The 115,343-nt window shown below is 43.9% G+C and carries 108 protein-coding genes, 5 tRNA genes, 2 rRNA genes, 3 pseudogenes and 1 other annotated feature; of the genes and pseudogenes, 39 read left to right on the top strand and 79 right to left on the bottom strand.

The genetic code is table 11. The features are described from left to right. Positions 1 to 102: 102 nt before the first annotated feature. Positions 103 to 1,524, bottom strand: coding sequence for a YcdB/YcdC domain-containing protein (locus tag WA279_RS07915; protein WP_336154951.1), 1,422 nt, complete (start codon positions 1,522 to 1,524; stop codon positions 103 to 105). Between the two features lie 173 nt (positions 1,525 to 1,697). Between WA279_RS07915 and WA279_RS07910 the strand changes: the two genes are divergently transcribed. Next, positions 1,698 to 1,829: a hypothetical protein gene (locus WA279_RS07910; protein WP_003246334.1), complete on the top strand. Its 132-nt coding sequence runs from the start codon at positions 1,698 to 1,700 to the stop codon at positions 1,827 to 1,829. A 22-nt stretch (positions 1,830 to 1,851) separates the two neighbouring features. Then, positions 1,852 to 2,916: a DUF4352 domain-containing protein gene (locus WA279_RS07905; RefSeq protein ID WP_003234750.1), complete on the top strand. Its 1,065-nt coding sequence runs from the start codon at positions 1,852 to 1,854 to the stop codon at positions 2,914 to 2,916. 38 nt (positions 2,917 to 2,954) lie between these two features. On the opposite strand, the gene WA279_RS07900 is transcribed toward WA279_RS07905, so the two are convergent. The 3 genes from WA279_RS07900 to natA form a co-directional block, all read right to left on the bottom strand. Continuing rightward, positions 2,955 to 3,887 (bottom strand): aldo/keto reductase, encoded by a 933-nt coding sequence (locus WA279_RS07900; protein ID WP_116316153.1) that lies wholly within the window; start codon positions 3,885 to 3,887, stop codon positions 2,955 to 2,957. 135 nt (positions 3,888 to 4,022) lie between these two features. After that, positions 4,023 to 5,183, bottom strand: coding sequence for a sodium ABC transporter permease NatB (gene natB / locus WA279_RS07895; protein WP_336154947.1), 1,161 nt, complete (start codon positions 5,181 to 5,183; stop codon positions 4,023 to 4,025). Beyond that, positions 5,184 to 5,924, bottom strand: coding sequence for a sodium ABC transporter ATP-binding protein NatA (gene natA, locus WA279_RS07890; protein WP_277736891.1), 741 nt, complete (start codon positions 5,922 to 5,924; stop codon positions 5,184 to 5,186). It lies immediately after the preceding gene. A 143-nt stretch (positions 5,925 to 6,067) separates the two neighbouring features. On the opposite strand from natA, the gene natR reads away from it, so the two are divergent. Together natR and natK are read left to right on the top strand one after the other, a co-directional pair. Continuing rightward, positions 6,068 to 6,769 carry a two-component system response regulator NatR gene (gene natR, locus WA279_RS07885; RefSeq protein WP_003234759.1) on the top strand — a complete coding sequence of 234 codons (702 nt, stop codon included), beginning with the start codon at positions 6,068 to 6,070 and terminating at the stop codon, positions 6,767 to 6,769. Positions 6,770 to 6,781: 12 nt separating this feature from the next. Further along, positions 6,782 to 7,738 carry a two-component system sensor histidine kinase NatK gene (gene natK / locus WA279_RS07880; protein ID WP_336154942.1) on the top strand — a complete coding sequence of 319 codons (957 nt, stop codon included), beginning with the start codon at positions 6,782 to 6,784 and terminating at the stop codon, positions 7,736 to 7,738. A 39-nt stretch (positions 7,739 to 7,777) separates the two neighbouring features. Here the strand turns inward: natK and WA279_RS07875 are convergent, their stop codons facing one another. After that, on the bottom strand, positions 7,778 to 8,854 hold the full coding sequence (locus WA279_RS07875; RefSeq protein ID WP_336154941.1) for a helix-turn-helix domain-containing protein: 1,077 nt from the start codon (positions 8,852 to 8,854) through the stop codon (positions 7,778 to 7,780). 234 nt (positions 8,855 to 9,088) lie between these two features. On the opposite strand from WA279_RS07875, the gene WA279_RS07870 reads away from it, so the two are divergent. Further along, complete coding sequence (locus WA279_RS07870; protein ID WP_071578728.1) at positions 9,089 to 9,472, top strand: RDD family protein; 384 nt, start codon at positions 9,089 to 9,091, stop codon at positions 9,470 to 9,472. A 37-nt stretch (positions 9,473 to 9,509) separates the two neighbouring features. Here the strand turns inward: WA279_RS07870 and lipA are convergent, their stop codons facing one another. After that, positions 9,510 to 10,148 (bottom strand): lipase LipA, encoded by a 639-nt coding sequence (gene lipA, locus WA279_RS07865; RefSeq protein ID WP_015715191.1) that lies wholly within the window; start codon positions 10,146 to 10,148, stop codon positions 9,510 to 9,512. A 160-nt stretch (positions 10,149 to 10,308) separates the two neighbouring features. Beyond that, positions 10,309 to 11,436, bottom strand: a complete 1,128-nt coding sequence (gene ansZ, locus WA279_RS07860; RefSeq protein ID WP_336154937.1) for an asparaginase AnsZ — start codon at positions 11,434 to 11,436, stop codon at positions 10,309 to 10,311. A gap of 216 nt (positions 11,437 to 11,652) precedes the next feature. On the opposite strand from ansZ, the gene lmrA reads away from it, so the two are divergent. After that, positions 11,653 to 12,219 carry a transcriptional regulator LmrA gene (lmrA, locus tag WA279_RS07855; RefSeq protein WP_003234771.1) on the top strand — a complete coding sequence of 189 codons (567 nt, stop codon included), beginning with the start codon at positions 11,653 to 11,655 and terminating at the stop codon, positions 12,217 to 12,219. Positions 12,220 to 12,257: 38 nt separating this feature from the next. Continuing rightward, positions 12,258 to 13,697, top strand: a complete 1,440-nt coding sequence (lmr(B), locus tag WA279_RS07850) for a lincomycin efflux MFS transporter Lmr(B) (RefSeq protein WP_032728901.1) — start codon at positions 12,258 to 12,260, stop codon at positions 13,695 to 13,697. A 42-nt stretch (positions 13,698 to 13,739) separates the two neighbouring features. On the opposite strand, the gene WA279_RS07845 is transcribed toward lmr(B), so the two are convergent. After that, positions 13,740 to 14,852 carry an aminotransferase class V-fold PLP-dependent enzyme gene (locus WA279_RS07845; RefSeq protein WP_336154934.1) on the bottom strand — a complete coding sequence of 371 codons (1,113 nt, stop codon included), beginning with the start codon at positions 14,850 to 14,852 and terminating at the stop codon, positions 13,740 to 13,742. 78 nt (positions 14,853 to 14,930) lie between these two features. Between WA279_RS07845 and pcp the strand changes: the two genes are divergently transcribed. Next, entirely contained in the window at positions 14,931 to 15,578 is a 648-nt protein-coding gene (gene pcp / locus WA279_RS07840) for a pyroglutamyl-peptidase I (RefSeq protein ID WP_336154933.1), read from the top strand. Here pcp and tatC read toward each other — a convergent pair. The 6 genes from tatC to cwlJ form a co-directional block, all read right to left on the bottom strand. Further along, positions 15,575 to 16,303 (bottom strand): twin-arginine translocase subunit TatC, encoded by a 729-nt coding sequence (tatC, locus tag WA279_RS07835; protein ID WP_336154932.1) that lies wholly within the window; start codon positions 16,301 to 16,303, stop codon positions 15,575 to 15,577. The genes pcp and tatC overlap by 4 nt on opposite strands. A 60-nt stretch (positions 16,304 to 16,363) precedes the next feature. Beyond that, a complete protein-coding gene (gene tatAD / locus WA279_RS07830) occupies positions 16,364 to 16,576 on the bottom strand; it encodes a sec-independent protein translocase protein TatAD (RefSeq protein ID WP_003223835.1) in 213 nt (70 codons plus the stop codon). 12 nt (positions 16,577 to 16,588) lie between these two features. Then, on the bottom strand, positions 16,589 to 18,340 hold the full coding sequence (gene phoD, locus WA279_RS07825; RefSeq protein ID WP_332276393.1) for an alkaline phosphatase PhoD: 1,752 nt from the start codon (positions 18,338 to 18,340) through the stop codon (positions 16,589 to 16,591). Between the two features lie 18 nt (positions 18,341 to 18,358). Next, complete coding sequence (locus WA279_RS07820) at positions 18,359 to 18,535, bottom strand: hypothetical protein (RefSeq protein WP_003234785.1); 177 nt, start codon at positions 18,533 to 18,535, stop codon at positions 18,359 to 18,361. Positions 18,536 to 18,614: 79 nt separating this feature from the next. Next, the gene (locus WA279_RS07815; RefSeq protein WP_336154930.1) at positions 18,615 to 19,346 is read right to left on the bottom strand and encodes a vWA domain-containing protein; all 732 of its coding nucleotides are present in this window, start codon (positions 19,344 to 19,346) and stop codon (positions 18,615 to 18,617) included. A gap of 105 nt (positions 19,347 to 19,451) precedes the next feature. Next, positions 19,452 to 19,880: a cell wall hydrolase CwlJ gene (cwlJ, locus tag WA279_RS07810; RefSeq protein WP_015715185.1), complete on the bottom strand. Its 429-nt coding sequence runs from the start codon at positions 19,878 to 19,880 to the stop codon at positions 19,452 to 19,454. 313 nt (positions 19,881 to 20,193) lie between these two features. Here cwlJ and WA279_RS07805 point away from each other — a divergent pair, with 313 nt between their 5' ends. Further along, positions 20,194 to 20,580, top strand: a complete 387-nt coding sequence (locus WA279_RS07805) for a YndM family protein (RefSeq protein WP_003246313.1) — start codon at positions 20,194 to 20,196, stop codon at positions 20,578 to 20,580. Then, positions 20,540 to 20,675, top strand: a pseudogene (locus WA279_RS07800) (hypothetical protein). Before WA279_RS07805 ends, WA279_RS07800 begins: the two are co-directional and overlap by 41 nt. On the opposite strand, the gene WA279_RS07795 reads toward WA279_RS07800, so the two are convergent. The 15 genes from WA279_RS07795 to glnK form a co-directional block, all read right to left on the bottom strand. Next, positions 20,636 to 21,322, bottom strand: coding sequence for an ABC transporter permease (locus WA279_RS07795; protein ID WP_080121049.1), 687 nt, complete (start codon positions 21,320 to 21,322; stop codon positions 20,636 to 20,638). The pseudogene WA279_RS07800 and the gene WA279_RS07795 sit on opposite strands and share 40 nt — an antisense overlap. Positions 21,323 to 21,340: 18 nt before the next feature. Next, on the bottom strand, positions 21,341 to 22,264 hold the full coding sequence (locus tag WA279_RS07790) for an ABC transporter ATP-binding protein (RefSeq protein WP_038827618.1): 924 nt from the start codon (positions 22,262 to 22,264) through the stop codon (positions 21,341 to 21,343). 91 nt (positions 22,265 to 22,355) lie between these two features. Then, complete coding sequence (gene ycbM, locus WA279_RS07785) at positions 22,356 to 23,291, bottom strand: two-component system sensor histidine kinase YcbM (RefSeq protein ID WP_336154925.1); 936 nt, start codon at positions 23,289 to 23,291, stop codon at positions 22,356 to 22,358. Between the two features lies 1 nt (position 23,292). Continuing rightward, positions 23,293 to 23,973 (bottom strand): two-component system response regulator YcbL, encoded by a 681-nt coding sequence (gene ycbL, locus WA279_RS07780; RefSeq protein WP_336155215.1) that lies wholly within the window; start codon positions 23,971 to 23,973, stop codon positions 23,293 to 23,295. 96 nt (positions 23,974 to 24,069) lie between these two features. Continuing rightward, on the bottom strand, positions 24,070 to 25,008 hold the full coding sequence (locus tag WA279_RS07775) for a DMT family transporter (protein WP_251187311.1): 939 nt from the start codon (positions 25,006 to 25,008) through the stop codon (positions 24,070 to 24,072). Between the two features lie 20 nt (positions 25,009 to 25,028). Then, positions 25,029 to 25,190: an anti-TRAP regulator gene (gene rtpA / locus WA279_RS07770; RefSeq protein ID WP_003234807.1), complete on the bottom strand. Its 162-nt coding sequence runs from the start codon at positions 25,188 to 25,190 to the stop codon at positions 25,029 to 25,031. Between the two features lie 97 nt (positions 25,191 to 25,287). Beyond that, positions 25,288 to 25,535, bottom strand: a binding site (T-box leader). A gap of 56 nt (positions 25,536 to 25,591) precedes the next feature. After that, positions 25,592 to 26,512 carry a macrolide 2'-phosphotransferase MphK gene (gene mphK / locus WA279_RS07765; protein ID WP_336154923.1) on the bottom strand — a complete coding sequence of 307 codons (921 nt, stop codon included), beginning with the start codon at positions 26,510 to 26,512 and terminating at the stop codon, positions 25,592 to 25,594. 268 nt (positions 26,513 to 26,780) lie between these two features. Further along, positions 26,781 to 28,313 (bottom strand): galactarate dehydratase, encoded by a 1,533-nt coding sequence (garD, locus tag WA279_RS07760; protein WP_336154920.1) that lies wholly within the window; start codon positions 28,311 to 28,313, stop codon positions 26,781 to 26,783. A 91-nt stretch (positions 28,314 to 28,404) separates the two neighbouring features. Then, positions 28,405 to 29,106 carry a FadR/GntR family transcriptional regulator gene (locus WA279_RS07755; RefSeq protein ID WP_003234813.1) on the bottom strand — a complete coding sequence of 234 codons (702 nt, stop codon included), beginning with the start codon at positions 29,104 to 29,106 and terminating at the stop codon, positions 28,405 to 28,407. 69 nt (positions 29,107 to 29,175) lie between these two features. Then, positions 29,176 to 30,543 (bottom strand): glucarate dehydratase, encoded by a 1,368-nt coding sequence (gudD, locus tag WA279_RS07750; RefSeq protein WP_003234816.1) that lies wholly within the window; start codon positions 30,541 to 30,543, stop codon positions 29,176 to 29,178. Positions 30,544 to 30,579: 36 nt separating this feature from the next. After that, the gene (gudP, locus tag WA279_RS07745) at positions 30,580 to 31,947 is read right to left on the bottom strand and encodes a glucarate transporter GudP (RefSeq protein WP_336154919.1); all 1,368 of its coding nucleotides are present in this window, start codon (positions 31,945 to 31,947) and stop codon (positions 30,580 to 30,582) included. Between the two features lie 84 nt (positions 31,948 to 32,031). Further along, entirely contained in the window at positions 32,032 to 33,498 is a 1,467-nt protein-coding gene (gucD, locus tag WA279_RS07740) for an alpha-ketoglutaric semialdehyde dehydrogenase GucD (RefSeq protein ID WP_336154917.1), read from the bottom strand. A 29-nt stretch (positions 33,499 to 33,527) separates the two neighbouring features. After that, the gene (gene kdgD, locus WA279_RS07735) at positions 33,528 to 34,454 is read right to left on the bottom strand and encodes a 5-dehydro-4-deoxyglucarate dehydratase (protein WP_336154915.1); all 927 of its coding nucleotides are present in this window, start codon (positions 34,452 to 34,454) and stop codon (positions 33,528 to 33,530) included. Positions 34,455 to 34,680: 226 nt separating this feature from the next. Continuing rightward, the gene (gene glnL, locus WA279_RS07730) at positions 34,681 to 35,625 is read right to left on the bottom strand and encodes a glutamine utilization two-component system response regulator GlnL (RefSeq protein WP_326210756.1); all 945 of its coding nucleotides are present in this window, start codon (positions 35,623 to 35,625) and stop codon (positions 34,681 to 34,683) included. A 10-nt stretch (positions 35,626 to 35,635) separates the two neighbouring features. Next, positions 35,636 to 36,868, bottom strand: a complete 1,233-nt coding sequence (gene glnK / locus WA279_RS07725) for a two-component system sensor histidine kinase GlnK (protein WP_336155213.1) — start codon at positions 36,866 to 36,868, stop codon at positions 35,636 to 35,638. Positions 36,869 to 37,169: 301 nt separating this feature from the next. On the opposite strand from glnK, the gene WA279_RS07720 reads away from it, so the two are divergent. From WA279_RS07720 to mmuP, 4 genes are all read left to right on the top strand, one after another. Then, a complete protein-coding gene (locus WA279_RS07720; RefSeq protein WP_128992359.1) occupies positions 37,170 to 38,153 on the top strand; it encodes a glutaminase in 984 nt (327 codons plus the stop codon). Positions 38,154 to 38,175: 22 nt separating this feature from the next. Further along, positions 38,176 to 39,612 carry an alanine/glycine:cation symporter family protein gene (locus tag WA279_RS07715; protein ID WP_251187316.1) on the top strand — a complete coding sequence of 479 codons (1,437 nt, stop codon included), beginning with the start codon at positions 38,176 to 38,178 and terminating at the stop codon, positions 39,610 to 39,612. Positions 39,613 to 39,740: 128 nt separating this feature from the next. Then, positions 39,741 to 40,688, top strand: a complete 948-nt coding sequence (gene mmuM, locus WA279_RS07710; RefSeq protein WP_336154911.1) for a homocysteine S-methyltransferase — start codon at positions 39,741 to 39,743, stop codon at positions 40,686 to 40,688. A 120-nt stretch (positions 40,689 to 40,808) separates the two neighbouring features. Continuing rightward, a complete protein-coding gene (gene mmuP / locus WA279_RS07705; RefSeq protein ID WP_251187318.1) occupies positions 40,809 to 42,221 on the top strand; it encodes an S-methylmethionine permease in 1,413 nt (470 codons plus the stop codon). A 36-nt stretch (positions 42,222 to 42,257) separates the two neighbouring features. Here mmuP and WA279_RS07700 read toward each other — a convergent pair whose 3' ends face one another. The 3 genes from WA279_RS07700 to gamR all read right to left on the bottom strand — a co-directional run bounded on the left by WA279_RS07700 (position 42,258) and on the right by gamR (position 44,552). Continuing rightward, on the bottom strand, positions 42,258 to 43,328 hold the full coding sequence (locus WA279_RS07700) for a branched-chain amino acid aminotransferase (RefSeq protein WP_336154910.1): 1,071 nt from the start codon (positions 43,326 to 43,328) through the stop codon (positions 42,258 to 42,260). A gap of 207 nt (positions 43,329 to 43,535) precedes the next feature. Then, entirely contained in the window at positions 43,536 to 43,811 is a 276-nt protein-coding gene (locus WA279_RS07695; RefSeq protein ID WP_336154908.1) for a DUF1648 domain-containing protein, read from the bottom strand. Positions 43,812 to 43,844: 33 nt separating this feature from the next. Next, the gene (gene gamR / locus WA279_RS07690) at positions 43,845 to 44,552 is read right to left on the bottom strand and encodes a transcriptional regulator GamR (protein ID WP_003234841.1); all 708 of its coding nucleotides are present in this window, start codon (positions 44,550 to 44,552) and stop codon (positions 43,845 to 43,847) included. Positions 44,553 to 44,770: 218 nt separating this feature from the next. On the opposite strand from gamR, the gene nagB reads away from it, so the two are divergent. From nagB to gltP, 3 genes are all read left to right on the top strand, one after another. Then, positions 44,771 to 45,520 (top strand): glucosamine-6-phosphate deaminase, encoded by a 750-nt coding sequence (gene nagB, locus WA279_RS07685; RefSeq protein WP_336154906.1) that lies wholly within the window; start codon positions 44,771 to 44,773, stop codon positions 45,518 to 45,520. A 20-nt stretch (positions 45,521 to 45,540) separates the two neighbouring features. Further along, positions 45,541 to 47,436: a glucose-specific PTS transporter subunit IIBC gene (gene ptsG / locus WA279_RS07680; RefSeq protein ID WP_144483739.1), complete on the top strand. Its 1,896-nt coding sequence runs from the start codon at positions 45,541 to 45,543 to the stop codon at positions 47,434 to 47,436. A 144-nt stretch (positions 47,437 to 47,580) separates the two neighbouring features. Further along, complete coding sequence (gltP, locus tag WA279_RS07675; protein ID WP_014478694.1) at positions 47,581 to 48,825, top strand: glutamate-aspartate/proton symporter GltP; 1,245 nt, start codon at positions 47,581 to 47,583, stop codon at positions 48,823 to 48,825. A gap of 35 nt (positions 48,826 to 48,860) precedes the next feature. Here the strand turns inward: gltP and trhO are convergent, their stop codons facing one another. The 10 genes from trhO to purT all read right to left on the bottom strand — a co-directional run bounded on the left by trhO (position 48,861) and on the right by purT (position 57,520). Further along, the gene (gene trhO, locus WA279_RS07670) at positions 48,861 to 49,829 is read right to left on the bottom strand and encodes an oxygen-dependent tRNA uridine(34) hydroxylase TrhO (RefSeq protein ID WP_003246287.1); all 969 of its coding nucleotides are present in this window, start codon (positions 49,827 to 49,829) and stop codon (positions 48,861 to 48,863) included. A 248-nt stretch (positions 49,830 to 50,077) separates the two neighbouring features. Beyond that, complete coding sequence (locus tag WA279_RS07665; RefSeq protein WP_336154903.1) at positions 50,078 to 51,415, bottom strand: erythromycin esterase family protein; 1,338 nt, start codon at positions 51,413 to 51,415, stop codon at positions 50,078 to 50,080. 104 nt (positions 51,416 to 51,519) lie between these two features. Beyond that, positions 51,520 to 51,798: a hypothetical protein gene (locus WA279_RS07660; protein ID WP_336154901.1), complete on the bottom strand. Its 279-nt coding sequence runs from the start codon at positions 51,796 to 51,798 to the stop codon at positions 51,520 to 51,522. Between the two features lie 54 nt (positions 51,799 to 51,852). Continuing rightward, positions 51,853 to 52,644: a phosphatidylserine decarboxylase gene (locus tag WA279_RS07655; protein WP_160244326.1), complete on the bottom strand. Its 792-nt coding sequence runs from the start codon at positions 52,642 to 52,644 to the stop codon at positions 51,853 to 51,855. Then, on the bottom strand, positions 52,637 to 53,125 hold the full coding sequence (locus WA279_RS07650; RefSeq protein WP_003234861.1) for a DedA family protein: 489 nt from the start codon (positions 53,123 to 53,125) through the stop codon (positions 52,637 to 52,639). The genes WA279_RS07655 and WA279_RS07650 overlap by 8 nt, the downstream gene beginning before the upstream one ends. Further along, positions 53,116 to 53,649: a CDP-diacylglycerol--serine O-phosphatidyltransferase gene (gene pssA / locus WA279_RS07645; RefSeq protein ID WP_038827915.1), complete on the bottom strand. Its 534-nt coding sequence runs from the start codon at positions 53,647 to 53,649 to the stop codon at positions 53,116 to 53,118. The genes WA279_RS07650 and pssA overlap by 10 nt, the downstream gene beginning before the upstream one ends. Before the next feature lie 195 nt (positions 53,650 to 53,844). Continuing rightward, positions 53,845 to 54,735 carry an enantioselective carboxylesterase CesB gene (gene cesB, locus WA279_RS07640; protein WP_336154898.1) on the bottom strand — a complete coding sequence of 297 codons (891 nt, stop codon included), beginning with the start codon at positions 54,733 to 54,735 and terminating at the stop codon, positions 53,845 to 53,847. A gap of 170 nt (positions 54,736 to 54,905) precedes the next feature. Then, on the bottom strand, positions 54,906 to 55,304 hold the full coding sequence (locus WA279_RS07635; protein WP_336154897.1) for a YbfJ family protein: 399 nt from the start codon (positions 55,302 to 55,304) through the stop codon (positions 54,906 to 54,908). Beyond that, on the bottom strand, positions 55,267 to 56,208 hold the full coding sequence (mpr, locus tag WA279_RS07630) for an extracellular metalloprotease Mpr (RefSeq protein ID WP_015252930.1): 942 nt from the start codon (positions 56,206 to 56,208) through the stop codon (positions 55,267 to 55,269). The genes WA279_RS07635 and mpr overlap by 38 nt, the downstream gene beginning before the upstream one ends. A gap of 142 nt (positions 56,209 to 56,350) precedes the next feature. Further along, a complete protein-coding gene (gene purT / locus WA279_RS07625) occupies positions 56,351 to 57,520 on the bottom strand; it encodes a phosphoribosylglycinamide formyltransferase 2 (RefSeq protein WP_336155212.1) in 1,170 nt (389 codons plus the stop codon). 215 nt (positions 57,521 to 57,735) lie between these two features. Between purT and WA279_RS07620 the strand changes: the two genes are divergently transcribed. Both WA279_RS07620 and WA279_RS07615 read left to right on the top strand, forming a co-directional pair. Continuing rightward, positions 57,736 to 58,563 carry an AraC family ligand binding domain-containing protein gene (locus WA279_RS07620; protein WP_015382640.1) on the top strand — a complete coding sequence of 276 codons (828 nt, stop codon included), beginning with the start codon at positions 57,736 to 57,738 and terminating at the stop codon, positions 58,561 to 58,563. Continuing rightward, positions 58,560 to 59,480: a DMT family transporter gene (locus WA279_RS07615; protein WP_336154894.1), complete on the top strand. Its 921-nt coding sequence runs from the start codon at positions 58,560 to 58,562 to the stop codon at positions 59,478 to 59,480. Before WA279_RS07620 ends, WA279_RS07615 begins: the two co-directional genes overlap by 4 nt. Positions 59,481 to 60,267: 787 nt before the next feature. On the opposite strand, the gene WA279_RS07610 is transcribed toward WA279_RS07615, so the two are convergent. From WA279_RS07610 to WA279_RS07600, 3 genes are all read right to left on the bottom strand, one after another. Further along, on the bottom strand, positions 60,268 to 61,518 hold the full coding sequence (locus WA279_RS07610; RefSeq protein WP_032724927.1) for an MFS transporter: 1,251 nt from the start codon (positions 61,516 to 61,518) through the stop codon (positions 60,268 to 60,270). Next, positions 61,515 to 62,432 carry a bifunctional helix-turn-helix transcriptional regulator/GNAT family N-acetyltransferase gene (locus WA279_RS07605; protein ID WP_336154892.1) on the bottom strand — a complete coding sequence of 306 codons (918 nt, stop codon included), beginning with the start codon at positions 62,430 to 62,432 and terminating at the stop codon, positions 61,515 to 61,517. The genes WA279_RS07610 and WA279_RS07605 overlap by 4 nt, the downstream gene beginning before the upstream one ends. Positions 62,433 to 62,523: 91 nt before the next feature. Next, a complete protein-coding gene (locus tag WA279_RS07600; protein ID WP_015715167.1) occupies positions 62,524 to 62,772 on the bottom strand; it encodes a YbeF family protein in 249 nt (82 codons plus the stop codon). A gap of 296 nt (positions 62,773 to 63,068) precedes the next feature. Between WA279_RS07600 and glpT the strand changes: the two genes are divergently transcribed. Together glpT and WA279_RS07590 are read left to right on the top strand one after the other, a co-directional pair. Further along, positions 63,069 to 64,403, top strand: coding sequence for a glycerol-3-phosphate transporter (gene glpT, locus WA279_RS07595; RefSeq protein ID WP_003246460.1), 1,335 nt, complete (start codon positions 63,069 to 63,071; stop codon positions 64,401 to 64,403). A 98-nt stretch (positions 64,404 to 64,501) separates the two neighbouring features. Next, positions 64,502 to 65,383 (top strand): glycerophosphodiester phosphodiesterase, encoded by an 882-nt coding sequence (locus WA279_RS07590; protein ID WP_336154888.1) that lies wholly within the window; start codon positions 64,502 to 64,504, stop codon positions 65,381 to 65,383. Positions 65,384 to 65,428: 45 nt separating this feature from the next. Here the strand turns inward: WA279_RS07590 and WA279_RS07585 are convergent, their stop codons facing one another. Beyond that, positions 65,429 to 67,048: an APC family permease gene (locus WA279_RS07585; RefSeq protein ID WP_003246447.1), complete on the bottom strand. Its 1,620-nt coding sequence runs from the start codon at positions 67,046 to 67,048 to the stop codon at positions 65,429 to 65,431. Positions 67,049 to 67,316: 268 nt separating this feature from the next. Between WA279_RS07585 and WA279_RS07580 the strand changes: the two genes are divergently transcribed. Further along, positions 67,317 to 67,577 (top strand): hypothetical protein, encoded by a 261-nt coding sequence (locus tag WA279_RS07580; RefSeq protein WP_003234883.1) that lies wholly within the window; start codon positions 67,317 to 67,319, stop codon positions 67,575 to 67,577. 40 nt (positions 67,578 to 67,617) lie between these two features. On the opposite strand, the gene cypC is transcribed toward WA279_RS07580, so the two are convergent. Further along, the gene (cypC, locus tag WA279_RS07575) at positions 67,618 to 68,871 is read right to left on the bottom strand and encodes a fatty-acid peroxygenase (protein WP_021481914.1); all 1,254 of its coding nucleotides are present in this window, start codon (positions 68,869 to 68,871) and stop codon (positions 67,618 to 67,620) included. A gap of 172 nt (positions 68,872 to 69,043) precedes the next feature. On the opposite strand from cypC, the gene blaOXA reads away from it, so the two are divergent. Further along, the gene (blaOXA, locus tag WA279_RS07570; RefSeq protein WP_336154886.1) at positions 69,044 to 69,847 is read left to right on the top strand and encodes a class D beta-lactamase; all 804 of its coding nucleotides are present in this window, start codon (positions 69,044 to 69,046) and stop codon (positions 69,845 to 69,847) included. Between the two features lie 26 nt (positions 69,848 to 69,873). Here blaOXA and WA279_RS07565 read toward each other — a convergent pair whose 3' ends face one another. From WA279_RS07565 to WA279_RS07550, 4 genes are all read right to left on the bottom strand, one after another. Continuing rightward, on the bottom strand, positions 69,874 to 70,065 hold the full coding sequence (locus WA279_RS07565; RefSeq protein WP_003234886.1) for a DUF5370 family protein: 192 nt from the start codon (positions 70,063 to 70,065) through the stop codon (positions 69,874 to 69,876). 16 nt (positions 70,066 to 70,081) lie between these two features. After that, positions 70,082 to 70,330, bottom strand: a complete 249-nt coding sequence (csgA, locus tag WA279_RS07560; protein WP_336154884.1) for a sigma-G-dependent sporulation-specific acid-soluble spore protein CsgA — start codon at positions 70,328 to 70,330, stop codon at positions 70,082 to 70,084. Between the two features lie 111 nt (positions 70,331 to 70,441). Then, positions 70,442 to 71,830, bottom strand: coding sequence for an amino acid permease (locus WA279_RS07555; RefSeq protein ID WP_029726943.1), 1,389 nt, complete (start codon positions 71,828 to 71,830; stop codon positions 70,442 to 70,444). 317 nt (positions 71,831 to 72,147) lie between these two features. Beyond that, the gene (locus tag WA279_RS07550) at positions 72,148 to 73,332 is read right to left on the bottom strand and encodes a DUF4885 domain-containing protein (RefSeq protein ID WP_336154881.1); all 1,185 of its coding nucleotides are present in this window, start codon (positions 73,330 to 73,332) and stop codon (positions 72,148 to 72,150) included. A 131-nt stretch (positions 73,333 to 73,463) separates the two neighbouring features. Between WA279_RS07550 and WA279_RS07545 the strand changes: the two genes are divergently transcribed. Further along, positions 73,464 to 74,321 (top strand): hypothetical protein, encoded by an 858-nt coding sequence (locus WA279_RS07545; protein WP_123374006.1) that lies wholly within the window; start codon positions 73,464 to 73,466, stop codon positions 74,319 to 74,321. Positions 74,322 to 74,528: 207 nt separating this feature from the next. On the opposite strand, the gene WA279_RS07540 is transcribed toward WA279_RS07545, so the two are convergent. The 4 genes from WA279_RS07540 to WA279_RS07525 form a co-directional block, all read right to left on the bottom strand. Beyond that, positions 74,529 to 75,017: a hypothetical protein gene (locus WA279_RS07540; protein WP_335388813.1), complete on the bottom strand. Its 489-nt coding sequence runs from the start codon at positions 75,015 to 75,017 to the stop codon at positions 74,529 to 74,531. 26 nt (positions 75,018 to 75,043) lie between these two features. Further along, positions 75,044 to 77,200, bottom strand: a complete 2,157-nt coding sequence (locus WA279_RS07535) for a DUF1430 domain-containing protein (protein WP_251187337.1) — start codon at positions 77,198 to 77,200, stop codon at positions 75,044 to 75,046. 14 nt (positions 77,201 to 77,214) lie between these two features. Beyond that, positions 77,215 to 77,838, bottom strand: coding sequence for an ABC transporter ATP-binding protein (locus WA279_RS07530; RefSeq protein ID WP_251187338.1), 624 nt, complete (start codon positions 77,836 to 77,838; stop codon positions 77,215 to 77,217). Between the two features lie 71 nt (positions 77,839 to 77,909). Then, positions 77,910 to 78,200 carry a lactococcin 972 family bacteriocin gene (locus WA279_RS07525; protein ID WP_072176036.1) on the bottom strand — a complete coding sequence of 97 codons (291 nt, stop codon included), beginning with the start codon at positions 78,198 to 78,200 and terminating at the stop codon, positions 77,910 to 77,912. A 414-nt stretch (positions 78,201 to 78,614) separates the two neighbouring features. Between WA279_RS07525 and WA279_RS07520 the strand changes: the two are divergent. Continuing rightward, positions 78,615 to 79,181 (top strand): annotated as a pseudogene (locus WA279_RS07520) (serine hydrolase domain-containing protein); the annotation flags it as partial. A gap of 122 nt (positions 79,182 to 79,303) precedes the next feature. On the opposite strand, the gene WA279_RS07515 reads toward WA279_RS07520, so the two are convergent. The 20 genes from WA279_RS07515 to WA279_RS07420 form a co-directional block, all read right to left on the bottom strand. Beyond that, complete coding sequence (locus WA279_RS07515) at positions 79,304 to 79,666, bottom strand: hypothetical protein (RefSeq protein ID WP_336154877.1); 363 nt, start codon at positions 79,664 to 79,666, stop codon at positions 79,304 to 79,306. A gap of 208 nt (positions 79,667 to 79,874) precedes the next feature. After that, a complete protein-coding gene (locus WA279_RS07510) occupies positions 79,875 to 81,047 on the bottom strand; it encodes an MFS transporter (protein ID WP_336154876.1) in 1,173 nt (390 codons plus the stop codon). A 126-nt stretch (positions 81,048 to 81,173) separates the two neighbouring features. Further along, the gene (locus WA279_RS07505) at positions 81,174 to 81,476 is read right to left on the bottom strand and encodes an ArsR/SmtB family transcription factor (protein ID WP_003234907.1); all 303 of its coding nucleotides are present in this window, start codon (positions 81,474 to 81,476) and stop codon (positions 81,174 to 81,176) included. 470 nt (positions 81,477 to 81,946) lie between these two features. After that, complete coding sequence (locus WA279_RS07500; RefSeq protein ID WP_070548413.1) at positions 81,947 to 82,321, bottom strand: DUF2294 domain-containing protein; 375 nt, start codon at positions 82,319 to 82,321, stop codon at positions 81,947 to 81,949. Positions 82,322 to 82,378: 57 nt separating this feature from the next. Beyond that, positions 82,379 to 82,669, bottom strand: coding sequence for a DUF6407 family protein (locus WA279_RS07495; RefSeq protein ID WP_014475635.1), 291 nt, complete (start codon positions 82,667 to 82,669; stop codon positions 82,379 to 82,381). 62 nt (positions 82,670 to 82,731) lie between these two features. Continuing rightward, positions 82,732 to 83,259, bottom strand: coding sequence for a carbonic anhydrase (locus tag WA279_RS07490; RefSeq protein ID WP_336154874.1), 528 nt, complete (start codon positions 83,257 to 83,259; stop codon positions 82,732 to 82,734). Positions 83,260 to 83,335: 76 nt separating this feature from the next. Continuing rightward, the gene (locus WA279_RS07485; protein ID WP_336154872.1) at positions 83,336 to 85,951 is read right to left on the bottom strand and encodes a DUF2309 domain-containing protein; all 2,616 of its coding nucleotides are present in this window, start codon (positions 85,949 to 85,951) and stop codon (positions 83,336 to 83,338) included. Positions 85,952 to 85,965: 14 nt separating this feature from the next. Beyond that, on the bottom strand, positions 85,966 to 87,483 hold the full coding sequence (locus WA279_RS07480) for an NADH dehydrogenase subunit 5 (RefSeq protein WP_336154870.1): 1,518 nt from the start codon (positions 87,481 to 87,483) through the stop codon (positions 85,966 to 85,968). 1,065 nt (positions 87,484 to 88,548) lie between these two features. Beyond that, positions 88,549 to 89,172 (bottom strand): undecaprenyl-diphosphatase, encoded by a 624-nt coding sequence (locus WA279_RS07475; protein ID WP_133953794.1) that lies wholly within the window; start codon positions 89,170 to 89,172, stop codon positions 88,549 to 88,551. Between the two features lie 289 nt (positions 89,173 to 89,461). Beyond that, complete coding sequence (gene glmS, locus WA279_RS07470; RefSeq protein ID WP_015252962.1) at positions 89,462 to 91,264, bottom strand: glutamine--fructose-6-phosphate transaminase (isomerizing); 1,803 nt, start codon at positions 91,262 to 91,264, stop codon at positions 89,462 to 89,464. A 433-nt stretch (positions 91,265 to 91,697) separates the two neighbouring features. Then, positions 91,698 to 93,044 (bottom strand): phosphoglucosamine mutase, encoded by a 1,347-nt coding sequence (gene glmM, locus WA279_RS07465; RefSeq protein WP_014478651.1) that lies wholly within the window; start codon positions 93,042 to 93,044, stop codon positions 91,698 to 91,700. Between the two features lie 18 nt (positions 93,045 to 93,062). Beyond that, the gene (gene cdaR / locus WA279_RS07460) at positions 93,063 to 94,517 is read right to left on the bottom strand and encodes a CdaA regulatory protein CdaR (RefSeq protein ID WP_124060158.1); all 1,455 of its coding nucleotides are present in this window, start codon (positions 94,515 to 94,517) and stop codon (positions 93,063 to 93,065) included. Continuing rightward, positions 94,510 to 95,331 carry a diadenylate cyclase CdaA gene (cdaA, locus tag WA279_RS07455; RefSeq protein WP_003223651.1) on the bottom strand — a complete coding sequence of 274 codons (822 nt, stop codon included), beginning with the start codon at positions 95,329 to 95,331 and terminating at the stop codon, positions 94,510 to 94,512. The genes cdaR and cdaA overlap by 8 nt, the downstream gene beginning before the upstream one ends. A gap of 160 nt (positions 95,332 to 95,491) precedes the next feature. Beyond that, positions 95,492 to 96,118 carry an anti-sigma-W factor RsiW gene (rsiW, locus tag WA279_RS07450; RefSeq protein WP_336154868.1) on the bottom strand — a complete coding sequence of 209 codons (627 nt, stop codon included), beginning with the start codon at positions 96,116 to 96,118 and terminating at the stop codon, positions 95,492 to 95,494. 13 nt (positions 96,119 to 96,131) lie between these two features. Further along, positions 96,132 to 96,695, bottom strand: coding sequence for an RNA polymerase sigma factor SigW (sigW, locus tag WA279_RS07445; RefSeq protein ID WP_014478649.1), 564 nt, complete (start codon positions 96,693 to 96,695; stop codon positions 96,132 to 96,134). Between the two features lie 230 nt (positions 96,696 to 96,925). Beyond that, a tRNA-Gln gene (locus WA279_RS07440) sits at positions 96,926 to 96,997 on the bottom strand. Positions 96,998 to 97,001: 4 nt separating this feature from the next. Beyond that, positions 97,002 to 97,086, bottom strand: a tRNA-Tyr gene (locus WA279_RS07435). 22 nt (positions 97,087 to 97,108) lie between these two features. After that, positions 97,109 to 97,181, bottom strand: a tRNA-Thr gene (locus tag WA279_RS07430). 4 nt (positions 97,182 to 97,185) lie between these two features. Next, positions 97,186 to 97,261: transfer RNA gene (locus tag WA279_RS07425), tRNA-Val, on the bottom strand. A gap of 3 nt (positions 97,262 to 97,264) precedes the next feature. Next, positions 97,265 to 97,339, bottom strand: a tRNA-Glu gene (locus tag WA279_RS07420). Between the two features lie 179 nt (positions 97,340 to 97,518). Between WA279_RS07420 and WA279_RS07415 the strand changes: the two genes are divergently transcribed. The 13 genes from WA279_RS07415 to WA279_RS07355 all read left to right on the top strand — a co-directional run bounded on the left by WA279_RS07415 (position 97,519) and on the right by WA279_RS07355 (position 111,949). After that, the gene (locus WA279_RS07415) at positions 97,519 to 97,974 is read left to right on the top strand and encodes a DUF523 domain-containing protein (protein WP_021481932.1); all 456 of its coding nucleotides are present in this window, start codon (positions 97,519 to 97,521) and stop codon (positions 97,972 to 97,974) included. A gap of 12 nt (positions 97,975 to 97,986) precedes the next feature. Then, complete coding sequence (locus WA279_RS07410) at positions 97,987 to 98,469, top strand: GNAT family N-acetyltransferase (RefSeq protein ID WP_015382615.1); 483 nt, start codon at positions 97,987 to 97,989, stop codon at positions 98,467 to 98,469. 109 nt (positions 98,470 to 98,578) lie between these two features. Continuing rightward, on the top strand, positions 98,579 to 99,493 hold the full coding sequence (gene murQ / locus WA279_RS07405) for an N-acetylmuramic acid 6-phosphate etherase (RefSeq protein WP_336154865.1): 915 nt from the start codon (positions 98,579 to 98,581) through the stop codon (positions 99,491 to 99,493). Between the two features lie 16 nt (positions 99,494 to 99,509). Next, entirely contained in the window at positions 99,510 to 100,361 is an 852-nt protein-coding gene (locus WA279_RS07400) for a MurR/RpiR family transcriptional regulator (RefSeq protein ID WP_336154863.1), read from the top strand. 25 nt (positions 100,362 to 100,386) lie between these two features. Next, positions 100,387 to 101,754 carry a PTS transporter subunit EIIC gene (locus tag WA279_RS07395; protein WP_014475625.1) on the top strand — a complete coding sequence of 456 codons (1,368 nt, stop codon included), beginning with the start codon at positions 100,387 to 100,389 and terminating at the stop codon, positions 101,752 to 101,754. A gap of 56 nt (positions 101,755 to 101,810) precedes the next feature. Continuing rightward, positions 101,811 to 103,136: an N-acetylmuramoyl-L-alanine amidase gene (gene amiE, locus WA279_RS07390; RefSeq protein ID WP_336154862.1), complete on the top strand. Its 1,326-nt coding sequence runs from the start codon at positions 101,811 to 101,813 to the stop codon at positions 103,134 to 103,136. A gap of 27 nt (positions 103,137 to 103,163) precedes the next feature. Then, on the top strand, positions 103,164 to 105,092 hold the full coding sequence (gene nagZ, locus WA279_RS07385; RefSeq protein ID WP_336154861.1) for a beta-N-acetylhexosaminidase: 1,929 nt from the start codon (positions 103,164 to 103,166) through the stop codon (positions 105,090 to 105,092). Between the two features lie 13 nt (positions 105,093 to 105,105). Then, a complete protein-coding gene (locus WA279_RS07380; RefSeq protein WP_327846168.1) occupies positions 105,106 to 106,350 on the top strand; it encodes an exo-beta-N-acetylmuramidase NamZ family protein in 1,245 nt (414 codons plus the stop codon). 190 nt (positions 106,351 to 106,540) lie between these two features. Then, positions 106,541 to 108,130: a bacillibactin transport transcriptional regulator Btr gene (gene btr, locus WA279_RS07375; RefSeq protein ID WP_336154857.1), complete on the top strand. Its 1,590-nt coding sequence runs from the start codon at positions 106,541 to 106,543 to the stop codon at positions 108,128 to 108,130. A 90-nt stretch (positions 108,131 to 108,220) separates the two neighbouring features. Next, entirely contained in the window at positions 108,221 to 109,174 is a 954-nt protein-coding gene (gene feuA, locus WA279_RS07370) for an iron ABC transporter substrate-binding protein FeuA (RefSeq protein WP_336154856.1), read from the top strand. A gap of 18 nt (positions 109,175 to 109,192) precedes the next feature. Then, entirely contained in the window at positions 109,193 to 110,197 is a 1,005-nt protein-coding gene (locus WA279_RS07365) for a FecCD family ABC transporter permease (protein WP_327829099.1), read from the top strand. Further along, positions 110,190 to 111,200, top strand: coding sequence for an iron ABC transporter permease FeuC (gene feuC / locus WA279_RS07360; protein WP_251187356.1), 1,011 nt, complete (start codon positions 110,190 to 110,192; stop codon positions 111,198 to 111,200). Before WA279_RS07365 ends, feuC begins: the two co-directional genes overlap by 8 nt. Then, positions 111,197 to 111,949, top strand: coding sequence for an alpha/beta hydrolase (locus WA279_RS07355; RefSeq protein WP_336154854.1), 753 nt, complete (start codon positions 111,197 to 111,199; stop codon positions 111,947 to 111,949). Before feuC ends, WA279_RS07355 begins: the two co-directional genes overlap by 4 nt. Positions 111,950 to 111,958: 9 nt before the next feature. Here the strand turns inward: WA279_RS07355 and WA279_RS07350 are convergent, their stop codons facing one another. Both WA279_RS07350 and WA279_RS07345 read right to left on the bottom strand, forming a co-directional pair. Further along, positions 111,959 to 112,879 (bottom strand): bile acid:sodium symporter family protein, encoded by a 921-nt coding sequence (locus WA279_RS07350; RefSeq protein ID WP_072557088.1) that lies wholly within the window; start codon positions 112,877 to 112,879, stop codon positions 111,959 to 111,961. Positions 112,880 to 113,024: 145 nt separating this feature from the next. After that, entirely contained in the window at positions 113,025 to 114,461 is a 1,437-nt protein-coding gene (locus WA279_RS07345; protein ID WP_336154852.1) for a SulP family inorganic anion transporter, read from the bottom strand. A 313-nt stretch (positions 114,462 to 114,774) separates the two neighbouring features. On the opposite strand from WA279_RS07345, the pseudogene WA279_RS07340 reads away from it, so the two are divergent. Further along, positions 114,775 to 115,007, top strand: a pseudogene (locus tag WA279_RS07340) (MFS transporter); the annotation flags it as partial. 37 nt (positions 115,008 to 115,044) lie between these two features. Here the strand turns inward: WA279_RS07340 and rrf are convergent. Continuing rightward, positions 115,045 to 115,160 (bottom strand): 5S ribosomal RNA (gene rrf, locus WA279_RS07335). Between the two features lie 55 nt (positions 115,161 to 115,215). After that, positions 115,216 to 115,343 (bottom strand): 23S ribosomal RNA (locus WA279_RS07330); the annotation flags it as partial.

The raw sequence follows: 115,343 nt of genomic DNA, 5'->3' as shown, positions 1-115,343 counted from the left end.
AGGTCCTTTTCTATTATTGTCATTGTTTTTCGAGATTCTTTCTGTTACTTTCATCACATACTCTCTTCTATATCCGAGGCAATTGCGTGACTTTTGGCTGTTTTACCATGAGCTGAAGACAGGCTCTCCTGTATGTGCATCGATAAAATGCGGATACACCGGCCTATAGACGAGCCGGTAGCTGTGTTCTTCATTATCGTGATATTCTCTTTCCCAGCCCAGCTCAACTTTAAAATGCTGCCAAAAGATAGACTTGGCTTGTTCAACTGAAATGGCCGGCACAGGATCAATGGTTGCCAGCTCATTTGGGTCAATATCCGGTCCCATATAAACGGTGATATACCCTGTCTGGCGGCTGACACAAATTCTGATCTGCCCAAATCGGATCGGAACTCCGTGACAATGCGCTTCAAATGTAAAAACAGCGACTGCGTTTTCTTCTTCATCTTTTTCGTCGTATCTGATCCTAAAATATTGATCGGCATTCGGAAATAAAGCAAACAGAAAGCGAACCGCGATTTTTTCGCACTCTGCCTCAGTTACTGTCAACGGCCCTTCTTTCTCCATAAATGACATGACGCCTTCGAGTTTTCCGGTTTCTTTGTTATAGATGGTTTTCAGCACTTGATGAGTCCGTCCCTTAAACCAGCTGTCCATGCTTTTATCCGCCGGCTGATACACAGGGTCATCCGGATTCCGCCAAACGATTCCGATTCTCCCATCTCCCAAATCCGCTTCCCGCTCTTTGACAAACCCATTTTCAATACCAATCATGCTGTCAGGATCGGCCTTTTCGCGGATGCCCTCGAATAAAGGGAGAGGAAAGCTCTCCGGCTCCCTGTAATCATCGTCATCATCAACTCCTCCTTGTTCTTCTTGAACCAAATCCGCAGGTACGGTAATCGCCCTACATTCAGGCTCATACACCAAATGCGGCTGATCATCTCCGTTTTTGTAAACAGAACGATGGAGAACCTCAAACAAAAGGTCGAACTCCACGTCCTTCTTGATAAAGGCAAGTGCCTCTTCAACATCCGCGACCCTCTTTGGCTTGATGATGCTGCCTGCTTCGCCGTAATAGCGGAAGTAAACGATCTCTCCTGATAAGGAAACATCAGCCATAAATCCGCTCATGGGGAGAGGAAGCCCAGCCTCCATTTGAACATATGAAAATCTCACTTTATCGCCGTATGCACGGTCATTTTCTTCACGAACAAAGGCAGAGAGTGCCCCCGGATGATGAGTCTCGACAAATTGGCGCATGATATCCTCTAGTTTCTCCTCAGACAGCCTTTCTCCGATTTCAGGCTCAATATCACAGGAAAGGGATTCCAGCTCCCCGTCCGGTCCAAGTTCCACGATAATGCCGATATTCTCATCCTGAGGATCTCTCCAACAAAAATAGGCTCTTTTGTCATCACCGCCATAATCTTCAATTTCCAGTTTTAAGTGTGTCGGCACCCGGCCGATTTCCAGTGCTTTTTGTTTCAGTCCCTCTTTCTTCACAAAGGCAGCCCCTTTCATCCTTCTTAAGTTCCCTCCAACTAATCAAAAAGTAATAGTCTAAAATACACAGTTTTCTGAGTTTACCAGTTTTACCAGAACATTTTTCACCAAAAATAGGATGATGAACCTATTCAATATAAAAGCTAATAATCTTAAAATTAATTCCGTTGTAACTTTTTATAGGTCCATTCATGACAAAGGAGGGCGGAGTTTCCAGAAAATCCGGTGAAAACCGTGAGAAAAGAACCGATTTTTTTGGTTATATGATGCTAATCCATTCAAAAAGATCCATTTCTCAAAGACAAAAGACTCCCCTTTCCTAAACCATTTGAGGAGGAAAAATGAATGTTTCAGAAAAAAACGTACGCTGTTTTCCTAATTCTTCTGCTGATGATGTTTACAGCTGCTTGTTCCGGCAGCAAAACAAGCGCGGAGAAGAAAGAATCAGAAACAGAAAAAAGCTCAGATATAGCTCAAGTCAAAATCAAGGATGTCTCTTACACACTTCCGTCTAAATATGATAAGTCCACTTCAGATGACCAGCTTGTGTTAAAAGTCAATGTCGCGGTGAAAAACACAGGAAAAGACCCGCTGAATGTAGACAGTATGGATTTCACATTGTATCAAGGTGATACCAAAATGTCTGACACAGACCCTGAAGACTATAGCGAAAAGCTTCAAGGCAGCACGATTAACGCTGACAAATCCGTTGAAGGAAATCTTTTCTTCGTTGTAGATAAAGGCAAGCAATACGAGCTTAACTATACGCCGGAATCTTACGGTGATAAAAAGCCAAAATCAGTTACTTTTAAAATTGACGGAAAAGACAAAAAAATCCTGGCGACGGCAGATAAGCTCCAAGATTCTGCAAAAGCGTTATCAGCTTATGTTGATGTCCTTCTTTTCGGCAAAGATAACGCCGATTTCGAAAAAATCACCGGCGCTAACAAAAATGAAATTGTAAATGATTTCAATGAATCAGCCAAAGACGGTTATCTCTCAGCTTCCGGCCTTTCCAGCACATATGCGGACAGCAAAGCGCTTGATAATATCGTGAACGGCATTAAAGAGGGATTAAGCAAAAACTCTTCCATTCAAGCAAAAACGACTTCAATCTCTAAAGACGAAGCAATTGTTGAAGCCACAGTTAAACCTGTAGATGCATCTTCTCTTTCAGACCGTATCGAAGACAAAGTGAAAGACTACTACAGTAAAAACTCTAGTGCCAGCTATGAAGAGGCAGTGAAATACGCGCTTCAAGTCTACCCTGAGGAATTTAAAAAGCTTGGACCTGCTTCATCTGAAAAAACAGTTGAAGTGAAAATGAAGAAAAATGACATCGACCAATGGCAGCTTGATATGGATGATTACAGAGCAGCAGAATTAGTCGAAGCATTCATCAAAGAATAAAACACCAAAAGGAAATAGCCATGACGGCTATTTCCTTTTTATTTAAAAATGTCGCTGATGAAATTCACTTCGTCTTCGGTGAGTTCAATGTTCAAGGTTTTCAGGTTATCCTGTAATTGCTCAGGTCGTTTAGCTCCTGGAATAATGGCATCAATCGCCGGTCTCGTTAACAGCCACGCCAAGGCGACATGTGCCGTATCCGCTTGTTTTTCCTCCGCTACTGCTTTCAGCTTATCTACTTTTTTAAGATTGTGGATAAACGTTTCACCCTGAAATTGAGGTTTATCCTTTCTGAAATCATCAAAGACTGTGTCTCGCGTGAATTTTCCTGTCAGCAGTCCGGACGCAAGCGGAAAGTAAGGAATAAAGGAGATGCCTTGTTTTTCACAGTATGGAAGAAGCTCTTTCTCGGCATCACGCTGTATGAGAGAATATTCGGCCTGGAAGACCTCCAAATAGCCATCAGCATTAAAATCCTGCAATTGCTGATAATCGAGGTTCGAAGCGCCGATTGCTTTGATTTTCCCCTCATCCTTCAGCTCTTTCAAAGTGCCCGCCACTTCAGCGAGAGGTGTTTTTCCATCCGGAAAGTGAACATAATACAAATCAATGTAATCTGTTTTCAGCCGCTTCAGGCTCTTCTCGACCTCGCTGCGAAGAAACTCCCGGCTATTGTCTAATTCAATGCTGCCGTCCACTTCTTTATGAGCTCCCTTGGTGGCGATGATGAGCTCATTCCGCACGCCGCGTTCCTGTACGACTTCGCCGATTAATTCTTCAGACCGCCCCAATCCATATATAAAGGCGGTATCGATAAAATTGACGCCGCCATCCAATGCCGTGCGCACTAAATCCTTCCCTGTTTCATCATTTAGATTTGGAAATAGATTATGCCCGCCGACCGCATTCGCGCCGAATCCGATCCGCTTCACCTTCAGCTTCGTTTTGCCGAGTGTACGTGTTTGATCCATTGTTCCTTCTCCTTTGAAACCAATTTTGATGAAAAATAGTGCAGGGTCACTTTTTGTATTAGCTATCCTTTTTCTATTTTCCTTCTTTTTTCAGGATATACAAAAAGGAGAAAGTGTATTTCTCCTTTTGCAAGTTTATTTTGGAAGAACCCATTTGTCTTTCAGGAAGCAGGCTCTGGCTAGTAAAAAGAAGATGGCGATGAGCACGGCGATGGTTCCTGACGTAGACAAAATGGCAGCCGGTTCAACCATCCCGAATAAAAGCTGTTTAAATAACGCATGCAGGTTCAGAAACGGGATGAGAAAGTATGATAAGTCAAATTGGTTCGGTGCCTTGCTGAAGATGAAAAACATCGGGAACACAGGCAGAAAGACGACGAGAGACATATAACTTTGCGCTTCTTTTACCGAGCTGGACATGATGCTGATGAAAAGCTCCATCGCAGAGATCAGCAATGCAGAGAGCACAATGATTAACGCTGAAGCGCCGATTACACTCCACATATGATCTCCCAGCTGGAAGGCCGTTTTTAAATTTTCGGTAAATAACACGGTGGACAAAATCAAAAACACCAAAGCCAATACACCTGAAGCCACGCCAAAAGTGGAAACCGCAAGCCACTTGCCGACCAGCATTTTGTTTCTGCTGACTGGCGTTAATAGCAGCGCCTCGATTGACTTCCGATCCTTTTCACCGGCCATGATATCAAGAGCGATCGGCATTGCGCCGGAAACAATGGAAGTCAGAATCAGCATGGGCAGAATGGCGGAAAGCATAATAGCGGAAGTCCCTTTCTCCTCATCCGCTTCCTTTTGCTGAATCGTAAATGGCTGGATGACCGATTGATCAATGCGCTTATTTGTTAAACGTTCCTGCACAATTTCATTTTTGTACTGATCTAAGGCAGACTGCACAAGCTGCATGGCATTTGACGACCCTTGATCGATTGAATTGCCGTAAACTTCAACCTTAAAAGGTGTCATGCTGTTGACATATGAGTCGAACTCTTTCGGGACGTTCAGATAGGCATCTGCTTTTCCTTCATCAACTGCCTCTTCAGGCTTTGCAAATGTTTTTACGCTGATTTCGTCAATCTCATTAAGCTTGCTTTCCAGTGCGGGCGGAAGCGAATGGCCGACAGCCAGCGTGTACTGCTCCCCTTTGTCGGACAGCATGCTTTCATAAAAGAAGACAAGTCCAAGCATCATAATCATCGGCACTAAGATTGTGAGTAAAATCGTTTTTCTGTCGCGCAAAGCGTCGATCATTTCTTTTTTATAAATATGGCTCAGCATTTAAGAAATCCCCCTGACAAGCTTAGACATAAAGATGTAATTCAAATCCTCACTGCGCTCGCTCTCATATAGTGATTCAAGCGTCCCTCGGTAAATCACCTCTCCGCTGTGAATCATGATGACACTGTCACAGAGCGCCTGCACTTCCTCCATAATGTGGCTGGAAAAAAGAATCGTTTTTTGTTCTCTTTTCAGCTGCTGTATAAATTCTCGGAAGATGTTGCTTGACGTAATATCAAGCCCAGTTGTCGGCTCATCAAATAAAATGATGTCCGGATCGTGAATCAGCGCTCTGGCAATGGCGACTTTCTGCCTCATGCCTTTCGAAAACCCGCCCACTCTCCGGTTCATATAATCGCGCATGCCGAACCGTTTCGATAAATCTTCTATTCTTGCTTTGATCTCGTGGCGGTTCAGCCCATACAGCCTGCCGAAGTATTGGAGATTTTCTTTAGCGGTCATCCTGTCGTAAAGCCCAGTTTCTCCTCCGAATAAGACACCGATTCTTTGTTTGACCTCAGCCGGCTGCTTGACCGTGTCAAAGCCGTCTACTGTGATTACACCCTGTGATGGTTCAAGCAAGGAAGCAATCATTCTCAGCATCGTGGTTTTGCCGGCACCGTTTTCTCCGAGAATGCCGACGACTTCTCCTTTTTCAATTGTTAAACTTACATCTCGCACCGCTTTGACTACTTTTTTCTTATCCTGAAACCTGCGGCTGCAATCGGTCAGTGTAATCATGTCACAATCTCCCTTATCTTTATTTCTAGTAATGACTATATACGAAAAGCTGGATTAGTTGGATAAAGTTGTCGCGAAGAGTTCTTTTTATGTCGCGAAATGGGATAGAATAAAGATGATTCTATGTAACTAGGGGAATGATAATGGTAAAAGTCGGACTTGTAGATGATTATCGAGTAGATTTAGAGAAGCTGGAAGCGATCGTGTCCAGAATGCAGGACGTCGAAATTGTCTTTTCCACCGATTCAGCGAAGGAAGCCTACAGGCGGGTAAAGAACGGAGACATTGATCTGCTGCTTGCCGATATCGAGATGCCCCATATGTCTGGCTACGAGCTTGCTGATTTGATCAAATCCCATTCACTTGATGTGGATGTGATTTTTGTTACCGGCCACGGCGGTTATGCGGTTCACGCCTTTGACCTGAATGTCCATGATTATATTATGAAGCCGTACTATGCCGACCGTCTGGCCGCTTCCTTCGACCGTTACTTGAAAAAGAAAACGGAAACGAGTTTGAATGGGCGTATATTGATAAAGCAAAAGTCTGAAATGCACGTCCTGCAAAAGAAGGATATTATTTTCGCAGAACGGACGGGACGTTCGACGACGATTGTGACAACCGCCGAAGAGGTGCAAACGTATCAAACATTAAATGATATTAAAGGCGACCTGCCCGAAAAAGATTTTCTTCGTTCGCATCGTTCCTTTATTATCAACATTCATTACATAAAGCATTTTTCCGCTTATACCAAGCATTCATTCACAGTTTCCTTTGAGGGAACGTCTAAAAAAGCGATGATCACTAAGCAGCAGCTTGATTATTTTCAAAACTACTATTTTTGAGGAGTTTAGTACGTGATTACCCTTTTTCAATGTCTTTATCTGATTTTATTTAGTTTCATATGTTATCAGGGAGCTGCTGCTTTTTCACACAGCACAGCCGCCTCTTGGCTCACCGCTGTTTTAGGCGCAGCTGCTGCAGGATTGTACATTTGGAATACGAAGCGGGTGTGGAAACACTGTTCCTCAGGGCTTTGTGCATGGATTGCCGTGATTCAAGTGATGTCGGCGGGAGTGGTGCTGATCGGCACAGACATCATGCAGGCATTATGTGTAATCGCGATATTTGCAGGGTGTGAAGGGCTCCGTATCGGACAGTCTGCTTTGCAGGCAAGGCTTTCTGATCAAATTGATAAGCTGACTCAAGCTGAACAGCACGCCAATCAAATGCTGATTGATGTCAGAAGCCGGAATCATGACACAATGAAACATATCACTGCAATCAAATCAGCTCAGCCCAAGGCAGATACACAAGCATATATTCAAAACTGGGCGGATCAATACAGTCAATATGACCGATTTTTGAAGGGAGAGAACGCGTACGTTGCAGGGGTGCTTTATGATTTTTTAGAAAAAGCCCGCGCCTCGAATGTGAGTGTTTCGCTGCATATTCATACACCGCTTTCTTCCCTTCCGTTTTCGCCTGCTGATCAGGTCAGCTTGGTCGGCAACATATTAGAAAATGCGCTCGACAGCGCGGCGGAGGCCCGAGAAAAAGCAGAGATTAAACTGGAGACTTCACTGCGCAGCGGACTTTATGTACTGACTTGTGAAAACAGCACTCCCGGGATGGACCCAAAAGTGCTCGATACAATCTATCAATCGTTTGGCCGCTCAACGAAAAACGGCGCTCATGAAGGCATGGGCACATATATCATTCAAAAACTGGTGAAGAGCGCTTTTGGCAGGCTGGATTTTACCTACCGCCACCCCATCTTCCGGTTAGAAATCAAAATTCCGTTTCAGAAATAAAAAAACCTTGAAAAGCCCGGCTTTTCAAGGTTTTTTTCATTATGAGGATAACGCTTGTGCAAAACGATCTGCTTCATCTTGCAGCGTGCTTTCAATTTCTTTGTAACGGCTGGAAATCGTTGATGCACTAACTCCGTATTTTTTCGCCAGTTTAGCTTGAGAAACGGACGCGCCGTTGAGAGAGATCGCGTTTACATAATATTCAACTGCCGCCGCAAAAGCTTCCGGCTTTCTGATGACAGGTGATTTTTTCTCGCAGAATGTTTTCCAGATGTCAATAACAGCTGGGATCAATTCAGTCGGATACTCTTCCCCGCTCATGCCTTCTTCAATAGCCGCAGCGGTTTCTTTCTCCAAGTCGTTTGCCCACTCAACAGTGCTTACTTCCGCTTTCTCTGCTTGTGGCTCTTCATCTTTCTCAGCTAACAACGCGAACAGAACGTTGTTGAATTCCTGCTTCATGAAGTCCTCCGGCGTTTTGCCTTCCTTCACAGCGGCATCCGCATATTTCTTCACCTTGCTGATCAGCGCTTCTGTTCTCTTCACCGGGAAGATCGTGAACTGCATGAAGAATTCTGCTTTTTCCGCTTCGTGGATTGGGTATCCAAGAATCAGGCTTCCCACTGGAGGAAGGTCTTGATTGCCGGCGTCCATTTCCACTTCGAATTGTTTTGCCGTAATGACATCTTCAAAGTGAATGATGCCTTCCTTCAGGTCCTTCAGCAGCAATAAAGCAGGCGTCATGCTCTGCCATGATTCTACGATCTCACGCGTTTTCGGACGAGTGATCGAATCGCCTTTTTTCTGAAGGTACTCTTCGAAGATTGTCTTCTCACCAGCAAGCGGGTGGAAGAAGATTCCCCAGATTCCTAAGTTAAATACGCTGATGTCTTTCGTCTGTCTGTCCATAGCAGAAAGAAAACCATGCTGGTTGATAAAGCCTGAAATGCTTTCTCTATGTACTGTGAAGGCATACTCCACTAAGTCTTCCTGAATTTGTTTCGCTTCTTTTGCCGCTAGTTCCGCCGGGAAGTCGACAACTTTACTTCCGCAGCATTTTTTATATTTCTTGCCGCTGCCGCATGGGCAAGGGGCATTTCGTTTCACTTTTCCCACAATAAACCCTCCGAATTCTGTTGTAACTTTTCTATTTTAACAAAAATAACTTCTGAGGGCTTGGTTTCGGGCTAAAAAAGAATTTGGTAATGTGATAAGCTGGCTTATTATGCCAATTTACCTATGACATTTTCACCAACTTTTGTGATTTAAGGCTTATCACCTATTCCCACTTTAGGCCCTTCTTTTTTACAATCATTAGGTGTTTATCTAAAATTTTAAGGAGTGTTTAAGTTGGAACTAGCTGGTTTTATGCTGCGCGCCTGCGCTCTTGTACTTGATGTAATCATTGCCGCAGCAGTGATTTTGGCAGCCGGATTTACGTTTGGCGATGGGTCCGCCGGTGTCATTATTGTCGCCATATTGATGCTGATTGTGTACCCTTTGCTGATGCCGCTGACAAATTGGAAGGGCACACTGGGCAAAAAAATCATCGGGCTGCAAATCGTGAGGGACGAAACACACGAGAAAATTTCTCTCCTACAGGCGATTGTCCGCTACATCATAGCGTGGGTGCATGTGTTCTCCCGCCTGATCTATTTGACTGCCGCATTTACGAAGAAAAAACAAACCGTTCATGATATGGCTGCGAAAACCATTGTGCTGAAAGCAGAATAACCTTGAAGAATAGAATTCTTCAAGGTTATTGATCTCATTAGTTTGTATTCTGGCCCCCGCCGTTCAGCCCTTCTTTAATCAGGCTGTTGACTTGGCTGCTGTACAGAAGGCCGATGTGTCCAACGCCATGGATTTGAACGTTTCTAGCACCGTCTAATCTTGATAAATAATTCATGACAATCATATCGGCACTGCTGTAAATGGATGTGTATAAAATCTTTTGATTTGGATCTGTTCCCGGAAGCGCCTTGCCTGTCGTCAAACGGTTGGCGCCGCCAAGCGTCACGACGTTTTCAACTTTATTTCCGCCGTCCAGATTTTTTATGTAGTAAAGTGTGTTCGCGCCCCCCATGCTGTGAGCGACAATATCCACTTTTTTCGCACCCGTTTCATCTAAAACCTTTTGCACAAATCGTGATAATACCGGGCCATTGTTATAATTTGTGCCTGTTTTGTCCCAAAAATCAACTGCATACAGCTTGTCCCGCGACCAGCCCTGAGATACGAGATAGCTCTTAATTCCCGCAAAATTGAATGATGCCCCTCCAATACCGTGAACCATAACGACTGGATTGTGTTCAGCGGCTTTTGCTGACGGCTGCAACGCAAACAGCGATGTAACAGACAGCATCAAAATTGTTACAAGTGCAATGATCCTTCTTTTTACAAATTTCATAATATCCTCCTTTTTTTGTAACAAATTCTCCAATTATATTACGTTACCAAATTAATTAAGTAAAGGGTAATTTTGGCTTATTTTTAAAGAAATTTTAAGATTCAGAGGTCATTATTGGTCCTAAAAAACCAAAAAAGAAGGCTTATTCGCCTTCTTTTCTTCAATACTCATTGAAATAAGCTTGGATTTTTTGAGGATCATTTGTTTTGGTAAGCGCAAGCATCAGCAACATCCGTGCTTTTTGGGGGTTTAAAGAGTTCGATGCCAGCAGGTCCTTTTCCTCATAGTCTTTGTTTTGCGTCACGACACCATTTCCCGTGCGGGTAGAGCGCACCACTGTGACGCCTTTTTTGACTGCGCTGTCCGCTCCTTTTTCGGCTGCATCAGATAAAGACCCGTTCCCAGAACCGGCAAATACAATCCCCTTTGCTCCGGCTTTTACTGCAGCGTCAAACAGGTAGCTTCCGTCATTTTGGTATCCATAGATAATGTCAACCTGCGGCAGCTCATCAAGATTAGAAACCGAGAAATCCGTGTCCTTCGTATGCTTACGGGTAATCTCATTATTAAAATAGATATCATCTGCAATTGTTCCGACGAAGCCCATTTCTTCTGATTTAAATGTATCTGTTGTGGTTGTGTTTGTTTTGGTGACATATCGTGCTGAGGCAATTCGGTCGTTAAGAACAACAAGCGTCCCTTTCTCTTTTGCCTCAGGGGCACCTGCCACTTTCACTGCATTGTACAGGTTAGAAGGCCCATCAGCGCTGATGGCTGTGGAAGGTCTCATCGAACCGACAATAACAACCGGTTTATCACTTTTCACGGTAAGATTCAAAAAATAAGCGGTCTCCTCCAATGTATCTGTTCCATGAGTCACGACGATTCCGTCTACATCTTCTGAAGCGAGCAAGTGGTTGATGCGTTTCGCCAGCTTCAGCAATATTTTATTATCAATATTTGTGCTGCCGACGTTAACAATCTGCTCGCCGCTGACGTTTGCAATGTCCTTCATTTCTGGAACTGCCTCGATCAGTGATTCAATGCCGACAACACCTGCTTTATATTCAGTTGTTGAGGTTTTCGATTGATCGGCACCAGCTATCGTGCCTCCTGTCGCTAAAATTCTAATATTCGGCAGATCCTTTTTTTCAGAGGCAGAAGCCGAAGAGACTTTTTGTGTCTGCGTTTTTTCTTTCGGGGATTCTTTTGTTTCAGGAGAATGTGAACATCCGGTAAAAACAAACAATAGTGCGGTAAAAAGTACAAGCATTCGTTGTTTTTTCATCTATTTCTCTCCTTACATCCATATGATGATTAATCATTGAATATTTTATCTATTCAGTCAAAAGATCAGTCAGCTTTTCTCTCATTATTTTTTGTTGTCATATCCTTCTTTTTTTGTCTTTTCATACAATGAATTTTTCTTGACAATTGATGATTGAATCAAGATAATAGACCAGTCACTATATTTTTGATTGCAATTCAGTAAGGTGGGAATGTTATGAGTTATGGAGATTCCCGTGAGAAAATCCTTTCGGCAGCTACCCGGCTTTTTCAGCTGCAGGGGTATTACGGCACGGGGCTGAACCAGATTATAAAGGAAAGCGGCGCGCCTAAAGGCTCTCTTTACTACCACTTTCCCGGGGGTAAAGAACAGCTTGCGATCGAAGCCGTAAATGAGATGAAGGAGTATATCCGTCAGAAAATCGCGGACTGTATGGAAGCCTACACCGATCCAGCGGAAGGCATTCAAGCCTTTTTGAAGGAGCTCTCCTGCCAGTTTTCATGTACGGAAGACATTGAAGGCTTGCCTGTGGGCTTGCTAGCGGCTGAGACGTCATTGAAAAGCGAACCGTTGCGCGAAGCCTGTCATGAAGCCTACAAAGAATGGGCCTCTGTGTATGAGGAAAAACTGCGGCAGACTGGCTGCAGCGAGAGCCGTGCAAAAGAAGCCAGCACTGTGGTTAACGCGATGATTGAAGGCGGTATTCTTTTATCTTTGACGGCAAAAAACAGTACGCCGCTCCTTCATATCTCCAGCTGCATTCCTGACCTGCTGAAGAGATAAAAAAACGACATACTACATGCAGTTGATAGAGAGGGGAAATGATTTTGGAAACAACAGCTAAAGCATCTCAGCAATACAAAGTGATGCCGATTATGATTTCCTTGCTGTTGGCCGGTTTTATCGGCATGTTCAGTGAAACAGCGCTGAATATTGCGTTAACCGACCTTATGAAGGAATTGAACATTACAGCGGCAACCGTCCAATGGTTAACGACGGGCTACCTGCTTGTACTCGGTATCCTTGTTCCTGTTTCAGGACTGCTGTTGCAGTGGTTCACAACAAGACAGCTTTTTACCGTGTCACTTATCTTTTCAATTATAGGAACCTTGATCGCGGCACTCGCGCCAAGCTTCCCGTTTTTATTGGCGGCAAGGATCGTTCAGGCACTTGGAACCGGTCTTTTACTGCCCCTAATGTTTAACACAATCTTGGTGATTTTCCCGCCTCATAAACGGGGCGCCGCAATGGGAACGATCGGTCTTGTCATTATGTTCGCGCCCGCCATCGGCCCAACTTTCTCAGGATTGGTTCTGGAGCACCTCAACTGGCACTGGATTTTCTGGATCTCTCTTCCATTCCTTGTGCTGGCGCTTGTGTTCGGTATCGCATATATGCAGAATGTATCTGAAACGACAAAGCCGAAAATCGATGTATTGTCTATCATCCTGTCGACGATTGGCTTCGGCGGCATTGTGTTCGGATTCAGCAACGCGGGTGAAGGCTCCGGGGGATGGTCCAGCCCGACTGTTATCGTGTCGCTGATTGTCGGCGTTGTCGGCCTTATCCTATTTTCAATCCGCCAGCTGACAATGAAGCAGCCGATGATGAACCTCCGTGCGTTCAAATACCCGATGTTTATTTTGGGTGTGATCATGGTGTTCATTTGTATGATGGTCATTCTGTCATCTATGCTGCTTCTGCCGATGTATCTGCAAGGCGGCTTAGTCCTGACTGCATTTGCATCTGGTCTTGTTCTCTTGCCGGGCGGTATTTTAAATGGATTTATGTCCCCTGTTACAGGCCGCTTGTTCGATAAATACGGGCCGAAATGGCTTGTCATTCCGGGATTTGTGATTGTCACAGTTGTACTATGGTTCTTCTCAAATGTAACGACCACTTCAACAGCTGTGCTGATTATCATCCTGCACACCTGCTTGATGATCGGGATTTCTATGATCATGATGCCTGCACAGACAAACGGTTTAAACCAACTGCCGCGCGAATTTTATCCAGACGGCACCGCCATTATGAACACGCTGCAGCAAATGGCCGGCGCTATCGGAACAGCGGTTGCGGTCAGCATTATGGCTGCAGGACAGCATGATTATATGAGTACAGTTAAAAACCCTGCCGATCCGGCAGTCATCCCGCAAGCTTTGACAGCGGGTGTACAGCACGCATTTGTGTTTGCAATGATTGTTGCCATTATCGGTTTGATTGGCGCTTTCTTTATGAAGCGCGTGAAAGTAGATCATTAATATGAAAAGCCCCTGACTGTTGTTCGGGGGCTTTTTTTATGTTTACTTGTGGATCGTTTTCGCCGCGATTTCATCAATCGCGTACCGCATTTCCTCCTTCGTATTATAAAAATGGGGAGCGAGACGGATAACATTTTCCCGCGGCGCACAAATCACTTTTTTCTTCTTCAGCAACGCCGCCGTTTCCGATACCCGCTCATCCCGGATCGCAACCATGCCTGGCTGATCCCCACCTTGTGCCGCCGCCAGCTGCAGGCCTTTTTCAGCGGCATATTGAACTGCATCGGCACAGATCGTTTTCACATGATCCCTGATATGAGAAACCCCAATATGATTCAGCAGCGATAAAGCCGCTGCAGCTGCGTATACGCTGATAAAAGCTGGGGTGCCCGTTTGAAAACGGCGCGCGTCTTTTGCATAAGCCCCATCAAATCCGCTCTCTCTTCCGAACCAAGCTGATGCTTTCGGCTTCAGTGCGTCAGCCAGCTCCTTTCTCACATAAAGAAACGCCACACCCGGTATGCCGAGCAAATACTTTCGGGTGCCTGACGCCAGCATATCTACGCCCCATTCCTTCACATCAATGGGAATATGCCCGGCTGATTGATAAGCATCTACAAACAATAAAGAGCCCTTACTCTGAGAAATCTCGGCAATCGCTTTTATATCCTGAACATAGCCGTCACGATAATGAACGTGAGGAACACACGTCAGTACTGTTTCATCCGAAATATGCGTTTCATATTGTTCAAGCGGCAGCACGCCGTCTATTGATGGAATGACGGATACGGTATAATCGGAGTGTGCCTGCCAAACATGAGGCACCGCCGGAAAATCCATATCTGTATATACAACGTGCTTCTTTCCAAATGCAGTTAAGGACGATGCTACAGAAACCAGCGCATCAGAAACTGACGGCACAATCGCCACTTCATCCGGTTCAGCCCCGATCAGCTTTGCAAACTCGTTTCTCGCAAACTCTGTTTTTTCGATCGCTTCTTTCCAGTTCGTCCCCATATACAGCAGGCTATCATGATAATCCTGGATCGCCCTTGATACAGGCTCTGCCAATGCGCTCTGAGAACAGCTGGCAAGCATCGTATGCGTCTGCAAGGTTGGGAATAAATGACGATACTGCTGCGGCAAATGCTCCATTATGATTCACTCCTTTACATTATTTTGATGAAAAACCCATAAATAAACAATAGAATAAAAGAAAAAGGAGATGGGAGAATGAGAAAAAAAGTGCTGATCACAGGCTTTGACCCTTTTGACAAAGAAACCGTCAATCCATCATGGGAAGCGGCGAAACGGCTTAATGGCTTCGAGACGGAAGAAGCCATTATTACAGCGGAACAAATTCCAACCGTCTTTAGATCCGCTCTGGACACTCTGCGCCAAGCCATTCAAAAACATCAGCCGGATATCGTGATTTGTGTCGGCCAAGCAGGAGGACGGATGCAGATTACACCGGAACGAGTGGCGATCAACCTTGCAGATGCGCGAATCCCCGATAACGAAGGACATCAGCCGATTGATGAAGAGATTTCTCCAGATGGGCCCGCCGCTTACTGGACAGGGCTTCCCGTGAAACGAATGACTGCTAAGATGAAGGAACACGGCATTCCAGCTGCGGTTTCCTACACAGCGGGGACCTTTGTATGCAACTATTTGTTCTACGGGTTAATGGATCACATTAGCCGGACATCCCCGCACATTCGCGGCGGTTTTATTCATATTCCTTACATTCCGGAGCAAACAATCGACAAAACAGCGCCGAGCCTCAGCCTGGACATGATTGTCCGGGCATTGAGAATCGCCGCTGTTACGGCCGCACAATATGATGAGGATGTGAAGTCACCGGGCGGTACGCTGCACTAAGCGGCCGCCGCTGTTTCTTCCCTCAGCCTCTTTTTATAGACAAACGCCGATAGGGTGACACTCACTTCAAACAGGACAAGAAGCGGGATCATCACGAGAAAATCAGAAATAAAATCAGGCGGTGTAATCAATATGGACACGACAATCAGCAGAAAATAGGACAGCTTTCTCGCTTTGGCCAGTCTGTAAGGATTTAAGATGCCCAGCCTTGTTAAAAACATCACCACCAAGGGCATCTCAAACAAGAAGCCGAACGGCAGGCTCAAATTCACCATAAACCTAAAGTAGCGGTCAGCCGTAAACATCGTTTCAAAGTGGCCAGAGGATAAATGAGTCAAAAAGCTGAGCACGATCGGAAACAAGACAAAGTATCCGAAGGAGATGCCCGCCAAAAACAACACAAATAAACCTGGTATGTACATGAGCGTCACCTTGCGCTCCGTTTTCGTCAGCGCGGGTGCAACGAAACGCCACAGCTGGTACGCGGCAACAGGGATAGAAGCCGCAATGGCACAAATGCCGGAAAGCATCATATACACCCAGAGGATTTCACTCGGCCCAAGCACAGCCAGCTTTCTATCCAAATCCCTGATCAGCCAGTCATAAATGTCCTGTACGAACAAAAAAGCCGTGATGAGAAATAGAAAAAATGCCGCAAGGGTGACGATAATCCGGCGGCGAAGCTCTTCTAAATGCCCGATCAGATGGGTTTCTTTTTTATCCATTCAAAAAAGCCCTCCCTTTCATAAAAAAAGAGGCAGACCCGGTGTCTGCCTCATCAGCATTCAGCCCGCGTTTTTGTCCTGCTTTACCGCTGTCAGCTCAGCTGATTTCTCTTCTTTTTCATCACCAGACACAAGTGATTTTGTGGCGCTTTTAAATTCCAGCAGTGTCCGTCCGGCGGCACGCCCGATTTCCGGCAGCTTGGAAGGGCCAAAAATAATGAGGGCGATGACGAAGATCAAAATCAAGCCCGGTATTCCAATGTTTGAAAACATAATTTCCACTCCTTAATTCGTGATTTTTGCCCGCTTCTTAATCATTTGTTTTTCGTGGGCTTTGTTGTGCGCAAAGAAACGATCCTCTTCGACCTCATCGGATTGCTTCACCCCGCCTTGGATTGTTGTGGATGATACCTTTCTCAACCCAGTTTGGTCTTTCTGGTAAACGAATGAAGCCCTCGTGGAAATGGCTGCGCCCGGCTCGGTCACAAACGGCATCACCCGATAATCGGCTTTCCACTGGTGAGGCGTCACTGTACAGCGGACATATCCGCGATAGTCGTTAAAGAACTTGATGTGCGGATTTTCTTTTAAAATTTGGTCCGTATCCGCCCGCTTATCCGCTCCGTTCCCTCCGGAAGTGATCGAGGTTCCGACAAATTCGGCTCCGAATATTTTTGAACTTGTCTTCTCGAAATCGACATGCAAATTCGATGCCCAGCTTGCGTGTACATCACCTGTCAGTACGACAACATTATTCAGATTTTTGCTTTTAATGAAATTGATCACCCGTTCGCGCTGAGCCGGGTAGCCGTCCCACGAATCCATGCTGTAGATCGGACTTGCGCTTGTCCCGAAATTCCACTTGGCAAAGAAAATCTGCTGTGCCAGCACATTCCAGTGGGCAGTCGAGCTGCTCAAATTGTTGAAGAGCCACTGCTCCTGTTCTTTTCCAAGCAGGGTCCGATTCGGATTGCGCGATTCATCAGAAGGCGGCTTATTGCCATCGTTATTGGCTTGGTCGTCCCTGTACTGGCGGGTATCAAGCACATTGAAGGACGCCAGGTTTCCGTACGTAAAGTGCCGGTACAGCTGCATATCTGGGCCATTCGGCAAAGAGGAAATGCGAAGCGGCATATGTTCATAGTATGCCTGGTATGCTGCCGCGCGGCGGAGCACGAATGCTTCAACCGACTGTCCTTTTTCAGGTATTTTATTGGCATAGTTGTTTTCAACTTCATGGTCATCCCAGGTTACAACCCAAGGGAATGCCGCATGTGCAGCTTTAAGATTGGCGTCAGAACGGTATTGAGCGTGACGGTTCCGATAGTCTTGCAGCGTAATGATTTCCGCGCTGTTGTGCGTGCGGACATTGCCTGTTTTTGATACATATTCATTTGGGCCGTATTCATATATGTAATCACCGAGATGGAAGACAAGATCAAGCTTTTCCTTTGCCATATGCTTGTAGGCCGTATAATATCCGTGCTCATATTGCTGGCAGGAAGCAAATGCAAAGGTCATTTGCGGCACATTGGCGCCAGGGGCAGGCAGTGTTTTTGTTTTTCCGACAGGGCTTAGTTCATGGCCGGTTTTGAAACGGTAATAGTACACTTTGTTTGGCTCAAGCCCGTCCGCTTCCACATGAACGGAATGGGCAAGACTCGGTTTAGCCATTTCAGTGCCTTTTCTTACGATTTTGCGGAAATGCTCATCCTTTGCGACCTCCCATTTGACAGGCACCGCTTGCTTCGGCATTCCCCCGCCGTTCAGCGGATCTGGTGCCAGGCGCGTCCAGAGCACGACACTGTCAGAAAGCGGATCACCTGACGCTACCCCTAATGTAAACGGATAGCTTGAGAATTTAGGCGCAGCATTTACTTCAAAAGCCCCAACCGACTGGGCAATCGTTAATCCAAGAGAAAGTCCTGCAATCTTCCCCGCTCCTTGAATAAATTTACGGCGGTCAAACGTATTGTTTTGAAAGCTTTCCTCTTTCAGTTTCTGTACCCATTCATCAAAACGACTGTCGTATGCCATTCAAGATCCCCTCTCTCCTCATTGATCGTCTCCATTATAGGAAATCATTGTTAAACGACTGTGAAGAAGTGTGAACCGATTGTAAGCGCTGAACATCAAAAACAGGTCTTCCCTCACAAGCCTGCCGCTGAAACATGCCGAAAGCTGGCTGAATGACGCGTTTTCTGCATATCCTGTCGTTTGCAAGCCGCCCATTCGGCCTATTTTTCTTCACATGATCTTAAAAAAACAAAAACACCGAGCCATTTCGCAGAATGACTCAGTGCCTTATCAGTTATTTCGAAAACAATCTGCTGAAAAAGCCCTTCTTTTTCGGCTTTTCAGCAGGAGGCTCTTGTTCTCTTACAATCCCTTTTTCCTTCGCTTCTTTCAGCCAAAATGGAAATTCAGCAAGCAGAGCATCATAAAGCTCATCATCAGAAATGCGGTCAATCTCTTCGATATGCAGGAAGTTCGTGTTTTCAATGACACGCCCTTCTAACGTATCCAGTTTATTGAGAAAATCAAAATTTCCGTTTCCGATGCCGACAAACTGCCAGAACACCGGTTTATCAGAAGAAGCTTCAATTATCGGTTTGATTGACTTTTTACAGCCCCCGTCATTGATAAAAACAATGAAAGCAGGATACGAGCTCGGTTCCTCCGCAACATATTTGCGCAGCACGTCCTTCATGACTGGCGGCTCATCATTTCTGCCGAATTTATGCAAGCGGTCATTATTTAAAATTTCACGATCGACATAGCCCGAAAAATCCTTTTCTGAAACTGGCTTTAATCGGGAAAATTCATTATCATACACCCATACATCCAGCAAACCGTTATCATCAAACTGATCAGCCACTGCCAAAATCCGCTCCACCACATTTTGAACCGTCCCGTTTTTGTAGAGCGGTCTCATCGATCCCGTCATATCAAGAACCAGTCCAACACGAGCCGTCACCTTCGTTAACTGCTTTTTCTCCAGTACGATCTTTACACTTTTCTTTTGCAGGTCAATTGTTGCCATTCTGTCATCTCCGTCAGCTCTTTTTTCTTCGATTATCTCACAGGAATATTTTCCATTGCATCTTTTCAAAGAAAAACACCGTTCAACTTGAACGGTGTCCTGTCTCTAAAATGTGTTATATACATTTTCACACGTCTCCGCCGTCGGCTGATAAAAGCAGTGTGACTTAAATCTGGCCACAAACGGCTGGTTATACCACTGGGCTGGACAGTCCCCCTCCGGCCTGAAATACCATAAACTAAATTTTGCAGGCCAGCGCCTTTCACCATTAATCGACCGGCGTGCAAGGGCACGCTCGCTATCCCGCGCTCTTTGATAAAAATATCCATGAGTCACAGCCTCAAACGCGTGTGGCTGATAAATCATCTGCCTGATGGTACGGAGGCCTTTAAAATCTGAGCAATTCGCCCGCAGCCGATTAATTCCAACGTTGCCGACAAGCAGCATCCCCTGCTTGCCTTCACCTTCCGCTTCCGCTCTGAGCAGCCTTGCCATCAAATCGACATCCGCACTCGTTGCTCTCACGACCGCCATCACGTCACCTCCCCTTGATCTCTTTTCATCATATTTCATTACTTCAGAAGTGATGACGGAGGGACAGGAGAAGTTTTTAAATTTATTCATCTAAAAACAGCAAACATAATGGGCTGTTGGGCATCAAAGCAGCGTCCGGTGCAGTACAAGCTTCACATTTCCGCTGTCGAAGCGCCGCAGACTCAATTCCTGGATTCACATCATTGACCCCTCCCCAGCAGATTTACACCCGCCTCCGAAAAGAAATAAGGTTTAACTTTTTACATTTGAGGAATTATACATAACAAATCAAATGACAAAAGGAGGAATTGTAATGACACATGTGAAAGCGCTCGCTATTAAAGGTATTATGACGATTATTGTGTTGTATCTGGTGCTTGGTCTGGGCTTTGGGTTCACGTTTGGTGATACGCTGCTAATGACGATTGTGTTAGGGGTTATTTCTTATTTGCTGGGCGATCTTTATGTATTGCCGAAATGGAATAATATGATTGCAACTTTGGCTGATTTTGGTTTGGCCTTTCTCGTGATCTGGCTGATGGGCATGCCGCTTTCTATGGGGATGACTGGCGGTGAAGTTGCATTGGCGGCTTTATTCGGCGCGATTGTCATGGCAATCGGTGAATATTGCTTCCATTTCTATATGATGAGCAAAGAGATTGGCAAGAAGCATTATCTTGAAACAAGAACAGACTCATAATGGAAAGGCCGGTGCTGACAGCATCGGCCTTTTATACCATATTGGGCGCCTTTGTTTACGCATCCTGCTTGTCCGCATTCCTGATCGCCATGTAGGAAAAGAACAATCCGAATGCCGCTAACGATAACGGGATATACACAACAGATGAAATCGAGAAGCCCGGACTTGTTGAGCTGATGAGCATCACAATTACTACAGATGAAATGATGGTCGCCGGAACCGAGTGTCTACGCATCCCAAAAAAGATGGGAACTAAACTGGTTCCAGCGGCGCCAAAAGCGAAAACCGCCATTTTGACCGCCTGTTGAGAAATGATCTCGGAAGTAAGCTCTCCCGGTATGAAATGGTAGATCGAGTTCAGCCAAAAGAAACCGGCGGCTATGAGTATATTTGAAAGTAAAATCGTGATAAACGTCAGTCCGCCCGCGATCATGAGCTTAGCGGTGAGCAGCTTTTTACGGCTGATCGGGTACGTGAACATCACAAGAATGGTTTTGTTTTTATATTCCGAAATCACCAATTTTACGATCAGCACAGCGCCAAATACGATAAATACCGCTCTGACAAAGGTACCGATGATGAGGAATGCTTCATCCGTACTTTGGAACGAAACCCCGCCATCGGCTTTTTCGGAATAACTGATCAGCCACATAAAACCCATAATGATCACGTTGGCAATAAGGGCACCTCTGATATACCAGCCCATTTTCATTTTTCTTAATTCGATTCTGATCAAATTCATCAACGTGTCTCTCCTCCTTTACGCACTGATGCTATTGCCGTTGATCAATTTGATAAAATAATCCTCCAGCGACGTATACTTTTTGTTCATTGATTCAATGTCTACATCATTTAAAATCAATGCTTTGGATATGGCAGCCTGAGAGGCTTCAGCCTCGTAAATTCGAATCGTTTTCTCATTTAATATTTTAAAGTTAGTTAATTGCAGCTCTTTCTCCAGCACAAAGCAGGCCCTTGTCTGATTCGATGTAACAAGCTCGATGTATTCAGTGTTCTGGCCTCTGACATCTTCCATTGACACCTCTTCAAGCAGCCTGCCGTCCCGAATGACGCCGATCGTATCCGCAATTTGTTCGATTTCACTCAGCAAGTGGCTTGAGATCAGCAGCGTCATACCGTACTCTTTGCTCAGCACTTGAAACAATTGCCTGATCTTTTTAATGCCGAGAGGGTCAAGCCCATTCACCGGCTCATCCAGAATAAGCAGATCCGGCTTTGTAAGGATGGCACGCGCAATTCCAAGGCGCTGCTTCATCCCGAGGGAAAAGGTTTTGACGGGTTTTTTGTCGATTTGTTTTAAATTCACCATATCCAGCACTTCTTGTATGGCTTTTTTATTGTGGTATCCCATATATTCACAATGCAGATCTAAATTTTCTTCAGCTGTCAGGTTTTCATAAAAAATCGGATATTCAATCATGCTGCCGATGTTCCCCAGCACCTCATATGACGTGTGGGTGAACTTGTTCCCAAGGATGATGATTTCACCGCTTGTCGGTTTGACAAGGCTCGTCAGCATTTTCATGATGGTTGTTTTCCCCGCGCCGTTCGGGCCGAGAAAGCCATAGATTTCACCTTTTTTAATATGCATGCTGACATTGGATACGACCTCTATGCCCTGATACGTTTTGGTCAGCCCGTTTGTTTGTACGATATAAGTCAACTTTGTTTCTCCTTCCCTCTCTTTTCCTGTTTTCTATTGTAGCGGCGAGCCCTGTCATTTTTATTTCTCAAACCTTAAGAAATTCTTACGATTAATATGTCATGCGTTTCAATGTGATCGTAAATGCAGTCCGTTCGTACGGCTTGCTTTGGACGGATATGGTGCCTCCCATTTTTTCTGTAAGCCGTTTTGTGATGGTTAAACCCAGTCCGCTTCCTTGAAATGCTTTATTTCTGGATTCTTCAAGTGTGTACAGCCTCTCAAACACGCGCTGCTGATCAGTTTCACTAATCCCTTTTCCGCGATCCCATACGGTGATGGCGATGTTCCTCTCATCATAAGACAGCGTCAGCCCGATTAACTTGCCGGCCGCGCCATATTGAATCGCATTGGACAATAGGTTTTGCAGAATTCTGTCCAGAGCCTCTTCATTCGCCTGCGCATACACCGGCGTATCCGGGATATCGATGGCTGCTTGAAAGCCTTTTGACTGAACAGCGTCATAATAGTGCAGGATATTTCGTTTGCATATGTCGTTCATATGTACTTTGGTGATCGGGATCTCTTTATCTTCAGATTCTAATTTCGCTAAATCAAAAAAGGAGTTGATCATCTGAATGAGTTCATTCGTTTTCTGGCGGAGCTTCTCCAGCAATCTTTCCCGCTCTTCGTCCGGCATGTTCGGGTCACTTTGAATGGCTTCGACATAACCGAGAATGACCGTTAACGGCGTTTTCAGGTCGTGCGACATATTGGTCAGCATCCGCTTCATGGATTGCTCTGTTTTGGCAAATTGGGCGCTGATCTGCTGACGATTCTCAACGATAAGATTGATGTTAACAAGCAATTCTTTGAGCGCATGATCGTCTGTAGGAAGCAAAATTTGTCCTGCCGAATCCCGGCTGAGCATGTAGCTAAGCTGTTCTGCCGTGTAAGCCAGATTCCCGTCCCGCTTCTTTTTCATTATGAATTGAACCACATTCAGACACGCCAGAGCGATGACAGCGGCCACCCATAGCACTGTCATTCTAAAACTCTCCTAATTTATAACCGATGCCCCATAGCGTTTTAATATATTGAGGGGAGGAGGGGTCATCCTCAATCTTTTCTCTGAGCCGCCGCATATGTACGTTAATGATGTTCTGATCATCAAAGTACTCTTCATTCCAGACGGAACGGTAGATTTGTTCTTTCGTAAACACTTTTTTAGGATTTGATGCAAATAAGCACAGCAGCTGCCATTCTGTTGACGTCAGCTGGAGCGGTTGTCCGTTTTTCAAAACGGAAACATTGTCTACGTCTATCGCAAGCTGGTGAATCCGGATCACCTTATTCACAGCCGGCTCCTCTGCCGAATATTGCGTCGCCCGCCGTATCGCGGCTTTTACTCTGGCTGTCAGCTCAATCATCGAAAACGGTTTGGCGATATAATCATCCGCCCCAAAGCCCAGTCCCAATGCCTTGTCCACATCTCCGTCTTTTGCCGAAATCATTAAGACCGGTATATTGCTTTTTTCCCGGATGATTTTCAGAAAATCCATGCCGTTCAGCTTCGGGAGCATGATATCAAGGAGGACCAAATCGTATGAACCCTGCTGAAACAGCCGGATGCCCTCTTCTCCGTCGAAAGCATGCACAATTCCAAAGCCTTCTTTTGTTAAATAATGATCCACCAGTTCACTGATTGAGTGGTCGTCTTCTACAAGCAATATGCGCTGCATCTTCTCACCTAACCTTTACAAAATCAAAAAACACACACGTAATTACACTTATTGTAATTGAAAAACGTGTGTGTTTTATAAAAATTATTCTTTTTTTCCTGTTTTCAGCTTCCTGTATTCTATGCCCGTAATGACAAAGAATACGGCAGCGCATCCAATGACTTGAATAAGCCCGAGCCGTTCACCGAGAAATAAAGCTCCATAGAAAATCGTCAGGATAGGCCCTGCCATTGAAATGGCGGCGGCTCGCTGTGCCCCGATTCGTTTTATGCCCTCAAGCATTAGCACAAATGGAATCACTGTGGTAACGACTGCAATTACCGCGAACAAACCATACATAGAAAGCGGATATGCTGCCATTGGCGTATTCATGCCAGCCGCCGATTTTATCCCTGTGTAAAGCATCATGGCAGCTCCAGCAGCTGTCATCCCGTATGCATTGAGACGGATACCCCCGATTTGATGGACGAGATGCCCGGAAAGGACAAGATAACCAGCATAGACGGCCGAAGATAACAAAATGAATACAGCTCCAATCATATTCGCCTGGAAAAGCTCAGCATTCCAGCCGCCCAGCGCCAAGAAAAGCCCAAACATGACCGCCAGAACTGCGAAAAAGTCCTGAATTGAGGACATTTTCCGGTCACGACACGCGGTGAATCCAAACACAAACAACGGATAGCTCATCAGCAATATACGTTCAACCATTGCGGATACATGGTTCAGCCCGATAAAATCAAGCAAGGGAGACAGAAAAAAACAAAACACTCCCGCGCCACAAGCCTTCCATAGGTCTCCTTTTTTCTTACCGTCTGGCATTGGAGGTCGGTATATTAAAAAAATCAGCCAAAACAGCGGAACAGCCAGCAGCTGCCTGTATAGCAGCACGGCATCTGGCTCAGCACCCATTTGGTATGCCCATTTTATCCAAATCGATTTAGACGCAAAACAAACTGTTCCGATCAGCAAAAAAATCGTACCTGCTGCGGCCTCACGAATCTTACTCTGCTCTTCTGCTCTCATCTCAGCTCAGCTTTTCTCCTTTACTTATTCAAATGCTTTTGGATAAAATCCAGAAGCGTATATCCTTGAGCAGTCAGAATAACACCTTTTCCGCTGCAGGCCGGGCAAGGTGTTCCTTCGATTTCTCCCGCTCTTTCACATTTAGGACATGCGACCTCAAGATCATCAGTTGCAATGACCATTTGATATCCTCCTTTCTAACTCATCTGCTATGCCACCACCAGCCATCGTCCATTGGCCGTCACCTCCTTTAAGAAACACAAAAAACCCCCGTCCTATGCAAAGGACGAGGGTCTCGCGGTACCACCTTTATTAACAGCTATACAGCCATTCACTCTAAGTACAGAAAACCTATGTTTCGATACTCCTCTCTTGGTAACGGGGAGAGAAACCCGGCATCGCCTACTATCCGTTCAGCAAAGCAATTCAGAAGCCCATTCGGCATCAGGGGAGGATCGGTTCACACCTGCCACCGACTCTCTGAACCTCCATTCTGACACGTACTTGCTCTTCCTCACGATTGTTGATCCGTTCTATTATTTGTAGAGTTTATAATACTCGGTTCATGAAACGAAGTCAATTCTTAATCCGATGTTACACCGAGTGCTTCTAGCGCCATATTGACGTGCTCCTCCTGCTGTGTTTGCAGAGCGAATTTAGCTATTTCCAACGGGTATGCCGCTTGCATCTCTGAGATGTGTTCCTGCATTTTTGCCCATTTCCGGCCGCCTGCTTGATCATAGTATTCAAGCAAACGGGCAGTTTCTTTTTCTCCGAAAATGGTTTGATAAAGAACAAAATCCTTAGCTGGGTCAGCAACCTTCGCTTCTGTCCAATCCAGAATTCCTGTGACACGTCCATTTTGATCGATAAGGATATGCGGCGGGTGGAGATCGCCGTGTATCAAAGAAGAGAAACCCGGCCAGTATGCATCATCATCTATCCACTTTTGCCATCTTTCCCAAAGCGTCGTAGATACGCCAAGCTTATTCTTCACATCAACCATAGAGTCTGCTGTCATTTGCCTGAAATCTTCTGGCCTTATCACTTCTATTCCGGATTGCCCAGCAGATATTTGATCCGTGCCATGTAATTCAGCCAGTATGTCGGCAAGTGTGCGGACAAAGTCGTCTGACGGCGGCTGATGATCCATATTCCATACATATTGCTTTTGTTCCAAGTCAATTCCAGCAGCCGGCGTTCCTTTTAACATGGGGTAAGCGATCAATTCCGGTGTATGAATTCTCCAATCCGGCACATCAGCAGTCAGATTCGCGCGGAGAAAGGCAAGCGTTATGCCTTCTGCAGATGCTCTTTCCACAACATCACTTCGCCGCGGTTTTCGCAGCACCCATGGCATACCTGTGTCGTCCTTGGCAAATACAACTTGAAAGTCCATTCCGGTTTCATTCAATTGCGCGTTCTCAGAATGAACCGTCAAACCTTGGCTGCGTGCAAGCCCGACAATCTCAGTGATAAGCTGTTTTTCGTTAAGGTTTGTCATCCCATTTCCCCCTTATCATGCTCCGGCCTGCAGTAGAGAGAAGGGATGCTAGAAGGCACAAAAAAAGGGCAGGCACGCCACCCTCTTTTTTGATAACCATATAAGGGCTCATACATAGGCGGATTCATCCCGATTCTCTCGCATTCAGGCGAGAGTTGTTCACTATTGAATTCTTGTCACTCGGAATCTAATGAATGCCATGCTGTAACCCCTCCGTTCTTTGTACGTAAATTATCATATTCCAATTTCGATCTTCTAGAACAATGAATCAAGTCACTGGAGCAGGATTAAACAAGCACAAATCATTATGAAGACCCCAACGGTCTGCCCACGTTTGTTTGCGGCCGCTTGCCACATCCAAAATCGTCCTGAAGATCTCCCAGCCTACGTCTTCGATACTGGCCTCTCCTGTCGCGATTCGGCCGGCATTGATATCGATTAAATCCGCCCAATGCTCTGATAAGGAATGCCGTGTAGATACTTTCAGCACCGGTGCAGCAGCAAGGCCGTATGGTGTTCCCCTTCCTGTCGTAAACACCTGCAGATTCATGCCCGCAGCCAGCTGCAGGGTACCGCACACAAAATCGCTTGCCGGTGTCGCCGCGAACAGCAGGCCTTTTTGCTCTGCTCTTTCACCAGGGCCGAGCACGCCGGAGATGGGGCTTGTGCCTGATTTCGCTACCGAGCCTAACGCTTTTTCCACCACATTGGATAATCCGCCTTTTTTATTGCCTGGTGACGGGTTTGCGCTTCGGTCTGCGTCTCCCCGCCGGAGATAGCTGTCATACCACTTCATCTCTTCGATCAGCGATTGTCCGACCTCTTCACTGACAGCCCGCGGCGTTAATAAATGAATGGCATCCCGCACCTCTGTCACTTCAGAAAACAAAACCGTTGCACCTGCGCGAACCAATAAATCAGCCGCATACCCCACGGCAGGGTTCGCCGTCACGCCGGAAAACGCATCACTGCCGCCGCATTGCAGGCCGATAACCAGATCCGAAACAGGGCATGACACCCGGGTTCTTCTGTTCAGCCTGATTAACCGTTCCTCCGCCATTTCCAAAATGGATTGGATCATCGCCGCAAAACCTCGGTGATCCTGGAGCGATAGAATGTCATCATCATTTTCGGAGGCAATTCTTTCCGGGAGGAGCTTTTCACATCCCAAACCGATTACCATTACTTCTCCGCCGAAGTTCGGATGCTTCGCGAGATTTTGAATGGTGCGGATCGGAATAACAGCGTCGGGCGCATTGATCGCCACGCCGCATCCGTATTGATGATGCAGCGGCACAACGTCATCGACATTTGGGTATTTCGGCAGCAGCTCTTCTTTTATTCGTTTGACTGCATAATCCAAAACGCCAACAACACATTGAACACTTGTCGTGATGCCGAGAATATTTTTTGTCCCCGCACTGCCGTCCGCATTTCGGTATCCTTCAAACGTATAGCCTTCAAGAGGGGGCAGCGGCTTCGGCACTCTGTTTGCGAGAGGAAGATCGCCTAACGCCGGGGGATCGGGCATTCTCACAAGGGATTCCCGTATCCAGCTTCCGCGCTTGATCGTCTCATCAGCAAATCCAATTACCTCTCCGTAACGCACGATCTCGTCCCCTTGATTGAGATCGGTGAGGGCCACCTTATGGCCTTGAGGAACATCCTCTTCAAGTACGAGCCCGCATGAGAAAACAGTGCCCTTTGGCAGTCCTCCATCATTTACAATAATCGCGGTGTTATCTATTTCATGCACTTTGATGTAAAGGGGCGCTTGGTTCTTCCTGAGGTTCATCGCCATATGAAAATCACTCCTCATATCTTAGTAAGCGTTTTCTAAATTGGTTTTAAAAAAACCGCAGCTCTTACGTTTCAACTGCGGTTGCTCACCATTATTTTTCATCCATTCCTTTTAAAATTTTGTCACGGACAAATTTCAGATGTTCATACATGTGGTAATGTGCTTTGTACGGATCTCTTTTGGCAAGGGCGTCGTAGATTTTTTTGTGATATTCGACAGTTACATCTCTCTCCCTGTACGGAATTTGGCTGTCAATTTTCGCATGGGTAATCAGCAGGGACTGAATCATCCCTTCAACGACGGGGTTATTAGCGCTTAACGCAATAATTCGATGGAACTCTTTATCCGCTTCACCATAAAGATTGTCAGTGCTGTTGGCAATATCGTCGATCGTCTTCTGCAAACGCTGAAGCTCTTCCTCATTGATTTTTTCCGCGGCAATTGTCACGAGTCCGAGTTCTAGCGCCATCCGCGCTTCAATGATAGCCGGAAGATTATCAGTGGCCAAGGCAAGCATGACGGAAAACGGCTGCATGCCGATTTTATCGTTGAAATATGTGCCCCCTCGTGTTTTTCTCGTAATGACGCCCAGCGTTTCAAGTGAACTGAGTGCCTCCCGAAGCACCGGCCTGCTGACATGCAAAATGTCCATCAGTTCCATTTCTGTCGGCAATTTGTCTCCGGCCCTCAACTGTCCGCTCGATAATAAATGGACAATCCGTTCGATGACCTGCTTGGCTAATGTTTTCCGATTGACTGTATCGACTTTCAAATCCTCTAAACCTTCGTACACGAACAACTCTCCCTTCAGTTGTTCAATTGTAAGACAAAATAGTGGATATGACAATATTTACAATCAAACTTATCGCACAAGACATGGACGCTTCCGGTCAAATTCCCAGTTGCTGATCAGGAACTGCATTGGGATCGCGTCATTCCGTGCGCCTAAATTCATTTTCCGATAGATCTCATGCGCTTTTTCCACTTGTTCCATATCAATATCGACGCCTAGTCCAGGCTTATCCGGCACCTTGACACAGCCAGAAGAAATCTCAAAAGGCTGTTTCGTTAATCGCTGCCCGTCCTGCCAGATCCAATGGGTATCAATCGCCGTGATCCGCCCCGGAGCCGCGGCTGCCACATGGGTAAACATCGCAAGGGAAATATCAAAGTGGTTGTTGGAATGCGAGCCCCATGTCAAACCCCAATCATGGCACATTTGCGCAACCCGCACCGACCCTTGCATCGTCCAAAAATGCGGATCAGCCAGCGGTATATCGACCGCATGGAGCTGAATCGCGTGACCCATTTCCCGCCAGTCAGTCGCAATCATATTTGTCGCAGTCGGAAGCCCTGTCGCGCGGCGGAATTCAGCCATTACTTCACGAGCGGAGTAGCCATTCTCATCCCCGCACGGATCTTCCGCATATGCGAGCACATCTTGCTTTCCTTTGCATAATGCAATAGCTTCCTCTAATGACCATGCCCCGTTCGGATCAAGAGTGATCCTTGCCTCTGGAAAACGTTTCGATAATGCGGTAACAGCTTCGATTTCCTCTTCTCCCCGCAGCACCCCGCCTTTCAGCTTGAAATCCTGAAAGCCATAGCGCTCCTGTGCGGATTCGGCAAGACGCACAATGGCCTCCGGCGTCAGCGCTTCCTCATGGCGCAGACGGAACCAGGCACAATCTGACTGCTCATCGCTTTGATACGGCAAGGTCGTCCGATTTCGGTCGCCGATGTAAAAGAGGTAACCGAGCATTTTTACTTCATCACGCTGCTTCCCTTCGCCCAGCAAAGCCGCGACCGGTTCCTGAAGAAACTTTCCAAGCAAATCTAACAAAGCCGCTTCCAGTGCGGTGACGGCGTGCACAGTGGTGCGCAAATCAAACGTCTGGTTTCCTCGCCCTCCCCTGTCCTGATCGCCAAACTGCTTTCTGACCGTTTGCAATATCGCCTGGTACGCACCGATAGATTTTCCGACAACAAGCGGCTCTGACAGCTCCAGTGTGCGGCGAATATGCTCTCCGCCAGGCACCTCGCCGACTCCCTGATTTCCGCTGCTGTCTGTTAAGATTACGATATTCCGGGTAAAAAACGGGCTGTGTGCTCCACTTAGATTCAGCAGCATGCTGTCATGTCCCGCAACAGGAATCACCTTCATTTCAGAAATTGAGGGAATATTCGATCTTTTTTCTTTTTGAACCTGCTCTTGTATCGGTGAACTCATGCATTTTCCTCCCTTTATAAAGCGCTTTCATAAATATTAGACAGGCAACGATTGATCGGGGTCTTGTTCTTGTTTCTTTAACACGACCCGTTTGATCGGCCCGACCAGCAGCAAATAGCTGAGGATCGCCGCAATCGCGTTAGCGCCGACAAACACAAGCGCGCCATTGAAAGATCCAGTGGCATTGACAATGTATCCGATAATAATCGGTGTTGTAATTGAGGCAATATTCCCGAAAGTGTTGAACAAACCGCCGCTTAATCCTGCACATTCTTTCGGAGACGTGTCCGACACGACAGCCCAACCCAATGCGCCGAAGCCTTTTCCGAAAAACGCGAGCGACATAATGACAACGACGAGCCATGCTGAATCTGTGTAGTTGCAGACAATCATACTGCAAGACAGCAGCATGCCGGCAATGATTGGCACTTTTCTTGCAAAGGTCAGTGAACGGCCTTTTTTGAGTAAGATGTCTGACACAATGCCCCCAAGGACGCCGCCGGCAAATCCGCACAGCGCCGGCAGGGAAGCGACAAACCCAGCTTCAAGAATAGACATGCCGCGGGCCTGAACCAAATATACCGGAAACCATGTGAGAAAGAAATAGGTGAGAGTCGTAATACAGTATTGCGCGATGTACACACCAATCAGCATGCGGTTCGTTAACAGCTGTTTGATATAAGGCCATTTCGATTCTGTTTCTTGTTTGCTTTTACTGTCATCCATGGAAATCAGCCCGCCGCCCTGTTCGATGTACGCAAGCTCAGCTTCATTAACCTTTGGGTGTTTTTTCGGTTCATACACCGTTTTTAGCCAGATGACAGCCAGAACAATGCCCGCAATACCCATGACAACGAAGACGGAATGCCAGCCGAAAGAGTGGGTAAGCCAGCCCATTAAAGGAGAAAAAATGACGATTGCGAAGTATTGTGCTGAATTAAAAAAGGCTGAAGCTGTCCCGCGCTCGGAGCTTGGAAACCATGAGGCAACAACTCTGCCGTTTCCGGGAAATGAAGGCGCTTCTGATAAACCAACCAGAAAACGCAGTGCAAACAGCAGGATAATCGCTGTGCCGGCGGAGAAAAAGCCAATCGCCCCTTGCAGCAGCGTAAAAAACGACCAGAAAAAGATGCTTAACGCAATGATAGTCTTTGAACCAAAACGGTCCAGCAGCCAGCCGCCCGGAAGCTGTCCGATGACATAGGCCCAGCCAAAGGCAGAAAAGACATATCCCATGGCGACCGAGTCCAATCCCAAATCGTGCTGGACGGAATCTCCGGTGATGGAAAGCGTCGCTCGATCCGCGTAGTTAATAGAGGTCACAAGAAACAGCATAAACACGATGAACCAGCGCACGGACGTTTTTTTGCCCGCCGGTCTAACATTCGCAAAGTCTTTTTTCATAGTATCTTCTCCTTTTCAAAGTAGAGAATCATATGCTGGCTGTGATAAAGCCGGGAAAGAGACGCACGTCTCTTTCCAGCACCATTACGGCTTCACAAAAACGGTTTTGATCGCTGTGAAAAAGTCCTTCGCTGCCTCACCCTGTTCTCGGGAGTGGGAGCTCGACTGCTTCATGCCGCCAAAAGGCGCCTGCAGCTCAACACCTGCGCTTTCTGCATTGATCCGAACCAGTCCGGCATCGATTTCATCAATGAAAGAAAGCATTCGGCCGATGTTTTCCGTGAAGATGGATGCACTTAAACCGAACTTCACATCATTGGCGATGTTCAGCGCCTCCTCCATCGAGTCCACCTTGATCAAGGCGATCACCGGACCGAAAATTTCCTCCTGGGCAATTGTCATCTCAGATGTCACATTGTCAAAGATGGCAGGCTGAACATAATAGCCGTTTTGATACTTTCCGTTCTCCAGCTTTTCTCCTCCTACTAAAAGGGAAGCCCCCTCCTGTTTGCCTTTCTCAATGTATGACAGGCAGTTATCAAGCTGATTCTTGCTAGCAATCGGTCCCATCCAGACATCCTCTTTTAAGCTGTCTCCGATTGTAATATCTTTTGTGCGGTGGAGCAGTTTTTCTTTAAAGCGCTCGTAAATTCCGCTTTGTACGATGACACGGCTTGTCGCGGTGCATTTCTGGCCGGTTGAACGGAAGGCCCCCGTTATGACTGCTTCTGCCGCAGCTTCAAGGTCAGCATCATCAGCTACGATGACAGGGTTTTTGCCGCCCATCTCAAGCTGGTACTTGGCTCCCCTCGCTAAAGCGGCTTGCCCGATGATTTTTCCGACTTGATTCGAACCGGTAAACGTAACAGCGTTTACACCGTCATGCTCAGCAAGCCCCTGCCCGACAACAGAACCCGGGCCTGTCACCAAATTGATGACCCCTGCCGGGAGCCCCGCTTCCTCAAAGCAGGCAATGATCTTTGCGCATGTCACAGCTGTTTCTGTCGCCGGTTTGATGACAACGGTATTGCCGTATACCAATGCCGGCGCCATTTTCCAAATCGGAATCGCCACTGGGAAGTTCCACGGAGAAATCACGCCGACCACACCGAGCGGAACACGGGTGGTAAACATGAGCGCGTCTTTGTCAGTAGACGGAATGACGTCACCCGTTTTTCGCATGCCCTCTCCGGCATAATAGCGCAGAATGGCAATCCCCCGGGCTGTTTCTCCCTTCGCTTCCGGCAATGTTTTACCCATTTCACGCGTTGCACAGGCGGCGATTTCCTCCAAGCGCTGCTCCATGATATCCGCTGTTTTGTATAAGTATTGGCCGCGCTCGGCACCCGTCAGCTTTCTCCAAGCCGTTTTGGCTTCATTGGCGGCGGCGACGGCACGTTCCACATCTTCAGCCGTTGAATTCTGTACATATCCGACAATATCATTCACATCGGCAGGGTTTTCGACCTTGACCATATCGCCTGATTGAGACTTAACCCACTCTCCGTTAATAAAGTTGAGGTACGTGTTTTGTTCCGTGATCACAGACATGCCCATTGCCCCTTTCGTGTTTTTTCTGGTCAAACCGTCGCGGCTTTTTTCGGAAAACGGTCAGCCGCCTGCTTCAAAATTGCTTCCAATTGCTGATAATGATCTTTTTCAACCGGGCCGACAGGCGGTCTGGCTGTATTCCTTACATTCAAACCCATGATTTCCATACCGGCTTTAATCAAGGATACGGCGTAGCCTTTCCGTTGTTTGCGAATGTCGTTGATCGGCAGAATCACATGCCGATAGAGTTCCTTCACAAGCTCGTCATTTCCGTTTTTCAATGCATCATAGAACATTCGCGAAATATGCGGGATATAATTTGAAATCGCTGAAGAGTAAGAGTGGAACCCGATCGGCAGATAAACCGGCATCGTCACTTCAGCCATCGGCATTCCGTTGAGCCATCCCAAGCGGTCGCCGATCGTATAGACGAGGTTGATATTCAAATCCATATTTCCTACCCCGTCTTTGACACCGACAAGCTGTTCACATTCGGTCAGACGTTTGATCTGTTCAACAGAGAGAACTGCGTTATCGCGCTGATAAAGAATCGCGTTCAAGTCAGTGCTTTCAATAATCGTTTTCGCGTACTGGTACAGCCCCTCCTGTTCGCCATGCACCAAATACGGAGGCAGGATCAAGTAGCCGTCGGCGCCTTTTTTCTCCGACAGCTGCGCCCATTCAAGCGCTGTGCTGAGGTTGCCGCCCACCCCCGTGTAGACCGGCACCTTTCCTCCGGCTGCCGAGACTGCGACTTCCACCATTTGCTCATATTCCTTCTGGCTGAGAGATTGGAATTCACCAGACCCGCAAGCAATAAATATCGCTTCCAAGCCCTCATTCAGCAAAAACTCAATGTTTTGAAAAAGAGCTTCTTCCTCCAGTTTTCCTTGTGTGTTAAAAGGAGCAACCGGAAAACCTAAAATTCCAGCGGGTGCTTTTCTGATACGGCTCATCAACATAACCTCCTGTTATTTGGGTATACAGCCTCTATCTGTAAGCGCTTTTATTGATTTTTCTTCCACATCCGCTCCTTCCCATATATCCTTTTGTTTAATTGTAAGACAAATAAACAATAAGTCAATATCTATATTTTCTGATATTTTATAAAAAAGCGGAAAATCACTGTCCGGCCGGAATTCTGCGCAGCAAAAAAACAGCCTGGTCAGCCGGCTGTTTGGTTTATATCCTTCTTTGTTTCATCGTCTCATGCAAAAGCTTTGCTTCTAAAAAAAACACGTGGATGAATTTTTTCATATTTATTCTAGCAGGTGCAAGGGGTTTTGCATCCTTGGATTGGAGTTCTTTCATTTTCTGGCTGACAACCGGAAAATCAAAGAATTTCGATGCATAGGTTTCAAATTTTGGATTCGAAAAATCAGTTGTGCCCAGTGAAGCAAAATGGTGCAGCGAATGAATAATCGCTCTGCGGATACGCTGCTCCGAGGCTTTCATTTCGCGATTGACTTCCGTCTGTGAGGCTCCTGCTCCCAGCTTCCGTACCGCTACTTGGGTGAATATTTGTTTTAGCGAAGGGCTTTGTTTTTCGTGCGGCTCGGATTGCTCGTGTTCTGCTAAATACTGCAGGACCGCCATGAGATCATGTGCGCCGCCTTCTCCCATCATGCCCAGCTCGGACAACAGGAATGTTCCTGCCTCTTTTAAACCGCTGTCACTCTTCTGCTGGGGACGCGCTTTCCGTTCAGTCCGATTGACAAGCCGGCTTAGAGAATGCTGAATGGCTCCAATCGAGTGTTCAAGCTCGATCCGCTCCTTCACCTTTTGGAGAACCGTGACAATTTCAATGCGGTTAATCGGCTTATGGATAAAATATTCGATGCCGAGCGAGTACGCTTCCCCGACCATTTCCTTCGCCTCCACTTGAGAGATCATTACGATTTTGCCGGAGTACGTATTCTGGATCTGACGAATCGTCTCAATGCCGTCTCTTCCGGGCATTAACAGATCGATTAATAAAATATCAATCTGCTTAAATTGCAGCATATGCCCTTCCACTTGGCTTCCGTCGTCTGCTTCACCAACAGCTTCCCCGAGATCTTCGTCCTCAATAATCTGCCTTAAAATTGACCGCACCGCACGGTCATCATCTGCAATAAAAAAACGCATAGCTTTCGGTTCACCCTTTCTGAATCAAATGCCGGACAGGCAGCCTGATGGCAAACACCACTCCCCGCTGCTGATTATCAAACGTGATATCCCCTTCTAGCTCTGTCACGATTTCCTTTACGTAGGAAAGTCCGATACCTGTAGAAGGCGTGCCAAATTCGTCATATTTTGAAGTAAAGCCCGGGTCAAACACAATGTCTCCGATTTTCTCGGAAATCCCGGGGCCATTGTCTTCCACCTGGAATTCTACCATACTCTCATTTGGCTTACGGAGCCTCAGGCTGACCATTCCCTCTTCATCCATAGCCTCTACCGCATTTGCTGTTAGATTATTAATGATCGAAAGCACGATAAATACGTGATATTCGTCATGCTCTCCCTCGATCGAGCAGTAAAAATCAATCTGCTTCCCTAGTGCTTCAGCGTACTTTTCATTCATTCGAATCACGAGCTGCAGCAAATCAGAAGCCCTCATATAATCTCTCAAACTCTCATTCGAAATCAGTTTTGAAAGCCCTGCGAATATCCGCTGGTTGTCCTTTTTCACTTCATGAATCTCTCCGGCCAGTCTCAGGATTCTGCCGCTCAGCTGAACATCCTTGCCCTTCATTTCCCGATAGAGCTGATACGAATCGTTTGTCACTTTCTCTGTCGTTTTCAATGTCTTTTTTAGGTGCACCGTTTCCTCATATAAATTGGAAACGATCATCAGCATGTGCTCGTGCTGCTGCCTTGTCTGTTTTTCTCTCGATTGTGTTTCATACAGCTTCAGCACACTATAAAAGCTCATCACAATAAATGTGTGAGAAATCGCAATCACCGCAATGTCAGTGATTTTCTCAGGCGTGACAACCGTATGAAAAATGAGAAATTGCACAGCCAGCTCGACAAAATCTGACACAACTTCAATCATAAACCCAATGAAACCGAGCATAATCGGCCGTTCACGGAAACGATTGGCCTTTAATATGGAAAACAGACAGGCGTAAGTCATATAAAAGAAAAAGCCAGACGCTTGATCATACAGAATCGGAGTCAGTCCATTGTGTCCTCCGCCCCATAATTCCAGAAAGACGCGAAAGATGAAAACAGCCGCTCCAGTCAGAAAACCCGGCAGCACAGCGGGCACTTGCCGCAACAGCGATAAAAAGAAGAAAAAAACCGGTGCCCCAAAGCTGACCCGGAATTCTTCATTGAGGGGATAAAATTTCAGTTCACCGGCCAGCGGCACCGTTATCAGCATGAGGGCCAGTATATATCCGTCTTTTTCAATAAACCGTTCCAGTTTTATGTTGATCACATCCTCGCTTTTTATTTTGGGGAATCGGGAGAAAACCTGCAAATTGCTTTTGACCCAGAACATGAGGTTTTTATAAATCTTACTGCTTATTTTCAAAATGTTTTTGTCGTATTTTGTATGATTCCGTAGTCTCCATTATACAGTAATTATACCTTCCGCTATTATGAAAGCGTTTAACGCCCCTTTAGCCTTCGTTTTGATACACCTCAGTCCTTTAAGAAAAAAATCAGTGAGGAGGAATTCGATGAAAGAATTGATAAAAGAGCACCAGAAAGACATAAACACGGCGTTACAGCTTCATGATTGGGTTGAATACTATCGCCCTTTTGCCGCCAATGGACAAAGCGCAAACTATATCCCCGCTTTAGGAAAAGTCAATGATTCACAGCTCGGCATCTGTGTATTGGAGCCTGATGGAACGATGATACACGCCGGCGACTGGAACGTCTCTTTTACCCTGCAAAGCATTTCAAAAGTGATTAGCTTTATTGCCGCCTGCATGAGCCGCGGCATTCCCTATGTGCTGGACCGCGTAGATGTCGAGCCGACAGGCGACGCCTTTAATTCAATCATTCGGCTCGAAATCAACAAGCCGGGAAAGCCCTTCAATCCCATGATCAATGCGGGGGCCCTCACCATCGCTTCGATTCTTCCCGGAGAATCGGCATACGAAAAGCTCGAGTTTCTTTACTCGGTGATGGAAACTTTGATAGGAAAACGGCCGAGAATTCATGAGGAAGTATTCCGTTCTGAATGGGAAACCGCCCACCGCAACAGAGCGCTGGCCTACTATTTAAAAGAAACAAACTTTTTAGAAGCTGAAGTAGAAGAAACACTTGAGGTGTACTTGAAGCAATGCGCTATGGAGAGCACCACAGAAGACATTGCGTTGATCGGCCTGATCCTTGCTCATGACGGGTATCATCCGATTCGACGCGAGCAGGTGATTCCAAAAGATGTGGCAAAATTGGCCAAGGCATTAATGCTGACGTGCGGCATGTACAACGCTTCAGGCAAATATGCGGCGTTTGTCGGCGTGCCTGCCAAAAGCGGCGTCTCCGGCGGCATCATGGCGCTGGTGCCCCCAAGCGCTAGAAGAGAACAGCCTTTTCAATCCGGATGCGGCATCGGCATTTACGGGCCTGCCATTGATGAATACGGCAACAGCCTCACTGGCGGTATGCTGCTGAAGCATATGGCGCAGGAGTGGGAGCTCAGCATTTTTTAAACATGAAAAAAGAGGTGATTGTATGCAGCAAATCCTGGAACATATCGTCGGTATTGCAAATGATCTTTTGTGGTCAAAGCTATTAATTGTTTTGCTCCTTTCTCTGGGAATCTATTTTACGTTCAGGCTTAAGTTTTTACAGGTTCGCATGCTGAAAGAAATGGTCAGGGTATTAAGAGAAGGTGCTGCTTCCCGGTCGAAAAACACCATTTCTCCGTTTCAAGCCTTTTGCATCAGCATGGCAGCCCGTGTCGGAACGGGAAATATTACGGGCATTGCTATCGCCATTGCACTCGGCGGGCCCGGTGCAATTTTCTGGATGTGGATTATCGCCATTATCGGATCAGCATCCAGCTTTGTGGAAAGCACACTGGCTCAGATTTATAAAGTAAAAGATATAAACGGCTTCCGCGGCGGGCCGGCTTATTACATGGAAAAAGGGCTGAACAAAAGGTGGATGGGCGCGCTGTTCGCTGTGTTAATCACCTTATCGTTCGGTATCGTCTTCAACTCGGTTCAATCCAATACAGTCAGCCTTGCCTTTGAAAACGCGTTTGGCACAAACCGCCTGACATTGGGACTCATTTTAATTGCTGTATTCGGCACGATTATTTTTGGCGGAGTCAAGCGCATTGCAAAGCTGGCTGAATCCATTGTCGTCGTATTGGCTGTCCTGTATATCGGAGTTGCGTTTTTCGTCATTTTCTCCAACATTACGCAGCTGCCAGGTGTGCTTGCGCTAATCGTGAAAAATGCGTTTGGTTTTGACCAGGCCGCCGGCGGGGCTTTGGGCGCGGCACTCATGCAAGGCGTCAGACGGGGAATCTTTTCAAACGAAGCGGGAATGGGAAGCGCACCGAATGCCGCTGCCACCGCCACAACAAGCCATCCCGTCAAACAGGGGCTGATCCAAGCTTTTGGTGTACTGACAGATACACTGGTCATTTGTACAAGCACTGCCTTTATCATCCTGTTTTCGGATGCTTATCATACTCCGGGTCTGAGCGGAATCGCCTTGACACAAGCCTCCCTCAGCTCCCATGTCGGATCATGGGCATCAGGCTTTCTCGCCATTCTGATTTTGTTATTCGGATTCTGTGCTCTAATTGGAAACTATTATTATGGCGAAACCAATATCGGCTTTTTGAACAAAAGCAAAAAACTGATTTTTGTCTACCGTATCGGCGTGCTGGCAATGATCGTGTTTGGCTGTGTTGCCAAAGTCCAGCTCGTCTGGGATCTTGCTGATTTGTTCATGGGTTTGATGGTCGTCGTGAATTTAATCGCGATTTTCTTACTATCAAAAGTTGTTTTTACGGCGCTGAAAGACTATACACGCCAGAAAAAAGCAGGCAAAGATCCGGTCTTTTATAAAGATGTGCTCAAAAACCACAATGGCATTGAGTGCTGGCCGGTTTCAGACACAAAGACTGACACGCACAACAAACAAATATCATAAGAAAAGGGTGTTCAGACATATGGGCTGAACACCTTTCTCTTTTTGCGTTTATTGACAAACACGTAAACCTCCATTACGATTTTCATATCTTTTTCAAAAAAATCTGAAAGAAGGCATCGGTACATTCTATGAATCCTATCCAACACATACTAGATACATACCCGCTTATTGTGCTAGACGGCGCCATGGCGACCGAGCTTGAACGCAAGGGCTGTGATTTGAATGACAGTCTGTGGTCGGCAAAAATCCTGATGGAAGAGCCGGAGCTGATTAAACAAGTTCATACTGATTATTTCGCGGCAGGCGCCGATTGTGCAATCACTGCCAGCTATCAGTCTACATTTGAAGGCTTTGCCGCACGCGGGCTGAGCGAAGCGGAAGCACGCCGGCTCATCGAGTTGTCCGTCAGCATCGCAGCTGAAGCACGTGATGAATTTTGGTCGCTTGAAGAGAACCGTTTGAATCGGCCAAAACCGATCATTGCGGCTTCTATAGGCCCTTATGGCGCTTATCTTGCAGACGGGTCTGAGTATCGCGGCAACTACGCAATATCAGAAGATGAACTGATTGAATTTCATCGCCCCCGGATGAAGGCGCTGATTGAAGCCGGAGCTGATGTTTTGGCATGCGAAACGATTCCGTGTCTGACTGAAGCCAAAGCGATTGTTCGGCTGTTGAAGGAATTTCCTGAAACGTATGCATGGATCAGCTTCAGCGCTAAAGACGGCCTGCATATCAGTGACGGAACACCTGCAGCTGACTGCGCATCATGGCTTGATGAACACCGCCAAATTGCAGCGCTCGGCATCAACTGCACGCCGCTTCAGCATATCCCTTCCTTGATAGAGGAGTTAAAAAAGAACACGTCAAAACCGATCATTGTCTACCCGAATTCAGGTGAGCAATATGATCCGGAAACAAAAACGTGGAACGGCGCAGCATGCGCAGAATCTTACGGGGCGAGCGCCCGCACCTGGCATGAAAAAGGGGCGAGGCTGATTGGCGGCTGCTGCCGGACAAAACCCGAAGATATTCAAGAAATTGCGGCTTGGGCCCGCTCTTTAAAAACAACTTGACTTATCGGAATAGTTTGTATATTCTAACTTAAAGCCGGTTCGCCGGAGTCTCGTGTCACTTCCTGACATGAGATTTTTTATTAGGAAGGAAATAAATCGCCGATAGAAAGTTGGAAAAAGATGAACTCTGCCCACAACAAGAATGAGACAACCTTTCAGAGAAGTATGAAAAGCCGGCACCTCTTTATGCTTTCCTTGGGAGGTGTCATCGGAACCGGGCTGTTTTTAAGCTCAGGTTATACCATTCAGCAAGCAGGCCCGGCTGGAACGATACTCGCCTACTTAGTCGGTGCCGGCATCGTCTATCTGGTCATGCTATGCCTCGGTGAGCTGTCAGTCGCCATGCCTGTGACCGGCGCCTTTCACACCTATGCAGCCAAATACATAGGGCCGGGCACCGGATTTACGGTCGCTTGGCTATACTGGCTGACATGGACCGTGGCATTGGGATCAGAATTCACAGCAGCCGGCCTGTTAATGCAGCGCTGGTTCCCCCATACATCGGTTTGGATGTGGAGTGCCGTCTTTGCGCTGTTCATTTTCTTGCTTAACGCATTTTCGGTCAAGTTTTTCGCTGAATCAGAATTTTGGTTTTCCAGCATCAAAGTATTAGCCATTGTATTATTTATTCTTTTAGGCGGCTCTGCCATGTTCGGCATCATCCCGATCAAAGGCGGAGAAGCCGCTCCGATGCTGTCCAACTTCATGGCGGAAGGCGGGCTTTTCCCAAATGGATTTGTCCCGATTTTGATGACGATGCTGTCCGTCAATTTTGCCTTTTCGGGAACGGAACTAATCGGAATCGCAGCCGGTGAAAGCGTTGATCCTGACAAGACGATACCAAAAGCGATTAAAACAACGGTCTGGCGTCTCTCACTCTTCTTTGTCGGAACAATTTTTGTGCTGTCAGGGCTGATTCCGATTCAAGATGCAGGTGTCATCAAAAGCCCGTTTGTCGCTGTCTTTGACAGAGTCGGTGTACCATACGCAGCCGATATCATGAACTTTGTTATCCTGACAGCGATCCTGTCAGCGGCTAATTCCGGACTCTACGCTTCTTCCCGGATGCTGTGGTCTTTATCAAAAGAAAAAACGCTTCATCCGACATTTGCAAAGCTGACGTCAAAAGGAACCCCTTTTAACGCGCTGGTGTTCAGCATGATCGGCGGCATTCTGTCGTTGCTGTCCAGCGTATTTGCGCCAGACACTGTATACGTTGTGCTCGTGTCGATTTCCGGTTTTGCTGTCGTTGTCGTGTGGATGGGTATCGCTGCTTCTCAATTCATGTTCAGAAAACGTTATATCGAAGCGGGAAACAAGGTTACTGATTTGAAATACAGAACCCCTTTGTATCCGTTCGTGCCGATTGCCGCGTTCCTGTTATGCCTGGCTTCCGTTGTTGGCATTGCCTTTGATCCGAATCAAAGAATCGCACTCTATTGCGGTGTTCCGTTTATGGCCATTTGCTATGCAATGTATTATGTAAAGAACCGCAAAAGCCAGCCGAATGCTGATATGACTCATTCAAAATAAAAAGAACCTGCCTTCGGGCAGGTTCTTTTTCGATTTTCACACTTCCACTGTCCAGTTAAACGGGCCTTTCACCTTTCCAAGCTGAATATCTGTTATCGTTTCATACAGCTTTTTTGATAGCTCCCCGATTTGCCCTTCGCCTACAATCACCGTTTTTCCATGAATGTTGAGTTCACCTACAGGCGTAACGACGGCTGCCGTGCCTGTGCCGAAGACCTCTGTCAATTCTCCGCGTGCAGAGGCCGCATACACCTCATCAATCGATATTCTCTCTTCACGAACCGGAATGCCCCAGCTTCGAATCAGTTCAATCGCAGACGCACGTGTAACCCCGCTTAAAATGCTTCCGCTTAAAGCAGGTGTGACAGCTTCCCCGTTTATGACGAAAAAGATGTTCATGCTCCCTACTTCTTCCACATATTTCTTTTCAATGGCGTCCAGCCACAGCACCTGGTCATAGCCCAGCTCATTCGCTTTCCGCTGTGCCTGAAGACTGGCGGCATAGTTCCCAGCCGTTTTTGCAAATCCGACTCCGCCGTTGACCGCCCGCACATACTCATCTTCGACATAGATTCTAACCGGCTTCAGCTGATCGTCGCCATAATAGGAGCCGACAGGCGAAAGCACGATCATAAATGTATAGCTCCTGGATGCCTTCACACCGAGACTCGGTTCTGTGGCAATGACAAAAGGACGAATATACAGTGACGTTCCTTTTTTCTTTGGAACCCAATCTTTCTCCAGCTCAACTAATTGTGTCAATGCCTCAAGCACCAGCTCTTCGTCTAAAGGGGGCATGCTCATGCGCTCACACGATCTGTTCAGCCGTTTGATATTTTGATCCGGACGGAACAGGAGCACCCTGCCATCCTCTGTTCTGTATGCTTTTAATCCTTCAAAAACAGCCTGGCCGTAATGAAAAACAGATGAAGACGGATCGAGCGTAAGCGGTGCGTACGGTGCAATTCTTGGATGATGCCATCCAATTCCCTCTTCGTAGTCCATCACAAACATATAATCTGTAAAATATTGTCCAAACCCCAAGGAAGACGGGTCGGGCTTTTCCTTATAATATACAGTTTTTTCTCGTTCGATAAGCTTATTCAATCTAATCAGCACACCTTTCATATAATTGTTTAAATATTCAGTCTTTTTAAGGCTGCAAAAAACATACAGCCCTTCCTTTCATGATACGCCGCTTCACACCTATAAATTTCAGAATATTCTTTAGGATCATCAGCTATTATACACCACATTCATTGTCAGATGAAGCTGAAATTAAAGAAAACAGCCAGTTTTATCTGGCTGTTTGATTTAGATCGCTAAACAAAGGACGACAATGTGGCAAATCAGCAAAATATACACTGCGAATACAAATTGCCAATTGATCTTCCGCGCCCATGCAAACACCACCATCAAAACAGGCAGCATCACAGTCCCCGCCAGCTTGTTAACCGTCAGATCCGGACTGTTCGCAACATCATAATGAATCGGCATCTGCGTCGGCAGAAAAGGGTAAAATACAATTGAAAAGATGAATGCAGCAATCACTGCTCCCCACAGCACTTTTCCATTCGTAAATAAAAACATAGAACCACCATTCCCTTCTTAAAACACATTGCTTTATGAATGATATGACTGTTCTACGGTGAATTTCGTTCGGTCTCCCCGGGTAATAATTTGCGCATATTCCACCACTTCTTCATTTTTATCATAGGTAAGGGATTCTGATAAAAACGCAGGCGCTCCGACATTGGTTAATAAGTGGCCGCTGATCGTTTCATCCGTTAAAATCGGTTCGATCGATTCCGTGCCCCTGCTGATTTCAATATTGTATTTTGTCCTTAACAATTCAAACAGCGAGCCGGTGCATTCTTCCTGCGCCAGCCCCGGTGCCGCCTTCCAGGGAATATATGAGGTATGATACTGCAAAGGTTCCCCCTCGGCGTATCTGACTCTGACAAGCTTGTTGACAGGTTCATTCTCTTTCATTTTCAAAAGCTCGGCAATGGAGTGATCGGCAGGAATCACAACAAGCTCAAGCACTTTTGATTCAGAACGAAGGCCTCTCATTTGTTCTGCAAAGCTCGTAATCTTATGCGGAATCGGCGTTTGTATTTTTGCCGCCGATACAAATGTCCCTTTTCCTTGAATTCTTTTAATATATCCCTCAAGCTCCAGCTGCTGAAGGGCCAGTCTCACAGTTGTTCTGCTGACATCATATTGTTCGCAAAACTCACTCTCCGTCGGCAGCTGATCATTCGCCTGATATTTGCCCGATTTAATTAACTCAATGATTTTAAACTTGATAACAGAATATAAAGCTGTCATTTCATTCTCCCCATTCTGTATGCAATCCGTGCTTTTTGATTGAGACCATAATACCATTTGCCATCCCAATATGAAAGATTTGTATCCTTCTTTTATAACAAATTTTCAGAAATTAATATTGACAGTTTGATAAGGGCGGTGCTAAATTCGTAATGACAAGTATTATAAATTGGTCATAACAAATATGGTGCTTGTCTATCTCTTTGAGGGGGTGTCACATGAAGATTCTGATCGCCGAGCACTACGAAGAACTCTGTAAGTTAAGCGCTGCCATTATTAAAGAACAAATGCAAGCTAAGAGAAATGCCGTTCTCGGCCTGGCAACAGGAAGCACACCGGTCGGCTTGTATAAGCAGTTGATTTCAGACTATCAGGCAGGCGAAATTGATTTTTCAAAGGTTACTACATTTAATTTGGATGAATACGCTGGTCTCTCTCCATCTCATCCGCAAAGTTATAACCATTTTATGCATGAGCATCTTTTTCAGCATATCAATATGCAGCCTGATCATATTCATATCCCGCAAGGAGACAATCCGCAGCTTGAGGCGGAATGCAAAGTATACGAGGATCTCATCCGCCAAGCGGGAGGCATTGATGTCCAGATTCTCGGCATCGGCGCCAATGGCCATATCGGTTTCAATGAACCGGGATCTGATTTTGAAGACCGGACACGTGTTGTGAAGCTCTCGGAAAGCACGATACAGGCAAATGCCAGATTTTTCGGCGGTGATCCGGTGCTGGTGCCGAGACTCGCGATTTCAATGGGCATTAAAACCATCATGGAATTCAGCAAACATATTGTGCTTTTAGCAAGCGGCGAGGAAAAAGCAGACGCCATTCAAAAGATGGCTGAAGGTCCTGTCACGACAGAAGTACCAGCCTCCATTCTTCAAAAACACAATCATGTAACCGTTATCGCCGATTATAAAGCAGCTCAAAAATTAAAGAGTGCATCATTCTCATAACACAATAAAAGGAGACTGTCATGTTTAAAAAGGCATTTCAAATTCTGCAGCAGCTTGGCCGCGCGTTGATGACTCCGGTTGCCGTCCTGCCGGCAGCAGGTCTTTTGCTCCGTTTCGGAGACAAGGATTTACTGAACATTCCTATTATAAAGGATGCGGGCGGCGTTGTATTCGATAATCTCCCGCTGATTTTCGCCGTGGGGGTCGCGATCGGATTAGCCGGCGGAGAAGGTGTAGCCGGACTTGCCGCTGTCATCGGATACTTAATTTTAACCGTCACCCTCGACAATATGGGAAAATTACTCGGCCTTCAGCCTCCGTATGAAGGAGCCGAGCACCTGATTGATATGGGGGTTTTCGGAGGAATCATTATCGGGCTTCTCGCCGCCTATTTATATAAGCGGTTTTCATCAATCGAGCTGCATCCGGTCCTTGGATTTTTCTCTGGAAAACGCTTTGTCCCAATTATTACTTCCGTCAGTTCATTGGTGATCGGTGTCATTTTCTCATTCGTTTGGCCGCTGATCCAAAACGGAATTAACGCAGCCAGCAGTTTAATTGCCGATTCAACAGTCGGACTGTTCTTTTATGCAACGATCTATCGTTTGCTGATTCCTTTTGGCCTGCATCATATTTTTTATACGCCTTTCTATTTTATGATGGGAGAATACACAGACCCGTCAACAGGCAACACCGTAACCGGCGACCTGACAAGGTTTTTCGCGGGAGACCCGACAGCCGGGCGCTTTATGATGGGGGATTTCCCTTACATGATTTTCTGTCTGCCGGCCGTTGCTCTTGCCATTATCCATACCGCGCGTCCGGAAAAGAAAAAAATGATCTCCGGCGTGATGATTTCTGCGGCACTCACATCTATGCTGACCGGAATTACAGAGCCGGTTGAGTTTTCTTTCTTGTTCGTTGCGCCCGTGCTCTATTTGATTAACTCTATTCTTGCCGGCGTCATCTTTGTCGTTTGTGATTTATTCCATGTCCGCCACGGCTATACGTTCTCAGGCGGCGGGATTGACTACGTCTTGAACTACGGACTGTCAACAAACGGCTGGGTTGTCATTCCTGTCGGGATCGTGTTTGCTTTCATTTATTATTATTTGTTCCGATTTGCGATTCTGAAATGGAATTTGAAAACGCCCGGCCGTGAGACAGATGAAGACGGTCAGAATGAGGAGAAAGCTCCAGTTGCAAAAGACCAGCTTGCCTTTCACGTGCTGCAGGCCTTGGGCGGACAGCAAAATATCGCTAACCTGGATGCATGTATCACAAGGCTTCGTGTGACCGTTCATCAGCCAAGCCAAGTCAGCAAGGATGAATTAAAACGGCTTGGTGCAGTAGGTGTGCTGGAGGTCAACAACAACTTCCAAGCAATATTCGGAACCAAGTCCGATGCCTTAAAAGACGACATCAAAACAATCATGGCCGGAGGCGTCCCTTCCACCGCCGCCGCGCTGGACACGGTAACTGACAAACCGCAGAAGCCCGATTCCGGTGAGACCTTTATTTATCCGATTAAAGGAGAAACAGTCTCTTTAGGGGATGTGCCTGATCAAGTCTTTTCAGAAAAAATGATGGGCGAGGGATTTGCGATTATTCCATCAGAAGGAAAAGTCGTTGCACCTGCGGACGGCGAGATCGTCTCGATCTTTCCAACAAAACACGCCATCGGCTTTATGAGCGCCGGAGGCACTGAAATCCTGATTCATGTCGGCATCGATACCGTCAAACTGAATGGGGAAGGCTTTGAAGCACATGTCACAAGCGGACAAGCCGTCAAACAAGGCGAACTGCTTCTCACCTTTGATCTCAATTACATCAAGCAGCATGCCGCTTCAGCCATAACACCGGTTATTTTCACAAATACCTCTGAAGAAGATCTAAAGCACATTCAAATGAAGTAAAAAAGTCCCCCCTGCGGTGGGGGACTTTTTCGCCAACATAATGAAAGCGCTATCAAAATAAAATAACTTGAAAAAAGGTGTTTGCATTTGAATCACGAATGATATGAATATGCCTACATTCTATCGTTCTAAAGGGGGATTCATTTGAAAAAATTAATCGCGTTTCAAATTTTAATCGCTTTGGCTGTCGGCGCGGTGATCGGCCACTTTTTTCCTGATTTCGGGATGGCACTGAGGCCTGTCGGAGATGGATTTATCCGCCTGATTAAAATGATTGTTGTGCCGATTGTATTTTCTACCATTGTCATTGGAGCCGCAGGAAGCGGAAGCATGAAAAAAATGGGCAGTCTCGGCATCAAGACGATCATTTGGTTCGAAGTGATTACAACGTTGGTATTAGGGCTTGGACTTTTATTAGCGAATGTCTTAAAACCAGGTGTCGGGCTTGACCTCTCCCATTTGGCAAAAAAAGATATTCATGAACTTTCCGGCTACACAGACAAAGTTGTTGATTTCAAGCAAATGGTCCTGGATATCATCCCTACAAACATTATTGATGTCATGGCCAGAAATGATTTGCTTGCCGTTATTTTCTTCGCCATTTTATTTGGTGTCGCCGCAGCTGGTATCGGCAAAGCTTCTGAACCAGTAATGAAGTTTTTTGAATCTACAGCTCAGATTATGTTCAAGCTCACACAAATCGTCATGGTCACTGCTCCTATCGGCGTGTTAGCCCTGATGGCTGCTTCTGTAGGCCAATATGGCATTGAACTCCTCCTCCCTATGTTTAAGCTGGTTGGCACCGTATTCCTTGGCCTGTTCCTGATCCTCTTTGTCCTCTTTCCGCTTGTCGGTCTCATCTTTCAGATTAAGTATTTCGAAGTATTGAAAATGATATGGGATCTGTTTTTAATTGCATTTTCCACCACCAGCACTGAAACCATTCTCCCTCAGCTGATGGATAGAATGGAGAAATACGGCTGTCCCAAACGAGTGGTATCATTTGTCGTTCCCTCCGGCTTGTCATTGAACTGTGACGGCTCCAGCTTATATTTATCGGTTTCTTGTATCTTTCTCGCACAGGCCTTTCAAGTAGACATGACATTGTCCCAGCAGCTGCTCATGATGCTTGTGCTTGTGATGACCAGTAAAGGCATTGCAGCTGTACCCTCAGGATCGCTTGTAGTTCTTCTGGCGACTGCCAATGCTGTAGGACTGCCGGCTGAAGGCGTTGCCATTATCGCGGGTGTTGACCGCGTCATGGACATGGCGAGAACAGGCGTGAACGTACCGGGACATGCGATCGCCTGTATCGTGGTATCAAAATGGGAAAAGGCCTTCCGCCAAAAAGAATGGGTTTCCGCAAACAGCCAAACCGAAAGCATATAGAAAAAAGAACACCTCAATCCGAGGTGTTCTTTTTATTATTCAGCAGCAGCGTGATCTTCTGTTTCAATCGCTGCCAGTCTTGCGTTTACTTCTTCTTCTGTCATATTATGCTCTTTCACATACAGGTTTCTTGGGTTCGTGCGGCATTCGTGGCTGCAGCTGCGCATATATTTATACTCATTTTCCGGTGTGCATATCATTTTTTTATTGCAAGATGGATTTGCGCAGTTCACATACCGCTCACACGGTTCTCCTGTAAAGTAGTCCTTGCCGACAATCACATGCTCAACACGGTTGACAGGCACGCTGATTCTTTCATCAAATACGTAGCACTGGCCGTCCCAAAGCTTGCCTTGCACTTCAGGATCTTTTCCGTATGTCACGATTCCGCCGTCAAGCTGTGCTACATCTTCAAAGCCTTGCTTCACCAGCCATCCTGAAAACTTTTCACAGCGCACGCCGCCTGTACAGTACGTTAAAATCTTTTTGCCTTCAAGCATATCTTTGTGTTCTTCAATCCATTCAGGTAATTCGCGGAAGGCTTCGATGTCAGGACGGACCGCACCTCTGAAATGGCCAAGGTCATACTCGTAATCGTTACGCGCGTCGATGACAATTGTGTTTGGATCCTGCATCTTCTCATAAAATTCTGCAGGCTTCAAATGCTGGCCTGTTGTTTCGTTCGGATCGACATCATCTTCAAGACGAAGCGTTACAAGCTCTTTTTTATGGCGGACGAAGATTTTTTTGAAGGCATGGCCTTCTGCTTCATCAATTTTAAATACCATGTCCGCAAAACGAGGATCAGCTTTCATTGTTTCCATATATTTTTCAGTCTGTTCAACCGTACCTGATACCGTACCGTTAATTCCTTCAGAAGAAACAAGGATACGGCCTAACAAACCAAGCTCCTTACAAAAAGCCAGATGCTGCTCTCTAAACGCCTCTGGATCTTCAATCGGAACATATTTATAGTAAAGTAATACTCTGTATTGTTTTTCCATGTTTTAAACACCCTGTTCAATTATAGTTAGTTGCTATGCACACTCTTACTATATCATACAGGAAAATGCCGCAAAGATGAACAGATCCGCCCAGACTGATAAAAATATCCAAGCTCTTACAAACCTAAGCGGCACAAGGGTTTCTCACAGTAGACAAGTATTTTCCATTCATTTACTAATCAATGTAGTTATCTGAAAACTATCAAACAAAAGGTGCACTCCGCCTGTTATAGCACAGGGGACACCGCTCACTTGATGACTGACGGCGTGATATGCTCCAGCCAAATGACACCATCATATTGTTCCTTCAGGATCATCTGCTCTTCCATGTACCCCCAATAGAGCGCAGTCCGCGGGGTATACATCCACGAAGTGCCTTTCTTGTTTTTTGTATGGAGAAAATCAACAAAAACAGCCGGTCGGTCTGCCGCTTTCAGCAAAGCTTCAAGACTTCCAGACGGCGGCGGGCTTGTAACCGGCATAACCGTCTTATTATCAGAACTATCCAGACTTGCACCTGAGTAAGCATAAATGCCAATCGTATATGTTTGTTTTTTCAGCCGCTCCGGCAAATAATCACCCATGTTAGGGCCGTTTAGCTGTACCCAGTCCTTTATCATCTTCGTATTCTGTTTGCGTAGATGGTAATTGTGGCCCCAGACAATGATTTTCTTTTTCGGATAAAGGGTGTCGGCTACCCACTGAAATTGTTCAGCCATCATGCGGTCTCTCATAAAAAATGAAAAATCCTCAATATTCTCCGGATACTCCTCTAGTTTTTCTTTCATTTCTTCCAGCATATACGTTTCCATCACGTCAATTCTCAGCTGAAGAGAATGCATAAACATCTCAAAAGCTTTCGGCTCTTTTGGAAGGTTTTCTTTTAGCTCTGAAGCATGTATTTTAGTGAACTTGATCAGCTTCTGATAGTTTTTCACAAGCTTTTCCTTCTTTTTCGAAAATTCATCAAACGTATTGCTGTCTGTCACTAATGTTGAAAAATCATTTTCTGATTGGGAGAGCAACTCTGCTTTCTCAGAGTCCACCGGTTTTACCCATTGAGTCGCAGCATCCTTGAATGAATTCTTCATGCTTTGAATATCAAAACCGGTAAGGATCAGCGGATCGCCTTTCTCTTTTTGCTCTTTCATGTAATCAAACAATTCAACGACATCTTCTGTGTGCCATACAGCGTAAATGGAGTTTTTCATCGTGCTTTTAGGGGTTAATTGGTCGATATTAAGGTAGGATGCATTTGTATCAGGGAAGCCAGACTCAAAGGCCAATACATCGTATCCCAGCTCTTCGTGGAGATATTTGATCATTCTGACCTTTGTGGCATTCATTTCGCCAGCGCCGTGTGTGGTTTCTCCTAACTGAACGATTCGTTTTCCCTTCAGCACCTTCTTTAGAAAGCGAAGGTCTTTGTTTGAAGCATTGGAAGCATCCAGCGGCTGTGCATGTCGTTCAATCCATGAACCCCAATATTTTTCTTCAGAAGCAGCACGGGCAGAGGCTGAAAAAGAAGAAAACGCCAGACAAACGATCAGCAGCGGCAGGGTCATTCTCACTATCATTCGTTTCAATTCTATCTCTCCTTTTCTGCTAGGTTCTCTAGTCATTACGAGATAGATATAGAAAAAGTTTCCTTTTCCTGCCAACAAAAAAAGCTTCTCTGTTGAAAGAAGCTTTAGCTGGATTCTCTCATCACCTGATGAAAGTAAAACCGATACGTATTTCGTAAAAATGTCTCAACCGGAAGCTGCACATCCGCTTGGTATTTGCTGATGATGAATGGAAACCGCTCGATTCCTTTTTCGCGCAAATTGTTCGCTTGTTCATTATCTATTGCCTTCTCTTGCAAAACCGCTTCAACGATCGGCCAGCACACTTCTCGCACTTGCCGCAGGACGGCTTCATCTCCGGTGTTCTGATAATCTGTAATCCAGCTGATGATTTGTTTCTCCATAAGTCTCACCTTTCTTCAAAAAAAGAGGCGCTGCGTTTATGCAAGCTCCTCTTTTTACTCTTCATAACCTATCAGTTCTCCGACTTGAACTTCTTGGCCTTCTGCTAAATGGGCGGACGGCTGGAACGCGTCTTTTTCAAAAATCAAAATGACGGTTGACCCGAATGAAAAGTATCCCAGCTCCTCGCCGATCTCCAATTCAGCACGGGTATTCGTCTGCACGATAGAATTAATATTCATCGCGCCGACAGGAATCATCAGGACATTTCGGCTGCCGCTATTCAGCTCGTACACAAACCGGTAATTTTTCGACAGCACATCTTTCCCGTATTTTAAGCCTAATTGATTTACCGGGTATGAGCGATTTCCGAGCTCGGCCAGCTTTTGATACCTGCAGCTGATCGGAGAATGGAAACGGTGATAATGCCTCGGGCTTAGATACAGCACGACGAAGTAACCGCCATTGTATTGATGGTCTGCGCTTTTACAGCCGGTCAGCTCAGCGAATGAGTAATCTTTTCCCTTCACCGTAAAGGTTTGATTCGGGTTGATGATTCCTACCGTCTGAACCACACCGTCAACAGGGCTGACCACCGCATGCGCCTCTTTTGACACAGGGCGCCGCTCCAGATTTATTTGTCGAATAAACAATTCAGACAGCGATCCGTAATCAGCAGCCGTACCGTCCACATCATCCCAATTCAGCCGAAAATGTTTTGAGAAAAGCGGAATGACCGGTTTGCTGATTTTTGACTCGCAAAATCCTTTAATCAGATAGGATGACAGACGATGATTCGTCAGCTCTATCAATGATCGATACAGAATCTTTACAGCCGTATTAAACATGAATAATCCCTATAACCCTTCCGATTGTAATAAAAACAAAGCACCATAAAAAGGCGCCGATTGCCGCAAACGCAACATACGTTTTCAGATCCATTTTGCCGATCCCCGAAAAGTAGCACGTCACATGTCTGACGCCAGGAATAAAATAACCTAAAATTAGAGAATATGGACCGTATTTCTTCATCCATTTTTCTACTTTCATCATTCTTTTTTCTTTTAAGCCGACCCACTTGCCGTACTTGTCGATAAACGGGCGTCCAGCTTTTCTGCCAATCATGTAGCTGATCAGCATACCTAACAAAGCCCCGACAAAACTGATCAATATCGAAAGCTCATAATTCAATACATCGGTATGCGTGAAATAGCCAACAACGGTCATCATCACTTCATCTGGAATCGGCAATCCTACAATTCCTAATACCAGCATCAAAAAAATAGCGAGATAACCGTAATCCGCTATGAGCTGCTGAACTAATTCCATCTCCCAGACTCCAGGTTTTCTGCCGCATGTTTTTTAAAATGAGGGAATTTTATTTTACTCACCATCAAATATGAAAGTCCGCAAGTGCCGATTGCCAGAAGGATCGGGTTATAGGTGAAGCTTAAAATAACGAGACACATGCCCGCAAACGGAATCGGCATACCGATAAACGTCGGGAGCTTGCTTTGTTCAATGTTAAATTTAGAGAGGCGAAGCATTCCGCAAATGCTGTACGTCAATGCGCATAAGATCCCGATAAATGGCAGGGTATACAACGCGACACTGTAAGCAAGCATAGCAGGAGCCACCCCAAACGTAACCAGATCGGCAAACGAATCCAGTTCTCTCCCCATATCAGAAACGGCATTCAGCTTACGAGCAGCCATCCCGTCAAAGAAATCAAGGAACATGCCTGTAAAAATAAAAAGCACTGCTGAATGAATGTTGTGATATAGCAAGGAATGAATCGCCAGCAATCCACAAATGAAGTTTCCTATCGTAATCATACAGGGGATGTAATTCACAGTGTAACCAAACCTCCAATTGTAAAACCATCTATATTATTTGACGATAGTGATCGAATAGCGTTACAGGAAAAATTTTTCTCCAATAAGCATGATAACATAGAATGCTCCCAAAAAAAGCAGCATTCAAATTCTATTATTATACAACATTTGTTACCTTTTGAAAAATGAATGCCAATCTTTTCATGTTCCTTACTATTTTATCCCCCCGCATAAAAAGGACAAGACGCGTTGATTGACGTACTCTGGCTGCTCCAGAGGTAACAGATGTCCGGCGTTCTTTACGATTTCAGCCTGAATTCCCGGCACCAATACCGAAGCCCGCTCAAAGGCCATTTGCTGATGGTACATGACCTCGTGCTCACCGAACATCAGCAGTACCGGGACTTGTATCGATTTCAATTCCTGGTCTGTGAACACGTACGGAAAGCCGTTTTCTGTCGGCTTCAGGCTCCTTTGTTCATCCTTCCATTCCACGCCCGCCGCAATTTGTCTTTGCAGTAAAGGATGCAGATCATAACTGTCGCCTGTGATCCACTTGATATATGATTCAGCTCCTCTTGCCCCTGTAAGCTCTGCAGCGTATTTATAGACATCTGGATGAAATGAAATAAACGCTTCAGCGGGACTCATAACAACCGCCCGCTCTACTCTTTCAGGCGCGCGGAGTAAGAAATTCACGATATGGGACCCGCCAAGCGAAAGGCCGGCCAGGTGTGCCGTCTCAAGTCCAAGAGAATCAAAGACATCTTTCATCCATTCTGCAAAATCAGCTCTCGTTTCCATGGCTGCTGATGGTATACTTTTATTTTTGTCTCCTATTATATCGACCGCATATGTACGAAATTGACGGCTCCACGCTGCGATATTCGGATACCACATCGCAGAGCTGAAAAGGCCTCCGTGAAGTAAAATGAGCGAAGGTGCGTCCTTTGGCCCACTTGCAATGATATGTGTTTTTCCAAAACGAGTAGAAACATAGAATGCTTCCGACTCAATCGGCCACAAAGAAAGGCTTTGATCATATGCCTGGTAAAAGCGCAGACCACTTTCAACCGCGGCAAACTGCATTGAATCTTGTATCATCTTCTTCTTTTTCCTCCGGGTATGATTAATATAAAATAAAGGATAACGCCCTTTTTGTCTCGTAAGAAAAAATACCTATTTCTTATTATCTCACATAATAAATTTCCAGTATATAGTTTGGTTTCCTGCAATAAATAAAAAAGGCAGTTCCCTTAAAATCAAGGAAACTGCTATTCTTTGAAGACTAATGGAATGGCATGATCTTTTTTATCCTCTGTTAACGAGATGTGATGGGTTATTGATGTTTCACCCTTCGTCAACGCGACTGAGTAATCGCCTTTTCTGCCGGTATCCCATTTGATATCACCGTTTTTGTCTGTTTTACCGAGTATCTCGCCAATCTCTGTACTCGGCTCCTCATCTGAAGAGGGCGCTTTGACAATCGTCACTTGAACCCCTTCGACCGGCATCCCCTTAGCATCCTCCACATGAAGAGTGACAGGAATAGTCGTTTCTTTTTGAGAAGAATGCGTCTGCGAACTGCATCCGCATAAAAACAAAATAGACATGAATATGGCTAGTTTGCTATATTTATTGATTTGCCCAATATTGAATATTGTTGAATACATCGTTCGTCACCCTTGTTCCCAAGTTATATGACGATCCTCCGTTCGTGTGAATGGCAATAGCTGTCTGCCCTGTATCACTGTAGTTTCGATAAACAGGCGAGCCGCTTTGGCAGCCGTACGTATCGGTTGTATAGGTCAGCTTATACGTTTCAGCGGAGCGTATCGGCTTTGTATCAGACCACATCGTGCCAAAGGTTTTGTCACACGGGAATCCTGTCACTGACGAGGAAAGGCCCACGGGACTGCTGCTGTTTGTAGTCCGGTAGCCGTACCAGCCAACCGTGTTTCCAGGAGAACCGTTTAATTTAATAGCTCCGTAATCATAATTGGTGTCTTTGCTTTCCGTCCATCCTTTGACGGAGTAAAACATCGTGCCTGAATAAGTACCGTACGGATATGAAGAACCATTGCGGCCCGGCGCGGCGGTTATCGTCGAAGCCCATCCATGATCCTGGCTGTACACACAATGTCCAGCCGTGACGACTGTATTTGGATTGACTAAAAATCCGGTACATCCATAAGTGCTTGAAGTGTTGGGATACTTGATTGACAATTGAACGGTTGCTCTATATGGAAAAGATGTCGTGCTGGAGATTCTGGTGCGTTCATCAGTTCCGATAATGCTCGAAGGCTGTAAGGTTTGAATATTTTTCTCCAGTTCCGTTTGGCCGCCGTATAACGATTTACTTGTTTTTCCGGTTCCCTCATAAGGGGCAGAAACCTGTTCTGCTTTTGACGTTTGGTTTTTCGTAGCATCAGCTTCTTTACCGGTATTCGATACAGAAGTTTGCGGGTTCTCTGCCGCTTTTGCCGGTACGCCAAAAGAAACCGCTGCTGCCAAAGCCAAACACAAAACCGTTAAGTAAGCGAACCATTGTTTTCTGAATCTTGGAACTAATTTCATTTTGTCATCTCCCTCCTTTAGTGTCAACCACCGTATCGATGGAAGACTTTTACATTATAATCAGGTTTCTGATTCTTATGATAAAACTTTTACGGAGAAAGAAAAAAACAGGCCTTGTACCATGACAAGGCCTGCTCAAACTCTATTTTATCGTTAGCTGGTCCAACGCTTTCTTTGCATTCTCTCTTGCCGTTTCAACTGTATCAGCAGCAGAAAGCGCAACTGCCATCCGACGTCCGGCTTTCGTTATCGGCTTTCCAAAGACGCGCACTTGAGTCTTTGGGACTGCCAGTGCGTTTTCCAATCCTTCAACAGTGTAATCCGCTAATTCTTCCGGCGCTTTGAGGGGCCTGCTGGCGCCAGGAGAAAGCTGTGTGATTTCTGTAATCGGAAAGCCGAGAATCGCCCGGACATGCAGTGCAAATTCTGACAAATTTTGCGTCACCAGCGTGACAAGACCTGTATCATGCGGACGAGGAGATACCTCACTGAAATATACCCTATCTTTCGCAAGGAACAGCTCAACACCAAACAGGCCGTATCCGCCAAGCTCATCCGTGATCGTTTTCGCAATATGCTTCGCTTCTTCTATTTGCTGCTCTGTCATATCATGCGGCTGCCATGATTCGATATAATCCCCGTCCTTTTGCACATGACCGATCGGCTCGCAAAATGTCGTACCGTTAACCGCACGTACGGTTAAGAGTGTGATTTCTGATTCGAATGGGATAAACTCCTCAACGATTACGCGGCCGTTTTTCACCCGTCCGCCTTCCATCGCCGTCTCCCAGCAGCTCTCTAAATCCGCTTCAGAGCGGCAGATACTTTGGCCTTTTCCAGAAGAACTCATCAATGGTTTAACGACACAAGGAAAACCGATCTGTGCTGCCGCTTGTATAAATTCATCATATGTATTCGCAAATTCATAGCCAGCCGTCGCAAGTCCGAGCGTTTCCGCCGCAAGCCGTCTAATGCCTTCCCGATCCATCGTCAGCTTGGCCGCACGGGCATTCGGGATGACGTGAAATCCTTCCTCTTCAAGCTTCAGCAATTCATCCGTCGCGATCGCCTCTACCTCAGGCACAATCAAATCCGGCTTCTCTTTCTCAATGATGGTTCTGATCTGCTCTGGGTCCAGCATATCAACGACATAACTGTTATGCGCGACCTGCATCGCCGGAGCATGCTCGTAACTGTCAACTGCCACCGTCTGTACCCCAAGACGCTGGGCTTCAATCACTACCTCTTTACCTAATTCACCTGAACCTAACAATAAAACCTTCTTTGATTGATACATCTTTGCCCCTCCTATCTGTTCCAAACCATTATAACTGAAATATTTGAAAAATAAATTTTTATTAAAAAAGATAAAATTATTATTGAGGGTTAAAATCTTTTAAATTCTTAAACGAAAGCAGATCAATAACGGTCTGCTTTCTCTATTCCTAAACAGCAACATCATACAAGAAATCCCCCAAAATCATGCTACACTTAATCCAAGACCACCACACCGACAGGAGGCATCCCATGCAAAACGAAACCCGCACACTGCAGCTTGACCCACACCTTCATATAGAAGCCTACCGTTTCAAGGGAATTATGCAAAAGTTCCCGAACCACTTTCACGATTATTATGTGATTGGATTTATTGAAAAAGGGCAACGGTATCTGGCCTGTCAGGATCAAGAATATATCATCAATCCAGGTGATCTTCTCCTCTTTAACCCCCGTGACACGCATAGCTGTGAACAGATTGACGGCCGGACGCTTGATTATCGGTGTATCAATGTCATGCCGGATATCATGGAGAAGGCAGTGAAAGAGATTACTGGCGCCGGGCATCTCCCTTATTTCTCCCAGCATGTGTTATTCCGCCATGAGCTGACAGCCAGCCTGCAGGAATTGCATATTTTGATATCCGAGGAAAAACAAGCTTTGCGTAAGGAGGAGCTGTTTCTTCATCTATTAGAGGAGCTGATCCGCCATTATTCAGATGTCACGTTCCTTAGCAGCGTTCCAGAACCATCAGACGAAGTCAAAATGGTTTGTGAATTTTTAGAAGAGCATTATGCCGAAAATGTCACACTCAATGATTTGAGTGAATTAACAGGCTGGAGCAAATATCATTTATTGCGTTCATTTACAAAACAAAAAGGCATTACCCCTAATAGCTACATGGAAACAATCCGGATTAATCAAGCCAAAAAACTTCTTGAACAAGGGGTAAGGCCGATTGATGCGGCATTTCAGACAGGATTCAGCGATCAGAGCCATATGACGAAGTTTTTTAAACGGCAGGTGGGGCTGACACCGAAGCAATACATGAAGATTTTTGAAAAGGAGCTTCACAGATGAACATACAAAGAGAAACTTCGGGGCATATCGCAGCCATTGTGACCATTCTGATTTGGGGGACGACCTTTATTTCGACAAAAGTTCTGCTGTCTGACTTCTCTCCAATGGAAATATTATTTTATCGGTTTTTGATGGGCTTTATCGCTCTTATCCTCGTCCGTCCCAACATGATTCCGTTCAGAAATTGGCGGCAGGAGCTGTTGTTTGCCGGGGCTGGTTTATTTGGCGTAACCTTATACTTTCTATTAGAAAATATAGCTCTCACCTATACATACGCATCCAATGTCGGCATGATCGTGTCCATTATACCGATGATCACTGCGGTTTTGGCCCATTTTCTGCTCGAAGGCGAAAAACTGCGTCTGACTTTTTTGATTGGATTTGTCTCGGCACTGATCGGGCTTTTATTGATTACGTTTAACGGCAATGTGGTACTGCGTCTAAATCCGCTCGGAGACATCATGGCTGCCGGGGCTGCTCTCGTGTTTGGCGGATACTCGATATTCATGAAAAAATTAAGCGCTTACGAATACCACATCATCGAGCTGACACAGAGAGTATTTTTGTATGGCCTATTATTTATGGTTCCCGCTTTATTTTTGTTCGACTTCCATTTTGACCTAAGCCGATTTTCTTCTGCTTCAAATATACTCAACATGCTTTTCTTAGGGATTGGCGCTTCTGCCCTGTGCTTCGCCACTTGGAATTATTCAGTTGGCGTGCTCGGAGCCGTCAAATCCAGTGCGTATATATACATGGTCCCGGTTATCACAATCGCCGCTTCCGTCCTGATCCTGCATGAAAACATGACATGGATCGCTCTTCTAGGAGGCGCCCTTACGCTTTTAGGCCTCTACATCTCGGAGATGAAACCGAAAGTGAAGCTGATGGAGAACGGATGTAAAATGGATGCTTAACGGCATCCATACACGGGGTGTATGGGCAGACACAAACGGCGCTCACTGCGTTCCAAATCGACTTTATCAAAATCTATCTAACAGTCTTTGCTTACCGACTGAACTTTATGTAATTCAATAACTCAAACATTGAATACTTAATTTGTATCTTTTTGACGTTGCAATATATAACAACGCTACTTCTGGACTTAAAACTTCGATTACATTTAAAAAAGGCCCTGAAGCAGGAGCAGTTGCAGTACTCTTCCGTACATTATTAATAGTCTTGATCTCCATGGGTCCTTTTAGAGGACTCATGGAGTTATTCTTAAGGGAGGATTCTATATGAAAAGTAATATTCATAAATATCAGGAGATCACAAAAAAAAATAGAAACTGACTTGTACCCTATCAGTCAAAACGATAATGATTTACTTTTGTACCTAATGAAACAAGACTCTTTCACACTCAACCAAATGAAAGTGTGTTTAATTGAACCGCAACTCACATTCAAACACACTGTCAAAATCGTATTTACAGTAACATTAATAACGTTATATATTTATTTTTTCAGTTCTCATTATAATGATTTAATAGAAATGGGTGTACAAATGTTTTTTGTGTTAATTGGCCTAATATGGGTATTTGGTGTTTCCCCATTTTCAAGAAAAGTTCAAATTTCTGAACGCTTCAAACAAAAATCCGAAAACGCCCGCATAGTCGGTATGATCGACTACGTATTAGAACAAAAATACAAAAAAAGCATCTCTGAATAATCCCAAATCAGAGATGCTTTCCCTTTGTCCTCATCACTTGTCTACCACAGCCGCACTGTCACGCGTAACCGCCGCTGGCTCCCTCAGCATCACATTCATTACGCTCGCAAGCACGAGCATTCCAATCGACAAATAAAAAGCCAGTGTATACTCACCCGTTACCGTGTAGATGACGCCGGGCACATACGCACCTAGTGCCGATCCGATCTGATGGGCGAGTGACAGCCAGCCAATCATGAGGCCGATCGAGTAGTTTTGAAAGTACTGGGTGGCGAGCATTTGAGTCGGTGCTACCGTTGCAAAGTCCACTAATCCAAACAGAATCGCAAAGGCTAAAAGCAAGTAAGGCTCGTGGCTGTAAATAAGAATCACGATCGACAGCGCCCGCACCGCATATAAAAAGCACAGGATTTTCCGGCTGCTCCACCGATCCGCTACAATTCCGGACAGCAAGATGCCAGCAATATTAAAGCCTGCCAGCAGACTGACAGCAGCACTCGTGACTGTCGTTGAAAAGCCATGATCATGAGAAAACGGAATCAAATGGGTATCCATCAGCCCCACGGTCGTAAATCCACAGATCAAAAACGGAAAAATCAAGAACCAGAATTGCCTCATACGAAACATCCCGGCCACTGAAAGAGCTGTTGTTTTGGGTGCTGTTTCTTTTTCTGATGCAGCCAGTCCGCCTATCGGCTCTGTATTCTTTTCTGAAGGATTGTTCCGCAGCATCAGCAGCGCAGCCGGAAAGACAATCACGATTAACAGCAGTCCCAACACCACAACCGTCAGCTTCCAGCTAAACCAATGGATCAACATGAGTGAGCCGGGAACGAGAAGCATTTGCCCCGCGCCAAAGCCTGCTTCCATGATCCCAAAGGCTAGTCCCCGCTTTTTGCTGAACCAATTGACGACCAATACACTTGCCGCCACATTCGATGCTCCGCCCACTCCAAGCGAGACACCCAGCCCATAAAGCAGAAACAGCTGCCAAGGCGAAGTCACAAGGTATGTTAAGAAAATGCTGACTCCTGTCAGTAACGCACTCCATGCCAAAACAGCCCGGGCACCCCATTTGTCCACAAGCCGACCGATCACAGGCTGTGATATGCCATAAACAATAAAACTCACCGTCGAAATCAGCGAGATGGTGCTTCTATCCATTGAAAATTGCCGTTCCCACGGCTCCACAAACGCACCAAACGACAGCCGCACCCCCTGAACCGCCAATAAGATCAAAAAGGTGACGGAGACGATGATCCACGCATAATGCAGTCTTTTCATGACAGCTCCAAATCCCACCGTTCTTCTGTCAGCTGCTGTCCCCATAATGGCGCTTCTTGTTTTACTTCACTTATCCTGAATCCAAATTTTTCATAGAGCGGACGAGCCTCAGCCATGGTGCTCACCGTCCAAAGGAAAATGCGGTCAAACTTCATGTCTTGGCAGTATGAAACCAGATGCTCCAGCAATTGCGTGCCGAGCCCTCTGCCCCGAAAATCCGCATCAACCAGAAACCATCTGAGCTGGACTGTCTTTTCATCATGCTTGACCAACCCGACAGAGCCGGCAAATTTCCCGCCGCTTTCCGCAATCCATATTTTTTCGATGTCAGCATCAAATGTCTCCTGAAGATAAGCTAAAAACGTGTCATCCCAACCGTGAGCCTCCGTGTAAAATTGTCTTTGTTTCTCAATAAGGTGTTGAAGATCCTCCGAAAGAAAATAATCTCTAATCGATATCTCTGATGCTCTGGCAGAAAGCGACTGTGAAAGAATCGCTTCAATCTCTGCCATCGCCTCGGCAAGCTTGTGCTGCTCCTTTTGGTTGATTTCCTTCAGCATCAGTTCTACTTGTTCGTTGGCTTTCTCCTCCAGCTTTTTATAAATCGTTTTTCCTGTTTCTGTGACAAAAATATAATGGTGGCGGGCGTCATCTTTGCTCCTCTGTTTATAGATCAAATCTTCTTTTTCAAACTGCTTCACAATCCTGCTGACATATCCCCGATCAAGCCCCAGTTTATCCTGAAGAGCTTTTGCCGTACAATTAGGCGTATTATAAATCTCAAATAAAATCCGTGTTTCTGTTAAGGAAAACGGGCTGTCGTAAATGTGCTCATTAAGGAAACCAAGGACGTTTGTATAAAATCGATTGAACTTTCTGAATTTTAACCCGACAGATGATTCTCTTGTTTTCAAATCAATCCCCACTTTCTAATATTGTTGACTAAGGCAATTATAATCACATATAGTTGCTTTAGTCAACGATATGTTAGAAAGTGAGGTCTTTTTAATTTCCTGATTCCTTCCTTTTCCTTACCACAATCAATGTGATATAGGATAAAGCCAGAGAAACCAAGCTATAGACAACAGCCCATCCCAAAAATGATTCATTAAAAATGGTAAAGGTGAGCACAAGAGAAATCACCAAACTAAGCATTGGCATCAGATACGGGTTTTTACAAATACAGGTCCCGACAATCGATAGCAGCATAATTCCTAACGGTAAAATAAAGAATGCGATATCTAATTCATCCACCTTTAAACAGCCTCCCTCCAGATTTTTATGTTACTAGTAAAAAAACATAACTGTATTTAGTAAAAGGATAATATTTACTTCCCTAAGGCCCAATTTGAAAATTACCCGTTTACATTCGCTCCGGACTATGATAATTTAAGAAAGCGCTATCATGATAAGTTAATAGCTTGGATGGAGATGAGGAGAGCCAGGAATCCAACCCCTTTTGACAAGGGGTGTTTTCTGGCTCTTTTTGTTTTTCGGGAAAGGAGGCACGCCACACATCCAGCACAAACAGCAAAGGGGGATAATTGTTAATGCTTAATATATTTAAACCGGCTCCTCATATTGAGAGACTGGATGATTCAAAGATGGATGCGGCATACAAACGGCTCAGACTGCAAGTATTCATTGGTATTTTCATTGGCTACGCAGGCTACTACCTGCTGCGGAAAAACTTTGCCTTTGCCATTCCTTATCTGCAGGAACAGGGATTTTCGAAAACAGAACTGGGTTTGGTGCTGGCCGCTGTGTCCATTGCGTACGGCTTCAGCAAATTCATCATGGGAATGGTGTCTGACCGCTGTAATCCGAGATATTTTCTGGCGACAGGCCTATTTTTATCAGCAATCGTTAATATTCTATTCGTTTCAATGCCTTGGGTGACTTCGAGCGTCACCATCATGTTTATTTTTATGTTTATCAACGGATGGTTTCAAGGAATGGGCTGGCCGCCATGCGGCAGGACGATGGCTCATTGGTTCTCCATAAGTGAACGCGGCACCAAAATGTCGATCTGGAATGTCGCACATAACATAGGCGGCGGTATTCTTGCTCCGCTTGTCACTCTTGGGATCGCGATGTTCGTCACTTGGAAAAGCGTGTTTTTCTTCCCTGCCATCATCGCCATTATCATTTCATTTTTAATTGTTTTATTGGTTCGTGATACGCCTCAATCCTGCGGACTCCCGCCAATTGAAGAGTATCGGAATGACTATCCAAAACACGCTTTTAAAAATCAGGAAAAAGAATTAACAACAAAAGAAATTCTTTTTCAATATGTGCTGAACAACAAATTTCTTTGGTACATCGCTTTTGCCAATGTATTTGTTTATTTCGTGCGATACGGCGTGGTTGACTGGGCGCCTACTTACTTAACAGAAGCCAAAGGCTTTTCTCCTGAAGACTCGCGCTGGTCGTATTTTCTTTACGAATACGCAGGCATACCGGGAACGATCTTGTGCGGCTGGATCAGTGACCGATTCTTCAAAAGCCGCCGGGCACCGGCAGGCGTTTTGTTTATGGCGGGTGTTTTCATTGCCGTATTGGTGTACTGGCTGAATCCGGCCGGCAATCCGCTCGTAGACAATATCGCCTTGATCAGCATTGGCTTCTTAATCTACGGACCTGTTATGCTGATCGGCCTGCAAGCGATCGATCTAGCACCGAAAAAAGCAGCCGGAACTGCAGCCGGTTTAACCGGATTTTTCGGATACATCGGCGGATCCGCTTTCGCAAACGCCATTATGGGCTTTGTCGTTGACCGCTTTAACTGGAACGGCGGCTTTATCATGCTGATCTCTTCCTGCATTCTTGCCATCGTCTTCTTGGCTTTGACGTGGAATACAGGAAAACGGGCAGAGCATGTTTAAGAAAGACACATAAAAGATTAATCATTTTCCAACACGCCGTTTACATCCGTTTTTTAATATGAAAGACAGGTAGTCTTTATTAACAAGGAGGAGAAATCATGAAAAAAAATAGAATACTAGCCTTAGTTGTTCTGTCGCTGGGATTACTCTCATTTATGGTAACGCCAGTGTCGGCAGCGTCAAAAGGAAACCTGCTGTCACCTGACCGTATCCTGACCGTCGCGCACAGAGGGGCTTCTGGATATGTGCCTGAGCACACGATTCTGTCTTACGAAACCGCTCAGAAAATGAAAGCTGATTATATTGAATTGGATCTGCAAATGACAAAAGACGGGAAATTGATTGTCATGCACGATGAAAAATTGGACCGTACCACAAACGGAACGGGCTGGGTGAAAGACCATACGCTCGCAGACATTAAGAAGCTTGACGCCGGTTCTTGGTTTAATGAAGCCTATCCTGAAAAAGCAAAGCCGCAGTACGTCGGCCTTAAAGTTCCTACATTAGAAGAGGTATTAGACCGTTTCGGAAAGCACGCGAACTACTACATTGAAACAAAATCGCCTGACACCTACCCAGGTATGGAAGAAAAACTGATTGCTTCTTTGCAGAAACATAAATTACTAGGCAAACATTCTAAGCGCGGCCAAGTGATCATTCAATCGTTCAGCAAAGAAAGCCTGGTAAAAGTCCATCAATTACAGCCAAACCTGCCGACCGTTCAATTGCTGGAAGCCAAACAAATGGCGTCAATGACAGATGCTGCCCTGGAAGAAATCAAAACATACGCTGTCGGTGCGGGCCCGGATTATAAAGCTTTAAATCAAGAAAACGTCCGTATGGTACGCAGCCACGGCCTCCTGCTTCACCCTTATACAGTCAATAATGAAGCTGATATGCATCGCCTGCTTGATTGGGGCGTAACAGGAGTGTTCACCAACTATCCTGATCTTTTCCACAAAGTAAAGAAGGGTTATTAAAAGCAAAAAACCTTGCGACAACTATCGCAAGGTTTTCTTCATATTTTATTCTTTTCCGGCAGCAGCTTCTGACTGTCCATTAAGCAGCTGAGAATTTATCTCTTTCGCATCCTTTAAGTATTCTGTCTGGTAGCCGCTCTTCAGCGCCCACACATAGAATACAAGTGATACCATCGCAATCAGAACCATATCCCAGCCATAATGAATGACATTCAGGCCGCCGAATTTATCACTGCCCAAATAAGAAATGACCATCATGGCCAGCAGATAAAACACCATCCAGACGCCGGCTTTGAAGTTTCGGCCAAACCCTTTCCATTTCGCCTTCGCCTGATAATAGAAATAAATCGGAAGACCGATCAGGATAATAAACAGAACCTGTCCTGTTAACGGCCAGCGCGCCCAATACAGCACCAGTGACGCAAAGATAAATCCAAGCGGGGCAATCACGTTCAAGCCTTTTAAACGAAGAGGCCTGTACAGGTCTTTCCCCGTCCGTCTCAATGTCATGACTGTGATCGGGCCGGTGATATAAGAAATTAACGTAGCAACGGAAATAATTTCCGCTAATACGCCCCACCCTCTGAACAGGAACAAAAAGATGAACGACACAATCAAGTTAAAGAACATTGCTTGTCGCGGAACGCCGTAAATCGGATGAAGCTTCCCGAATATACTCGGCATGTATTTGTTTTTTTCCATTCCGTAAATCATTCGGGACGTTGTCGCCGTATACGTAATCCCCGTTCCAGACGGTGATACAAATGCATCTGCATATAACACAATAACAAGCCAGTTAATATTCAGCGCAATCGCCAGATCAGCAAAAGGAGAATTAAAATTCAGATGGCTCCAGCCGTGAGCAATATCAGAAGGATTCACAGCTCCAATGAAGGCGATCTGCAGCAGGACATAAATCACTGTCGCAACGAAAAGAGAGCCAACAACCGCAATCGGGATTGATTTCCCCGGATTTTTTGCTTCACCCGCCATATTAATCGGGCTTTGGAAACCATTAAACGCAAAAACGATACCGGAAGTGGCAACCGCCGTCAGCACACTTGCCCAGCCATTCGGCGCAATGCTTTGACCGCCAGTAAAGTTTTCTCCGTGGAATCCGACAAACAGCAAAGCACCAATCGTAAGACCCGGAATAATAATTTTAAAAATCGTAATTAATGAATTCGCTTTCGAAAATAGATTGACTGTCCAATAGTTCAGCAGAAAATAAATGAGAAGCAATACAGAGGCAAATGCTAGTCCTTCCCCAGTCAGCGTTCCATTCTTCACCAAACCGCTTGTCCATTTCGCCCATTCCCAAGGCCAAGAACTCATATATTGAACGGAGGCCACCGCTTCAACCGGAATGACGGACACAATCGCAATCCAGTTGGCCCAGCCCGCAATAAAACCGATAAACGAACCGTGTGAATATTGCGTATATTTGACCATTCCCCCCGCTTCAGGGAACATAGAACCTAGTTCACTATAAGAAAGAGCAATAAATAAAATGACGACCATTCCAATAACCCATGAAATAATAGCAGCTGGTCCTGCTATTTGAGCCGCACGCCAAGCCCCGAACAGCCAGCCTGAACCGATCATCGACCCGAGCCCGACCATCATGAGGGAAAACGTTCCCATTCTTCGATGCAATTGATTCATATCGTAAACACCTTTCATGTATGATGACATTCTCTTGCTAATTATATTATTATTCTGATTACTTTACTTTGTCAATATTTATCGAATTTTGACTGAAATCTATAATAAGTCAATGTATATTACCTTCCAATACAGGAATGAAGTCACTAGTTTCTTCTTAAATGGAATTTACTGTTAATCACAATGATAAAAACACAACAGGTTTAGCAATTTCCAAAACGGGAATGAAACAGGAAACACTATTCTTAAAATAGAAAGGAGTATCACCATGAAACAAAAGCTGTTACTTTCAGGTCTCGCTGTTTCAACTGTCGGCATCACTTCTTATCTATTAAAAGACCCGTCAAATCGCCAAAAGGCAAGGGAATTCATTCACAGCATGAAGATGAAAATAACAAAACAGCCCGATATGGAAACGTTCCCAGTTGATAAAGCCGGCCACCCGGACCCGCAAGATATCGAGGATAACAAAATGGTATCAGAAGGCTCCATGTATCCCGTCCAATACTACGATGAAAAAAAGAAGTAATCAAAAAGCTCTCTTCGATAAAGGAAGAGAGCTTTTTGATTTAACTTTTTCGTCTGATTCCGCTCATTACGAAGCCGCTTTCAGGCAATGACGGCATTCTGGCGAGACTGTAATGCAGTGATTGTTCCGGAACATCGTATTCAATCTGATGGACGAGGAAATCCAGGCTCGCTTTCATGACTTCAATTGTAATGCCTTCCCCTGGACAGCGGTGGCCTTTCTCGGCGTGTCCCCCGCCTTGAGGAATCATATCAAACGGATTTTCTTCCCGCTCCGCAAATCGTTCCGGCCGGAATTCATCGGGATGATCCCATAGACGAGGGTCGTGGTTCGTTCCATATACATCAAGCAGCACCGATGTGCCCTTCTTAAACTCACAGTTATTCCATACAAAATCTTTTTTGACAAGCGCCCCTAAAAACGGGCCGAACGGATAATATCTGCGGACCTCCTGCACAAACATTTCTCTTTCCCGGCTGTTTCCAGACCGCAGCCATTCCTTGTACTTCGGATGCTCATGAAGCGCCAAAGCTGAAAACACAAGAAAGTAAGAAATGGCGACAATAGGCCGGAGTACATTAATCAGCTCAATGGCTGCCATGCGGGAATCCAGCTGGCTTCCATCTTCTTGTGTGTGAAAAGCCATTTCATGCAGCGCTGTTCCGGGAGTCGTTTTCAGCAAGCCGGCTCGAGCATCTTCAATCATGACTTCAATCCACTCTTCCGCACGCGGCCTTGCTCTTCTTCCCTTCCAATGCCGCGGTCCCACAGCACCGAACGCGTCGACCATGTCAATGAAGTCATCCGCTCTCTCTTTGACTTCCGTTTCCTTCAACGGAACACCTGCCCAATAGCACGCTACCCGGCACAGGATTTCTTTTGCTTCTTCAAATAACACAACCTCATCTGCCTTCTCCCATCTTGTGACTGCTGCTTTCCACTCCTCTGTCATCAACTCAGCCAAACGTTTTTGATGCGGCGGTGTCATTAATGATAGAAAAAGCATCTTCCGATGGATATGCGCGCTGCCATCCATTCCCTGAATCGCATTAACACCAAACAGCGATTTCTGCACCCGCTTAGGCAAAGCGTTCTGCCGCTGGAATCGATCCGTATCATAAAACACCTTCGCCGCCTCAGCGCCAGTCATGCAAATAAAGTTTTTTCCCAACAAACGGGCCTGAAACAGATCTGAATTGTAGCGCTCTGTTCTGTTTTTAATAAATAAATACCCTTCCTTCAGCAGTGTCAGACTGTTATCGAGACTTTTGTCATGTGGAATCTGCTCATTCATCCGCTTACCCTGCCTTCCTTTTTACCCTCTATTTTCACGTTATCTTCCGACTATAAACCCAGTAACAGTATTTGTTTGCAAATCCAAATTTAAGCGCTTTTTGATTATTTTTTAAAGGAAGAACAAACGAAAGAGAGAAAAGGTAGTTAATCAAAACGAAGGGGTGAACAAAATGAAAAAATGGATATATGTTGTGCTTGTGCTGAGTATTGCAGGGATCGGCGGCTTCTCCGTCCACGCAGCGTCATCTGCTCATGAAAAACACTTGAATGTCAGCAGAATGAATGTCGACGACGAATTCAAGGATACGGATGGAACCTTCATTCTTCACGATTTGCAAAAGGATCAGACATTTGTCTATAACAGAAAACGGGCAAATCAAAGACAAACTCCGCAATCCACCTTTAAAGTCGTGAACGCTTTAATCGGTTTGCAGGTCAAAGCTGTAAGAGATGAATACGATGTTAAACGATGGGACGGGGTCAAGCGTGAATTCGAATCATGGAACCGCGACCATACGCTTGGCTCGGCCATGCGCGAATCCGCAATCTGGTATTATCAGGCATTAGCGAGAGATATCGGCGAGGAAAGGATGAAATCATGGCTTCATACACTATCTTACGGCAACGAGGATATCAGCGGGGGAATCGACCAGTTTTGGCTGCAAAGCTCGCTCACAATATCTCCGCTGGAACAAGAAACCTTTTTGGAGAAACTATTTAAAGAGGAGCTTCCATTTGACAAACCGGTAATGAAAACCGTCAAGCGCATGATGATTCAAGAGGAAGGCGATCATTACACGCTCTACGGGAAAACCGGAACCCGCCTGACTGATATGGGATTAGGATGGTTTGTCGGATTCATCAAAACAGAGCATGGCTCTTATGTCTTTGTCACCAATGTCGATGATTCCGGCACAAAAGCCAAAAACATCACCGTGGATATCCTGAAAAAGTATGGCCTGATCACATCCTAAATAAAAGAGCCCTGCACGGCAGGGCTCTAAATCTCATGCTCAAAACAATAATGATTCACAAGCTCTTCAATCAAATCATGATCGGGATATTCCCCGTTAAATTCAAATTCGATTTCTTCCACAAATTCTCCTTGATGGTACACATGGATGGCTCCGTTTTGACGGACAACGCTAAACTCCGGCTGAAATGTATATCCGCTTCGTTCAATTGCTCCCATTTCTTACCCGCCTTTCTCAAAGCAGTAATTCATACACCTCGTTTAATTCCTTGGCCCGTTTTTGATCCTGTTCATTCTGGGCATACTTAATTTCTTTTTCTAATACATGGTTCAAAAAAGACATTTCATTACCATCTAAGTCTTTTACAAATTCCTCTTCATTTGCATAATGCTTCACCAGCATCTTCTTGCAAATACGCTGGCAGACTTCATTTTCTAGATGATTCGAAAGTGATTCGCGCAAATAACCGAGTGTAACATCCATTTCATGAACACCTTTCCTTCTGCTATCTTTACCCTATAGCTTGCTAAAATAGGGAAAATCCATACGCGAAAAATAAAAAAAGAGACATCCGTGAATGTCTCTTTTTTATCGTTATTCAGCTGCTTGTTCGCTTTTTGTCAAATTGGCCTGCGTGCGTTTGCCAATCCCAAACACATAATAACTAATGACCACAAGCGCTAAGAAAATCACGCCTACAATCAGGGAGATACGAGTATCATCGTTAAACCACATGCCAACCAGAACCATCAGCAAGAAAGCAATCGTCAAATAGTTTGTAAAAGGAGCAAACGGCATTTTGAATGGATGTTTATCTAATGCAGCACCCTTCACTTTTCTGAATCCGATATGGCTGATCAAAATGATAAACCAAGGAATCATCCCTGGGAGCACGCTTGCGCTGTATACATAGACAAAGATCTTCGGCGGCGCGATATAGTTCAGTACAACGCCGACAGCCAAACCGATCAGCACCGCAATTGTGCCATACAGCGGCACACCATTGCGTGAAATCTTCTTAAAGAATTTCGGTGCTTGTCCATTGACACCCAGTGTATACAGCATGCGGCCCGCGCTGAAAATACCGCTGTTACAGCCGGACATTGCAGCAGTAATCACGACAAAGTTAATAATGCCGGCCGCTGCCGTAATTCCAATTTTCGAGAACGTAGACACAAACGGACTTCCGAGTGAGTTGAGCTCATCCCAAGGATACACCGTCACGATCACAAAAATAGCACCAATGTAGAAAATCAAAATACGCCAGATAATACTTTGAATCGCATTTCTTAGCGTGTTTTGCGGGTCCTTCGCTTCACCCGCTGTAATCCCGATCAGCTCAACTCCTTGATAGGCTGCAATGACAAGAGACAGTGCAAAGAAGAAACCTGAGAAACCTCCTGCAAAGAAGCCCCCGTGAGACCACAGGTTCGACAAACCGATCGCATCTCCGCCGTTGCCAAAACCGAAGAAAATAATTCCGATTCCCGCAATAATCATCAAGATAATCGTCACGATTTTAATCATCGCAAACCAAAACTCAAATTCCCCAAACGACTTAACAGAAATTAAATTCGCCGCACCAAGAATCACCATTGCCACGATACCAGGTATCCAAGCAGGCAAATCCGGGAACCAATACTTCATATAAGAACCGACAGCGATAATTTCTGACATGCCGACGATAATCCACTGGAACCAGTTGCTCCATGCTGTTATATAACCTGCCATCGGATGAATATATTGATGGCCGAACGTCGCAAAAGAGCCTGTGCTCGGCTCGACATACAGCATTTCACCCATCGCACGCATAATAAAAAAGATAAAAATTCCGCATATTGCATAAGCCAGAAGGACAGATGGGCCAGTCCATGAAATCGTGCTGGCAGAACCCATAAACAAGCCAACACCGATTGTACCGCCCAAGGCGATCATCTGAATATGGCGCGCGCCCAGGCCCCTCTTTAATTCTTTATTTGCCACTCCTCTTCCTCCTCCTAACAAAATACTCATAAATGAGAAAACAGCAGACCTGCTTGCCTTCACATGAATCAGTGATAACAATCAGAAAATTCAAACTTAAAATTGTTATATAATCTCCTAAATTACTTATTTCATCATAATAAATTTCTCTGGAAAATACAATTGTTTTTTTCAGGTAAACACCTTTGTTCAGAGTTTTGAATCGTTCACTTCTTTTAAAATCTTTTATATAAAAATAATAAAATTGTTTGAATATTGAAATTAATACCTCCCTTAGATTCTCATAAAAAATAAGCTGTTCTACATGAACAGCTTACCTAATAATTCACACCCGTTTGACGCTTTAATGCTTCAAGCCACCCGGTATCTCCGGTCCCATAGCTCTTGCTTTGTCCCACATCTCTCAGAGATCCATTGCTGTAATCAATTGATAGGATGAAATCCGGAATGGCATTATACCCGGCTTCCGCGATTTTACTGAGCTCTGAACGATAGTAAGATATAGCATAAGAAGCCGTTTGTTTCTGCACTGGATCTTTTTCAAGCTCTTCCTTATATACATCCATTAAGTCACGTCCCTCAGGCGTGACGTACCGCCCATCAATCACTTCTAAATCCTTCAAATGGTAGCCTGTAACTTCATACATCTCACGAGCAGCCTGATACTTTTGATAGGCCTCTTCGGAAAATTGTGCTGAATCACTGCTTTGGCTTTTCATGATGTGCAAAAATAGTTCTTTGCTGTTGTCTCCAGATTGCAGCACTTGCTCAATTTGCTTGATCAGATCCTGATCGTCTGTCCCGCTTACCCGCACCTGATAGTCAATCGGTGTGATTGTAAACGTCAGCTCTGTCCCCTCTGGAATATGAATATGGTTTCGATTCAACAGCACTTGCAGCTGCTGGTTAACCTGTCCCCGCTGATACACCTTTTCATTCTCAGCTTCCACTTCCCCATGAAATGTGACATTCCGAAACGCAGCATCCTGAAGGTTATAGTTTTGCGCCTTCCCTTTGAATAACCATTCTGTTTCATTATCGTAAGCGGCCTGTCTTTCTGCAGCTGACAGATCACTTCTGAAATAAGGAGACTTTGAATTTTGGTACTTATCCTTAATATAGCCTAATGGATCAGACTTTGTTTTATTAATCGCATTCATCCTGCTGTATTTTTCATCTAGTATTTTGATTCTGATATCACTCTCAGATTCATAGGGGTTTTGGGATTGAATCACTGTTTCTTCCCCTGTGTCTGTCACTGTTCGATCATTCGCTGATTGATACACTTTGCTGAACGTCCCGCTGTTTCCCGACACGCTGGTTTTAGAATAATTGAACTGATTGATTCCCCTAGTTGAAGATTGTGTCTTAAGCCTGCTGTATGCCTTTTCCAGAACTGCCGCTGGATTTTCAGTCGCATTCTCCCGTTTGGCAGGCGCATTCTTGCTCAATATGTTCTGTGCCATCAGCTGAGTGCGGATAAATTGCCGATTCAGACGCATTAAATTCCCTCCCGAGTATTCTCTCTTATTCTTTTTTATCGGCAAAGATAATGTATATATTAACCTCAAAAAACATTTATTTACACCTAAATCGTTATTATGTATGATGGAAATAAAAGGAGGTTGTTTGCATGGTGAAAAAATGGCTTATTCCATTCGCTGTTATGCTGTCTGTCTTATTCACCTTTACGTATTCGGCATCAGCTGTCGGAGTCACTGCTATCACAGGAAACAATTCATTTGATACCGCAATGCCGATCGGTTATTGGAAATATAAAAATATCGATACAACAATACTGGAAGCTGGTCAAGATGAAGCCTATTTCACTTTTACGGCTAATAAGGGAGAAAAAGTATACGTGAGGAGTACATACCAGAGCGCGTATACAGGGATGAAAATTGAAATTTATGATAAGAATAGAATACCTGTTTCTCAAGGGACAGAAGTCATTAACCCTAATACGTTTTCTTCTTTTATTTATGCAAATGCAGACGCCCAAAACACGACAGATACCTTTTATGTGAAGGTGTCACGAGGCACCTATACCGGAAACATGTATTTTACACTTTCAATTGAAGACCGAATCAAATCAGGCAGCGGAACATTCCAATTCAGCGGCGTTGCTGAAAATAAAGGAAATACAAGCCTTAGCCCCTCAGGTTCTGATTCCAGCGTGATCAAGGTTGATTTAACAAACCAATCCGGGATACCGCGTGATGCCATTGTAACCAGAGTTCAGACAACCGCCACTCAAACACCAAGCCAGGGAAATACACGCCACCTGATCATGACGAGCGAAAACAACGAATGGCGCCGTGCTCTTGTAAACAGCTCGACTTCAGGGTCTTATGATATCTCTTTGTCAGATCAGCTCAGTGTGGCAAAGGTATGGAGTTTTAAATATAATACATTAGCGACAGCCAGATCGACGATGAGCAACGTAAAAGCAAAAATAGATTATGAATACGACGTGACAAAGCAGTTTTAACTTATACCGAGCCGGTTATCCGGCTCTTTTTTATTCTCCGTCTAGAAGGTAAACTATAGTCAGTACAACTTTCATAGTGCTCCTTTCACGTGATACGAAAAGGATACGATATGAAAATAAATTTCTATTAAACCTAGTAAATATTTAATTCTAAGCAAAAAGACCGCCTCTTATTTACAGCGGTCAATACTGCTAATTGTATATTTACTAACTATTGGAACTTTCTTCTAATTCTTTCTTAGTCTCTAACACTCGATCTTCAACTTCTTTCAAAGCTGCATCATATTTATTTGTACCAACTATTTTTCTAATTTTTTTCTTATTAGTATTTGATAGTGAGAAGTCTTCCACTTCAATTACCTTATCATTATTAATTACGTTCCCTTTATCATCAAAGGAAATACTTACGTTATAATCATCAGAGTCATTTTTGAAACCAGGATTAAGCTTTTCAGGCACAAATGATGAGCCTGTTCCATTCTTCTGTTTTATATAGATGACATAGTATTTATTATCTTGATCAGATACCATATTATCTGAATATGAACTATCTTGTTTTTGTGTTTTTCCAACTTGATTTTTGTTAATATTAATTTCATCATCCGGTTTATTCGTTGAGATAGAATAGGCAGCTATAATTAGACATAATAATGCAAACGCTAAACAAATCGTAAGAAATTTTATTTTTCTTTTCAAAAATGTTTACCCCCAATTTGTATTAATCACTCTTTAATTAAGACTTGTTTAGTAACATTATATTCTCTCATAATCAATAATATACTTGTCAATAATATGTCTAAAATCGCCAACCATAAGGAAATTTCACCCAATAACGCAATATTTCCAGATACATAAAAGCTAACCATAAAAGTCAGACTCCAGAAAACCAACACCGAGAGATAGACCAAACAATGCTTCTCAAAAAAGCTATAACCAAATATCCATTGTATTGATAATAGCTTTTTGTTCATTTCTAAGTAATAAACTGCCGAAAAAATTAATAATACTACAGCTAACAAAAGAAATACCCCACAATATATAGCCGTTAACTGTAATGCTTCTTTATCATTGGCTATCTTTAATTCGACATTTGAATAAGCAATAGATACAGGGCTCCATATGTTGTTTAATTCATATTCCTCTAATGTTCTTTTTATTATTTTGAAAGGATCTTTACCTTCACTAATTTTGGTATAAAAACCATACCCCATAGAAATATTATTAGCTAGTATCAAAGGGTCAAATTTATTATTAACTATTACGGCAATCGGATCTACAATCTTATAGTTACTGTTTTGAGCTGAATTTGTAGAAAACGTAAAATAAGATTGGTTATTCTGGACATAGATAATATTTATTTTTACAGGAGCAGCGCGTTTTATATCGTATATACCTTTATAATCTTCTGCTAATGATCTTTCAATATCTTCTTTATACATTTTAAATTTTATTGGTACTAACACATTTATTACATCTTTATTAGAGGAAGGTATCCCCACATCTTTTCCATGTATATCTTTTATCATATTAACCGATAAATAATTCTTATTTATTTCTACTTTTCTTCCCTCTTCTCCCCATGGATTTATGTCTTGAGATGTAATTTGTGAATCATTCGAGTAAAAGTCCGAAGGATATATAAAAAACGCACCTTGGGATTCTAGTTTTTTATAGAAAAGTTGAATTTTTTTTCGCTCTTCTTTATCTTTTTGAAAATTAAGAGTTTCTTGTTTTTGCTCTGGTGAAGCTATCATCCCTAAATAAGAATATTGTTTTAACAAAGACCATTTTTCTTGATTCGAAACCGTACTTTTTAACACCTGAAATTTGCTAATCCCCTGCTCTAAACCTAATAATAGAAAAACTGCCAGTACAAAGCGCACAATAATATTTAAATAAAAAAACATTCTTACTGGTTTTTTATTTTTAATCATTTGTGGGATATTAATACTTCCAGTACTAAACCATATTATTAAAAAAATGATTGTAAGTATTATTGATAACAGAGCAATGTTTTTCGATAAAAAATATACGAACTCAATGAATTGTTGATAGTGATTATACCAATATAAATATAATATTAAACCTAAACTTCCAACAAGCAAGGAACTTATAATGATAGGAATATATTTTCTGAATAGATATATTCCTATATGAAATAAATTACATCCTAACATATACCTAACAGCGATTTCTTTATAGTTATTACTTACATCATATAATATTGTAAGCATTATCAATAAGCATAAAATCAATGAGCTTATATACATCATTTGTTGATAAGGATATGGTGTACTCACACTTTGTGAATCTTCATTTTTTGATAACTTAATTGAAAAACCATGCTGTAATGCGATTTTCTTAAAATTTTCAGCATGTTTTTCACCTATTACAGTATAGGTACCTTTAATATCTTTTGTTTTTTCCGCAGCAATCATTGGCCTAATTTCAATAGGTTCAAAACTATGAAATATCTCTAATGTTCCTATCTGATGCTTATTCTTTGTTTGAACAGTAGATAGAAAATCATTAGAACTACTATTGCTTCGCAAAAATTTCCCATATCTTAGTTTTAGATCTTTAAAATATTCTGATGCATTATAGAGAACAACATAATACACTACTTTATCTTTATTATTATCATTTTCATATGATATGCGTTGTAAATTAACTTTGGATTCAAATGCTATTTGTTCCAAAATTTTGAAATTATCTTTTTTACCAATTTTAGAATTTCCTTCATCTATAACAACATTCCATGACTCATGAACATTATCATGATTAAAAGATTGAAACTGTAAATATTCAAATTGCTTTATCGATAGGAAACTTACAACTATAAAGGTAGTAATAACGAGAAGGAATAATAATTTTTTCACAATCTATTCCCCCTTTATAATTGTAGAGTTCTTGAAAAAATTTTTATTAGTTCTTTATCGTGAGTTACCATAATGATTGTTTTCTCTTGTTTATGTAGTTTTTGAAAAAGAGATATTATAATATCTCGGTTTTCAGTATCCAATGATCCCGTAGGTTCATCAGCTAAAATCAAAGTAGGATTTTTAAGCAGCAGTCTTGCAATGGCAACGCGTTGTTGTTCCCCACCACTTAAAGTATGAACTTTTTCTTTACCATAGTTATCTAAACCAACTTCTTTTAATGCAGAAGACATAGCAGTTCTTTTTTGTTGTCTATTCATCTTCTTATGTTTAAGTGCGATTTCTAGATTCTCATTCACAGATGCATTATCAATTAATGCATAGTTTTGAAATATAAATCCTAAGTGATGTCTAAGTAAATATCTTTTATTTCTTTTTCTATTTATATCCCTATCTAATATTTTTATAGAACCACTATCTGCTTTTTCTAACGTGCCAATTATATTTAGCAGTGTAGTTTTTCCCTTTCCACTATTTCCAATAATTCCAATAAACTCCCCAGGTTCAATAACCAAATTTAAGTTTTCAAAAATTTTTCTTTCATTGAATGATTTGTTCATATTTTTTATTTCAATCATATTTTCTCCTTATTTATCTTAATACAAAAGGGACTTATATTTTATAATATAAATCCCTTTTGACAAATTTTCTATTTGTAAACGTGTTTGTGGTAGGAAACTTTATAAGGACCGGTATAATCGAGTCTTAATTTGGACCAATATCTAGGTTGTGCAATACGACCTGGATAATTTATACCTTTTTTTGTTATTGACGAATTGTGACGATAAAGCCAATGGTAGTAATCATTGTAATCCTGCATTTTCTTTTTGTCATAACCATAGTTCCACTTTTCCCCGCTTCCAGCAGATACTGTGACAGGAATTATCGTGCTTATCGCTACTATTGTTAATAGTAGAAATGCAGCAATCTTTTTCTTCATTTCCGTTCCTCCTTTAGAAACTAATAACTTATATAGGTAATATTATCATTTTATATGCCTTTTTTCAACATTTTTTTCAAATATTTAACTTATTTTTCTCTAAAATTATTTAATTATTATGATATTTAAAATTTAGGTTAGGAACTTTTTTGAATTGTTTTCACTTGATACTCGTCAAATAGTTAAATTGTTAAGCGCCTATAAATGAATATTATAAGCAATCAAAACTTTTTTCAAAAAATGATATATTCCTTTCATTAGCCTATATATATTAGTTCTTTTGATTTTAATGTTTTTATAGATCCATTTATTAAATTTGGTTTCTTGGAGCTGGAGTTATTCGGAAAACACTGCTTCTTTCCCAGAATGTCTCGAATACTACTAATAAACAAAATCAAGACGCCACCTTCTCAAATGACAGCTCCCTATTCATTTGGAGACTGACAAGAACCGCTCGACAAGATGTGCACGCAGCACCTATACGCTCAATATGCTGGGTCAAGGGGAGAACAATCGGCACTTTTAAATACTCCACCGCGGGTGCAGACCTGCTGTCAGCCATCAATCCCCCGCAGCACAGGCAAAAGCGCTCGCAAATTTGCCAACAAGTACTTATTTAAACCGATCGGCATGAAAGAAATCCTGCATTATGAAATGAAATCATTCGGCTTTGACGATCTATTCGGTAAACATGTGAGGGGTTGGGTGAACGACCCTGAAATTATGGTACTTGGAAGAATCAACAGATCATTCCTGAGTCATTGGATGGACCAATTAACAAAGATGAACGCCAATAACTATGGTTATCTATGGTGGCTTCGTGATGAGGACAGTGTTTTTTCATACTCAGCACTAGGCGATGGCGGGAATGTGATTTGCTGTGTTCCGGAGAAAAACCTGGTTGTAGCCATTGCATCGGAGTTCATCATGCATGCTCGTGACAGGTGGCAATTGATTAAGGAGTATTTAGTTTCTCAATGAAATTATGAAAATTGACAACCGAGAATCCTTATTGACAGCCTGCTCTAAGGAGCACGATATTGAGAAGGCTGCCATTCTTTCTTATGTCAATTAAACTTTCACAAAACAGAATTCAGCGATATTTATCCATGTAGTAACATACAGTCACCACAAAGCTTTTTCTCTTCTTCCTGCTCGATAAACAGATAATTTTCAGAACGGGCCAAAACAGTAAAAAGCACCAAAAGCAACTTCCATCCCCGGATCGGACTTCCGCATCTAAACTTCAACACTTCTCCTTCCGCTAAAGTAAACCTCAAAGTTGGGCTTGTACACCAAGCAATCTTCACTTGAATAACATGCTCACCAGGCGGTAAATCAATTCGCAGCCTCCCTCCATCTTTGATATTTCCCATCTCAGCCCCATCAATTAGCACTGAATACTCTCTCATTTTGTTGATGTACTGCGATGTCCTGCTCATTTCAATGTACGTCTTTTGATTCACGATGACACATCCTCAAAGTAATGATCTTACAGGCGAGAAGCGCTAGAACCCTTCCGCCATACCGTTATTTCCCTTCCTAGTATATTATAACTTGCTGTGCTTCTGCTCTCCGTCGGCAAAAATCCCTTTCAGCTACAGTGTGCCTTCTACTTGAGCTTTTTAAAAAAACACCCGCTTGTATAACGAGCGGATGTTAGATCTTTCGAAATTATTGATTGATATCTTTTAGCGCTTGTTTCGGTTGCGAATTGAAAATCAGCAATGATGCAATAATGGCAATCATAACCCCTAACGCACCAACCCAGGTAATCGAGGCCAATGATACGTTTTCCACAAAAACCCCTCCTATTCCTGCGCCGACCGCCATGGCGAATTGCATCATTGACTGATTCATGCTAAGTAAAACACCTGACATTTCCGGTTCTATTGTAGCCAGGTGAAATTGCTGTGTCGGACCGGTGGACCATGCGGCAAACGACCATAATATGAGAATCACCAACACTCCGATATAGGAATGAGTAACAAGTGACAGAAGAATCAGTGTGACGATATGCAACGTCATCCCGCCAACGAGTGTAAAGGGCACTCCCCATTTATCGGTGCTATATCCCCCAAACTTCGATCCAACCAAACTGGCAATTCCAAATATAAGCAAAACGCCGCTGAGCAGCTTGCCGTTTATACCTGAGATGTTCAAGAGATACGGTGACAAATAAGTGTAAGCAACAGAATATCCCCCGAGCCAGAAGAAAGTGATTGATAATCCCATAGCCACTTTCCGTTTCTTAAAAAGAGCAAGCTGTTGAAGCAAAGGCACAGGTTTATCCCCTTCAGTATGCGGAAGAGTAAAGAAAATAACGGCCATCGCGATCAATCCCAACAAAGCAATGGCACCAAATACAGACTTCCAGCCTAATGCTACTGCTATCATTCTTCCAAGCGGAACACCTATGATTAAAGAAGCGGTAAATCCCATCACGACCGTAGCGATGGCACTGCCCTGCTTCCCTTCCGATGCAATCTTAGCGGCAATCGTTAATGCGGTGACAACAACCACACCTGCTCCCATCGCCATAATGATCCGCGCTGCAATAAACCATCCATAACCAGGCAATACAAAAGCCAGGACATTACCGAACACAAACAAACCTAGGGCATACATCATCAATTTGCGTCTATCCATACTTGCTGTCAACGCCATAAGTATGGGTGTAGAAAGAGCATATACAAGTGAGAAAATGGTAATAAGCTGGCCCGCGGCAGCTAAAGTGATCCCGAGAGTATGAGCAATTTGATCCAAAATTCCGGAAATGATGTACTCTGAGGTTCCAACTAAAAAGCTGACAATGGCTAAAATATAAATTTTCCAAGTGTTAGACATAAAACATTCACTCCTTAATTATTAATAAACATATCACGAATTATCGATATGTTATTATAAAAAATAAACACATCGTAATATGTCGATATGTATGGTGTAAAAATAAACATCTTTTGATGTTTATTTTTATATCTCTGTTTTAAGAAAGTCAGCAAGTTTCCCAATGGCTTCTTCATCTCTTTTGTAATACGTGTACTTTCCGATTCGCTCCGCCTTAATTAGGCCGGCTCTTAAAAGGATGGTAAGATATTGGGAAGCCGTCGATTGCGTCATTTTCAATTTGTCTGTTATTTGACTGACACATACCCCGATTGTGTTCATATCAATCCCTTCATGGGGTGCAAAATGACGATCGGGCTCCTTCAGCCATTGTAAAATTTGCAGCCTTGATTCATTTGATAAGGCTTTGAATACTTCAATTGGTTCCATATCGATTATTATATCGTTATATTCCGATATGTCAATCCGTTTTTTGGATATATTTAATTAAAGCTAATTCCGTGAAATGAAACTGAAGACAGCATATCAATTTTGTTCACCGCTTAAATTTATCATCAAGCTTTACGAAATTGGTCTCATAATCGTGTCACTAAACACTTGGGGGAACCCGGCAGGTGACAAGGATGTTTTCAAATATTGTTCAAGTGACTAATCACCAGCATCAAATTCATGTATTTAAAATAGATGTAAAAAAACATCCGCTCATAACAACAACGGATGTTAGATCTTTCGACAGGAATAACAAGACAGTATACTATGAATTGACATCTCTTTATGTCCGCTTAGGATATGAATAAAAGTTATCAATGATGCCATAATTGTAAAACAAAAGAATCGGCAGTTCATTATGTTCAATTCACAACAAATTCCATACCGTCAAAACATTTATTTTCTTTAGATTATAAGAGCTTTTCCAAATTTTTCTCTAGATCATTACATAATTTAAACACCATCACTCGTTCACCTGTCCGGGAGCTTAAATCAGTATGAAAACTTTTCACTTTTTCTCCGGTTATTTTTAAGATAATATCCTTAAGGCCTTCTATACCTGATTCGACTAACTCCGAACGAGTTTGTTTGATAGATAACATTCCCTCTTTTGATCCACAAACTACATATTCGGCTGGTGTTAAAATCCCTTTTAAATTGACGATGATCATGTCCCGCAGTATATCAGTCTTAACAGATACAGACCCCCGCCCAAGATAATCCTTCTCCCATTGAGTAATGGACTTACTGATCTCTGATTCAATAGAACCCTTCGACTTTTTCATATCTAATACATCTCCCGAGCAAAAAAATTGGCATATTCTATTTGTGATTTCGTCTCATTAATATTCTCTTACAACATATCCTTCATATACACCTTCAATATCCAAATCAGTTTTACCGTTTCTTGTGACCACTATCATTTTGGATAACATATTTTCTTCCATCATAGAGTGGACATGCAAAAATCGAACGTTTCCTGAATGGGTTTCCTCAACTTCTTCATAAGATTTTAGATGATAAAAATCAATTGCTTTTCTAATTAGTTTTTTCATACATTCCATATTTTCACGATCAAACGAGTTCATTTCCTCTATTGTTTTCGTGACAAAATCAGTTAAATTAGCGCTCATACAATCTCCTTAGAACTGCTTTCTCCATATATGGGTGCGTTAGAAGTTGAACCTGCATTTCATCATGACAAGCAATGATCAGGTAAGGCTTGACCTGTTTTAATAGCTGGATCCTCCACAATTGAGGGTTCTCCATCCTTATGATGAACGAATAAACCTCTAACTTTAACATATGACGGCACTAGGGGGTGATGTCGAATCATATCAACACTTTTTTCAATGGTGTCACTGCTATTTTCATTTAGCCATTCATCGACCGTACCACCAAAAAATTCAGGCTTGCAATTTTGAAAGAGATAATCCAATGTTTGTATTTTATCTTTCATTGTTTCAAGTTGAGTTAGTCCATTACCTGCGGAAGTCTTCTTATCTTTTGTTCCTACTACAAAAATCTCCTCAACATCTTCCTGGTAAATCGCAAAAATAACAGACCTCATGATTTCTCCATAAGGATGTGAAATACTGGCACCATAGCTTTGTATAGTCAACATATTCTCTGCAGAAGTGTTAGTCGCTTCTTGTAAAATAGGCTCCAAACCGTTTTCAATATCCGTCAAAAATATTACTTTTTTATTTTGGTTTACATTCATACAGCACACCTCTTCCTTATGTTTATTATTTTTATTATGAATAACAAATCCATTTGATAAATGTTTAGATTCATCATTACCAGCTTTCCCAACATCCTTCTGGATCAATATTAGCCAGTCGGACCCATCCATTTTGAACTTTTTGCAGAAATGCTGAGTCATGATTTAATAACCGTTCTACATATTCTCTAGGTGCTTGGATGAGTATCAATAAACGAAGAGGAGAATGATAGGCCTCGTGATCTGATTCCATGACCGATTGCCAAGGCAGTCCGGCTAACAAGTCGCTTGCATTCCCCTGCATAACGCCGAGACCTGCAGTAACGGTTTGAGTTGCTTTATTTCCGCTGCCATAATAATGAGGTGCTACCGTTGATGCGTAATATTGTAAATTAATCCATTGGGCTACAGTTCCAGGTCCTGCAATAATATTTGCTAGGAGTTCACCGCTTTCATCCTGCTTCCAATCATAATTATGGAGAAAGGCTCTGCCTTCCAAATCACAATCCTGAGTTAGTTCACGTTTACCGATAATAAAAGCGGCATTACGAGCCAGTCCCCATTCCGGACGTATCTCACTCCAATCTTCCGCAAATCGGTCTGCCTCAGCCTTCGGATTTTTTAGCTTCGATTGGAAATTCGGTAATTGGGCTAGACGTTCTGCGTTTACATGATGTCTCACTTTCGGCATAACGGCTTCAATTTGTTCAAATGCTTCTTGTGCAGCTTCGGAAAGCTCTGGTACATAAAGCCAATGTAATTCATCTACTGTTGTATTATGTTCAGCTGCTGCAAAAACCGTATCCTCAGGAATTTTAATTCCTTCAGCTAAAAGAGCTTCTCGTACCTCTGATAGATTACATAAAGCAGCTAAAACTCTTGCATTGAATCCACCGGCCGCTCCACCGCAGGCACCACAATCAAGGGCTGCAGAATAAGGATTATTAGTACTTTGACTGCCATGCCCGCAAATTACGACCAATGGTGCGATGTTCTCTGTTAACCCCATCATTTTTAATGCTTGGCGAGCATAGTTCACTTTTTCTTCATCAGTAAAACCCACAGGTATTTCTGCCTCTGTAGCATCATGATGAAGCGAGAGTTTTGTATCAGGTTTGCGTAACCAAGCCTCACGGAGATTACGAATGAAACGACCCGCCTTTCTTGGCACAAAGCTACGGGCTGCCATTTGCAGAGTAAGCCAAGGTCCACTTAGCTCAGGCAGTAGTAAGCTCGAAAGCGCATTCTGCTTCATCGTTTTAAAGGTATGGCTTAAAGAATGAATTGCTTGCTTCCGTTGATTGTATTTTTTGAATACATCCTCATCTGCGAACTCTTTTATTTTATTTTGCGGTTTTTGTATGATCGGCAAGGAAGCATGACTGTGTTTACTGCCAAGTTCACAAGTTGCAATCGGCACCCCGAAGAAACCAGCAATACCAATCGTTTCAAACGGACCTTCTTTTTCTAGTTGACGACGAAAAGGTTCTGATCGTACATCGATGCAGAATGCTAATTGAGCTAATGCAGATTTTTTACCGCCGGTTTCACGTTGTTTCGAGATGATCTTCTGGCTTAATCGATCAGTGTATGTTTGTTCCCAAGCTTCTAACCAAAGTTTCTTGCGAAGTTTCTCATCAAAGCTGTAGGCAAATGATAAATATTCGTTTTGTTCAATGGCCGTCATCTGTGACCATTCTTCTAATGTAAGCGCACCCCAATGAATCCAAGCTGCTATAAGGGGAGCAATTGAAATTGTTTTCTTAGATCGTTCATTAGTCAAAGGTAAATATGGCTTTATAAGAGCCCACTCCATGGATATTCGAACCGCTAAATATTCTGTTAGGAGTGCATGTTCGTGGCTCGATTGTTGGGAGCGCCAAAGCATCATCCCTGCCCATCCAGGTAATGAAAGTAAATGACCTTCAAGATAAGTCTGGATTTCTGACTCTGGGATTTCTAGTGCGAATAAAGCTTTCTGTAAAGCCAAATGTGCCTCTTTCGGCCAACCCTTTACCCTTTCTCGCTGCTTTTTGCTAAGTGCTGGATCATATTGAATAAGATGCTGCCAAGCACGATAGAAACCTTCCTCACGATTAGGCATTGTCCAGCCTGCTTGAGAGTCATCAAGATATAATTTACTCCACTTAATGACATGATGATCTAGTATATTGACTAGCCTTTCACCATCTTGATTCTCTATATACGCACTTAGTGGTTGCATAAACACATTCTCGATATGATCCAATCCACTACATTCACCTACTAATTTCTCCAGCTCATGTGATGATAAAAGGTCGGAAGGCAGGGGATCTAACTTTAATGCAGCATGACAAAATCGCTCTGCCACGTCTCGTGGGATGTGATAAGAATGTGAATCAAGCCAACGCTGCAGCCCCATTTCCACAAAATCTTCATCAATCTCACCTTTATTCTTTGCTGAACGGATCATAGACGCACTAGGGTATATATCAACATCGCGAGTGTTTTTCAACCAACTTGCAACCTGATCAAATGGTTGGTTTTCAAGTCCCATCCACGGATTACGTGCAGCAAATGTAGAAATAGGCAAAAGTGGCGCAATCACTCGGCTGGCAGATGTAATGAAAACGTTAAGATCCCTTTCTTGAACATCAATATCTGTATCTATCTTTTTTACATTATCTTTCGTTAATACGGATGTAATGCCCATCTCAGATTAGCTCCTTATGAAATATATTGTTTAAGGTAGTCTGGGTGACTCTCTACTGACTTTGGTTTTGCTTCACCTAATCGAACTAACCAAAGATAGAGCACCGCGAAAAAAACGGAAGAACGATGACGAGTAACCCACGTACCTAAAGCACTGCCAAATAGTAAGAGACATACGACAATCATGACAGCTGACATTGGAGGTTGAACACTTTGAAAAATGGTTGTATGCAGCCACTTATAGAAAAGGTTATGAATGATAAAATATACGAGGGCTGCTCCTCCTAAAACAGTTAAGCCGGCAATTCGGCCAATTCGGCCCTCTCCAAAAGCGACAAGCTGAGTCCAAGAAACGGACAATGACCACCCTAAGATCAGCGCACTAATGAATTGATACCCGTCTCCAGAAGCAGTGAGCCAAAAAGCAACACCTATCACTAAGGCTAACGCACGACCAGCCACGAGCCATAAATAGGATGATCTCTCCTTAACACGAACCGACACTTCATGACGCCCTACTGCTGAACCAGCTTGTAGAAACAACGTAGCTTTGAATAAACCATGTAAAATAAGATGAATAATGGCTGCTATATAGGCGCCTAATGCACACTGAATGAGCATAAACCCCATTTGTCCAATCGTGGAGCCTACTAATTGGCGTTTATAATCAACCTGGACTAAACTAATACCAGTTCCAATCAATACAGAAATGCCAGCAAGCAGAAGTAAGATAATCGAAGCGATACCACCATGAAATAGAGGTGAAAATCGAGTTAGTATTATTCCTCCCGCATTTACTAAACCTGCATGCATAATTGCAGAAACAGGGGTTGGAGCAACAATAGACTCAACCAACCATCTTTGGAATGGCCATTGACCTGCAGGAATGATCACCGCTAGTACAATCAATAGCTGAATCCCTGTTCTCTCCCATTCTCCCAGCCCAGCTAAACTTTCATTTGTTACAACCAATGATAGCTGCCATTGACCTGTGGCATGAAAAAGCCACATCATCGCAAAAAACAAAGAAAACCAACTTAACAAAAATAACCGGCCAGAAATTTTGGCTGCTTCACTAGCCACTTGCCAAGCACTGTTTAACCTAATAAGTAAGGTTAATCCAACAAGAGTCGCTCCCCAAAATAGAACCATCAAGCGGAGATCACCACTTAACCATGTCATTGAAGCAGCTCCTGTTGTGAAAGTAAAAAGCGTAAAATATTTTCGATAAGATCGATCCCCCATTAAGTAACGTACAGAAAAACGCTGAATGATGAATCCAATTGCAAGAACAAAGAAAGTCATTAAACAAGCTAAGGAATCTAAGTGCCAAGGGCCAACATTTCCACTCACACCACTATTGGCAAGAATCAGTAAGGAAACCAAAAGTGGTAAAGCCAAGATCCCAATATGAATGCGAACAAAACTCAAGGGTACTCGCGGATGTAAAAACAATAGTCCACTAATCCCAGAAGCCATAAGCATAATAAAAAATAATGTTAATAATGATGACAAACTCAGCGAAACTAACATTCTAAATTCTCCCTTTTTTAAAACTCATTATTGGTCAAAAGACCTTTCAATCAGATCATATTTGTCTATTATTTATTTCAATTTTTATATATCTCTATTTTTTCCCAACAAAAAAGCCGACAACTTCAAAATTTCAATGATTATGTTAGATCATTGAATCCTGAAAATTGTCGGCTTCACTTCAACTAACTTCAGCGAAGTTTTTTGAAGAGCTACCTTATTATTTATCATTTTACTTTATACAATATTTTAAGTTCATTCTAAAGGAATGAAATCACCGCTACACTTTAATATAGTGCTTGATTATAAATAAATCGACTTATGTTTCTCTTTCATTTAAATTAGGATACTTTTTCATCCTGTCAAGATTAGTTGAAAGAATGCTAAAGTCCTATTCACAAACGAAAATAAACATCTGGTTGCGATTTTTAAGTTAAGTATAAGATATGCTAAATTTTAAACATTGTCAAGATGTCGGAATACGGAGAATGAAGTATCAAATCCTTCTTTCCCTTTAAATATACATCCTAAATCTTTATCCGAGGCTTATGATATCTATCACTTTAATTTTTTGTAGAAATACAAAATGAATTTTATAATCATTTTTCTATTTTCTTGTTTAGTAAATAACTGAGTTCAATTAGGAACTATAAATAAATACTGGTTCCTACTTTATTTTCAACAGCCTTAACAACCAAGAAATTGAACTAGCTGTGTGGATATTGTTATAGCTAGAATTCCCCAATTTCTCCGTAGATGTCACTTTCCTTAAAAATACCTTCTTTAATATTTTCATATTCTTATGGCAATCCTAAATATCTGTAAAATTAAACATAGCCATCTTTAAAACAAAAAACCCCTTTGGCTAAAACTGTAGCTTTAAAATAAAGGTTGATCAAAAATAACACATGAACCTTCAGTTTACGGCAAATTTAAAGAATCCATAGAAAAAAAGATAGATCAAAATGGATTCTACAGCTTTGAATACAGATGGAATCTTTATAAAAGAGTTTATCATTTTAGGTTACGATTTTTTGAACATTAGCACCCAATTGTTGAATAAATCTAAAGGTTTTTTGACTTGTTTTCCTTTCTTTTGAAGCGATAAAGAAGTATGTTTTCACATTTTTCATAAATTTTCATGGTAGTTTGAGTAATATTTAGTTTAGGGAATGTTAAATATATAAAAGTTGAAACTGCTAGGCTTATTAATACTCCTGCTAAAACATCAAAAGGATAATGAACCCCAACCCATATACGGGAGACTCCCACAAGAACAGCTAACAATACCCATAAAATTGACCAGCCTCTCTTAAAGAGCCAGAATGAAATACAATATGAGAAGAATAAAATTGTATGGTCACTTGGAAAAGAATTGTCTTTTTCTTTATGTATCAGTTTATTAACCTCTCCCAATTCAACAAAAGGTTGATAATTCGAGTGAAATATCCCTGAAACTTTCCCTATCGTAAAGGCACAAATGAAAGCGATAGATGCACAAAGAATCATAATTCTATTATCCGTATCTCTTGTAAACCAAATGAAAAGAATACTTAGTGCAAGTAAAAAAACCATATATTCAGCAATAAAACTAAATACAGGATTCAAAAAGGGATGTTCTTTTCCTAAGTCATTAACTAGTCTAAACAGTGATATATTAACTTCTGAAATATCCAAACCCAACACCATCCAATCTCTTTTTAGAACATAATAAAAGAAAATTAGATGACCTGCCATCGAACCAAATTACATTATTTGAGATTAAAGTTACATTTTTGTAAGATTGGTGTCACATCATTTATGTAAAAAGGGGGCCAAAAATCAATTGGAATCCCCTTATAATTTTTAGTTACCTGCCTCTTTAGTTAAAATAGAAAAATACCCTTAGACATAAATTATCTAAGGGGAAAAACAACATTTTTATAAACGTCGTAACTTTATTTTAAAGCCGCAAAAATAACCAAAGGGGTTAACATTTTTACTCCACAGTAACACTCTTCGCAAGGTTACGCGGTTTATCAACATCACAGCCGCGATGCAGTGCAGCATAGTAAGCGATCAGCTGCAATGGAACAACAGATACCAACGGAGCAAGCGCTGGGTTTACTTCCGGCAGTACGAATCTGTCATCCGCATCGTCTAGGCCTTTCAGTGAGATGATGCATGTGTTTGCTCCGCGAGCGGCAACTTCTTTGACGTTTCCGCGGATGCTTAGGTTTACGTGCTCTTGAGTTGCCAGTGCGAATACTGGTGTTCCTTGTTCGATCAAGGCAATCGTTCCGTGCTTAAGCTCACCGCCGGCAAAACCTTCTGCCTGGATGTAAGAAATCTCTTTCAGCTTCAGTGCGCCTTCGACACATACGAAGTAGTCAAGGCCGCGTCCGATGAAGAAAGCGTTTCTGGATACAGTCAGGTATTCACGGGCGATCATTTCCATTTCGTCTTTCTGGTCGCATAGAGCTTCCATTGCGTTTGCAGCGATACCGAGTTCTTTGACGAGGTCAAATCCGATATCGATGCCGTTTTTGTCAGCAGCCACAGAAGCAAGAACCGCAAGAACTGCGATTTGTGCAGTGTATGCTTTGGTTGACGCAACAGCGATCTCAGGGCCTGCATGAAGCAGCAATGTATAGTCAGCTTCACGAGAAAGCGTTGATCCAGGTACGTTTGTGATTGTCAGGGCTTTGTGTCCGAGCGCTTTGACTTGAACGAGAACCGCGCGGCTGTCTGCTGTTTCTCCGCTTTGAGAAAGGAAAATGAAGAGCGGTTTCTTAGACAGAAGCGGCATGTTGTAGGAGAATTCACTCGCTACATGCACTTCAACCGGCACGTTTGCCCACATTTCAATATATTGTTTACCGACAAGTCCTGCATGGTAGCTTGTTCCGCAGCCAATGATATAGATGCGGTCCGCTTCCGCTACAGCGGCAGCGATATCGCCAGGCACAGACAGCTTGCCGTTTTCATCTTGATACGTTTGGATGATTTTGCGCATAACAACAGGCTGCTCATCCGTTTCTTTCAACATGTAGTGAGGGTACGTGCCTTTTTCGATATCACTGGCATCAAGCTCAGCAATATAAGACGCACGTGTAATCACGTCACCATCAAGGTTTTTGATGACAACTTGGTCATCAGTGACGATAACCATTTCTTTATCCATCAGCTCAACATATTCGTTGGTTACTTGAAGCATCGCCATTGCATCAGATGCTACGACGTTGAATGTATCTCCAAGACCTACTAATAGAGGGCTTTTGTTTTTCGCTACAAAAATCGTTTCTCTGTTGTCGTTATCGAATAAAGCAATTGCATAAGAGCCTTTTAACAGTGTAAGTGTTTTGCGGAACGCTTCTTCTGTCTCAAGTCCTCCATTGACGAATTGCTCGATTACTTGAACGACCACTTCTGTATCGGTGTCACTTTTGAGCTCTACATCTTGCAAATACTCTTGCTTCAGCTGAACATAGTTCTCGATCACGCCGTTGTGAACAAGTGTAAAGCGGCCCAGTGCGCTTTGATGCGGGTGAGCGTTCAGATAGCTTGGTTCGCCGTGTGTCGCCCAGCGAGTATGCCCAATTCCGGCTTTCGCTTCTACATTGGCATCCACAACTTCACGAAGATCTGCAATGCGTCCTTTTTCTTTGAACACATGGATTCCCTGTTCGTTGGCAACAGCAATACCAGCAGAGTCATAACCACGATACTCAAGCTTTTCTAACCCTTTTAATAAAATTTCCTTCGCATCAAGCTGACCGATATAACCTACGATTCCACACATATTTTTCTTCCTCCTAAGATTGTAAAAGGAGACGAAGAAAGTCAAATTTCAAGGGGACTTTCAATCGTCCCCTCCTACATGTTTTTTGGAAGATCATGTGATTTCTCTTTGTTCAAGGAGTCACCCCCTTGGTTTGAAGAAATCCTTACGGCTGTGATCTGCACACTCAGCCGGGAGGCATCCGCCGAAAATTCGATAACCTCCATCCTCGTCAACTAAGCCTTTTTCCGGGCGCTTAGTTCGGGCGCTATAATTATAGGTAAAGCAATAATCCCGTCTTCTTTTCCTATTGAGAAAATAAGAACAAGACAAGCTTGATTTTACAACATGTGGCATAAACGGTCAATTGTTTTTTAAACAACTTTGCCGTATATCTCACAATCATCTTATGTAATCCTCGCTTGTCTTGTTCACTCTCTGATAATAGACTTCGTTACTCTAATCCCATTTCTGACCGGACGACTTCAACAATGCGATTGACATACTCATCGCACAGCTCTTTCGTCTTCGCTTCAGCCATGACACGGACGAGCGGTTCAGTTCCAGAAGGGCGCACCAAAATCCGGCCGTCGCCGTTCATTTCTTTTTCAACTTCAGAAATAACTGCTTTTACTTTTTCATTTTCTTCAACTTTATATTTATCAGTCACTCTCACATTGACTAACAGCTGCGGGAACTTCTGCATTTCAGCTGCAAGCTCTGACAGCGGCTTGCCTGTTGCTTTCAAAGTGTTCATCAGCATAATAGCAGACAATAATCCGTCCCCTGTCGTGTTGTAATCAAGGAAAATAAGATGTCCTGACTGCTCTCCGCCGACGTTGTAGCCGTCTTTTTTCATTGCTTCTACTACGTAGCGGTCGCCGACAGCTGTCTGCACGCTTTTGATGCCTTCTTTTTCGAGCGCCTTATAGAAGCCGAGGTTGCTCATCACGGTTGAAACCAAAGTATCATCCTTTAAACGGCCCTCTGATTTCAGGTGTTTTGAGCATATGTACATGATTTGGTCGCCGTCTACAATATTTCCTTTTTCATCTACAGCAATCAGGCGGTCGCCGTCACCGTCGAACGCAAGACCGAGATCCGCGTTTTTCTCTTTGACAAACGCGCTGAGCGCTTCGGGATGAGTCGAACCGACGCCGTCATTAATGTTTAATCCGTTCGGGGAAGTCCCCATTGTCGAAACATCTGCATCTAAATCAGCAAACAGGTGTGTCGCCAAGGATGACGTTGCGCCATGGGCACAGTCCAATGCCACATGAATGCCTGTGAAATCTTCATCAGCTGTCTGTTTTAAGAATTGCAGATATTTTTGACCGCCTTCAAAATAATCGTTTACAAGTCCAAGGTCTGCTCCGACAGGTCTTGGCAGCTTATCCTCAGGTTCGTCCATCAGGCGCTCAATTTCAGCCTCCTGTTCATCAGAAAGCTTAAATCCATCTCCCCCAAAGAATTTGATGCCGTTATCCTGCACTGGGTTATGAGAAGCGGAAATCATGACGCCCGCCTCTGCATCCATCGCTTTTGTCAAATAAGATACACCTGGTGTAGAAATGACACCCAGGCGCATGACTTCTGCGCCAATGGATAAAAGTCCGGCGACAAGGGCTCCCTCCAGCATATGGCCGGAGATGCGTGTATCGCGGCCTATCAGCACTTTTGGACGTTGTTTGTCTTTTGTCAGCACATAACCGCCGAAACGTCCGACTTTAAAGGCCAGCTCAGGTGTAAGCTCACTATTGGCGACACCTCTTACACCGTCTGTTCCAAAATACTTGCCCATTTTATAATCGCTCCTTTTTTATTCTGATGAGGATTGTGAATTCGCAGTAGATTCATCCTCATCCTGATCTTGGTTTTGATCTTTATTTTCGTCTTGGTTTTGATCGTTGCTGTTTTTATCAGTGTTCTTTGTATCTTCTTGCTGATTGTTCTTTTGATCATTTGTTTGTTTATCTGTGTCATCCTGGTTTCCTGATGTATTGCTGCTGTTATCATTCGTTGATGTATTGCTTTTCTTAGAGGTCAGCTTGATTTTGGCGTTTTTCCGCCCCAAGGACCAAGTTACATTCTGTGGCCCGTTCACTTCAAGCTTCACGCTATGCTCCCCGTCCTCTAAATCTGAAACATTCACATACAATTCAATATCTGATTTTTTCAGTTTATTTATATTCGTGGGAGAGCCTTTAGCCGTTACATCTATCGCTTGTGATTCAGGATCAAGAAATTCAATGTTTTGTGAGCTGCTCAGCCCTACAGTCTTGATAGGGACATTCTCGAACTTCTGATCCGCTTCACTATCGACTTCTATATGCAAAGTCACCTTTGACGGTGAGATTTTTTTGACACCGTCAGGAAGCGGAATATCTGCCTCGATATCGGAATCCTTGTTAATTTTACTTAAATCTAAGCTGACGCCGTCAATAAATTCAAGAGAATCCAACACATCCTGTGAGCCGTAAACCGTTACCTCACTGGGGCTGGATTCAATATTCGCTATGCTGACACCGTCAGGAAGGCTTCCTGTCCGTTCAATTTTAAAGGGCACTTTTTTACTCGGGCTTGTCACCGGAACGGTAATCTTGATGACCGAGGGCTCCACGTCGACAGGAAGCGCGTTTCCGTCTTTATCATAGACAGTCACTTTCGCTTCCTTTTCAATCGTTTCATCTGCGTTTTCCAAATTCACTGAAGCTTTTACAAGAGAAATATTATCGATCACATTTTTCGATCCGGTAATCTGCACATTTTTCGGACTGACAATCGGCTGCTCCGGAGAATAGCCTTTTTTCATCTTGCTTTTGTTGTAGTACTCCACTTCTACGGGAAAACTTTTGGTCGTCCGTTCCTGAATGGTCACTGTCGTAACAGACGGATTAATTGAGATTGTCAGCCCATCCGACACGTTTTTGGCCTTAAGCTCAACCTTATGTGTGCCGGTTTTCAAATGTTCCATATCAGCATATATTTCAAAGTTTTTGGTCTGCCGAGCCTTTTTCACGGCGCTTGTCGAGCCTTTTATCGTGACATTAACCGTTTGCGGAACACCCGTCACGACGTAATTTTCATCATCATAATACGCTTTAACCGGAATATCAGTCAGAGTTGCTTCATCAGTTGTTGATGTCGGAAAGAAAGATTCACCCGGTTTTTTCGGAGTCGGTGCTTGGTTGCTGTTAACCGCCACATAAAGCAAGAGCGCGAAAAGCAGAGCAATGATTTTCACAGCCCAGCGGTTGTTTAAGAATTTATCCATTTTTCTTGCCCCTCCAATACCAGCGGTTAGAAGAAGTGTCTCTGGTGTTTTTCTTAAACTCGGCTTCAAGCATTTCTTTCAGCGCTTCTTCTGTAAGCTCTCTGTGAAGGTCGCCGTTCTTTGCCACACTGACGCCGCCGGTCTCTTCAGACACAATAATCGTCAAACTGTCTGTTACTTCACTGATACCGACAGCTGCTCTGTGCCGCGTGCCCAGTTCTTTTGAAATAAACGGGCTCTCAGAAAGCGGCAGATAACAGGCGGCCGCGGCAATTTCATTATTTTTCATAATCACCGCACCGTCATGAAGCGGGGTGTTTGGGATAAAAATATTGATCAGCAGCTCAGAGCTGACTTTGGCATTCAGTGGTATGCCGGTCTCAATATAATCCCCCATTCCAGTATCCCGCTCAATGGTCAGCAGGGCGCCTATACGGCGTTTCGCCATATAATTGATCGCTTTTGTAATGGCCTCAATCGTTTTCTGCTGCGCTTCTTCAACAGGCGTGCCGCTCCTCGAAAAAAAGCGGCCGCGGCCTAGCTGTTCAAGCGCTCTTCTCAGCTCAGGCTGAAAAATAATAATAATTGCTAAAAATCCCCATGTTATCGCTTGGTCCATCAGCCATTGAAGTGTGCTGAGGCCCAAATATTGGCTGGCCATACGAACAAGCACGATGACTACAATTCCTTTTAACAGCTGAACCGCTTTCGTGCCGCGTATCACCATAATCAATTTATATATCACATACCAAACAAGGAGAATATCAACGGCATTGCCGAGGTACTGCAAAAAAGGGATATCCTCAAAAGCCATTTCCTCGTCCTCCAAGATTTCAGTCATTTCGTATTTTGTGTTTTACGTGTTACGCATATGTACTTTACATAGCGAGCCCATTATACCACATTTCGATTTAGCAAGTGAAATGTGCCAGGCCTCTCAGCCTGCAAAAAAAGAGCAAAGCGGCTAACGCGCTTTACTCTTCTCCGTTCGGACTGAATGCATCGAGTACACTTTTCCCCGTAGACTTCATCTTGTACCATGTCCAGTCGAATAATTGATTGATTTCTTCAATCTGACCGGTGACTTGTCCAGCAGAGGCCATATACTTTTCGCCGTTTACGACGGTTACATCCCCGTCTATTTTGCCTTTAATAATCAGCTTGCCGTTTTTAACAGTGACATCACCTTTGACCGTCTCACCTTCTGGCACGGTCACAGTATGGTTATGAACCACAAGATTCGGCTGCTTGGACACGCTGAAATTGTGGTCATTATGCCAGCTGTTAAAAAAACCTCCGCCCATCAAAATGATGAATACCGCAGCAGCTGCGATAACGGGATGGGTTCTGAACCATCTTTTTACAGAAGCTCTTTTCTTCTCCTTAGGCAATTTTGCCATGACATTAGCGGTAAAATCCGCGGGGGCTTCGACATGCGATGTGCTCCGTACGAGCGCTATGGATTTCTCCATCTCGTAAAAATGCTTTCTGCATTTCTCGCATGTCTCCAGATGTTCATTTAATACGTGTTCATCTTTTGGAAGGATATCTCCATCAAGATGCATATGCATAAGCTGCACAATTTGTTCAGGACAGCTCATTTCATCACCCCACTTAAAGATCCCTTAATTGTTTTCTAAGAGCCTCTCTGCCTCTGTGAATCCGCGTTTTCACAGTCCCCACAGGAATGTTTAGAATCTCCCCGATTTCAATTAATGAGAGTTCGTCAATATACTTTAATACGATGACTGTTCTGTATTTGTCAGGAAGCTTTAAAATTTTCTGCTGTATCGTGTTTGAGAGTTCCAGCGACACAACTGCATCTTCAGGCAAAACACCATCTGCGGCGATTTGAGAATACATGGTCAAGCCTTCCGTACCAGCCACTTCTGCATCGAGGTAATAATCCGGCTTCTTTTTGCGAATGCGGTCAATGGTCAAATTGGTCGCGATTCGATAAAGCCAAGTTGAAAATTTCCGGTTAATATCAAAACTGTCGATATTAACGTACGCTCTGATGAAAGCTTCCTGTGCAATATCCTCCGCCTCATGCACATTGCCAAGCATACGGTAGCAAAGCTGATAAATTTTATCTTTGTAAATATCTACGATGTCCGCAAATGCATTCTGGTCGCCTTTTTTGACTTGTTTAATTCTTTTTTTGATCATCATTTCCATATTTATCTAACCTCTGCCTTCACCGGTCTGTATGTATACGAGCTTCGTTTCAAAAGGTTTCAATTTTTTTATAAAATAAGTTTATCAAATTTTTGGCAGGGTGTAGATGGTAATTCGTGAATAAACTACCTTAACATATTTTTAAAATTATTATACAGACTGAACAGTTAGAAGTTGGAATGATTTTTCCGAAAAGAAAAAAGACACCTTTTGATCAAAGGTGTCTGTGACTGGGCTAGCTGGATTCGAACCAACGCATGACGGAGTCAAAGTCCGTTGCCTTACCGCTTGGCTATAGCCCAATAATGGTGGAGGGGGGCAGATTCGAACTGCCGAACCCTGAGGGAGCGGATTTACAGTCCGCCGCGTTTAGCCACTTCGCTACCCCTCCACATAAAATTTTGAAAAAACAGTGCCGGCAAGAGGACTTGAACCCCCAACCTACTGATTACAAGTCAGTTGCTCTACCAATTGAGCTACACCGGCAAGATGGTGGAGGATGACGGGCTCGAACCGCCGACCCTCTGCTTGTAAGGCAGATGCTCTCCCAGCTGAGCTAATCCTCCAAATGGTGACCCGTACGGGATTCGAACCCGTGTTACCGCCGTGAAAGGGCGGTGTCTTAACCGCTTGACCAACGGGCCGTTGTGTTCTCGTCGAGCTGACAAAAGTTATTATATACAGGTCACCCCCTGTTTGTAAAGAGAAAAATTAAATTTTTTATTTTCAAACTTTTTAACTCCTTTTTTAACTGAAAAAGCCTCCCAACTAAAGCCATTTATTTTATGATAGAGACAAGCAAAGCAAGAGAGGAGAAACCAATATGATACTAGTCAGTTCTTGCCTTGGAGGCATTGAATGCAGATACAACGGCTCTCACGCAGCGTCGGAGAAAATCAGAAAACTCGTCGATGAAAAGAAAGCAGTCATGGCTTGCCCTGAACTTCTCGGCGGCTTCTCTACCCCACGCGAACCCGCAGAAATCATAGGAGGCACCGGCGAGGATGTCCTCAATGGAACAGCGAAAATCGTGACAGCTTCAGGAGAAGACGTCACAGAACTATATATGGAAGGCGCCGCGAAAACATTGGCTTACGCAAAAGAAATCAACGCTTCTGCCGTCATATTAAAAGAAAACAGTCCATCTTGCGGAAGCGGTTTTATCTATAACGGCACATTCTCTGGCAAAAAAATCACCGGCAGCGGAGTAACCGCCGCACTGTTAAAACAAGCGGGCTACCGCGTCATTTCGGAAAACGAGCTTGACGACATATTGTAAGGAGGCCACCACATGACTCAAGACATTTCTTTATCCTTCTATAAGCCTGAACACTTGCCCGAGCTTCAATCATTCACGCTCACCAACGATGACAAACGCTTTACCTCCCTCCCGAAAGAGGTGCTGTCTCAGGCTCTGGGCATACAGGACCGATACCCGGTTGTCATCTTAAAAGACGACCTTCCAGTCGGTTTTTTCATTTTACATGCATCAAAAGAAACGCTTGCTTCCTATTCTAACAATCCATTTGCTTTACTGCTCAGCTCCCTGTCTTTAAACGCTGTGCACCACGGAAAAGGCTATGCGAAAAAAGCCATGATTTTGCTTCCCGCTTTTGTGAGCGGATATTTTCCATGGTGCGACGAAATCATCTTGGCCGTCAATCATCTGAACATACGCGCAAAACACCTTTATATGAAAAGCGGGTTCCTTGATAAAGGACGGCGAAGAATCGGGCCGCTTGGAGAACAGTTGATCCTTCATCATTTCTTATAGTCTTGAGTGAAATAAAATTTCAAAAATTTAAAAACATAGTTGAAATATCATAACAGAAATGAATATACTGAATATTGGGATATATCATTTTAAAATAGGGGGCATCCTCATGTCAGAACCATTAAACCTTCACCGTCTTACAACGGAATCACGCAATAGCCAAACAGTTGAAATCCACAAAGCAAACACTCTCGGCATCCTCAAAATGATCAACAACGAAGATATGAAAGTCGCTGCAGCCGTTCAGGAGGTTCTCCCCGACATCAAAACAGCTGTAGACTGCGCATATGAATCGTTTCAAAATGGAGGCCGGCTCATATATACAGGCGCCGGCACAAGCGGCAGACTCGGCGTCATGGATGCTGTTGAATGTCCTCCCACCTACAGCGTAAGCCCAGATCAGGTCATCGGAATCATGGCTGGAGGCCCCAAAGCCTTTTTACAGGCAGCAGAGGGCATTGAAGACAGTGAAGAAGCAGGAGCTGAAGATTTAAGAAACATACAGCTCACTTCAAATGACACCGTCATTGCCATCGCAGCAAGCGGCCGCACACCCTACGCCGCAGGCGCCCTAAGATACGCCCGCAAAGTCGGAGCACACACCATCGCCCTTACTTGCAATGAAAATTCCGCCATCAGCAAGGATGCGGATCACAGCATTGAGGTTGTCGTCGGACCTGAGGCCATTACAGGATCAACACGTATGAAAGCCGCAACCGCTCATAAAATGATTCTAAACATGATATCTACCGCTGTAATGGTCAAAATCGGCAAGGTTTACGAAAACTTGATGGTAGACGTCAACGTCAGCAACAAAAAACTAAAAGAACGCGCCATCAGCATCATCCAAAGCCTTACAAATGCTTCATACGACACAGCCAGGCACACCCTGGAACAAGCCGATCATCACGTCAAAACAGCAATCGTCATGCTCAAAACAAGCACAGATCAGAAACAAGCAAAGACATTACTCGATGAAGCAAACGGTTTCATTGACAAAGCAATCGAACATTACCATCCATGATAAGGAGAGAACTAGAATGGCCACAGGCGGTTTAGCGATCATCCAATCAATGAAGCATAAGCTCCCTCCATCCGAGCGCAAACTTGCAGATTATATCCTAGCCCATCCCCACAAAGCAATCGAAAGCACGGTCAACGAAATCAGCGCCTTAGCCAATTCAAGTGACGCTGCCGTCATCAGGCTCTGCAAATCACTCGGTTTAAAAGGATTTCAAGATTTAAAAATGAGAGTAGCAGGCGATCTGGCAAAGCCTACGTTTCAGGGCTACCGGGATATTGTTCCCCACGAGCCGCTGCCCTCCATTTCCGAAAAAACGGCCGGCAATGCCATTCAAGCCATTCAGGATACTTCAGACCTGATGGACTACAAAGAGCTTGAACGAGCGGTTTCTCTACTTCTCAAAGCTCATATCGTGCATTTTATCGGCCTCGGGGCTTCCGGCATTGTCGCCAAGGACGCCCAGCAAAAGTGGCTTCGCATTCATAAACAAGCAACCGCGTTTACAGACACTCATCTTGTGGCATCTTTAATCGCAAATGCAGATAAAGACGACATCGTATTTGCCATTTCGTTTTCAGGAGAGACACAGGAAATCATTGAACTGTTCGCCATGGCCAAGGAAAAAGGCATCACAACGATCAGCCTCACACAATTCAGTCAGACATCCGTCTCCGCACTGGCTGATGTCCCTTTGTATACAGCCCATTCAAATGAAGCCTTGATTCGAAGTGCAGCCACTTCCTCCCGCCTCGCCCAGCTTTTTATAATTGATGTTTTGTTTTTAGGCATGGCGGCTGAGCAGTATGAAACGACAACCGGTTATATCGATAAAACGAGAGCAGCCATACAATCTATGAGAATAAAATAAGGCATCTTGAAGGGGAGGGGTTTTAATGAGCAAAGAAAATAACTACCATCATCTCGCACAGAAAATCCTTGAGCTATGCGGAGGAAAATCCAATATTTCTTCATATACGCATTGCATGACACGCCTGCGCATTACGCCTTACGATGAAAGCAAAGCGGATGCTCAGGCTTTAAGAAAGCTTGACGGCGTATTGGGGGTCGTTGAAGCTGAAACCTTACAAATTATCCTCGGCACAGGAGTCGTCAATCATGTTACAGCTGCTTTCTCAAAGCTCGTGTCAGCAGAAGAAGGTGCCGATGTCAAAGAAGCAGCGGCCAAAAAGAAAGCCGATATCAATCGAAAAAACGCCACTCCTTTTAAACTTTTCTTACGTAAAATTGCCAGCATTTTTATCCCTCTTATTCCCGCTCTAGTCGCTTCCGGTTTAATTACTGGGATTACCAAAGCAATTATTCAAGCAGGCTGGCTCTCTGCAGACTCACAAATTGCGGTTATCCTGACAGTCATCGGATCAGGGCTGTTCACTTATCTCGGCATTCTCGTCGGTATTAACGCTTCGAAAGAATTTGGCGGGACACCCGCACTTGGGGCTTTGGCCGGGATCTTGATTATCAATCCGGAGATCGCAAAAATCAGTTTATTTGGAGAAGAGCTTCTCCCAGGCAGGGGAGGTCTGATCGGCGTCCTTTTCGCAGCCATATTCATTGCTTACACCGAACAATTTATTCGCCGTTTTATTCCTCAATCACTCGATATCATTGTCACACCCACCGTTTCACTGTTAATCACCGGAATCGTAACGTATGTCGTATTTATGCCTTTAGGCGGATTCATTTCTGATGCTATTACATCCGGCCTACTGTCCATCCTGGACATCGGCGGCATCGCTGCGGGCTTTATTCTGGGCGCAACCTTCCTTCCTCTCGTCGTAACCGGACTGCATCAAGGCTTGACGCCTGTGCACATGGAACTGATCAATTCAATTGGCAATGATCCTCTGCTCCCTATTTTGGCTATGGGAGGTGCAGGACAGGTAGGCGCGGCCTTTGCCGTTTTCGTGAAGACGAAAAAAACAACACTGAGAAAAGCAATCGCCGGCGGGCTTCCATCGGGACTGCTCGGCATTGGTGAACCGCTTATTTTCGGAGTCACGCTGCCGCTTGGCCGTCCGTTTTTAACAGCATGTTTAGGAGCTGGAATCGGCGGCGCCTTTCAAGCTTATTTTCAAGTAGCCACCATTGCGATTGGTGTCTCCGGACTGCCGCTTTCTTTTCTAGTCCTGCCTTCGCAAATCATCCTGTATATCGTTGGGCTCTTTATTTCCTACGCGGCCGGCTTTTTATTAACCTATGCATTCGGATATAAAGATGAAATGGCTTCTCAGTTCGATTAAATTGTTTCTGTATTAGGGATAGTAAACGGGATAGAAGCACAGAAAGGGGCTAGCCTGTGAAAACAAAGACACTGTTCATATTCAGTGCCATTTTAACCCTATCGATATTTGCGCCAAATGAAACCTTCGCACAAACAGCAGACAACTTGGTTGAGCCGAAAACCATAAATGCAGAAACTACACAATTCTCGACGAAGAAGCTAAGGAAGGTAGATCAGATGATAGAACGGGATATTGCAGCAGGATTTCCAGGCGCCGTTCTTGTGGTGGTGAAGGATGGACGCATCATAAAAAAAGCAGCATACGGCTACAGTAAAAAGTACGAAGGAGCAGAACTGCTGCGCCGTCCGGCCAAAATGAAAACCCGCACGATGTTTGACTTAGCCTCAAATACAAAAATGTACGCAACAAATTTTGCATTGCAGCGCTTAGTCAGCCAAGGAAAACTTGACGTCTATGAAAAAGTTTCTGCATATTTGCCGGGTTTCAAGGATCAGCCGGGTGACCTCATAAAAGGAAAAAACAAGATACGTGTCATCGATGTCCTCCAGCACCAATCAGGGCTCCCATCAAGCTTTTACTTTTACACGCCGGAAAAAGCCGGCAAGTACTATTCCCAAGAACGGGACAAAACGATTGAATATTTGACGAAAATTCCGCTCGATTATCAAACTGGGACAAAGCACGTATACAGTGACATTGGATATATGCTCCTCGGATGTATTGTCGAAAAACTTACCGGCAAACCGCTTGATGTCTACACGGAGCAAGAGCTCTACAAACCGCTCAGGCTGAAGCATACCTTGTACAATCCGCTGCAAAAGGGCTTTAAACCGAAACAGTTCGCAGCTACTGAACGCTTGGGCAATACACGTGACGGCGTTATTCAATTCCCTAACATCCGCACAAACTCGCTGCAAGGAGAAGTGCATGACGAAAAAGCGTTTTACTCAATGGGTGGCGTGTCTGGGCATGCCGGATTGTTCTCAAATGCAGATGATATGGCCATACTGCTGCAAGTCATGTTAAACAAAGGTTCATACCGAAACATTTCTTTATTTGATCAGAAAACAGCCGACCTGTTTACAGCACCTTCAGCAACAGATCCGACATTCGCTCTTGGCTGGAGGCGGAACGGAAGTAAAAGCATGGAATGGATGTTTGGCCCTCATGCCAGCGAAAATGCTTACGGGCATACCGGCTGGACAGGGACAGTTACAATTATTGATCCAGCATACAATTTAGGCATCGCATTGTTAACAAATAAAAAGCATACACCAGTTATTGATCCGGAAGAAAATCCAAACGTCTTTGAGGGTGATCAATTTGCAACAGGCAGTTATGGAAGTGTCATAACCGCGATTTATGAAGCGATGGAGTGAATGATTAGACGATAGGAGGAAGTTTCTATGAGACCTGTCTTTCCGCTTATCCTTTCAGCCGTTCTCTTTATTTCATGCTTTTTCGGGGCCAGACAGACAGAAGCCTCTGCATCCAAACGTGCAATCGATGCCAATCAGATTGTCAATCGTATGTCGTTAGATGAAAAACTCGGACAGATGCTGATGCCTGATTTTAGAAACTGGCAAAAGGAAGGCGAGTCCTCTCCGCAAGCCCTTACAGAAATGAATGATGAAGTCGCCAGCCTCGTCAAGAAATATCAATTCGGAGGCATCATCCTTTTTGCAGAAAATGTAAAAACAACAAAACAAACTGTCCAACTGACAGACGATTACCAAAAGGCAAGTCCAAAAATCCCGCTCATGCTGAGTATTGATCAGGAAGGCGGCATTGTAACGAGGTTAGGGGAGGGCACTAATTTCCCAGGGAATATGGCGCTGGGCGCAGCCAGAAGCAGAATCAATGCGTATCAGACCGGCAGCATCATTGGGAAAGAGCTCTCTGCCTTAGGTATCAATACAGATTTCAGCCCTGTCGTGGACATTAACAATAATCCTGATAATCCTGTAATCGGCGTACGGTCATTCAGCTCCAATCGAGAACTGACATCACGCCTCGGTTTATACACGATGAAAGGGTTGCAGCGGCAGGATATCGCGTCTGCCCTCAAACATTTCCCGGGACATGGAGACACGGACGTTGACAGCCATTATGGACTGCCGCTCGTTTCCCATGGCCAAGAACGGCTTCGTGAGGTCGAGCTTTATCCTTTCCAAAAAGCAATTGATGCTGGTGCTGATATGGTGATGACAGCCCATGTTCAGTTTCCCGCCTTTGATGACACCACTTACAAAAGCAAACTCGATGGATCGGACATTCTGGTTCCAGCTACACTTTCAAAAAAAGTGATGACAGGTCTTCTTCGTCAGGAAATGGGCTTTAATGGGGTCATCGTTACCGATGCGCTCAATATGAAGGCAATCGCAGATCATTTCGGACAGGAAGAGGCTGTGGTCATGGCCGTAAAAGCTGGTGTCGATATTGCATTAATGCCTGCCTCAGTCACTTCAATGAAAGAAGAACAGAAATTCGCACGTGTTATTCAAGCTTTGAAAGAAGCCGTGAAAAACGGGGATATTCCTGAACAACAAATCAACAAATCAGTTGAAAGAATCATTTCCCTGAAAATAAAACGCGGCATGTATCCAGCGCGAAACAGCGACAGTACAAAAGAAAAAATAGCCAAAGCCCAAAAAATCGTAGGAAGCAAGCAGCACCTGAAAGCAGAGAAAAAAATAGCTGAAAAAGCAGTAACTGTATTAAAAAATGAACAGCACACTTTGCCGTTCAAGCCTAAAAAAGGCAGCCACATCTTAATTGTGGCACCTTACGAAGAACAAACTGCTTCAATCGAACAAACCATTCACGATCTCATCAAGCGAAAGAAAATCAAACCCGTATCTGTCGACAAAATGAATTTTGCCAACCAAGTATTTAATGCCGAGCATGCAAAACAAGTAAAAAAGGCTGATTATATCATAACCGGCTCCTATGTCGTCAAAAATGACCCTGTCGTCAACGACGGTGTCATCGACGACACAATATCAGATTCAAGCAAATGGGCCACCGTGTTTCCGAGAGCTGTCATGAAAGCCGCACTGCAGCACAACAAACCATTTGTCTTAATGAGCCTGCGCAACCCCTATGATGCAGCCAATTTCGAAGAAGCAAAGGCACTGATTGCAGTCTATGGCTTTAAAGGATACGCAAATGGCCGTTATCTTCAACCTAATATTCCGGCCGGAGTGATGGCGATATTCGGTCAGGCAAAACCTAAAGGCACACTTCCAGTTGACATTCCGTCAGTCACGAAACCAGGGAACACCCTTTACCCATTTGGCTACGGATTAAATATCAAAACGGGAAGACCGCTTTAATAAGGAGGGACACATGAGAAAAACAATATTCGCTTTTCTGACAGGGCTCATGATGTTCGGAACGATAACCGCTGCCTCTGCTTCACCCGATTCAAAGAATCAAACGGCTAAAAAACCTAAAGTCCAGACTGGGATAGACACGCTCTTGCCAGACTATAAAAAACAGCTCAAGGGAAAACGCATCGGACTGATCACCAATCCAACCGGAGTAAACGCATCTCTGAAAAGCAGTGTCGATATTCTTTACGAGAACCCGGATATCAAACTGACAGCTTTATTCGGCCCTGAACACGGCGTCCGCGGTGACGCCCAGGCTGGAGACGAAGTAGGCTCTTACATTGACGAAAAAACCGGGGTTCCCGTATACAGCCTCTACGGAAAAACGAAAAAACCGACTCCAGAAATGCTGAAAAATGTCGATATTCTAATGTTTGACATTCAGGATGTCGGGACCCGTTTCTACACGTACATTTATACAATGGCATACGCAATGGAAGCCGCTAAAGAAAACGGCATTCCATTTATGGTGCTGGACCGTCCGAATCCTCAAGGCGGGAATCATATTGAAGGACCAATCTTAGAACCTGAATACGCCTCATTTGTCGGATTGTATCCCATTCCATTGAAGCATGGGATGACGATAGGCGAATTGGCTTCACTGTTCAACAAAGAATTTAGTATTGATGCTGATCTTACAGTGGTAAAAATGAAACACTGGAAACGAAAAATGGATTTTGACGATACCCGATTGCCTTTCGTCCTCCCTTCGCCTAACATGCCGACGGTGGAAAGCACATTTGTTTATCCTGCAACCGGGCTGATTGAAGGAACAAATATATCCGAAGGGCGAGGGACAACAAAGCCATTCGAATTGATCGGAGCTCCCTTTATCAAAAGCACAGAACTTGAAGAAACATTAAACAGCCTCCATTTGCCGGGCGTTACATTTAGGGCAGCATCCTTCACACCGACGTTTTCTAAACATCAAGGAACGCTTTGCCACGGTGTGCAGCTCTATGTGACAGACAGAGATAAGTTTGAAGCCGTTAAAACGGGTCTTTCAGTCATTAAAACCATACACGATCTCTATCCTGAGGATTTTGAGTTCCTGTCAACAGGTTCATTCGATAAACTGGCAGGCAACGGCTGGATCAGGACAAAAATTGAAAATGGAACTTCGATTGAAAACATCATAGACAGCTATGAAAAAACACTCCAACAATTCAGCAAAACAAGAAAAAAATATCTCATTTATTAAAACGTAAGCATCGTATGTTACACGTGTAACATATTCTTACTGAACGAAAGACCCTTACTTTTACACATAAGTAAGGGTCTTTTTCGTGCTAAAAACCCACCCGCTTTATATAGGAAAACTTTCATTTATTTGGTACAATTTTTATTGAAAATGATTATCAATTGAACGTTTCTGAAAAGGTGGTCTACTCGTGCAAAATGCAGTGATTTATCAACCAGTACAAATTGAATATCTAAAAAAGACAAGTGATCTCTTCTCAGAACAGCAATTAGCCGATTCATTCGTGCTGATTTTTCATTTAAAAGGAAACGGCTATATTTCGATCGGAACAAACACCAATCCTCTGCAAAAAAAGACACTTTATGTTTGTCCGCCTAACGAGACCTTTGGCTTTACGCCAGCAGCCGATGGACATATAGATGCCTGTCTGATCAGGCTTCAAAGCTATATCAAGGAAACCGGACAAAATATTTTCACACCGTGCACAGAATCGGAATTAGCCAACCTGAAGCTTATGAATGTTTCACATATCGAGAATCTTGCCGTCCGGCTTCAAGAGCTTGCCGCACTATGGAATGAATCGTCTCAGCTTTCTCAGCTAAAATGTGTGATTGAAGTACAAAGCCTGATTTATGACCTTTTTACTGCCAGTTTATCTGATCAAACGAATACACATTCAGCAATCGAAAAAACAAAACACTATATCGAAACCCATGCCGATACAAAAATCACGCTTGCCCAGCTGTCGCAAATGGCAGGAATCAGTGCCAAACACTACAGTGAAAGTTTTAAAAAATGGACAGGACAGAGCGTAACAGAATTTATTACGAAAACACGAATCACAAAGGCAAAACGGCTCATGGCAAAATCAAACTGCAAATTGAAAGAAATCGCACACCAAACCGGTTATCAAGATGAATTTTATTTCAGCAGAATCTTTAAAAAATATACAGGCTGTTCACCTACAAGCTATATGAAAAAACGCCGAAAGAAAATCGCCGCATACGGAAGGGGCACAATGGGCCATCTCATCCCTCTTCACCACATACCTTTTGCGGCCGCTCTGCATCCGAAATGGACGTCTTACTACTATCAGCATTATTCGACAGATATACCCGTCCAGCTCAGTGCATACCGGTTTAATGAAAAGTGGGAAGAAAACCTGTACACGTTATCACAGGCAGAACCAGATGTGATTGTCAGCATGGATTCTATTTCCCCAGAAGAACAAGATCGCCTGAATCGCATCGCAGAAGTCATGTACCTTCCTTCAGGAGAAAGCTGGAGAACCCACTTTCTCCAAACTGCCTCATTTTTAAAGGAGGAGTCCGAAGCAGAAAAGTGGCTAGCGGATTATGACCAGCAGACAACAGCCGCCAAAAAAACACTTCAGCACGTCCAAGGGTTGCGTTTTCTCTTTTTGAGGCTGCATAAGCAAAACTTCTATCTGGCTCATAACCGAAGTGTCCGCGAAGTTTTCTTTGGGGATTTAGGATTCAGCTCGGCAACAACGGCTGACACACCTTCAGAACAAGCGATTTCGTTAGAAAATATCGCAAATTACCAAGCTGACAGTATGATGCTTTTTCTTTTTAAAGAGCCGGAGACCATAGCTTACTACCAGCAATTACAGCAGACAGAAGCATGGCAAAACCTAAGCGCGGTACGGAATAACCGTGTTTATCTTCTATCCCTTGACCCGTGGAATGAATACTCAGCTTGCGGGCACGAACGCATCGTTCAGCAAACTGTTTCTTTACTATCCGGAGATTGTCCATGATAAATCAGGAATTTGTCCATGGTGTTATATCTGTTCATTCTCTATAATTCCAATTGATAATAGTTATCAATTGAACAGGAGGCTCTATAGATGAAAAAGATATCTCTCACCTTATTAATCTTGCTTCTCGCGCTGACAGCGGCAGCTTGCGGCAGTAAAAATGAATCAACTGCCAGCAAGGCAAGCGGCACAGCATCTGAGAAGAAGAAAATTGAATACCTTGATAAAACATATGAAGTAACTGTACCGACAGACAAAATTGCCATTACGGGAAGCGTTGAATCAATGGAAGACGCGAAATTGCTTGACGTTCATCCGCAAGGCGCAATTTCATTCTCCGGCAAATTCCCTGATATGTTCAAAGACATCACTGATAAAGCCAAACCAACCGGAGAAAAAATGCAGCCAAATATTGAAAAGATTCTTGAAATGAAGCCAGATGTTATCCTTGCTTCAACAAAGTTTCCGGAAAAAACGCTTCAAAAAATCAGCACAGCAGGCACGACGATTCCAGTTTCTCATATCTCTTCAAACTGGAAGGAAAACATGATGCTGCTTGCCCAGCTGACTGGAAAAGAGAAAAAAGCAAAGAAAATTATTGCAGACTATGAACAGGATCTAAAAGAAACAAAAACAAAAATCAATGATAAAGCGAAAGATTCAAAAGCGCTTGTCATTAGAATTAGACAAGGCAACATTTACATTTACCCTGAACAAGTGTATTTTAACTCCACACTATATGGTGATTTAGGCCTTAAGGCGCCGAACGAAGTAAAAGCTGCAAAAGCGCAAGAGCTGATTTCATTAGAAAAATTAAGTGAAATGAACCCGGACCATATTTTCGTCCAATTTTCTGATGATGAAAATGCAGACAAACCTGATGCCTTAAAAGATTTAGAGAAAAATCCAATCTGGAAAAGCCTTAAAGCAGTCAAAGAAGACCATGTGTATGTCAACTCAGTGGACCCTCTCGCACAAGGCGGCACAGCTTGGAGCAAAGTCCGTTTCCTGAAAGCGGCTGCTGAAAAATTGACACAAAACTAATTCAGAGTAGGTTTTTGTATGTATTCAAAACAGTGGACACGTATCATATTGATTACTTCTCCATTTGCTATAACGCTGTCGCTTTTGCTTTCAATCCTTTATGGGGCAAAGCATCTTAGCACAGATATTGTTTTTACATCTCTTATTCATTTCGATCCGGGAAACACAGACCATCAAATTATATGGCACTCCCGGATTCCAAGGGCTGCCGGCGCTCTGCTCATAGGGGCAGCCCTTGCTGTTTCTGGAGCGCTTATGCAGGGCATTACGCGCAATTATTTAGCTTCGCCATCCATTATGGGTGTTTCAGATGGTTCAGCGTTTATCATTACGCTTTGCATGGTTCTGCTCCCGCAATCATCTTCGATTGAAATGATGATATACTCTTTTATCGGCTCAGCGTTAGGAGCGGTGTTAGTATTCGGCCTTGCCGCCGTGATGCCAAACGGATTTACCCCCGTGCAGCTCGCCATCATCGGCACAGTCACAAGCATGCTGCTCAGCAGCTTATCAGCGGCCATGTCGATTTATTTTCAAATTTCTCAGGATCTCAGTTTCTGGTACAGTGCCAGACTTCATCAAATGAGTCCGGATTTCCTGAAGCTTGCCGCTCCGTTTTTCCTGATTGGCATCATAATGGCCATTTCTCTCAGCAAAAAGGTGACCGCTGTATCATTAGGGGACGACATTTCTAAAAGCCTGGGGCAAAAGAAAAAAACCATTAAAATCATGGCGATGCTTTCCGTCATCATTTTAACCGGCAGTGCCGTAGCGCTGGCCGGAAAAATTGCGTTTGTCGGGTTGGTTGTTCCGCATATCACGAGATTTCTCGTCGGCTCTGATTACAGCAGGCTGATTCCGTGCTCCTGTATTTTGGGCGGAATCTTTTTAACCCTGTGTGATCTCGCAAGCAGATTTATCAACTATCCGTTTGAAACACCGATTGAGGTCGTAACATCCATTATCGGCGTACCTTTCTTCCTTTATTTAATTAAACGAAAAGGAGGGGAGCAAAATGGCTAAAAAATATGCATTGTTCATCGCTTTGATTCTTGTTGTCAGCTATTTCAGCTTAACGAGCGGATCATTTTCTGTTCGTCCTGCTGAGCTGCTCTCCACTCTTTTTCAAATCGACCAGAATCCGCAGTATGAAATTTTGCTGTTCGATTTAAGACTGCCGCGGGTTGTCATGGCTGCTATTATTGGACTCGGTCTTGGCATTGCAGGCGCTGTTATCCAGGCCATCACAAGAAACGGGCTTGCTGATCCTGGAATTCTCGGAATCAACGCAGGGGCAGGAGCCGGCATTGTAGCGTTTATGCTCTTATTCCAAGGCCAGAAGGAAGTGACATCCATAGCTGCAGCGATGGGAATGCCGCTCTTTGGATTGATAGGCGGGCTCATCGCGGCGATCCTGATTTACATATTTGCATGGCACAGAGGAAATTTAGATTCAGGAAGAATTATTCTGGTAGGGATTGCCATCAATTCAGGATTCAGCGCCCTGTCTTTGTTTTTATCTTTAAAAATGGACCCGCAAGACTATCAAATGGCCATGGTGTGGAAAAACGGAAGCATCTGGTCTGCCAACTGGACGTATATCACAGCCGTACTCCCATGGATGCTGCTGTTTATACCGATTCTTATCGGCAAATCCCGCCTGCTCGACACCATTCGTTTTGATGAAGACACAGTCAGAAGCCTCGGCATTTCATCAAATAAAGAAAAAACCATCCTGCTCGTAGCCTGTGTAGCAATCATCAGCGCCTGTGTCTCCGTAGCGGGAAGCATGGCGTTTGTCGGCTTAATTGCTCCCCATATCTCACGGAGACTGGCTGGCGTCGAACATCGCTATATCCTGCCACTGAGCGGTTTAATCGGGATGCTGCTTGTGATAAGCGCAGACTTTGCCGGAAAACTGTTTTTTCAGCCCGCAGAAGTGCCCGCAGGCATCATTTTGGCGATCCTCGGAGTTCCTTATTTCTTATATCTGCTTTTCAAGCAAAAAAAGGGGGAGAATGCTTGAAAGGATCTCTTTCAGAACACAAAGCCGGCAACAGGAGGTTCACGCTGTACCTCCCTCCTTCCTACAGCACAGACAGCAGGAGATTTCCTGCTGTTTATGTGCAGGATGGCAGTTCTTTGTTCCAAAACCAAATCGAATTACTAGAAAGCGCATTTCAACAGCAAAGGCTCCCTGAACTCGTGCTGATCGGTATCGAACCCGAAAACCGGCTTGATGAATACACCCCATGGCCGGCTGCATCACTCAGTGATCGGTTCACGGACTTCGGCGGAATGGGATATCACTATCTGTCTGATATAACGAACCAGTTCATTCCGCTAATCGAAGAAAACTGGAACGTCACCAGGGAACCGCAGTCAAGAGGAATGATCGGTGCCTCATTAGGCGGCCTCATCTCAATGTTCGCCATATTAAAATATCCGTCAATGTTCGGGAAAATAGGCTCTATATCAGGTTCATACTGGTACGAGAACGCAGCGGAAACCATTCATATATCTTCTTTAAAGCCCGGCACTGCACGTGTTTTCATGTCTATCGGGAGTGAAGAAGGCCGTGAAAAACAATCCATTCAGCGACATATGCTGAAAAAAACAAAGCAAGTTCATCAAAGTCTAAAAGAAAAAGGCTTCACTGAAGACCAGTTGTGTCTTTCAATTGAAAAAGGAGCGGTGCACCACCGCAAGTATTTCTGCAAACAGTTCATCAACGCGCTCGAATGGCTATACGGAAAAAACCGCTCAACCCTATGAGCGGTTTTTTTATGCTTTCTGCAACATTGGTTTTAATTCAAAACGATTCAGCATATAGCCAAACAAAGCAGCCAATATCTGCTGAAACAGCATGCCGATCACAACAGGAACGGCAACCTGAGACGGGAAGAACGTAACGGCAAGAACTGCGCCGGCACTAATATTCCTCATGCCTCCCGTAAATATAAGAGAGACTATTTCCTCTTGCCGCCTTTTCATCATTTTTCCGATCAGCCAAGCAGCGGCATAGCCTGTTAACGCGATAAAGAATACCGTTACAGCTATTCCTGCAAATCTCAAATCAATGGATTTGAAATAAGGAGCAATCGCTGAACTGTTAATCGCAATCACTGCCATCAAGCAAAGCTTTGAAAAAGGCGACAGCGCACTGCTCACAGACGCAGTTCTTTCTGGAGATGACATCTGATTAAACAGCATGCCCAAAAAAGAAGGAATCACGACCATTACAATCAGACCTTTCATCATTCCCCACACATCCATGTGAACCTGAGCGCCGGCCAGCAATGAAAGACTCAGCGGTACGATTAGCGGTGACAGCACAGTATCAACTAAAATAATCGAAAGTGTCAAACCGACATTCCCTTTGTACATCGCTGCCCAAATCAAGCTTGTAATCCCCGTAGGAATCACAACAGCCAATGTTAAACCGGTAATCGTCAAAGGATCACCTTTAAATATAAGATGGCCGCTGCCCCAAGCAAAAAGCGGCATGAAAATATGAAGAACGAATAGTGCAAGAATCATAGGGAGAGGATGAGACAATGCATGTCTCAAAGATTGAAAGTTCGCGCTCAAACTGCCTGCAAACGTAATAAAAGCAAAGATCCAAGGCACAGCCCATTCATACCCATTTAAAAACTGAGACAGCAGCACGCCCAACACCACACTAGTCGGCGTCAACAGCGGCATAACTCTCCCCAATACACGGTTCAGCTTCTGAAGCATCATATGCAAGTCCCCTATTTAAAATTTCTCTTCTCTCTATTATATCAATGCTGCTTAAGTGTATGTTATATAAAAAAGCCCAGATCTCATTAATCTGGGCTTCTCTATTTTATGCCATCTGTTTCATTAGAGATTTACTCGCTTTATTCAAACCTTTTAACTCAGCTTCAATGCCTTGTTCCTTAAACTTCGCAACAATCTTATCAAGTGCGGCCGCACCAGAATCGTCCCATACGTGAGCTTCAGTTAAGTCAATCACAACCCGCTCAATATCCTCTTGATATATAAACGCATTTGCAAGATCCGTCACTGACGCAAAAAAGATTTGCCCCTTCACTTGATACGTTCTAAGCTTTTGATCCTCTGCATGAGAAACGATTTTCAGCTTCGAGATTTTTGCCACAAAGAACACGGCACTTAAAAGAACGCCGACAAATACACCCTTAGATAAGTCATCCGTCACAACAACCGTAACCACAGTCACAACCATGACAATCGAGTCCGTGAGCGGCGCTTTTTTGAGACCTTTTAAGGAAGACCAATCAAATGTGCCGACAGACACCATAACCATTACAGCCACTAACGCCGCCATTGGGATTTTCACCACGACATGACTTAACACCGCAATTAAAAACATCAGAAAAGCACCGGCAACAAATGCTGACAAACGTCCGCGACCACCCGCTTTTGTATTAATGACAGATTGTCCGATCATAGCGCAGCCTGCCATTCCGCCAAAGAATCCAGTCACGATATTCGCAATTCCCTGTCCGCGGCTCTCTTTATTTTTATCACTGTCCGTATCCGTCATTTCATCAATAATCTGTGCTGTCAGCAAAGATTCAAGCAACCCGACAAACGCTAAAGCAATTGAATAAGGAAAAATAATTTGCAGTGTTTCAAAGGTAAACGGAACATTAGGGATTAAGAAATGAGGCAATGAACTAGAAATATTGCCCATATCACCAACCGTCCGCACATCCACATGGAAAGTGACTGCAATAATTGTCATCACAATAATCGCCACAAGCGGAGACGGAACAGCAGTCGTAAACCTTGGCAGCACATAAATAATAACCAACGACCCGGCAAGCATCGCATACATGCTCCAAGAAGCACCTTCAAACTGGGGAAGCTGCGCAGAGAAGATAAGGATCGCCAGCGCATTCACAAACCCGATCATCACAGAACGCGGGATGAATTTCATTAATCTTGCAATTTTACTGATACCTAAAATCACTTGAATAATGCCAGTCAAAATCGTAGCCGCAAATAAATACTGAAGCCCATGATCAGCAACCAGCGACACCATAACGACTGCCATTGAGCCTGTCGCAGCTGAAATCATGCCAGGTCTGCCGCCAAAAATAGAAATAATAATGGCTATACAAAATGACGCATAAAGACCGACCATCGGATCCACACCGGCTATAATAGAAAAGCCAATCGCTTCAGGTATTAACGCTAACGCAACTAAAATGCCAGCAAGAATGTCTTTTCGGATATTCCCGAACCACTGCTGTTTTAATGTAAAACTATTATTCAAATATAACGACTCCTTTTTAGTAAAAAATAAATCCGCACCATATCTATTGTATTGGAAGCTTTTTTTATTTTACGGGAGAAAATGAAAAGAAAAACGACCGGAGAAAACGGGGAAACGTTGAGTATATTGTATTGAGGCAAGGAGTTGTCATACAAAGAGTATCATAATAAATTTTTATCAATTACGCAAGATGAATGCTGAAGAAAAAAATGGCTCAAATATAGTCTGATACATTTTATCATATCCGGATGAAACCAAGAATCGTTTTAATGTCAGTAATATCTTTTCTCTCATTTGGCAACCCGAGCCGTTTTCAGAACAAACGACAGGCATGCTGCTCGCTGCCAATGGATTGGCGGCACTATCCTGCCAATCGCAGTCGGATGGAGTCTGGATGAGTCTCCTGTACAAACTGCATTTTGATTATTTATGACTCTCATGTTGATCATGCTGGGGATTGTATTGGGATTCAAAAGTATTAGAAAACTTAAAAAGCAGAAGCTTGATAAAATGGATACTGATGAAAGCAAATCGGCACAGATATAAAATAAAAAACCCAGCTTAATGAGCTGGGTTTAAGCTTGCTTGGCGGCGTCCTACTCTCACAGGGGGAAACCCCCGACTACCATCGGCGCTGAAGAGCTTAACTTCCGTGTTCGGTATGGGAACGGGTGTGACCTCTTCGCTATCGCCACCAAACAAATTGAGAGAGTTCTCTCAAAACTAGATAACAGGTGTGACATCATTCAAAAATATGGTTAAGTCCTCGATCGATTAGTATCTGTCAGCTCCATGTGTCGCCACACTTCCACCTCAGACCTATCAACCTGATCATCTTTCAGGGATCTTACTTCCTTGCGGAATGGGAAATCTCATCTTGAG

This window comes from Bacillus sp. 204(2023) (assembly GCF_037027505.1).
GTDB classification, from domain to species: domain Bacteria; phylum Bacillota; class Bacilli; order Bacillales; family Bacillaceae; genus Bacillus; species Bacillus subtilis.
The sequence above is the reverse complement of the archived record's forward strand: the minus strand, read 5'-3'. Positions and strand labels throughout refer to the sequence as shown.

Excerpts from the sequence above, each read along its gene's own strand:
- WA279_RS07915 (WP_336154951.1), bottom strand. The coding sequence starts at position 1,524 with ATGAAAGGGGCTGCCTTTGTGAAGAAAGAGGGACTGAAACAAAAAGCA.
- WA279_RS07910 (WP_003246334.1), top strand. The coding sequence starts at position 1,698 with ATGACAAAGGAGGGCGGAGTTTCCAGAAAATCCGGTGAAAACCGTGAG.
- WA279_RS07905 (WP_003234750.1), top strand. The coding sequence starts at position 1,852 with ATGTTTCAGAAAAAAACGTACGCTGTTTTCCTAATTCTTCTGCTGATG.
- WA279_RS07900 (WP_116316153.1), bottom strand. The coding sequence starts at position 3,887 with ATGGATCAAACACGTACACTCGGCAAAACGAAGCTGAAGGTGAAGCGG.
- natB (WP_336154947.1), bottom strand. The coding sequence starts at position 5,183 with ATGCTGAGCCATATTTATAAAAAAGAAATGATCGACGCTTTGCGCGAC.
- natA (WP_277736891.1), bottom strand. The coding sequence starts at position 5,924 with ATGATTACACTGACCGATTGCAGCCGCAGGTTTCAGGATAAGAAAAAA.
- natR (WP_003234759.1), top strand. The coding sequence starts at position 6,068 with ATGGTAAAAGTCGGACTTGTAGATGATTATCGAGTAGATTTAGAGAAG.
- lipA (WP_015715191.1), bottom strand. The coding sequence starts at position 10,148 with ATGAAATTTGTAAAAAGAAGGATCATTGCACTTGTAACAATTTTGATG.
- ansZ (WP_336154937.1), bottom strand. The coding sequence starts at position 11,436 with ATGAAAAAACAACGAATGCTTGTACTTTTTACCGCACTATTGTTTGTT.
- lmrA (WP_003234771.1), top strand. The coding sequence starts at position 11,653 with ATGAGTTATGGAGATTCCCGTGAGAAAATCCTTTCGGCAGCTACCCGG.
- WA279_RS07845 (WP_336154934.1), bottom strand. The coding sequence starts at position 14,852 with ATGGAGCATTTGCCGCAGCAGTATCGTCATTTATTCCCAACCTTGCAG.
- pcp (WP_336154933.1), top strand. The coding sequence starts at position 14,931 with ATGAGAAAAAAAGTGCTGATCACAGGCTTTGACCCTTTTGACAAAGAA.
- tatC (WP_336154932.1), bottom strand. The coding sequence starts at position 16,303 with ATGGATAAAAAAGAAACCCATCTGATCGGGCATTTAGAAGAGCTTCGC.
- tatAD (WP_003223835.1), bottom strand. The coding sequence starts at position 16,576 with ATGTTTTCAAACATTGGAATACCGGGCTTGATTTTGATCTTCGTCATC.
- phoD (WP_332276393.1), bottom strand. The coding sequence starts at position 18,340 with ATGGCATACGACAGTCGTTTTGATGAATGGGTACAGAAACTGAAAGAG.
- WA279_RS07820 (WP_003234785.1), bottom strand. The coding sequence starts at position 18,535 with ATGGGCGGCTTGCAAACGACAGGATATGCAGAAAACGCGTCATTCAGC.
- WA279_RS07815 (WP_336154930.1), bottom strand. The coding sequence starts at position 19,346 with ATGGCAACAATTGACCTGCAAAAGAAAAGTGTAAAGATCGTACTGGAG.
- cwlJ (WP_015715185.1), bottom strand. The coding sequence starts at position 19,880 with ATGGCGGTCGTGAGAGCAACGAGTGCGGATGTCGATTTGATGGCAAGG.
- WA279_RS07805 (WP_003246313.1), top strand. The coding sequence starts at position 20,194 with ATGACACATGTGAAAGCGCTCGCTATTAAAGGTATTATGACGATTATT.
- WA279_RS07795 (WP_080121049.1), bottom strand. The coding sequence starts at position 21,322 with ATGAATTTGATCAGAATCGAATTAAGAAAAATGAAAATGGGCTGGTAT.
- ycbM (WP_336154925.1), bottom strand. The coding sequence starts at position 23,291 with ATGACAGTGCTATGGGTGGCCGCTGTCATCGCTCTGGCGTGTCTGAAT.
- WA279_RS07775 (WP_251187311.1), bottom strand. The coding sequence starts at position 25,008 with ATGAGAGCAGAAGAGCAGAGTAAGATTCGTGAGGCCGCAGCAGGTACG.
- rtpA (WP_003234807.1), bottom strand. The coding sequence starts at position 25,190 with ATGGTCATTGCAACTGATGATCTTGAGGTCGCATGTCCTAAATGTGAA.
- mphK (WP_336154923.1), bottom strand. The coding sequence starts at position 26,512 with ATGACAAACCTTAACGAAAAACAGCTTATCACTGAGATTGTCGGGCTT.
- garD (WP_336154920.1), bottom strand. The coding sequence starts at position 28,313 with ATGGCGATGAACCTCAGGAAGAACCAAGCGCCCCTTTACATCAAAGTG.
- gudD (WP_003234816.1), bottom strand. The coding sequence starts at position 30,543 with ATGAGTTCACCGATACAAGAGCAGGTTCAAAAAGAAAAAAGATCGAAT.
- gudP (WP_336154919.1), bottom strand. The coding sequence starts at position 31,947 with ATGAAAAAAGACTTTGCGAATGTTAGACCGGCGGGCAAAAAAACGTCC.
- gucD (WP_336154917.1), bottom strand. The coding sequence starts at position 33,498 with ATGTCTGTGATCACGGAACAAAACACGTACCTCAACTTTATTAACGGA.
- kdgD (WP_336154915.1), bottom strand. The coding sequence starts at position 34,454 with ATGAGCCGTATCAGAAAAGCACCCGCTGGAATTTTAGGTTTTCCGGTT.
- glnL (WP_326210756.1), bottom strand. The coding sequence starts at position 35,625 with ATGCGTTTTTTTATTGCAGATGATGACCGTGCGGTGCGGTCAATTTTA.
- glnK (WP_336155213.1), bottom strand. The coding sequence starts at position 36,868 with ATGCTGATAACGGTGCCGCTGGCCGGTGAACTGAAATTTTATCCCCTC.
- WA279_RS07720 (WP_128992359.1), top strand. The coding sequence starts at position 37,170 with ATGAAAGAATTGATAAAAGAGCACCAGAAAGACATAAACACGGCGTTA.
- WA279_RS07715 (WP_251187316.1), top strand. The coding sequence starts at position 38,176 with ATGCAGCAAATCCTGGAACATATCGTCGGTATTGCAAATGATCTTTTG.
- mmuM (WP_336154911.1), top strand. The coding sequence starts at position 39,741 with ATGAATCCTATCCAACACATACTAGATACATACCCGCTTATTGTGCTA.
- mmuP (WP_251187318.1), top strand. The coding sequence starts at position 40,809 with ATGAACTCTGCCCACAACAAGAATGAGACAACCTTTCAGAGAAGTATG.
- WA279_RS07695 (WP_336154908.1), bottom strand. The coding sequence starts at position 43,811 with ATGTTTTTATTTACGAATGGAAAAGTGCTGTGGGGAGCAGTGATTGCT.
- gamR (WP_003234841.1), bottom strand. The coding sequence starts at position 44,552 with ATGACAGCTTTATATTCTGTTATCAAGTTTAAAATCATTGAGTTAATT.
- nagB (WP_336154906.1), top strand. The coding sequence starts at position 44,771 with ATGAAGATTCTGATCGCCGAGCACTACGAAGAACTCTGTAAGTTAAGC.
- ptsG (WP_144483739.1), top strand. The coding sequence starts at position 45,541 with ATGTTTAAAAAGGCATTTCAAATTCTGCAGCAGCTTGGCCGCGCGTTG.
- trhO (WP_003246287.1), bottom strand. The coding sequence starts at position 49,829 with ATGGAAAAACAATACAGAGTATTACTTTACTATAAATATGTTCCGATT.
- WA279_RS07660 (WP_336154901.1), bottom strand. The coding sequence starts at position 51,798 with ATGGAGAAACAAATCATCAGCTGGATTACAGATTATCAGAACACCGGA.
- WA279_RS07655 (WP_160244326.1), bottom strand. The coding sequence starts at position 52,644 with ATGTTTAATACGGCTGTAAAGATTCTGTATCGATCATTGATAGAGCTG.
- WA279_RS07650 (WP_003234861.1), bottom strand. The coding sequence starts at position 53,125 with ATGGAATTAGTTCAGCAGCTCATAGCGGATTACGGTTATCTCGCTATT.
- cesB (WP_336154898.1), bottom strand. The coding sequence starts at position 54,735 with ATGATACAAGATTCAATGCAGTTTGCCGCGGTTGAAAGTGGTCTGCGC.
- WA279_RS07635 (WP_336154897.1), bottom strand. The coding sequence starts at position 55,304 with ATGTATTCAACAATATTCAATATTGGGCAAATCAATAAATATAGCAAA.
- mpr (WP_015252930.1), bottom strand. The coding sequence starts at position 56,208 with ATGAAATTAGTTCCAAGATTCAGAAAACAATGGTTCGCTTACTTAACG.
- WA279_RS07620 (WP_015382640.1), top strand. The coding sequence starts at position 57,736 with ATGCAAAACGAAACCCGCACACTGCAGCTTGACCCACACCTTCATATA.
- WA279_RS07615 (WP_336154894.1), top strand. The coding sequence starts at position 58,560 with ATGAACATACAAAGAGAAACTTCGGGGCATATCGCAGCCATTGTGACC.
- WA279_RS07610 (WP_032724927.1), bottom strand. The coding sequence starts at position 61,518 with ATGAAAAGACTGCATTATGCGTGGATCATCGTCTCCGTCACCTTTTTG.
- glpT (WP_003246460.1), top strand. The coding sequence starts at position 63,069 with ATGCTTAATATATTTAAACCGGCTCCTCATATTGAGAGACTGGATGAT.
- WA279_RS07590 (WP_336154888.1), top strand. The coding sequence starts at position 64,502 with ATGAAAAAAAATAGAATACTAGCCTTAGTTGTTCTGTCGCTGGGATTA.
- WA279_RS07585 (WP_003246447.1), bottom strand. The coding sequence starts at position 67,048 with ATGAATCAATTGCATCGAAGAATGGGAACGTTTTCCCTCATGATGGTC.
- WA279_RS07580 (WP_003234883.1), top strand. The coding sequence starts at position 67,317 with ATGAAACAAAAGCTGTTACTTTCAGGTCTCGCTGTTTCAACTGTCGGC.
- cypC (WP_021481914.1), bottom strand. The coding sequence starts at position 68,871 with ATGAATGAGCAGATTCCACATGACAAAAGTCTCGATAACAGTCTGACA.
- blaOXA (WP_336154886.1), top strand. The coding sequence starts at position 69,044 with ATGAAAAAATGGATATATGTTGTGCTTGTGCTGAGTATTGCAGGGATC.
- WA279_RS07565 (WP_003234886.1), bottom strand. The coding sequence starts at position 70,065 with ATGGGAGCAATTGAACGAAGCGGATATACATTTCAGCCGGAGTTTAGC.
- csgA (WP_336154884.1), bottom strand. The coding sequence starts at position 70,330 with ATGGATGTTACACTCGGTTATTTGCGCGAATCACTTTCGAATCATCTA.
- WA279_RS07550 (WP_336154881.1), bottom strand. The coding sequence starts at position 73,332 with ATGCGTCTGAATCGGCAATTTATCCGCACTCAGCTGATGGCACAGAAC.
- WA279_RS07545 (WP_123374006.1), top strand. The coding sequence starts at position 73,464 with ATGGTGAAAAAATGGCTTATTCCATTCGCTGTTATGCTGTCTGTCTTA.
- WA279_RS07530 (WP_251187338.1), bottom strand. The coding sequence starts at position 77,838 with ATGATTGAAATAAAAAATATGAACAAATCATTCAATGAAAGAAAAATT.
- WA279_RS07525 (WP_072176036.1), bottom strand. The coding sequence starts at position 78,200 with ATGAAGAAAAAGATTGCTGCATTTCTACTATTAACAATAGTAGCGATA.
- WA279_RS07510 (WP_336154876.1), bottom strand. The coding sequence starts at position 81,047 with ATGTCTAACACTTGGAAAATTTATATTTTAGCCATTGTCAGCTTTTTA.
- WA279_RS07505 (WP_003234907.1), bottom strand. The coding sequence starts at position 81,476 with ATGGAACCAATTGAAGTATTCAAAGCCTTATCAAATGAATCAAGGCTG.
- WA279_RS07500 (WP_070548413.1), bottom strand. The coding sequence starts at position 82,321 with ATGAAAAAGTCGAAGGGTTCTATTGAATCAGAGATCAGTAAGTCCATT.
- WA279_RS07495 (WP_014475635.1), bottom strand. The coding sequence starts at position 82,669 with ATGAGCGCTAATTTAACTGATTTTGTCACGAAAACAATAGAGGAAATG.
- WA279_RS07490 (WP_336154874.1), bottom strand. The coding sequence starts at position 83,259 with ATGAATGTAAACCAAAATAAAAAAGTAATATTTTTGACGGATATTGAA.
- WA279_RS07485 (WP_336154872.1), bottom strand. The coding sequence starts at position 85,951 with ATGGGCATTACATCCGTATTAACGAAAGATAATGTAAAAAAGATAGAT.
- WA279_RS07480 (WP_336154870.1), bottom strand. The coding sequence starts at position 87,483 with ATGTTAGTTTCGCTGAGTTTGTCATCATTATTAACATTATTTTTTATT.
- WA279_RS07475 (WP_133953794.1), bottom strand. The coding sequence starts at position 89,172 with ATGGTGTTGGGTTTGGATATTTCAGAAGTTAATATATCACTGTTTAGA.
- glmS (WP_015252962.1), bottom strand. The coding sequence starts at position 91,264 with ATGTGTGGAATCGTAGGTTATATCGGTCAGCTTGATGCGAAGGAAATT.
- glmM (WP_014478651.1), bottom strand. The coding sequence starts at position 93,044 with ATGGGCAAGTATTTTGGAACAGACGGTGTAAGAGGTGTCGCCAATAGT.
- cdaR (WP_124060158.1), bottom strand. The coding sequence starts at position 94,517 with ATGGATAAATTCTTAAACAACCGCTGGGCTGTGAAAATCATTGCTCTG.
- cdaA (WP_003223651.1), bottom strand. The coding sequence starts at position 95,331 with ATGGCTTTTGAGGATATCCCTTTTTTGCAGTACCTCGGCAATGCCGTT.
- rsiW (WP_336154868.1), bottom strand. The coding sequence starts at position 96,118 with ATGAGCTGTCCTGAACAAATTGTGCAGCTTATGCATATGCATCTTGAT.
- sigW (WP_014478649.1), bottom strand. The coding sequence starts at position 96,695 with ATGGAAATGATGATCAAAAAAAGAATTAAACAAGTCAAAAAAGGCGAC.
- WA279_RS07415 (WP_021481932.1), top strand. The coding sequence starts at position 97,519 with ATGATACTAGTCAGTTCTTGCCTTGGAGGCATTGAATGCAGATACAAC.
- WA279_RS07410 (WP_015382615.1), top strand. The coding sequence starts at position 97,987 with ATGACTCAAGACATTTCTTTATCCTTCTATAAGCCTGAACACTTGCCC.
- murQ (WP_336154865.1), top strand. The coding sequence starts at position 98,579 with ATGTCAGAACCATTAAACCTTCACCGTCTTACAACGGAATCACGCAAT.
- WA279_RS07400 (WP_336154863.1), top strand. The coding sequence starts at position 99,510 with ATGGCCACAGGCGGTTTAGCGATCATCCAATCAATGAAGCATAAGCTC.
- WA279_RS07395 (WP_014475625.1), top strand. The coding sequence starts at position 100,387 with ATGAGCAAAGAAAATAACTACCATCATCTCGCACAGAAAATCCTTGAG.
- nagZ (WP_336154861.1), top strand. The coding sequence starts at position 103,164 with ATGAGACCTGTCTTTCCGCTTATCCTTTCAGCCGTTCTCTTTATTTCA.
- WA279_RS07380 (WP_327846168.1), top strand. The coding sequence starts at position 105,106 with ATGAGAAAAACAATATTCGCTTTTCTGACAGGGCTCATGATGTTCGGA.
- feuA (WP_336154856.1), top strand. The coding sequence starts at position 108,221 with ATGAAAAAGATATCTCTCACCTTATTAATCTTGCTTCTCGCGCTGACA.
- WA279_RS07365 (WP_327829099.1), top strand. The coding sequence starts at position 109,193 with ATGTATTCAAAACAGTGGACACGTATCATATTGATTACTTCTCCATTT.
- feuC (WP_251187356.1), top strand. The coding sequence starts at position 110,190 with ATGGCTAAAAAATATGCATTGTTCATCGCTTTGATTCTTGTTGTCAGC.
- WA279_RS07350 (WP_072557088.1), bottom strand. The coding sequence starts at position 112,879 with ATGCCGCTGTTGACGCCGACTAGTGTGGTGTTGGGCGTGCTGCTGTCT.